The organism is Pokkaliibacter plantistimulans (genome assembly GCF_003194385.1).
Lineage (GTDB): Bacteria > Pseudomonadota > Gammaproteobacteria > Pseudomonadales > Balneatricaceae > Pokkaliibacter > Pokkaliibacter plantistimulans.
Map to the genome: position 1 here is coordinate 1 of NZ_LAPT01000062.1, position 90,293 is coordinate 90,293.

75 protein-coding genes, 3 tRNA genes and 1 CRISPR repeat array are annotated in these 90,293 nt (G+C 54.1%); of the genes, 33 read left to right on the forward strand and 45 right to left on the reverse strand.

The window, feature by feature from the left end:
• Positions 1 to 303: 303 nt before the first annotated feature.
• From WH50_RS13085 to WH50_RS13100, 4 genes are read left to right on the forward strand one after another with little or no spacing between them, the layout of a single operon-like run.
• Positions 304 to 2,238, forward strand: a complete 1,935-nt coding sequence (locus tag WH50_RS13085) for an extracellular solute-binding protein (RefSeq protein ID WP_207780299.1) — start codon at positions 304 to 306, stop codon at positions 2,236 to 2,238.
• Positions 2,238 to 3,317, forward strand: a complete 1,080-nt coding sequence (locus tag WH50_RS13090; protein ID WP_104153831.1) for a microcin C ABC transporter permease YejB — start codon at positions 2,238 to 2,240, stop codon at positions 3,315 to 3,317. Before WH50_RS13085 ends, WH50_RS13090 begins: the two co-directional genes overlap by 1 nt.
• Positions 3,318 to 3,325: 8 nt before the next feature.
• Complete coding sequence (locus WH50_RS13095; RefSeq protein ID WP_110187776.1) at positions 3,326 to 4,465, forward strand: ABC transporter permease; 1,140 nt, start codon at positions 3,326 to 3,328, stop codon at positions 4,463 to 4,465.
• On the forward strand, positions 4,465 to 6,054 hold the full coding sequence (locus WH50_RS13100; RefSeq protein ID WP_110187715.1) for an ABC transporter ATP-binding protein: 1,590 nt from the start codon (positions 4,465 to 4,467) through the stop codon (positions 6,052 to 6,054). Before WH50_RS13095 ends, WH50_RS13100 begins: the two co-directional genes overlap by 1 nt.
• A gap of 54 nt (positions 6,055 to 6,108) precedes the next feature.
• On the opposite strand, the gene WH50_RS13105 is transcribed toward WH50_RS13100, so the two are convergent.
• Both WH50_RS13105 and WH50_RS13110 read right to left on the reverse strand, forming a co-directional pair.
• Entirely contained in the window at positions 6,109 to 6,588 is a 480-nt protein-coding gene (locus WH50_RS13105) for a WbuC family cupin fold metalloprotein (protein WP_110187716.1), read from the reverse strand.
• Complete coding sequence (locus WH50_RS13110) at positions 6,581 to 7,216, reverse strand: histidine phosphatase family protein (protein ID WP_110187717.1); 636 nt, start codon at positions 7,214 to 7,216, stop codon at positions 6,581 to 6,583. The genes WH50_RS13105 and WH50_RS13110 overlap by 8 nt, the downstream gene beginning before the upstream one ends.
• A gap of 192 nt (positions 7,217 to 7,408) precedes the next feature.
• On the opposite strand from WH50_RS13110, the gene WH50_RS13115 reads away from it, so the two are divergent.
• A complete protein-coding gene (locus WH50_RS13115; protein WP_110187718.1) occupies positions 7,409 to 10,201 on the forward strand; it encodes a DUF2339 domain-containing protein in 2,793 nt (930 codons plus the stop codon).
• A CRISPR array of direct repeats spans positions 10,202 to 14,328; the repeat unit is 29 nt; unit sequence CGGTTTAGCCCCGCGGGCGCGGGGAACGC.
• 95 nt (positions 14,329 to 14,423) lie between these two features.
• Here WH50_RS13115 and cas2e read toward each other — a convergent pair.
• The 9 genes from cas2e to WH50_RS13160 all read right to left on the reverse strand — a co-directional run bounded on the left by cas2e (position 14,424) and on the right by WH50_RS13160 (position 24,701).
• Positions 14,424 to 14,717: a type I-E CRISPR-associated endoribonuclease Cas2e gene (gene cas2e / locus WH50_RS13120; RefSeq protein WP_104156204.1), complete on the reverse strand. Its 294-nt coding sequence runs from the start codon at positions 14,715 to 14,717 to the stop codon at positions 14,424 to 14,426.
• A complete protein-coding gene (gene cas1e, locus WH50_RS13125) occupies positions 14,714 to 15,634 on the reverse strand; it encodes a type I-E CRISPR-associated endonuclease Cas1e (RefSeq protein ID WP_110187719.1) in 921 nt (306 codons plus the stop codon). The genes cas2e and cas1e overlap by 4 nt, the downstream gene beginning before the upstream one ends.
• A 16-nt stretch (positions 15,635 to 15,650) precedes the next feature.
• Positions 15,651 to 16,562: a type I-E CRISPR-associated protein Cas6/Cse3/CasE gene (gene cas6e, locus WH50_RS13130; protein WP_165838416.1), complete on the reverse strand. Its 912-nt coding sequence runs from the start codon at positions 16,560 to 16,562 to the stop codon at positions 15,651 to 15,653.
• A 1-nt stretch (position 16,563) separates the two neighbouring features.
• A complete protein-coding gene (cas5e, locus tag WH50_RS13135; protein ID WP_110187721.1) occupies positions 16,564 to 17,361 on the reverse strand; it encodes a type I-E CRISPR-associated protein Cas5/CasD in 798 nt (265 codons plus the stop codon).
• Between the two features lie 12 nt (positions 17,362 to 17,373).
• Positions 17,374 to 18,453: a type I-E CRISPR-associated protein Cas7/Cse4/CasC gene (gene cas7e, locus WH50_RS13140; protein WP_110187722.1), complete on the reverse strand. Its 1,080-nt coding sequence runs from the start codon at positions 18,451 to 18,453 to the stop codon at positions 17,374 to 17,376.
• Positions 18,454 to 18,470: 17 nt separating this feature from the next.
• Positions 18,471 to 19,037, reverse strand: coding sequence for a type I-E CRISPR-associated protein Cse2/CasB (casB, locus tag WH50_RS13145; RefSeq protein WP_110187723.1), 567 nt, complete (start codon positions 19,035 to 19,037; stop codon positions 18,471 to 18,473).
• Positions 19,030 to 20,625, reverse strand: coding sequence for a type I-E CRISPR-associated protein Cse1/CasA (gene casA / locus WH50_RS13150; RefSeq protein WP_110187724.1), 1,596 nt, complete (start codon positions 20,623 to 20,625; stop codon positions 19,030 to 19,032). Before casA ends, casB begins: the two co-directional genes overlap by 8 nt.
• Entirely contained in the window at positions 20,622 to 23,333 is a 2,712-nt protein-coding gene (gene cas3 / locus WH50_RS13155; RefSeq protein ID WP_110187725.1) for a CRISPR-associated helicase Cas3', read from the reverse strand. Before cas3 ends, casA begins: the two co-directional genes overlap by 4 nt.
• A 558-nt stretch (positions 23,334 to 23,891) precedes the next feature.
• Positions 23,892 to 24,701, reverse strand: coding sequence for a helix-turn-helix transcriptional regulator (locus WH50_RS13160; RefSeq protein WP_110187726.1), 810 nt, complete (start codon positions 24,699 to 24,701; stop codon positions 23,892 to 23,894).
• A 327-nt stretch (positions 24,702 to 25,028) separates the two neighbouring features.
• On the opposite strand from WH50_RS13160, the gene WH50_RS13165 reads away from it, so the two are divergent.
• Together WH50_RS13165 and udk are read left to right on the forward strand one after the other, a co-directional pair.
• Entirely contained in the window at positions 25,029 to 25,820 is a 792-nt protein-coding gene (locus WH50_RS13165) for an enoyl-ACP reductase FabI (RefSeq protein WP_104153853.1), read from the forward strand.
• 188 nt (positions 25,821 to 26,008) lie between these two features.
• The gene (gene udk, locus WH50_RS13170; RefSeq protein WP_104153854.1) at positions 26,009 to 26,629 is read left to right on the forward strand and encodes a uridine kinase; all 621 of its coding nucleotides are present in this window, start codon (positions 26,009 to 26,011) and stop codon (positions 26,627 to 26,629) included.
• Between the two features lie 90 nt (positions 26,630 to 26,719).
• On the opposite strand, the gene WH50_RS13175 is transcribed toward udk, so the two are convergent.
• The 3 genes from WH50_RS13175 to WH50_RS13185 form a co-directional block, all read right to left on the reverse strand.
• Positions 26,720 to 27,409 (reverse strand): gamma-glutamylcyclotransferase, encoded by a 690-nt coding sequence (locus tag WH50_RS13175; RefSeq protein ID WP_110187727.1) that lies wholly within the window; start codon positions 27,407 to 27,409, stop codon positions 26,720 to 26,722.
• A gap of 247 nt (positions 27,410 to 27,656) precedes the next feature.
• Complete coding sequence (gene rimO, locus WH50_RS13180; RefSeq protein ID WP_110187728.1) at positions 27,657 to 28,979, reverse strand: 30S ribosomal protein S12 methylthiotransferase RimO; 1,323 nt, start codon at positions 28,977 to 28,979, stop codon at positions 27,657 to 27,659.
• Between the two features lie 164 nt (positions 28,980 to 29,143).
• Complete coding sequence (locus WH50_RS13185; protein ID WP_110187777.1) at positions 29,144 to 30,604, reverse strand: TrkH family potassium uptake protein; 1,461 nt, start codon at positions 30,602 to 30,604, stop codon at positions 29,144 to 29,146.
• A gap of 326 nt (positions 30,605 to 30,930) precedes the next feature.
• On the opposite strand from WH50_RS13185, the gene metF reads away from it, so the two are divergent.
• Positions 30,931 to 31,776, forward strand: coding sequence for a methylenetetrahydrofolate reductase [NAD(P)H] (metF, locus tag WH50_RS13190; RefSeq protein ID WP_110187729.1), 846 nt, complete (start codon positions 30,931 to 30,933; stop codon positions 31,774 to 31,776).
• 20 nt (positions 31,777 to 31,796) lie between these two features.
• Here metF and WH50_RS13195 read toward each other — a convergent pair whose 3' ends face one another.
• The gene (locus WH50_RS13195) at positions 31,797 to 33,434 is read right to left on the reverse strand and encodes a sigma 54-interacting transcriptional regulator (protein ID WP_110187730.1); all 1,638 of its coding nucleotides are present in this window, start codon (positions 33,432 to 33,434) and stop codon (positions 31,797 to 31,799) included.
• A 259-nt stretch (positions 33,435 to 33,693) separates the two neighbouring features.
• Here WH50_RS13195 and megL point away from each other — a divergent pair, with 259 nt between their 5' ends.
• Both megL and WH50_RS13205 read left to right on the forward strand, forming a co-directional pair.
• Positions 33,694 to 34,899, forward strand: coding sequence for a methionine gamma-lyase (megL, locus tag WH50_RS13200; protein ID WP_110187731.1), 1,206 nt, complete (start codon positions 33,694 to 33,696; stop codon positions 34,897 to 34,899).
• 96 nt (positions 34,900 to 34,995) lie between these two features.
• A complete protein-coding gene (locus tag WH50_RS13205) occupies positions 34,996 to 35,751 on the forward strand; it encodes a TerC family protein (protein ID WP_110187732.1) in 756 nt (251 codons plus the stop codon).
• Positions 35,752 to 35,823: 72 nt separating this feature from the next.
• Here WH50_RS13205 and WH50_RS13210 read toward each other — a convergent pair whose 3' ends face one another.
• On the reverse strand, positions 35,824 to 36,384 hold the full coding sequence (locus WH50_RS13210) for a hypothetical protein (protein ID WP_110187733.1): 561 nt from the start codon (positions 36,382 to 36,384) through the stop codon (positions 35,824 to 35,826).
• 399 nt (positions 36,385 to 36,783) lie between these two features.
• On the opposite strand from WH50_RS13210, the gene WH50_RS13215 reads away from it, so the two are divergent.
• Entirely contained in the window at positions 36,784 to 37,059 is a 276-nt protein-coding gene (locus tag WH50_RS13215; RefSeq protein ID WP_110187734.1) for a DUF4031 domain-containing protein, read from the forward strand.
• Positions 37,060 to 37,237: 178 nt separating this feature from the next.
• Positions 37,238 to 37,378 (forward strand): hypothetical protein, encoded by a 141-nt coding sequence (locus tag WH50_RS26340; RefSeq protein ID WP_165838417.1) that lies wholly within the window; start codon positions 37,238 to 37,240, stop codon positions 37,376 to 37,378.
• A gap of 318 nt (positions 37,379 to 37,696) precedes the next feature.
• On the opposite strand, the gene WH50_RS13225 is transcribed toward WH50_RS26340, so the two are convergent.
• The 6 genes from WH50_RS13225 to WH50_RS13250 all read right to left on the reverse strand — a co-directional run bounded on the left by WH50_RS13225 (position 37,697) and on the right by WH50_RS13250 (position 40,988).
• Positions 37,697 to 37,783, reverse strand: a tRNA-Leu gene (locus WH50_RS13225).
• Between the two features lie 61 nt (positions 37,784 to 37,844).
• A tRNA-Cys gene (locus WH50_RS13230) sits at positions 37,845 to 37,918 on the reverse strand.
• Positions 37,919 to 37,974: 56 nt separating this feature from the next.
• Positions 37,975 to 38,050 (reverse strand) — tRNA-Gly (locus WH50_RS13235).
• A gap of 151 nt (positions 38,051 to 38,201) precedes the next feature.
• Entirely contained in the window at positions 38,202 to 38,756 is a 555-nt protein-coding gene (gene pgsA, locus WH50_RS13240; RefSeq protein WP_110187736.1) for a CDP-diacylglycerol--glycerol-3-phosphate 3-phosphatidyltransferase, read from the reverse strand.
• Positions 38,746 to 40,611 carry an excinuclease ABC subunit UvrC gene (uvrC, locus tag WH50_RS13245; protein WP_110187737.1) on the reverse strand — a complete coding sequence of 622 codons (1,866 nt, stop codon included), beginning with the start codon at positions 40,609 to 40,611 and terminating at the stop codon, positions 38,746 to 38,748. The genes pgsA and uvrC overlap by 11 nt, the downstream gene beginning before the upstream one ends.
• 116 nt (positions 40,612 to 40,727) lie before the next feature.
• Positions 40,728 to 40,988, reverse strand: a complete 261-nt coding sequence (locus tag WH50_RS13250; RefSeq protein ID WP_133251321.1) for an excinuclease ABC subunit C — start codon at positions 40,986 to 40,988, stop codon at positions 40,728 to 40,730.
• Between the two features lie 177 nt (positions 40,989 to 41,165).
• Between WH50_RS13250 and WH50_RS13255 the strand changes: the two genes are divergently transcribed.
• Both WH50_RS13255 and WH50_RS13260 read left to right on the forward strand, forming a co-directional pair.
• Complete coding sequence (locus WH50_RS13255) at positions 41,166 to 41,969, forward strand: response regulator (protein WP_110187739.1); 804 nt, start codon at positions 41,166 to 41,168, stop codon at positions 41,967 to 41,969.
• The gene (locus WH50_RS13260; protein WP_110187740.1) at positions 41,959 to 42,858 is read left to right on the forward strand and encodes a DUF1853 family protein; all 900 of its coding nucleotides are present in this window, start codon (positions 41,959 to 41,961) and stop codon (positions 42,856 to 42,858) included. Before WH50_RS13255 ends, WH50_RS13260 begins: the two co-directional genes overlap by 11 nt.
• Here WH50_RS13260 and WH50_RS13265 read toward each other — a convergent pair whose 3' ends face one another.
• On the reverse strand, positions 42,859 to 43,734 hold the full coding sequence (locus WH50_RS13265) for an NAD(P)-dependent oxidoreductase (RefSeq protein WP_110187741.1): 876 nt from the start codon (positions 43,732 to 43,734) through the stop codon (positions 42,859 to 42,861).
• Between the two features lie 173 nt (positions 43,735 to 43,907).
• Between WH50_RS13265 and WH50_RS13270 the strand changes: the two genes are divergently transcribed.
• The gene (locus WH50_RS13270; RefSeq protein WP_165838418.1) at positions 43,908 to 44,429 is read left to right on the forward strand and encodes a TlpA family protein disulfide reductase; all 522 of its coding nucleotides are present in this window, start codon (positions 43,908 to 43,910) and stop codon (positions 44,427 to 44,429) included.
• A gap of 108 nt (positions 44,430 to 44,537) precedes the next feature.
• Here the strand turns inward: WH50_RS13270 and mtnN are convergent, their stop codons facing one another.
• A complete protein-coding gene (gene mtnN, locus WH50_RS13275) occupies positions 44,538 to 45,290 on the reverse strand; it encodes a 5'-methylthioadenosine/S-adenosylhomocysteine nucleosidase (RefSeq protein ID WP_110187743.1) in 753 nt (250 codons plus the stop codon).
• Between the two features lie 133 nt (positions 45,291 to 45,423).
• Here mtnN and luxS point away from each other — a divergent pair, with 133 nt between their 5' ends.
• Positions 45,424 to 45,936 (forward strand): S-ribosylhomocysteine lyase, encoded by a 513-nt coding sequence (luxS, locus tag WH50_RS13280; RefSeq protein ID WP_110187744.1) that lies wholly within the window; start codon positions 45,424 to 45,426, stop codon positions 45,934 to 45,936.
• Positions 45,937 to 46,161: 225 nt separating this feature from the next.
• On the opposite strand, the gene hspQ is transcribed toward luxS, so the two are convergent.
• Both hspQ and WH50_RS13290 read right to left on the reverse strand, forming a co-directional pair.
• Positions 46,162 to 46,500: a heat shock protein HspQ gene (gene hspQ / locus WH50_RS13285; protein WP_110187745.1), complete on the reverse strand. Its 339-nt coding sequence runs from the start codon at positions 46,498 to 46,500 to the stop codon at positions 46,162 to 46,164.
• 214 nt (positions 46,501 to 46,714) lie between these two features.
• The gene (locus WH50_RS13290; protein WP_110187746.1) at positions 46,715 to 47,461 is read right to left on the reverse strand and encodes a pseudouridine synthase; all 747 of its coding nucleotides are present in this window, start codon (positions 47,459 to 47,461) and stop codon (positions 46,715 to 46,717) included.
• 188 nt (positions 47,462 to 47,649) lie between these two features.
• On the opposite strand from WH50_RS13290, the gene WH50_RS13295 reads away from it, so the two are divergent.
• The 6 genes from WH50_RS13295 (at position 47,650) to WH50_RS13320 (ending at position 51,448) form a co-directional block, all read left to right on the forward strand.
• Positions 47,650 to 48,312 (forward strand): Bax inhibitor-1/YccA family protein, encoded by a 663-nt coding sequence (locus WH50_RS13295; protein WP_110187747.1) that lies wholly within the window; start codon positions 47,650 to 47,652, stop codon positions 48,310 to 48,312.
• 2 nt (positions 48,313 to 48,314) lie between these two features.
• Positions 48,315 to 48,710 carry a sulfurtransferase complex subunit TusD gene (gene tusD, locus WH50_RS13300; RefSeq protein ID WP_110187748.1) on the forward strand — a complete coding sequence of 132 codons (396 nt, stop codon included), beginning with the start codon at positions 48,315 to 48,317 and terminating at the stop codon, positions 48,708 to 48,710.
• Positions 48,711 to 48,748: 38 nt separating this feature from the next.
• Complete coding sequence (gene tusC / locus WH50_RS13305; RefSeq protein WP_165838419.1) at positions 48,749 to 49,102, forward strand: sulfurtransferase complex subunit TusC; 354 nt, start codon at positions 48,749 to 48,751, stop codon at positions 49,100 to 49,102.
• 196 nt (positions 49,103 to 49,298) lie between these two features.
• Entirely contained in the window at positions 49,299 to 49,577 is a 279-nt protein-coding gene (tusB, locus tag WH50_RS13310) for a sulfurtransferase complex subunit TusB (protein ID WP_110187750.1), read from the forward strand.
• Positions 49,578 to 49,593: 16 nt separating this feature from the next.
• Complete coding sequence (locus WH50_RS13315) at positions 49,594 to 49,908, forward strand: TusE/DsrC/DsvC family sulfur relay protein (protein WP_110187751.1); 315 nt, start codon at positions 49,594 to 49,596, stop codon at positions 49,906 to 49,908.
• A 259-nt stretch (positions 49,909 to 50,167) separates the two neighbouring features.
• Positions 50,168 to 51,448, forward strand: a complete 1,281-nt coding sequence (locus WH50_RS13320; RefSeq protein WP_110187752.1) for an MFS transporter — start codon at positions 50,168 to 50,170, stop codon at positions 51,446 to 51,448.
• Between the two features lie 51 nt (positions 51,449 to 51,499).
• On the opposite strand, the gene aceK is transcribed toward WH50_RS13320, so the two are convergent.
• Complete coding sequence (aceK, locus tag WH50_RS13325; protein WP_110187753.1) at positions 51,500 to 53,260, reverse strand: bifunctional isocitrate dehydrogenase kinase/phosphatase; 1,761 nt, start codon at positions 53,258 to 53,260, stop codon at positions 51,500 to 51,502.
• Positions 53,261 to 53,464: 204 nt separating this feature from the next.
• Here aceK and WH50_RS13330 point away from each other — a divergent pair, with 204 nt between their 5' ends.
• Positions 53,465 to 53,944, forward strand: coding sequence for a Dps family protein (locus tag WH50_RS13330; RefSeq protein ID WP_279305935.1), 480 nt, complete (start codon positions 53,465 to 53,467; stop codon positions 53,942 to 53,944).
• Positions 53,945 to 54,048: 104 nt separating this feature from the next.
• Here the strand turns inward: WH50_RS13330 and WH50_RS13335 are convergent, their stop codons facing one another.
• On the reverse strand, positions 54,049 to 55,356 hold the full coding sequence (locus WH50_RS13335) for a M18 family aminopeptidase (RefSeq protein ID WP_110187754.1): 1,308 nt from the start codon (positions 55,354 to 55,356) through the stop codon (positions 54,049 to 54,051).
• Positions 55,357 to 55,523: 167 nt separating this feature from the next.
• On the opposite strand from WH50_RS13335, the gene WH50_RS13340 reads away from it, so the two are divergent.
• Both WH50_RS13340 and dusA read left to right on the forward strand, forming a co-directional pair.
• On the forward strand, positions 55,524 to 57,614 hold the full coding sequence (locus WH50_RS13340; protein WP_207780300.1) for a carboxy terminal-processing peptidase: 2,091 nt from the start codon (positions 55,524 to 55,526) through the stop codon (positions 57,612 to 57,614).
• A 127-nt stretch (positions 57,615 to 57,741) separates the two neighbouring features.
• Complete coding sequence (gene dusA / locus WH50_RS13345; protein WP_110187756.1) at positions 57,742 to 58,743, forward strand: tRNA dihydrouridine(20/20a) synthase DusA; 1,002 nt, start codon at positions 57,742 to 57,744, stop codon at positions 58,741 to 58,743.
• A gap of 33 nt (positions 58,744 to 58,776) precedes the next feature.
• Here dusA and WH50_RS13350 read toward each other — a convergent pair whose 3' ends face one another.
• The 4 genes from WH50_RS13350 to WH50_RS13365 all read right to left on the reverse strand — a co-directional run bounded on the left by WH50_RS13350 (position 58,777) and on the right by WH50_RS13365 (position 62,330).
• A complete protein-coding gene (locus WH50_RS13350) occupies positions 58,777 to 59,265 on the reverse strand; it encodes an STAS domain-containing protein (RefSeq protein ID WP_110187757.1) in 489 nt (162 codons plus the stop codon).
• Between the two features lie 2 nt (positions 59,266 to 59,267).
• Positions 59,268 to 60,446 (reverse strand): SpoIIE family protein phosphatase, encoded by a 1,179-nt coding sequence (locus WH50_RS13355; RefSeq protein WP_110187758.1) that lies wholly within the window; start codon positions 60,444 to 60,446, stop codon positions 59,268 to 59,270.
• A gap of 30 nt (positions 60,447 to 60,476) precedes the next feature.
• Positions 60,477 to 61,214, reverse strand: coding sequence for an MlaA family lipoprotein (locus WH50_RS13360; RefSeq protein ID WP_243410104.1), 738 nt, complete (start codon positions 61,212 to 61,214; stop codon positions 60,477 to 60,479).
• 102 nt (positions 61,215 to 61,316) lie between these two features.
• Positions 61,317 to 62,330: a porin gene (locus WH50_RS13365; protein WP_110187759.1), complete on the reverse strand. Its 1,014-nt coding sequence runs from the start codon at positions 62,328 to 62,330 to the stop codon at positions 61,317 to 61,319.
• A gap of 1,066 nt (positions 62,331 to 63,396) precedes the next feature.
• On the opposite strand from WH50_RS13365, the gene WH50_RS13375 reads away from it, so the two are divergent.
• Positions 63,397 to 63,858, forward strand: coding sequence for a universal stress protein (locus WH50_RS13375; RefSeq protein ID WP_104153889.1), 462 nt, complete (start codon positions 63,397 to 63,399; stop codon positions 63,856 to 63,858).
• 48 nt (positions 63,859 to 63,906) lie between these two features.
• Here WH50_RS13375 and WH50_RS13380 read toward each other — a convergent pair whose 3' ends face one another.
• The gene (locus WH50_RS13380) at positions 63,907 to 65,829 is read right to left on the reverse strand and encodes an ATP-binding cassette domain-containing protein (RefSeq protein WP_110187761.1); all 1,923 of its coding nucleotides are present in this window, start codon (positions 65,827 to 65,829) and stop codon (positions 63,907 to 63,909) included.
• A gap of 255 nt (positions 65,830 to 66,084) precedes the next feature.
• Here WH50_RS13380 and WH50_RS13385 point away from each other — a divergent pair, with 255 nt between their 5' ends.
• The gene (locus WH50_RS13385; protein ID WP_165838420.1) at positions 66,085 to 68,067 is read left to right on the forward strand and encodes a transglycosylase SLT domain-containing protein; all 1,983 of its coding nucleotides are present in this window, start codon (positions 66,085 to 66,087) and stop codon (positions 68,065 to 68,067) included.
• 84 nt (positions 68,068 to 68,151) lie between these two features.
• Here WH50_RS13385 and WH50_RS13390 read toward each other — a convergent pair whose 3' ends face one another.
• Complete coding sequence (locus WH50_RS13390; RefSeq protein WP_104153892.1) at positions 68,152 to 69,090, reverse strand: chemotaxis protein CheV; 939 nt, start codon at positions 69,088 to 69,090, stop codon at positions 68,152 to 68,154.
• 180 nt (positions 69,091 to 69,270) lie between these two features.
• Here WH50_RS13390 and WH50_RS13395 point away from each other — a divergent pair, with 180 nt between their 5' ends.
• Complete coding sequence (locus tag WH50_RS13395; RefSeq protein ID WP_110187763.1) at positions 69,271 to 70,080, forward strand: TatD family hydrolase; 810 nt, start codon at positions 69,271 to 69,273, stop codon at positions 70,078 to 70,080.
• Here the strand turns inward: WH50_RS13395 and WH50_RS13400 are convergent.
• Positions 70,064 to 70,348 (reverse strand): glutaredoxin family protein, encoded by a 285-nt coding sequence (locus WH50_RS13400; protein ID WP_110187764.1) that lies wholly within the window; start codon positions 70,346 to 70,348, stop codon positions 70,064 to 70,066. The two genes, WH50_RS13395 and WH50_RS13400, sit on opposite strands and share 17 nt — an antisense overlap.
• A 69-nt stretch (positions 70,349 to 70,417) precedes the next feature.
• The gene (locus WH50_RS13405; protein ID WP_104153895.1) at positions 70,418 to 71,515 is read right to left on the reverse strand and encodes a polyamine ABC transporter substrate-binding protein; all 1,098 of its coding nucleotides are present in this window, start codon (positions 71,513 to 71,515) and stop codon (positions 70,418 to 70,420) included.
• A 291-nt stretch (positions 71,516 to 71,806) separates the two neighbouring features.
• On the opposite strand from WH50_RS13405, the gene WH50_RS13410 reads away from it, so the two are divergent.
• Positions 71,807 to 73,555, forward strand: coding sequence for a PHA/PHB synthase family protein (locus tag WH50_RS13410; RefSeq protein ID WP_110187765.1), 1,749 nt, complete (start codon positions 71,807 to 71,809; stop codon positions 73,553 to 73,555).
• A 155-nt stretch (positions 73,556 to 73,710) separates the two neighbouring features.
• Here WH50_RS13410 and WH50_RS13415 read toward each other — a convergent pair whose 3' ends face one another.
• From WH50_RS13415 to nagZ, 3 genes are all read right to left on the reverse strand, one after another.
• Positions 73,711 to 74,547: a D-hexose-6-phosphate mutarotase gene (locus WH50_RS13415; protein WP_165838421.1), complete on the reverse strand. Its 837-nt coding sequence runs from the start codon at positions 74,545 to 74,547 to the stop codon at positions 73,711 to 73,713.
• 92 nt (positions 74,548 to 74,639) lie between these two features.
• Positions 74,640 to 76,283 (reverse strand): glucose-6-phosphate isomerase, encoded by a 1,644-nt coding sequence (gene pgi / locus WH50_RS13420; protein WP_104153898.1) that lies wholly within the window; start codon positions 76,281 to 76,283, stop codon positions 74,640 to 74,642.
• Between the two features lie 306 nt (positions 76,284 to 76,589).
• Positions 76,590 to 77,618: a beta-N-acetylhexosaminidase gene (nagZ, locus tag WH50_RS13425; RefSeq protein ID WP_110187767.1), complete on the reverse strand. Its 1,029-nt coding sequence runs from the start codon at positions 77,616 to 77,618 to the stop codon at positions 76,590 to 76,592.
• A 156-nt stretch (positions 77,619 to 77,774) separates the two neighbouring features.
• On the opposite strand from nagZ, the gene WH50_RS13430 reads away from it, so the two are divergent.
• Complete coding sequence (locus WH50_RS13430; protein ID WP_110187768.1) at positions 77,775 to 78,566, forward strand: endo alpha-1,4 polygalactosaminidase; 792 nt, start codon at positions 77,775 to 77,777, stop codon at positions 78,564 to 78,566.
• A 108-nt stretch (positions 78,567 to 78,674) separates the two neighbouring features.
• On the opposite strand, the gene glk is transcribed toward WH50_RS13430, so the two are convergent.
• Positions 78,675 to 79,634, reverse strand: a complete 960-nt coding sequence (glk, locus tag WH50_RS13435) for a glucokinase (protein ID WP_207780301.1) — start codon at positions 79,632 to 79,634, stop codon at positions 78,675 to 78,677.
• A complete protein-coding gene (gene edd, locus WH50_RS13440; protein WP_110187769.1) occupies positions 79,627 to 81,456 on the reverse strand; it encodes a phosphogluconate dehydratase in 1,830 nt (609 codons plus the stop codon). The genes glk and edd overlap by 8 nt, the downstream gene beginning before the upstream one ends.
• Positions 81,457 to 81,611: 155 nt before the next feature.
• On the opposite strand from edd, the gene gap reads away from it, so the two are divergent.
• Complete coding sequence (gene gap / locus WH50_RS13445) at positions 81,612 to 82,625, forward strand: type I glyceraldehyde-3-phosphate dehydrogenase (RefSeq protein WP_110187770.1); 1,014 nt, start codon at positions 81,612 to 81,614, stop codon at positions 82,623 to 82,625.
• A gap of 27 nt (positions 82,626 to 82,652) precedes the next feature.
• Positions 82,653 to 84,101 (forward strand): pyruvate kinase, encoded by a 1,449-nt coding sequence (gene pyk / locus WH50_RS13450; protein WP_104153903.1) that lies wholly within the window; start codon positions 82,653 to 82,655, stop codon positions 84,099 to 84,101.
• A gap of 92 nt (positions 84,102 to 84,193) precedes the next feature.
• On the opposite strand, the gene WH50_RS13455 is transcribed toward pyk, so the two are convergent.
• On the reverse strand, positions 84,194 to 84,961 hold the full coding sequence (locus WH50_RS13455) for a heparin lyase I family protein (protein ID WP_110187771.1): 768 nt from the start codon (positions 84,959 to 84,961) through the stop codon (positions 84,194 to 84,196).
• Between the two features lie 16 nt (positions 84,962 to 84,977).
• On the reverse strand, positions 84,978 to 86,696 hold the full coding sequence (locus WH50_RS13460; protein WP_110187772.1) for a potassium/proton antiporter: 1,719 nt from the start codon (positions 86,694 to 86,696) through the stop codon (positions 84,978 to 84,980).
• Positions 86,697 to 86,996: 300 nt separating this feature from the next.
• Between WH50_RS13460 and WH50_RS13465 the strand changes: the two genes are divergently transcribed.
• Positions 86,997 to 87,503, forward strand: coding sequence for a GNAT family N-acetyltransferase (locus WH50_RS13465; RefSeq protein WP_110187773.1), 507 nt, complete (start codon positions 86,997 to 86,999; stop codon positions 87,501 to 87,503).
• 264 nt (positions 87,504 to 87,767) lie between these two features.
• Here WH50_RS13465 and WH50_RS13470 read toward each other — a convergent pair whose 3' ends face one another.
• Positions 87,768 to 88,997 (reverse strand): Card1-like endonuclease domain-containing protein, encoded by a 1,230-nt coding sequence (locus WH50_RS13470; RefSeq protein WP_110187774.1) that lies wholly within the window; start codon positions 88,995 to 88,997, stop codon positions 87,768 to 87,770.
• Positions 88,922 to 89,908, reverse strand: coding sequence for a CRISPR system precrRNA processing endoribonuclease RAMP protein Cas6 (gene cas6, locus WH50_RS13475; RefSeq protein ID WP_110187775.1), 987 nt, complete (start codon positions 89,906 to 89,908; stop codon positions 88,922 to 88,924). The genes WH50_RS13470 and cas6 overlap by 76 nt, the downstream gene beginning before the upstream one ends.
• Positions 89,909 to 90,293 lie beyond the last annotated feature (385 nt).

Below are 90,293 nucleotides of genomic sequence, written 5' to 3' on the forward strand. Positions count from 1 at the left end.
TGAGCCTGTTTTTGACGCGGTGTTCGGCAACGCAGATAGATTTTCAACGACCTGTTAACACGAAGGCAAACAGGGGTCTGCTTCCTCTGTTTGCCTTCGTGATTCCTGCACACGACGCCCCGTCCTCGCCGGGTGAAACCTGCCTCTGCCTTTAGCGCCTGACTGGCATTTCGACTACCCTCAACTTCAAGGTAGCCAGGCAACACACTGCAACGCTCAGAGTGCTTCTATCCATGACGGGGTCTGGTTGGCCGAAATAAAACCCGGTAAGGTTGATGCCGAACTTTAGCGACAGGATGTTCCATGCTCCGGCTTTCAGGTCTTGATCAGGCACCTTCCCGGCCTAACCGCATTCCTTCTCGTCGAACAGCCTTTGTTCGCAGCCTTACCTCGTTCTGCATGATATTGCTGTCCTGCCTCCAGCTGGCACAGGCTGCGGATGACACTGCTGCAGCCAGCGCGGCGACCGTTGCGCAACCGCAGGCAACAGCACAGCATGCCTGGGCCATGTACGGAGCCCCTAAGTATCCGGCCGACTTCCGTCACTTTGCTTACGCCAACCCTGATGCACCCAAGGGCGGCACACTGAGGCGCTCCGCCATGGGCACCTTTGACAGCCTCAACTCCTTTATTTCCAAAGGCACACCAGCGGCAGCCTCCACGCTGCTCTACGACACCCTGATGGTGCACTCACAGGATGAAACCTCCAGCATCTATGGCCTGATCGCCCAGACCATTACCGTGCCTCCTGAGCGCACCTGGGTAGAGTTCGGCATCAACCCCAAGGCCCGCTTTCAGGACGGCCAGCCGATCACCGCGGCTGACGTCAAATTCTCCTTTGAAACCCTGATCAACAAAGGCAGCCCGCTCTACGCGGTGTATTATCACGACGTCACCGCTGTGGACATCAAAGACCCGCTGACCATCCGCTTCACCTTCAGGGATGGCAACAATCGCGAGCTGCCGCTGATTCTCGGCCAGCTGCCGATCTTTCCCGCCCATTACTGGCAGGACAAGGATTTCGCCGCTGCCAACCTCACCGTTCCGGTCGGCTCCGGTGCCTACACCGTGGAGAAGATCATTCCCGGCCGCACCATCGTCTATAAACGCCTGGACAACTACTGGGCCAAAGACTTACCGAGCCGCAAAGGCATCGATAACTTCGACCACCTGAGCTACGACTACTACCGCGATGGTGACGTCGCCCTGGAAGCTTTCAAGGCTGGAGAGTTCGATCTGAGGCAGGAAAACTCCGCCTCGCGCTGGGTGACACGCTACGATATTCCCGCCGTACATGACGGGCAGATTCTCAAATTATCGATCCCTGATCACAACCCCTCCGGCATGCAGGGCTACATCTACAACACCCGCCGCGAGCTGTTCCAGAATATCAAGGTGCGTGAGGCGCTGGCCTATGCCTATGACTTTGAGTGGGCCAACAAGAACCTGTCTTACGGTGGTCTGACCCGTACGCGCAGCTATTTCATGAACTCGGAAATGGAATCCACCGGCACGCCCAGTGCCGATGAACTGAGCCTGCTGGAGCCGCTGAAAGATGAGATTCCGGCGCGGGTGTTCAGCGAGCAGTACAATCCCCCGCAAACCGACGGCAGTGGCAATATTCGCCCACAGTTGCGACAGGCCTTACGCATTCTGCGTGAAGGTGGCTGGGAGATTCACGGCAATCGCCTGCTCAGCGACAAAACCGGCGAGCAGATGCGCTTTGAATTACTGATCTACTCCGACCCCGGCATGGAGCGCACGGTATTGCCTTATATCCGCAATCTGCGCCGCCTCGGCATTGATGTGGAAATACGCCGGGTCGACGTTACCCAGTTCATCAATCGTCTGCGTAGCTTCGACTTCGATATGACCGTGGCCGTGATCCCCATGTCCAACTCCCCCGGCAACGAACTGCGTGACTACTTCAACTCTGCCAATGCCAATGTGCCTGACAGCTCCAACCTGGCGGGCATCAGCAACCCGGCAGTGGATACGCTGGTAGAGAAGATCATCAACGCCCCGAGCAAAGAGATGTTTGTGGCCGCCTGTCAGGCGCTGGATCGGGTACTGCTGTGGAACTTCTATCTGGTGCCGCAGTTCACTATCCCCGACACCCATATTGCCGTGTGGGACAAGTTCGGCCGCCCCAGTACCTTGCCGTTGTACAGCCCCGGAATCGATACCTGGTGGGCCAAATCAGCTGAACATGCCGCCTCTAGCCAAGGAAATCCGTAATGGCCGCCTATATTGCCCGCCGCCTGCTGCTGATCATCCCTACCCTGTTTGGCATCCTGCTGCTGAACTTCATCATTATTCAGTCCGCCCCCGGCGGCCCGGTTGAACGGGCCATCGCTAACCTGCAGGGGCTGAACGTCAGTGCGACGGCACGTATCAGCGGTGAAGGCGGCTCCACCATGAGCAGCCAGCATCACGACTCGCGGGCAGCACGTGGCCTTGATCCGGAGCTGGTGAAGCGCATAGAAGCGCAGTACGGGTTCGACAAACCGCCAGCGGAACGCTTCTGGCTGATGGTCAAGAACTACCTGAGCTTCAACTTCGGCACCAGTTTCTATTCCGATAAGACCGTGCTGGAGCTGATCAAGGAGAAACTGCCGGTCTCCATCACCATCGGCCTGTGGACGACCCTGATCACCTATCTGGTATCCGTGCCACTGGGCATCCGCAAGGCCGTGCATCATGGCAGCCGCTTCGATGTCTGGACCAGTACCGCCATTACCGTCGGCTATGCCATTCCCAACTTCCTGTTTGCCATTCTGCTGATCGTCGTCTTCGCCGGAGGCACCTACTTCAGCTGGTTCCCGCTGCGAGGGCTGACCTCCGCCAACTTCGATCAGCTGAGCTGGGGGGGAAAAGTCATCGACTATCTCTGGCATATCACGCTGCCGGTGCTGGCCTCGGTGATTTCCAGCTTTGCCACCATGACCATGCTGACCAAGAACAGCTTTCTCGATGAAATTCACAAGCAGTATGTGATGACGGCCCGGGCCAAAGGGCTGGGTGAAAAGCGCATTCTCTACGGACACGTGTTCCGCAACGCCATGCTGCTGATCATCGCCAGCCTGCCCGCATCGCTGATCGGCATCTTCTTCACCGGCTCCATGCTGGTGGAAGTGATTTTCTCCCTCGATGGCCTCGGCCTGCTGGGCTTTGAATCGGTGATGAACCGCGACTATCCGGTGGTGTTCGGCACCCTGTTCATCTTTACCCTGATTGGCCTGCTGCTGAAACTGATCAGCGACATTACCTATGTTCTGGTTGATCCCCGCATTGATTTCGAGAGCCGCGAACAATGAGTACCGACATGCCGACTTCTGCAGCCGCCGGCACCGCCTCCGTCACTGCCGGCAATCCACCCAAGCGACGTCGCTTGAGCCCCATCAACCAGCGTCGTCTGGCGATTTTCAAAAACCACCGTCGTGGCTACTGGTCATTCTGGCTGATGCTGGTCCTGTTTGTGCTCAGCCTGGGGGCCGAGCTGATCGCCAATGAGCGCCCGCTACTGGTGCGCTATAACGATCAGTGGTACTTCCCGCAGCTGCATGACTACTCCGAACTGACCTTTGGCGGCGAGTTCGATATGTATGCCGACTATAAGGACCCCTTTGTCGCCAGGCAGATCAATGAACATGGCTGGATGCTGTGGCCGCCCATCCGCTTCAGCTACGACACCATCAATTTTGACCTGCCGACCCCCGCCCCGTCTGCGCCCACCACCACCAACCTGCTGGGTACCGATGATCAGGGCCGTGATGTGCTGGCAAGGGTCATCTACGGCTTCCGTGTATCCATGCTGTTTGCCCTGACACTGACAATTGCATCTTCCGTCATCGGCATTGTGGCGGGTGCGGTGCAGGGCTACTACGGCGGCAAGGTGGACCTGTTCTTTCAGCGCTTTATCGAGATCTGGTCGGGCCTGCCGGTGCTGTTCCTGCTGATTATTCTCAGCAATATCGTGCAGCCCAACTTCTGGTGGCTGCTGGGCATCATGCTGCTGTTCAGCTGGATGAGTCTGGTGGATGTGGTCAGGGCCGAATTCCTGCGCAGCCGTAATCTGGAATATGTTCGCGCCGCCCGCACGCTGGGCATGGGCAATGGTCGCATCATGTTCAAGCACATCCTGCCCAATGCCATGGTCGCGACCCTGACCTTTATGCCCTTTATATTCAATGGCTCGCTGGTGACGCTGACCTCCCTCGACTTTCTCGGTTTCGGTCTGCCGCTGGGCTCCCCTTCACTGGGCGAGCTGCTGGAACAGGGCAAGAACAATCTGCAGGCGCCCTGGCTGGGTATCTCCGCCTTCGTCGTGCTGTCGGCCATGCTGACCATGCTGATTTTCATCGGTGAGGCCGTGCGCGATGCCTTTGACCCGCGCAGTACCTTCGTTCCCGCTGCCAGCCAACCTGCAGCAACACCCCAGACCAGCAACGGAGAGCAGCACTGATGAGCACCACTACTTCTCCATTGCTGCAGGTAGACAACCTGTGGGTTAGCTTCAATGGCCATCCGGTGGTCAAGGGCGTCAGCTTCTGCGTGCAGAAAGGCCAGACTCTGGCACTGGTCGGCGAGTCAGGCTCGGGTAAGTCGGTGACTGCGCAGTCGATCCTGCGCCTGCTGCCCTACCCCAGCGCCAGCCATCCTCAGGGCCGTATCCTGTTTGATGGGCAGTCACTGCTGGAACTGGGCCAACAGGGGATCCGGCAGATCCGCGGCAACCGCATTGCCATGATTTTTCAGGAGCCGATGACCTCGCTCAACCCGCTGCATACCATCGAAAAGCAGATCACCGAGATTCTCGAACTGCATGTGGGTCTGCGCGGTGCGGCAGCCCGCAAGCGCACACTGGAGTTACTGGAGTGGGTCAAACTGCCTGACCCGCCCAGCCAGCTGCAGCGCTACCCCCATGAACTGTCCGGCGGTCAGCGCCAGCGGGTGATGATCGCCATGGCACTGGCCAACGAGCCTGAGTTGCTGATTGCCGACGAGCCGACGACCGCGCTGGACGTCACCATCCAGAAGCAGATTCTCGACCTGCTGAAAGAACTGCAGCAACGTCTGGGCATGGCGATACTGCTGATCACCCACGACCTCAATATCGTTCGCCACTACGCCGATGAAGTCTGCGTGCTGTATCACGGTGAGCAGCAGGAGTACCGCCCCACGGCCGAGCTGTTTGCCGCTCCGCAGGCAAGCTACACCCGTACCCTGCTGGCGGCAGAGCCATCGGGCACACCGGCGCCGCTGGCAGCTGACGCCGCCGAGCGGCTGCAAGGTCATGACCTGAAGATCTGGTTCCCCATCAAGCGGGGGTTCTTCAGGAAAGTCAGCAGCCATGTGAAAGCCGTAGATGGCGTCAACTTATCACTGCGTGCGGGAGAAACCCTGGGTGTGGTGGGCGAGTCGGGCTCAGGTAAGACCACACTGGGACTGGCACTGGTCAAACTGCTGGGGTATCAGGGCGAGCTGAGTTTTGATGGTCAGTCCCTGCAGGGGATGAATCAGAAAGCCTTCAAACCTCTGCGGCGACGTATCCAGATGGTGTTTCAGGATCCCTATGGCAGCCTCAGCCCCCGTATGACCATCGGTGAAATTATCGCCGAAGGTTTACAGGTGCATGCCATGGGCTCCGACACTGAACAGGAGCAGGCGGTGATCACTGCCCTGCAGGAAGTCGGTCTCGACCCGGCCAGCCGCCATCGCTACCCCCATGAGTTCTCCGGCGGGCAGCGCCAGCGGATCAGCATCGCTCGTGCGCTGGTACTGAAACCCGAGGTCATCATTCTTGATGAACCGACCTCAGCGCTGGATCGCACGGTGCAGTCACAGATCATCGACCTGCTACGTAACCTGCAGCAGAAGTACGGCCTGAGTTATGTCTTTATCAGTCATGATCTCAGTGTCGTGCGGGCGCTCAGCCACCGGCTGCTGGTAATGTATCAGGGCAAGGTGGTGGAAGCCGGAGAGGCTGCCGATGTATTTGACCGCCCCCAGCATCAGTACACCCGCACCCTGATGCAGGCCGCACTGGGCTAACGCGCCCCCGCAAGTCCCTCTTCTCTTATGGAAGAGGGACTTATGCTGAGCATGTCAGGCTGAAGGGGATACCCGCTGCATCTGCTGCAGAAAAGCTGCCACCCCCGCATCACCTTCTGCCGGTGCCCAGGGAGCAAAGTCGGTTTTGACCTCAGGCCGGTAGGGGCCGGGTTTGATTTCCATGACCACGGCAGGCCCATCCAGCGGGTACAGGCTGTGCCAGGTGTGAGCATCAAACTCCAGCGCACAGAGCGCGCCTCCCGTCTCCAGCCGATGCCGGCTCAGCTCGCGGCCATCCTCGCTGAACGTCACCACCATCATCCTGCCCTGCAGCATCAGCAACAGCTCACGCTTGTCTTCCTGCCGGTGACAATGAGGGCGCACATAGGTGCCGGGCTGCAAGGCGATACACACCCGCTGCACCGGCTCATCGTGACTGGCATGCAGCAGTAGGTGACTGCGTAGCCGTGGTGAGGCGGCGGCCTGCGCCAGCAAGGCATCAAACAACGACTGGTCGAGCAATATATCAGCCATGGTGAAAGCCCTCTACAACGGTAGCCTGAGCCTGCGGCGCCAGCAGCCAGCGTGCCTCTGCGGTCTGCAGATGTGGCTGATGCCGGTGCAGGGCGGTGCTGACTCCGGCCGCCCAGGTACAGCTGATCTGCAGGGTGTCGCCATGAGCTACCAGCAACAGGGTCTGCTGCTGGTAGCGCTGCTCCAGCTCAGCAATCAGCCCCAGCACCCGCCGTGCCACTGCCGTGGTGCTTTCTACTCCCCACTGCTGATGATCTGCATTTTGTTCATCCTGCCGCCACACGTCGGCATAGTGCTGATCTCCCAGCCCTTCCAGCTCGCCGAAGCTGCGCTCACGCAGGGTAGCGGACAGCTCCAGAGGGGCGGAGAAAAACGCCGCAGCCGCTTCGGCCGTCTGTTTTGCCCGCAGAAAGTCAGAGCTGAAAATACGATCCGGCTTCGGCAGTGACCAGCCCTCAAGCGTCGCGGCCACCTGCCCACGCCCACGGCCGGTCAGACCATAGCGGCTGCAGCCGATCTCAGGCGTACTGACAATGATGCCCTGCCCGTTCGCTTCGCTATGCCCATGACGCATAACCAGATACCGATTGGACCACGACTGCCCTGTCTTGCTGTCACCCTTACCCATTTACTTCACCTGACACTGTGTTACCTGATACCGCTCACCTGGTACTGCTCACCTGTTGAGCCATGACCATCGACGCATTCTGTTGATATTGCTGACCAGAACTTTACCCCTCCCGGCCAACTCCCCATTCGCTGAATCACTGGCTGCAGAGTAAACTCCTTACCTTACCTATTTACTCCACAGGAGCAACGAATGGAGTCGTTAATGATGCTGCTTGGCCTTGGCCTGCTGCTGGCTCTGGGGTTCAGCCTGATTGGCGTGCCCCTGCTGATGCGCAAGGTCAACCGTTTGGAGCAGCAGCTATGGGACGTGCAGCACCAGCTAGCACAGCGCAGCCAGAACCAGCCGCAACCCACCTCCTCCGCTACCACTGCCGCAGCTGCAGCGTCCGTATCGACAGCTGAACAGCCAGCCTCTGCCGCCAGCACCGTCAGTCCGACAAGCGATTCCATCCGTCCGCCGCAATCGCCGGCCAAGGAATCCACGGCTCAAGCAGATACGCACAACACCACCGCGCAGCCGTCCCCCTGGGGGCGACAAGCACCGGCTGAGACTCAGCGCGCAGCCAGCACAGAATCACTGCAGCCGCTCACGGCTCAGGCTCCGTCAAGCCTGTTCGACAAACTGCTGGCACTGGGCAAGGGTCACTTTACTCAGGACAACTGGCCCGTCCTTACCGGCATCATTGTGCTGTTCTTCGGCGTCAGCTACCTGATCAAGTATGCAGCTGACAACAACCTGCTGCCCATCGAACTACGCCTGCTGGGTGTGATGCTGCTGGGTGCAGTACTGATCGGCGTGGGCTGGCGCATGCGCCATCGCGACAGCCACTACAGTACCCTGCTGCAGGGCGGGGGTTTTGGCCTACTGTTTATTACCCTGTTTGCCACCTACCGCTTCTACGGCCTGCTCCCGGCCAGTGTGACCTTCGCTGCGATGTTAGGCGTTGTGCTGTTTGCCAGTTTTCTGGCGGTCCGTCAGAACAGCCTGATCCTCGCAGTACTGGGCTCGCTCGGCGGCTATCTGGCCCCCCTGCTGGCCTCCAGTGACAGCGGTAACCATATCGGTCTGTTCAGCTACTACGAAGTGCTGAACCTCGGCCTGCTGGCGATGGCCTGGTTCAGGGCCTGGCGTCTGCTCAATCTGATTGGTTTTGTCTTCTGCTTCACGCTGCTGGGGATGTGGATGGCCCACGGGTACAGCCCGGCCGACCAGCTGTCCACCGGCGTATTTGTCGCCCTGTACTTCCTCCACTATGCCGTCCTCAGCCTGCTTTATGGCCTGCGACGGGCACCGCGCTTCCGTGATTATCTGGATGCCACACTGCTGTTCGGCACGCCGACGGTCTGCGCCGGGCTGAATTATCTGCTGCTGAACGATCTCGACTACGGTTTGCCACTGGCCACGCTGGCCATGGCTAGCGTCTACGCACTGATGGCCTGCTGGCTGCACGCGCGTCAGCAGTTGCCCCTGCTGCAGGATACCTATGCCGCGCTGACGCTGATGCTGGCGACCCTGGCCATCGCCTATGCCGCCAGCGACTTCTGGACCGGAGCTATCTATGCACTGGAAGGCGCTGGCTGTGTGTGGATCAGCCATCGTACCCAGCGTCCGTTACTGGGCTACTGGGGCATTCTGGTGCAACTGATCAGCGGCTATTACTTTGCCGACGCCAGCCTGTATCAGTCACCGACTTCCCTGCTTGATCCGACCCTGCTTGGCGATGTGCTGCTGGTCGCCGCTGCACTGCTCAGCATGGGCTGGTTGCCGCATCAGACGCAGGCCATGAGTACGCTGGGCAAACGCCTGCTGCAACTGCCGGCCATTGACTCCATCTCGCAACTGCTGCGTTACGCGCTGGCCGTCTGGAGCCTGGGCTGGTGGCTGCATTTTGGTTGTGAGGCAGTGCCGCTGATCTTCAACCATGGCACAGAGGGCAGCCCTTATGACTACCGCTGGCAACCGGGTTGGATGGCATTCTGGACCTTGTCACTGCTGATCACCAGCGTCCTGCACAGCCTCACCCGCTGGTCGCTGTTGACTGCGGCACCGGCCATCTGGCTGGGGTTGGGCAGCGCCACTCTGGTATGCCAGATGGCCGAATATCAGCATCTGGGCTTCGCTGCCGGACAAGGCTGGAGCTGGCTGTGGCTTGGCGCGTTTTATTTGGCCCTGTGGTGGCATGACCAGCCCCTGTTCGCCGATCAGCCACCGCGTGGAGCAGACGCACTGCACGCCTGGCTGGGGCTGCTGTGGACAGCGGCCGTCAGTCAGGAAATCTACTGGCAGGCCAGCCATCGTCTGGGCAGTGCAGACTGGGGTCTGTGTCTCGCACTACTGCCGTGGATGATCGCACTGCTGAAAATGACCTACTACCACGGCTGGCCCTTCGCTCGCCATCAGCGTGGATACGGCTGGCTGCTACAGGCATCGGCACTGGTACTGGTTGCAGGCTCACTACTGACGCTGATTCTGCCCGGTGATCTGCCTCCCTGGCCGTCCATCCCGCTGCTGAACCCTCTTGATCTGCTGTTGATGGCGGCCGCCGCTGTGCTCTGTCTGGCCCGCAGCCAGCTGCAACTGGAACGCCTCAGTGTCGGCGGCTGGTTGGTGGTCGGTCTGATCGGGCTGGCGCAGTTGTCAGCCATCGGTCTGCGTACACTGCACCACTGGCTGGATGTGCCGTACACCCTGTGGGGGCTGTTTGCCAGCTCCGCCGCGCAGGCCTGGCTGTCGATACTCTGGTGCTTCTGTGGTCTGGCGCTGGCCATCGTCGGCAATCGCAAGCTGGCCTCACGCCCGGTATGGTATGCCGGTGCTGGTCTGCTGCTGGTAGTGCTGGCCAAGCTCTATCTTGTTGACCTGCATGGTACAGGCACACTGGCGCGGGTGGTGTCCTTTATCGGCGTCGGTCTGCTGCTGGTCGTAGTGGGTTACTGGTTTCCAGTGCCGAAACAGACCATGGAAAACGACGAAGGACAATAGCCAGTAAGCCCCGCGGGCGCGGGGAACGCGTAAGGGCAAGTTAACTTTTGCTTAATAAATGGCAGTAAGCCCCGCGGGCGCGGGGAACGCACGTTATTACAGGGTCAGTAACCGTGGTTGAGCGGTTTAGCCCCGCGGGCGCGGGGAACGCACGTTATTACAGGGTCAGTAACCGTGGTTGAGCGGTTTAGCCCCGCGGGCGCGGGGAACGCAAGTTCGAACTCACGTTCACACATAGAACCTCCGGTTTAGCCCCGCGGGCGCGGGGAACGCGGGTTATTCTCACGGCTTTGCTCTGACCAATCCGGTTTAGCCCCGCGGGCGCGGGGAACGCAATACCGACATTACCGGGCGCCCACGTGAGCCCGGTTTAGCCCCGCGGGCGCGGGGAACGCTTCAACTCCAAGTAGGTTAGTAGGCGTTGCGGCGGTTTAGCCCCGCGGGCGCGGGGAACGCCCACACAGGGAGATAATGAAATCCTGCAGTGACGGTTTAGCCCCGCGGGCGCGGGGAACGCTACTGAATCGTAATCGTCAGCCTCGATAATGGCGGTTTAGCCCCGCGGGCGCGGGGAACGCCTCGATCCAAACCGGCACATCACAGAGAGTGCCGGTTTAGCCCCGCGGGCGCGGGGAACGCTCGATGCCGATCTGGCGCAAGCGAGCACGATGCGGTTTAGCCCCGCGGGCGCGGGGAACGCTCGATGCCGATCTGGCGCAAGCGAGCACGATGCGGTTTAGCCCCGCGGGCGCGGGGAACGCTCTTGCTACTCTCCGTTATCGTCATTCAATTCCGGTTTAGCCCCGCGGGCGCGGGGAACGCTGTCTCTGCTGGTTTTCTGGTTTTGCCACAGCCGGTTTAGCCCCGCGGGCGCGGGGAACGCAAATTGGGCCTTGCGACTGCCCGTTCAGATGACGGTTTAGCCCCGCGGGCGCGGGGAACGCTATTACGCAGGCGCTGGCCTGTGCCAAGTGGACAAGGGCACGGTTTAGCCCCGCGGGCGCGGGGAACGCTGGGGAGTGCCGCGCGGAAAATGCGCTCGATTCGGTTTAGCCCCGCGGGCGCGGGGAACGCCGCTGCTATCTGGATGCAGAACGCGAACGAACCGGTTTAGCCCCGCGGGCGCGGGGAACGCACCGTCTTTGTAGTATATGCCAATCCATCTATCGGTTTAGCCCCGCGGGCGCGGGGAACGCACCGCATCAGCCACGTCATCATAGAACTCAGCCGGTTTAGCCCCGCGGGCGCGGGGAACGCACCGCATCAGCCACGTCATCATAGAACTCAGCCGGTTTAGCCCCGCGGGCGCGGGGAACGCATGGTTCACCCGTGAATAGAACGAATCGACTACGGTTTAGCCCCGCGGGCGCGGGGAACGCCTGGGTGTTATTCAGCGGGCGACCAAGGCGACCGGTTTAGCCCCGCGGGCGCGGGGAACGCGCAACATATCAACCTGTGACTGGCTAACCTCTCGGTTTAGCCCCGCGGGCGCGGGGAACGCGCAGCAACACCCACATCAGCGCGTTAGCGTTGCGGTTTAGCCCCGCGGGCGCGGGGAACGCATCTGTGACCGCTGGCGTCGGCCAAGGTTTTTCGGTTTAGCCCCGCGGGCGCGGGGAACGCCCCAACAATCTAACATGGAAGCATGGCGCTAGCGGTTTAGCCCCGCGGGCGCGGGGAACGCGCGCGCCAATATTTTTGTTTCTGAGCGGTCAGCGGTTTAGCCCCGCGGGCGCGGGGAACGCTCTGATGATACTTGCGAGTTGTGTTCAGTGTACGGTTTAGCCCCGCGGGCGCGGGGAACGCTGTCGGATGGTGGTCATCATTGGATTCATGGTCGGTTTAGCCCCGCGGGCGCGGGGAACGCGATTGTCCAGCCGCCATCCTCATCTGCGCGCTCGGTTTAGCCCCGCGGGCGCGGGGAACGCGGGCTGCGAAATTTAGGAGAGTTGTGAGGTGGCGGTTTAGCCCCGCGGGCGCGGGGAACGCTATACCATTTGCGCCACTCATCCGATGGCGCTACGGTTTAGCCCCGCGGGCGCGGGGAACGCATGCCCTGATCCTGCAACCAATCGGCCACGACCGGTTTAGCCCCGCGGGCGCGGGGAACGCCCGAACTCATCACAGATCTGGATGACTCTCTGCGGTTTAGCCCCGCGGGCGCGGGGAACGCCCCTGTTATCCGCGTCATTTGCTGCCCAGCGGCGGTTTAGCCCCGCGGGCGCGGGGAACGCGCCAGTAGGGTGTATTTTTTTGTCCAGACTGACGGTTTAGCCCCGCGGGCGCGGGGAACGCTCCTCAAGTGCCTTATCTATGTTCTGGCGTGCCGGTTTAGCCCCGCGGGCGCGGGGAACGCTCGATTTCCAGCGATGAAACAGCCATTCCTGACGGTTTAGCCCCGCGGGCGCGGGGAACGCGGCATTTGGTGACATATTTGCCTCAGCTGATACGGTTTAGCCCCGCGGGCGCGGGGAACGCACAACCACCACATTGCAAGAGGTCCGTGAGGACGGTTTAGCCCCGCGGGCGCGGGGAACGCTCGATTTCCAGCGATGAAACAGCCATTCCTGACGGTTTAGCCCCGCGGGCGCGGGGAACGCGAGCCGCATTTGCTTCAGCTTGTGCTCCAGCACGGTTTAGCCCCGCGGGCGCGGGGAACGCCTCCGGGCAATGCTGATAACGGCTACTCAGACCGGTTTAGCCCCGCGGGCGCGGGGAACGCAGAAAGAGGCCAGCAATATCATGGGCCGACGCCGGTTTAGCCCCGCGGGCGCGGGGAACGCTTGCGCAATTGCAGCAGCTGACGAGTGCAGTCCGGTTTAGCCCCGCGGGCGCGGGGAACGCCGACATAGCGCTTGATGCTGATGGCCATCAGTCGGTTTAGCCCCGCGGGCGCGGGGAACGCTGGATTTTGGCACTGCGGTTCATGCAGCAATTCGGTTTAGCCCCGCGGGCGCGGGGAACGCTTACAGCTTTGCATTTGAGCGCCTATCGCGAGGCGGTTTAGCCCCGCGGGCGCGGGGAACGCTGCGGCACCTGAGTAATCAATGCCCCATGATGCGGTTTAGCCCCGCGGGCGCGGGGAACGCGCACCAGTTAGCTGGTCTGCAAGACGTTTGGCCGGTTTAGCCCCGCGGGCGCGGGGAACGCTGAGCAGAGCGGTTCAGAACACCATCACCGCCCGGTTTAGCCCCGCGGGCGCGGGGAACGCCGGTATCAACCAGTGTAGGCGTTGAGATATTCCGGTTTAGCCCCGCGGGCGCGGGGAACGCCCGGTGATCAGTTTCATTTTCCGCCTCCAAAACGGTTTAGCCCCGCGGGCGCGGGGAACGCTAATGGCTGGGCGAATGGATATGGCTCAGGTGCGGTTTAGCCCCGCGGGCGCGGGGAACGCTCGATACTGCGTTTTGTGGTTTTGTGGACCAGCGGTTTAGCCCCGCGGGCGCGGGGAACGCGTCTTCACAGCATACCTGGTAAACCTGCAGTACGGTTTAGCCCCGCGGGCGCGGGGAACGCATCAGGCCCGATGGCAGCTATCAGGAAATTTACGGTTTAGCCCCGCGGGCGCGGGGAACGCACAATTGAAAGTGAGCTGGATTCTGAAGCCGCTGGTTTAGCCCCGCGGGCGCGGGGAACGCTCATTGACGCCTACCATTTTTGGTCGGACCCGCGGTTTAGCCCCGCGGGCGCGGGGAACGCCCACATCCAGATAATCCGCCAAACTGTTAACGCGGTTTAGCCCCGCGGGCGCGGGGAACGCGTGAAAATGAAAGGTAGCCAATGCCTTATTGGGCGGTTTAGCCCCGCGGGCGCGGGGAACGCCTGGGCACGAGCACCCCGAAACAATGGATTACCGGTTTAGCCCCGCGGGCGCGGGGAACGCACAGACGAAGTGCACAGATTGAAGGCGCCAGGCGGTTTAGCCCCGCGGGCGCGGGGAACGCTGGTGTAGGCTGAGAAGTTCTAAAAAGTACCTCGGTTTAGCCCCGCGGGCGCGGGGAACGCGCGCCATTGCCAAGATGTTCGGAGGCAAAGCGCGGTTTAGCCCCGCGGGCGCGGGGAACGCGGTCTTGGCGGGGACGAGTCGCCCGGATCGTGAGGTTTAGCCCCGCGGGCGCGGGGAACGCACTTGATGGATACTATTGTTTTTAAAGGTCTTTTTCACCCTCTAAATTTCCACCAACTATTCGATCATTTTTCCGTCTTGTTAAAGAGCGCTAACCTATTGATTTTCAACAGGTAGAAAAGACACCAGCCGCAACCCATCCCAGTCCACCGGCATACGCCGGTTACTGCCATAGGTTTGAAAGTCAAACCCTGACTCCGTGTTGGTGGCCCAGGCCATCACCACATTGCCCTGCTCGGCCAGTGCGTTGATCTGTTCCCAGATCATCTCTCTGATACGCCGTGAGGTATCGCCGATATAGACCCCTGCCCTGACTTCCAGCAGCCAGACAGCAAGGCGTCCGCGTAACCGTGGCGGTACATTTTCAGTAACAACCACCAGCATGCTCATCGATGGCTCCGGTGCCCGGCATCGCCGGACGGCGCAGGTTCGGGAATGGCAGGGGGTTGGGCATCCGCAGGCGCGGCAGGCGGTGCAATTTCTCCGGCGGCGAGTACGTCTTCAATCAGCGGGATCAGTTTGCCCAGCACCTGTGAGGAGCGAAATATATCGCGACAGGCCAGCCGTACTTCCTGATCCGGTTTGCCAGGGCGTTTGGCCGCAATCTCGAACGCTTTGGGCACCACGGTATCGAATTTGATGATGTCGGCGATGTCGTAGACGAAAGACAGGGGTTTGCCACTGTGCACAAAACCGATGGCGGGGGCATAACCGGCGGCCAGCACGGCGGCTTCGGTAATGCCGTACAGGCAGGAAGTGGCCGCACTGATGCACTGGTTGACGATGTCACCCCGTGCCCAGTCGTTGGGGTCGTAATTGCGCCCCTTCCACTCCACGCCAAAGCGCTGGGCCAGCAGTTTGTAGGTTTCCCGCACTCGGGCACCTTCAATACCGCGTAGCTGTTCCACTGAACGACGGCTGGGTACCGGTTCACCAAAGCGCAGCTCAAACATTTTGCGCACTACCTTAAGCCGCAGCTCTTCATCCAGCGCCAGTTTGGCCTGATAGAGCAGGCGGTCAGAACGCGCGCCACCGGGCTGGCCCGCAGCGTACAGCCTGACGCCCGCTTCCCCCACCCATACCAGCAAGGTCCCCACGGTGGCAGCCAGTTTGATCGCCGCATGGGAAACACGGGTGCCCGGCTCCAGCATGATGCAGGCCACTGATCCGACCGGGATATGAGTCCGTACTCCGGTGGCATCGATGAGCACAAAGGCACCGTCGATCACGTCGATCTGGCCGTATTGCAGAAACACCAGAGACACCCGGTCTTTCAGCGGGATGGGGTTGAGCGGGACAAAGGCCATCGTGCCCTCCAGTTATTCAGTAAGGCACCGGCCTGACCAGCATCAGCCCGCAGCCAAAGCCTTTCGCTGCCCCCACTCCCTGCTTTAACAGGACGGTAAAGCGCTGCGGGTCCGTCACTATCAGCTCGCCACTCATGTCCACTGACAGGAAGCGTGCCTTGCGGCCACTGCTGTCAATACGGCCTGCTGCGGGGTCTTTTTCCGGTAGCGGATGAGCGTGGTATGCCTGCCACTCAAAAGCGGCTACGGTGCGGGCCTCATCGGTAATGTCGTCTTCAATCACGCGCTCGGCCAGGGTGAAGATACCTTGTCTTGAAGGGTTCTCCGTCAACCAGTGCATCAGGCGTTGTGCCACACGTTCCTGCATGGCCAGATCGAGCAAGGTGCGCAGTTCATGGCGCCGCCCGGTCTCAGCAAAGTAGCGGGTCTGGCTGAGGTAGCTGCACAGCCAGTCGTGCAGTGCAGCTGGCTGAGGCAGCTTGAGCAGGCGTTTGCGCATCTCCTCTTTCCCCCCTTGCGTCGCCTGCCCGTGCAACTCACAGAGGTGGCGGAAAAACCGCAGCTGTTCGTCCATCACCAGATCATGGCGCTGCCTGTCGCGGGTCACCACGGGATTGGCGCGCAGGCGGAAGGACAGATGCTGGCCTGCACTAAACTCTGGCTGGAAGGGTTTGCTCTGCACATCAAACAGGGGTGAATCCAGCCTGGGCGGTTGAGGCGAGAGCAGATAGTAAAGTGGCTCGCCCTTGATGCCGGGCTGCGCGATTTGCTCCTTGGCGATCTCTTCGCGATAGAGAAAATCGCGCTGTTGCTGATCAAACAAATCCCACAACAAGCGGTGTACACCGTAGGTACGATCCAGCAATACGCGGCTCAGTTGCGTGTGCTTGCTGATGTCTGGCTTGAGCATAACGCGTGACAGATACATGTTAGTGGCCCTCCGTGAGGTACAGGCGCAGCACTTTGCGCGGCGCAAACTGCCAGCGCTGCCGTGATAGCAACTGGTCATGCTGGGTGAACGTCATCAGGGCACTGGCGTCGATTGCCTGCTCGCCGCGGAAGTCATCCAGCTCGCCTTCCCAGTTGTATTCCACAGTACTCTCAGCGGCCAGCTGCGGTGTGTCGTCAGCCGCCTGCAGTGGCTGTTGTTCGTCCCGCTCAAACTGCAGTGGTTTGGGCTGATACTGCGCAAATGCCCCATAGAAGCCATCTGCCTGCAGCAGCTGCGGTTGCAGCGGGGCTGCCAGCGGGCAGGACTTGCGCCCAAGATAGAGGCTGAATCGGGGCTGCTGCAGTGCTTCTGCGATGTCTGCCAGCGTGAAAGGGACGCCGTCACGCTCACCGTGCTGACTCACCCGCAGTGCCACCCATGCCAGGGCATCGGTGCGGTATTCACGGCTGGACAGCACCGTCCCCAACCGCTCACGACCAGCCACCAGCTCGTCGCGCCGGGTGCGATAACGAAATTTACCCACGGAGTCAGGCGCTTGCACTGTGTGGTAGTCACGCAGTAGCTGGCCTTTGCTGCGCACCGCTGTCGCCAGTGCATAGCGCTGATTCAGTGCCAGATGGGTCGCTTCTTCTTCCCGCCTGATGCCGAGGGCGGCGGCCACCAGCCCCAGCACGGCGGCTTTAGTCGGCCCGCTGTGGCTGTGGCGTGACTCGCCGACAGCAATATCGCCCCAACTGGCCATGGGCCCGTAGAGGCGAAAAACCAGATAGTCCATACCGACCTCCCGTCAGTGGCTGGCATCCGCGACAAAAGCCAGCAGCTCAGCGAATGACGACTTTTCATCGCCGACCACTAACTCATAGCGATGCTCAGCACACTGACCGTAGGCCTGATCAAACCCCTGATACTGGCGACGAATAGCGGCGACTGCCTGTGTCAGGTAGTCCGCATCTACCTTGCCCCAGACTTCAATCGGTTTGAGATAAGCAACGGAGAGGGAGCGCGGCTGCTGGTTGCCCACTTCGGCCAGAACGTAGCTGGCATAGCCTTGATGAGCAAAGCTGTTTTGTTTGCCCGACGGCGGCACTTTGACGGCCGCTTCAATCAGTGCAGCGATGGCGGTGTCGGCCAGTGCGGCGTCCCCGGCCAGGTTGTCGATCAGCTGTTCGCGGTTGATGCACAGGTAGGAATAGAACAGGCCAGCGGCAAAACCGGTTTCGCCGATATGAGAGGAACCGGCATCTTCGCGCCCGTCGTTAAGATCATCCACCGCGGTGAAGTAATCGTCCTCAATCACGACCGGGTGAACCGACAATGCGTGAGCCACCTGACAGGCTGCCTCTACATTGAACGCGGGCTTGGAGGCCAGCATACGACCAAACAGCGCAATATCCACTGCGGCATTGGTTTCTCGCAGCAGGTTCAGCTCGCCCTCTTCCGGCGCGCGCTTCTGCTCGATCAGGGTCTGCACCAGCTGGTCAATCAGTGCCTGCTCCTGAGGGCTGACATGCACCAGTTGTTCAATTTCCAGCTCATTCAGCGGCTCTTTCTTGTCAGCCTTTTTGTTCTTGCCGAACACCCCTGCAATCGATTTAGCCCACTCCAGCGCGTCCTTCTCTTTGATACCGCCTGCCAGCAGCTGGTTGTAGGCTTCCGTACCCAGCATTTTGGTGCGCACTCCCAGATGCCCGGCCAGCGCATGCTGAAACAGTTCAGAAGTACGCCAGTGGCGCTTCAGGCTCTGGGAAGACACCCGCAGGCGATCCACACCGCCCATTTTCGCCGTCTTGGGGCGGCCCTGATCATCGCGGTTCAGGTTGGCAGGTGGGTAAGATGTCAGCAGGTGAATCTGGATAAAACGGTTCATGGCATTACTCCTTTGCTTCAGGCGGCAGTGTCGGTGGTGGTTTTACTTTTGCGTGGCAGGTAATAATCCTGCGCCCATTTCACACTCAGGCGTTTGATGGGGTTACGGTCAGGGCCATGCAGGTATTCGTCGTACCAGTGCAGGATGCCCTCCGTCAGCGAGAAAATATTGACGTGCTTGTCCAGCAGGCGAATGGCACGCAGCAGGCGACGGAAGAATTCTTCCGGGGTGCGGCTTTTAATCAGCTGCCTGAAGCGCAATTCGCTCATGACCGGGCGGTCATGGTCACCACTGCCTAGCTGCGCCGCGAAAGGGATGCCACTGCTGTGCTGACTGACCTGGGCTAACGCCGTCGCGACCATCGCGCTGGCATAGAGATGACCGGGCTGTGCCCAGCGCTCCGGCATCACACTGAGAAACTGAAAAAAACTGTCTGTCAGCAGGGCATCGTCAGGCCGGTCTACCCGGCGCAAACGAGCTCGTACGCCGCGATGATCATCCAGTGATTGCCACCATGCGATGAGGCGCGCAGGCTCAGCACCGTGCAGGTCGTAATAGGGTTCTTTGGGTGACAGCTCAGCCATGGGCTACCTCCTGAGTGTGCGGGTTGTCAGATTTCAGGGCTTTGACCGATTTGAGGGAATGGAACTTGCCGAGCAGAGCGGATCGGGCTGTGATAACCCGTCGCAAGTCCAGGTCTTCGACTCGGGTGTGCAACGCATACTGATCAAACAACTGCTCCAGCGTCCGGTGCAGGGTTTTCCACCATGCCGTTGCCACCTCCGCGGGCATGCGCTCCTGCGACTGCACGGCGGTGACCAGCTGCTGCAAGAGCTGATAGAAATGGCTTTCGGTGGTTTGCCAGAATTCAGTATCGATAAAACTGTTATCGCCGCTGGCGTTTTCCGGGCTGCGATACCATGCCTCTTTGATAAATTTACGCAGCAACGGTGCCGCCTCTTTGGCTGGCATCAGCAAGGCTTCTACCCAGCGCTGCAGCATAGTGATCTGCGCCGTGGGCAACACAAACACCGGCAGGGTATGGTCGTACCAGCAACGGGCTTTCATGTTGTCCATGTCGTAACCGAAGCACCACAGCTGCAACTGCACCCCGCTGGCCAGATACATTTCCTTGTCCTGAACCAGTGACTGCACCACGCTGGCCGCTGTGTCACCGTTGTCTTTGTCTTCAATGGCCAGCCCCAGCCAGTGCCGGTAGCTGAGCCCGCCTTTTTGCCCTTTGAGTGACAGCGGTGGCGCTTCATTCTTCTTGTCAAAGCGATAAGGGGTCAGCGGGTGCCGCCAGGGGCCTTCATAGTTGGTGCCGTAATTGCGGGTGAGATAGTGGCTGAACAGCGTGTCACTGTGATCGCCACACAAATCACAGTCGCCCTCTGTCACAGCAGGCTGCAAACGAATGCGACGCGGCATACCCCAGTACATCTGCAACGGATGGACATCACCGGGCAGCGTATTTTGCCCGCCCTTGTCCGACAGCCGGGTGTTACCCAGCCAGGGGAATATGGCCGCCGTCATGGCCTCGTGACTATGCAAATCATGGCGCTGCTCCAGCACATTGAGCCATAGCCTATGCCAGAGGGTGCTGTGAGCCGGGTCAACAGGCTGGAGCAAGGTGGTCAGGGGGCCACCGCCACGCAGCCCGACACGGTGACCGACGCCACCGGAAGGGGCATTGGTTTGCAGGGTGAAAAGCGCCTGTGCCGCGCAGGCCGGGCAAATGGCTGTGACCCGACCGCCTTTGATAAAAAAGTCGAGGTTATCCTTCAGGGTTTTGCCACCGGGCGCTTCGACCAACAAACCAGCGATGTCTTTCTGCTCCCCCTCCTCCAGCGTTAAATCCTGTAAAAAGGCCGGTTTACCCACCTCGCTGCTCAGCTCAAAAGCCGTAGCCAACGCACTGAACTGCTGTGCCAGCACGTGCGCATCAGGCGGAGTCTGATACCACTCGGCCCACACCTCACTGTCCTCAGGCGCACAACGGGATTGCAGCAGGCCGATCAAAAACTGGTACAACCCGCCCTGAAAATCCGCCCGCGGGGCCGCCAGCTCCACCACGGGGTTAGCGGTTTCCGCGATTTGCCAGGGGGCAATACGACAATAACTGCCATCCTGACGGAGGGCGGGTATCCACGGGTCATGGATCAGGTTCATCGCGTTTCTCCTTTGTTAGCTGTCCAACCACACCCGGCGTCGTACCAGGTGGCCAACTCCCCGACCAAAGGCATCAGCCGATACCACTTGAGTACAGGGTGTGCGTCACGCAGTTGTTCCATCTGTGTTTTGAGGTCTGCTGGGATGGCCTTCTCGGCCTCCTGCCAGAGGGTGTCGCGCATCTGCAACGCGCTGAGCTCCCAGCCATGAGCGAGCTGACCGGCGTAGGGATGCCAGAGGCCCGCCTCATCCTGTATGACCAGCACCACCGAACAGGTTTTGTCGCTAAGACGGGTAGGAATATTGACCTCCTCATCCCAGCCATCGCTGCTTTTGCGGCTATAGCCCTGCTCCAGCCTGAGCTGGTTGAAGACTCCCATACTGGCCTGACTGCGGCGCTTGCCTTCAGCCTCACTGGAGGCGTGCTCGACGGCATCAGGGGTCTCGATGGCCGCGTGCGGGGAGTACACGGATTCGATCAGACGGCGGGCGTCATCCGGCATGCGATAACAGCCCTGTTCAAACAGCACCCTGGCCGAGCGCCACAGCTGCCCCAGATCCTGATAGACCGCCAGCGAGCCTGACTGCTGTTGCAGCCAGCGCTCATCCGCCTGCGGGTCAGGTGATGGCGCCAGCACATAGAACACCGCCGGGCCACGCTGATCAGCGGAAGGGGTGTGCAGGCGATTGCCATGTCGGTCCCGCACATGGCGGTGCAGCCGCCCGGCCCGTTGCAGCAGCAGGTCAATGGGGGCGAGGTCAGAGATCAGTACATCGAAGTCGAGATCCAGTGACTGCTCCACCACCTGAGTACTGACCAACACACGCCCCGCACGCTGCTGCTCAGTACTGCGGTTGCCAAACCATTCCAGTACCGCATTTTCTATGCGCTGCCGGTCAATCATGGCGAAGCGGCTATGGAACAGGTGTACACGGTCAGCACTACCGGCCTGTTGCTGCACTAACAGTTGCAGTTGCTGGTAACTCTGCCGTGCGTTATCGACGGTATTACGTATCCAGCAGACGCATTTTCCCTGCCGCACACTGTCCAGAATCAAGGCATGCACTGCCGCTTCGTCATCAAGACGCTGTACCTGTACTACGCGCTGCACTTCCTTGCGGGTTGCCAGTGGTACTTCCTGTTCACCTTGCCCGGCAGGAAAGTGCGTAGCCAGCGGATAAGCCACTTCACTCAGGGCGGGCACAGGTAAGGCACAGCCCCTGGCATAACTGGCTACCAGTTTGTTTTTCATCTGCTGCGGCAAGGTGGCAGACAGCAAAATGGCACTTCCCCCCTGACGGGCATGCGCCTCCAGCAGGCAGGCGAGCAGGGTTTGCATATAGGCATCGTAGGCATGCACCTCATCCACCAGCAGCACCTTCCGCCCCAAGCCCAGTAAGCGCAGCGATTGATGACGGGCAGGCAGAACCGCCAGCAGCGCCTGATCAATAGTGCCGACGCCAATATCTGCCAGCAGTGCCTTCTTGCGGCTGTCGGCCAGCCAGCTATTGCAGTAGGCCGAGGCGCTTTGCTCATCCTGCAGATAGCTGATGTCTTTGGGCTGAGCGCCGACGGACTGCATAAAGTCTTCCGACAGATGACGCGCCCCGTGGGCCAGCACCAGCGAGGGCTGCTGCTCTGCGCGGTAAAGGCGCTGATAGCATTGGGACATGCGGTGATACATGGCATTGGCGGTGGCCATGGTGGGTAAGCCCACATAGAGCCCGTCCGCCAGCCCGGCACTGATCAGCCGGTGTACCAGCACCATGGCGGCTTCGGTTTTCCCCGCCCCTGTCACATCTTCCAGAATAAATAGCTGCGGCTCAGGGGGGATGGCTACCTGAATAGCATGGTGCTGCAATGGCGTGGGGCTTTGGATAAAGGGAAATAACTGCTCAATGCCAACAAAAGGTTCTGCCCGTGCGGGTGTGATGCCCGCCTGACGAACGGCGTTATAAGCGGCAGGTAAAGCACACTTATCCCAGTAGTGCTGCAGTGACAGGGGCGTTTTGCAATAGGGGAAGAAGGTTTGGTTGGAACCCTGCCAGTCTGCCAGTACCGCCATCCCGGCCAGCTGCCAGGAGCAGGCTTTGAGCTTTTTGCCGAGGCGTTTATCCAGTAACAGCGCGGCATCTTCCGGCAGCAACCAGCGTTGCCACATTTGCCGGACGAAGCTACGCACCGCGTCGGTATCATCGGGGTGAAAATAGCTGGGGAGACTGATCGACTGAATGACAGGAGGCTGACCGTGATGGCCGGTGACAATCTCAAACCAGCTATCCAGCTGGTTGCTGGTGCGCACCTGCTCAACAGGTACAGCAAGCAGCTCGGCCAGCAGTTCCTGAATTCCCTTGTCTCTGCTTCGCCACAGCTGATAGCCCAGTGAATCGTGGCGCACGGTGGTGTATGCGTAATTAGCGGGGGCGTTGGCCAGGGTTTGCAGAATATCGGGCCGCAGCCCCTGAAAGGCTCGGGCAAACTTGCCCAGATCGTGCAGGCAGAGGAAGAAGACAAACAGGCGGCGCAGTTGCTCAGCGGAAATGCCCAGCTCTGCGGCCAAACGCTGCCCCCAGGGGTATTCATCCGACAGCAGCACCCAGCCACAGGCGGCCACATCCAAACAATGATAGGGCAGCAAGTGGTATGGCTCTCCCCCCTGCTCATCCGACTGATGAGCTTTGCCCCAGTAGTTAAAGATTGCAGCCATGCGCCCCCCCTTTCAGCTAACACCCTTCCGAAAGCCGACAACTGAAGTACAGGATTACCGTGATCACAATCAGCAACAGGATCACCTTTGTAAACCACCCCGAACCATCCAGCACCAAAACCAACTCTTTCAAAGACTTCAACATGACAGCCTCCCACCACTCTCAGGTAGCCGCCATCCTAAGACTCATGTCACAGAGGAGTCAAAATTCTTTTTTAGGCTCATTTACATCTATGAACCTTAACTTTTTCAAAAAATAGCATTCTAGAAAATTTTTGACGCCTCACCACTTCGCAACTAACCTAGCCCCGTTCTGCAACTAAATGCAGATCAACCAGTTCATAGGTGCAACTGCGCCTATATGCTCATCTGTTCCCCGCCTCTGCGGGGCTGAACCAAGAAGTACTGCCACTGCAAACTGCCCCGCGTATGCGGGGCGAATCGCTGTACTTTTTGCGTTGCCACTCTATTCACACACACACCGACCTACGCGCCAAGCTGGCAATTAATACAGGTCAATTAAGTTGACGTACCTTGCCTGTTCGATGAACAAACCGCTCAGTACAGCCACTGCTCGATGTCGCGTTTATTGACAAGCACCAGTTGCTGGGCCTCAGGTAAGGCATCGAGAAACTTGATGTTGACCCCCATCTGTTTGATCAGATAGTTAGCCAGCGCAGCACGCTCGCGAATGATCAGCCTGCCGTCTGTCATTCCGTATTCCTGCTCCAACGCCTGTTGCCGCTCTGCGGCCAGCCGGTTGTCAGGCGCAAAGACCAGCTCTACCCAGGTGTGCCAGGCGTGATCCTCTTGTGGTGAAGGAATATCGCGCGTTTCGTCCACACTGGCCGAGCGGGTACGGGCAAGCACAAAGTCCCGGTACTCCTGCCGTGCAAGGCACCATGCCCGGACATGCCAGCGCCCTGCCGCCAGCACCAGAGAATGGGGCGCGATAATGCGCTCCTCGGTGGTATTGGTGACTGAGGCATAGTTGATATCCACCGCATAACCAAAGGTCAGCGCATGAATGATGGGTCTGAGGATGTGCGGCAGAATTTGCCGTTGCGGTGAGCTAAGACGGGCGACCTGCAGGTGATGACGCGGTATGCCCTGCAGCCATTGCAGGTACTCATCCGCCTCGCCGCTGATAAATCGGGAAGCAAAGCAGGCGGAAGGGAGATAGGCTTTCAGGGTGTAGGAATAATCCAGATTGTCAGGCATTTGCTCCCGGTAGCTGCCCAGTACTTTACTGGCCTGCTGGCGAGACAAATGAAACTCACGCTCCAGATAACTGACATTAACCCGCCCTTCCCAGTACGCCAGCAACTCTATCAGCCAGTAACGCTGATCGTGTTCATTCTTGGCCATTCACTCTCCTGCATGATGTGATGTGCATACCCACCACTTGAGCACACACCGGACATATAAGCAGGAAACTCTAGTGCCACTTATGCATTTACTCCATGCTGAATATCAGTCATTGAGCGGTTACCGAGGCCCCTTCCTACAACCTTAGTCTCATGCCACGGTCGCCAATATCGGCAACTTCCGTTATACTTCGCCAATTCTGCCCGCGCCATGCGGGCCTTGGCGGCTGTGGGTAGAGCGGTAGCAGACATCAGCATTCTCTGTGGTTCAGGAGAGATACCGACGTCAAACCCGGCCTTTTACGTGCTTCGTGACTAAGGTAGCAACATGGGTTTTCTGCAAGGTAAACGCTTCCTGATCGTTGGTGTCGCCAGCAAGATGTCAATCGCCTATGGCATTGCTGAAGCCATGCACCAGCAAGGTGCAGAACTGGCTTTCACCTATCAGAACGACAAGCTTAAAGAGCGGGTGATTGGCTTTGCCGAACAGTGGGGATCGAATCTGGTGTTCCCGCTGGATGTCGCCAGTGATGAGCAGATCGCCGAAGCTTTTACCCTGCTGCGTCAGCACTGGGATTATCTTGATGGCGTTGTCCACGCCGTGGCGTTCGCCCCCGGTGAAGCACTGGATGGCGACTTTACCGATGCCACCAGCCGCGATGCCTTCCGCATCGCTCACGATGTCAGCTCCTACAGTTTCACCGCCCTGGCACGGGAAGCCCGCCCACTGCTGCAAGGCCGTAATGGTGCCCTGCTGACACTGAGTTATCTGGGCGCGGTTCGCACCATGCCCAACTACAATGTCATGGGTCTGGCCAAGGCCAGCCTCGAAGCCAATGTGCGCTATCTGGCGACCAGCCTTGGCCCTGAAGGCATCCGCGTCAACGGTATCTCTGCAGGCCCGATCCGCACACTGGCCGCCTCCGGTATCAAGAGCTTCCGCAAGATGCTTGATTACAACGAGAAGCGCACTCCTCTGCGTCGTAACGTGACCACTTCCGAAGTGGGTAACGTGGCCGCCTTCCTCTGTTCCGATCTTGCCTCCGGCATCACCGGTGAAATCACCTATGTGGATGCAGGCTTCAATATCACCGCCATGGGCGCGATTGATCAGGAATAGCACAAACGATAACCCGCGGCGGCAGCCGACACCCCCTTCAGTTGGTTGCCGCCCACCTTTTTGTTCAGACTGATGCATGCTGCCCTTGTGCAGCCAGTCGCGGAAGCGACAGCGTCAGTTCCGGTGTGTGGCAGATCGGCATTTCCGGTCTACCCTGTATTTATCCTCCTTCATTCAGCTGCTTCACTATGCCTACTAGCAACACGGTCATTATTGGAATTGCGGGCGCCTCGGGATCAGGCAAGAGTTCTTTTTCAGATGCACTGCTGCATGAGTTCGGCTCGGCACAGATCACCATTCTTCGTGAAGACAGTTACTACAAAGACCAGACCCATCTGGCCATGGAGGAGCGGGTCAAGACCAACTACGACCACCCTGATGCCTTCGATCACGATTTGCTGCTAACCCAACTGCAGCAGGCGCTGCAGGGCGAGCCGGTGAACGTGCCGGTCTACGACTACAAGCTGCATACCCGCGCCGCCGAAGTGCAGCCGCTGCCCGCCTGCAAGATCATCATCCTTGAAGGTATCCTGATCTTCACCGACGCCCGCCTGCGTAACCTGATGCACACTCGTATCTATATGGATACCCCGCTGGACGTCTGCCTGCTGCGCCGCCTGCAACGGGATGTGAATGAGCGTGGACGAACGCTGGACTCCGTGCTGGAGCAGTATCAGGCCACCGTACGGCCGATGTTCATGAAGTACATCAACCCCTCAAAGGAACATGCCCATCTCATCGTTCCGGGGGGGGCGCGCAATCGGGTAGCGATTGATCTGGTAAGAGCACGTTTGCGGGAAATGCTGTAACAGCGCATCCCATCTACACCGCATCAAGCCTGCTCAGACAGCAAAAAACCAAAGGGGGCCATGCCCCCTTTGGTTTTTCCACAAACGCTATTACTGCCCCTGCTGACAACGGCGCACCTGACAAGCCAGCTGCTCCAGCTCTCCGTCATCGATACCGCTTTGCCGAAGCCCCTCGCAGGTATGGAACAGATAGTCTGCGGCTGAGCCCAGCGCCCCCGCAGCCAGCGACAGCCGACGCACGATCTCGCTCTCACACAGATCACCGGCATATTGCTGACCTGTATGGTCAATGGTGAACGCCAGTGCGTAGCCAAACTGGTTACCCGCCACATCAGTAACAGGCAACCAGCGGGGAATATAGGCCCCCGATACCATCTCCCGCCGCCAGAGCATGCGCAGCTCCGACTCGGCCAGTTGCAGCTCCAGTCGATAGGCCACACCGGTACAGCTGCCACCATGGTCCAGTGCCAGCACCAGCCCGGGCTGAGACGGTGAACCACGCCCTGCCGTTACGGACAGGCAAAAGGACCGATGCCAGTCATGAAGGGTACCCACGCGTTTTTCAGCATGGTGGATAGTCGGATTCCAGATCAGTGAACCGTAGGCAAAGAGCCACACATCACCTGCAGGCCTGCTTGCCAGCGTGGCCTGTAACGACACTTCACGTTCCTGCTCGGTGAGGATGCGGTGCCCCGGCGAGTCACGCGCAACCATGGCTTCGACACCGCCGCTTTCCATCAGCAGCCGGTCAAGTACATGGGGGTGACTGGGATTCGTCATAACGTACACTGCCTCACTCTGCCCCTTCGGGGTTCAGCCGTGGATCATTTTTTAACCAAACAGATAAGTAGAACCATGGTAAACCATCTGTCTGGGATGACCAGCGCAGTAATGATGCCTAAAACGACAAAGTCTATTGCTTTAAATACAAAAAAGGGCGAACCCATGGTCGCCCTTTTTCACTATGACTCGCGAAGGTGTTCAGCCCGTGCTCACGATGCCGTGTAGCCGGAACGTGACGACGTTCTTAACGCAAGGAGCCCCACAGATCGTGCTCATCGGCATCTTCGACCACCGCCTTAACGAACTGGCCGGGCTGCAGATGTGTGGCGCCATCAAGGAAGATCTGACCGTCGATGTCAGGAGCATCAGCCTTGGTACGACCCACAGCGCCTTCTTCCACGACTTCATCAATCAATACATCCACTTCACGGCCGATTTTTGCGGCCAGCTTGCGGGTGCTGATTTCAGCCTGCTTTTCCATAAAGCGTGCCAGACGTTCCTGTTGCACTTCTTCAGGAATCAGCGGTGCGATGTCATTGGCCACCGCCCCTTCTACGGGTGAGTAGGCAAAGGCGCCAACGCGGTCCAGCTGTGCTTCGTCAAGGAAGTCGAGCAGCTCCTGAAACTCAGCTTCGGTCTCACCGGGGAAGCCAACGATAAAGGTGCTGCGCAGGGTGATATCCGGGCAGATACTGCGCCAGGCCTGGATACGCTCCAGCGTCTTCTCAGCCGCTGCCGGGCGTTTCATCGCCTTCAGTACACGCGGGCTGGCATGCTGGAAGGGAATATCCAGGTAAGGCAGGATCTTGCCTTCTGCCATCAGCGGGATGACGGAATCCACGGAGGGATAGGGATAGACATAGTGCAGGCGTACCCATACGCCCATGCTGCCCAGCGCTTCGCAGAGCTCAGTCATGCGGGTCTTGACCGGACGGCCCTGCCAGAAACCGGTGCGGTACTTCAGATCAACACCGTAGGCGGATGTGTCCTGAGACACCACCAGCAGCTCCTTGACGCCCGCCTTGACCAGACGCTCCGCTTCATCCAGCACATCACCCACCGGACGGCTAACCAGATCACCGCGCAGTGATGGAATGATGCAGAAAGTGCAGCGATGGTTGCAGCCTTCGGAAATCTTCAGATAGGAATAATGACGTGGTGTCAGTTTGATGCCCTGTGGTGGCACCAGATCGATAAAGGGGTTGTGATCCTGTTTGGGGGGCAGGTATTCATGCACGGCGTTGACCACCTGCTCATACTGCTGCGGACCGCTCACGCTCAGTACAGACGGATGTACTTTGCGGATATCTTCTTCCTTGCCACCCATGCAACCGGTGACGATGACCTTGCCATTCTCTTTGATGGCCTCGCCGATGGCATCAAGGGACTCAGCCTTGGCGGCATCGATAAAGCCACAGGTGTTGACTACCACCAGGTCGGCGTCCTGATACGTCGGCACAACTTCGTAGCCTTCGGTTCTCAGCTGGGTCAGGATCCGCTCAGAATCGACGAGGGCCTTGGGACAGCCGAGACTAATGAATCCGACCTTAGGATTTGTAGCACTCATGTTGTATGGAAGCTCTTCTATCACGGTTTTTGAGAGGCGCGCATTCTACCTGATTTTTTGCAGACGAGGTACTGAATGGCAGCGTCATTTTGTACAAAAAATAGACGAATTTTACCACCTTGCTGAAGATAGTCCGTCTCTTCAAACACCCCTTTCTACCCTCGTCAGTAACGCCAGAATGTGCGGGAGAAAACGACGATCAGCGGGAATATCTCCAGCCTGCCAAAGAGCATGGCGGCGCACATCAGCCACTTGCTCACGTCATTGAGGCCACCAAAACCGGCTGCGGTGGCACCGTAACCAATCCCCATATTATTGATGCAGGCCGCCACCGTGCCAAAGGCAGTCATCACATCATTGCCAGCCACCACCAGTGCCCAGGTAAACAGGCAGGTGAAAAAGATATAGAGGAAAAACAGCCCCAAGACCGACTTGATCACCCGCTCGGAGATGGCTCGCCCGCCGACCTTGGCAACATAGACGGCACCGGGATGGATAAGCTGGCGGATTTCATGACTGCTTTGCCTGCGCAGAATCAGAAAACGCAGCGCCTTGATGCCACCACAGGTCGACCCCACACAGCCACCAAAAAAGCTGGCGCCAAACAGCAGGAGCACCGTGTCCTGTGACCAGTCGGGAAAACCGGCACTGCCGAGCCCGTTGTCAGTCATCACCGAAACAGCCTGAAAGAAACCATGTACCAGTGCCTCGCGCCCGTTGAACAGGCCGGAGTGGTAGAGCGAAAAGCAGGTGTAACCCACTACTAAGGTGACGATCAGGGCAAAAAAACGGAACTCTGCATCACGCAGGACAGGCAGCAGGCTGCGCCGCCGTAGTACCACAAAATAAAGTGCGAAGTTGACCGCAGCGAGAATGGAAAATACCCCGGCCACACTCTCAATGGCATCACTGTGGTAATAGCCCAGACTGTCGCCATGGGTCGAGAAGCCTCCCAGTGAAACCGTCGACAGGCTATGACAGAGCGCATCAAACCAGTCCATGCCTGCCAGCCGGAAAGCCAGGGTTCCGGCCAGAGCCAGCCCGGAGTAGATCATCCACAGATGTTTGGCGGTGTCGGCCAGTCGCGGAGTCAGGCGTTCCTCCTTCAATGGGCCCGGCAGTTCGCCCTGATACAACTTGGCCCCACCAATCCCCAGCATAGGCAGAATGGCAATGGCCAGCACGATAATGCCAAGCCCGCCGAGAAAGTTGAGCTGCGCGCGGTAATACAAAATGGATTTGGGCTGATCATCGATGTTGTCGAGGATGGATGCACCCGTCGTGGTGATCCCGGAAATCCCTTCAAACAAGGCATCGGTCACGGAGAGCTGCAGGCGCTGATCAAACCAGAACGGCAAGGCGCTGACACTGGAAAACACACACCAGAACAACACCACGACCAGAAAGCCATCACGGGTCTTCAGATCACCGCGATAGCGCGACGTCAGCCCCCACAGCAACAGGCCACAACTAAAGGCGCCAGCAAAGGTCTTGAGGAACGCATACAGATCACTCTCACCGTACAGCAGCCCCATCAGGGCAGGTACCAGCATCGACAGGCTGTAAATAATGATGAGAAATCCGCAAAGGTGAAGAACGGTGTAAAAACGAGCGCGTCGCAGCATAGGTCTCAGGCAGGCATGGAAATATTCACTACAGGCAGCCCCCACAGCCGGAAAGGCTCGACAGGTCTGCCAGAACTCCTGCTCACAGTAGGGCTCCACGGCAACCCTGTCGCGTAAAATTAGCGTAAAAAATGCCAGATCATTCAGTCTGTTCAGAGGCAACTTTAATCCCCTTCATAGAACTCCTGAGAATAATGAAATTTACTGACCTGATATCTTTGTTCTAAGATGCCCTACCCAATAAAGGGAACGCTGGAGTACTCTACCCGGCAGACCTGAAGAATATCCCCAAACCTGTGCCGATTTATTTTGGGAGCCCGTCAACCATGAGTAAGCCAAATTTCAGTCTGGAAGTATTTCCTCCCAAAACTGCTGCAACAACCCTTTCGCTGTGGAAAGCCAGCCAGGAGTTGGCTCCCTTCAAACCTGAATTTATCTCCGTGACCTGTGGCGCGGGTGGCAACGCCCCTGGCGACACCACCAAAGAGGTGGCACTGGTGATGGCGCAACAGGCGCATTGCCCGGTCGCTGCGCACATGACCTGCGTCAGCGGTAGCCGTGAGGAGCTGCTGCAACTGGCCAGGGACTACTGGCAGAGCAATATCCGTCACATTGTTGCCCTGCGTGGTGACATGCCCGGTCAGGAGCGTTACACCCCGCGTGCTGACGGTTTTGCCTATGCCGATGAGCTGGTAGCCGCGCTGAAGGAAGTAGCCGATTTCGACATTTCGGTGGCTGGCTATCCTGAAGGCCACCCTGACTCCAGCTCGATGGACAAGGAACTGGAGTATCTGAAGAAGAAGGCCGATGCCGGTGCCAACCGCATCATCACCCAGTTCTTCTTCGACCCTGAAGTTTTCCTGCGTTATCGCGACCGGGTGGCTGCTGCCGGTATCAAGGCCGAAGTTGTGCCAGGCCTGCTGCCCGTTCTGAACTTCAAGAAAATGACCGCCTTCGCTGCACGCTGCCAGACTTCAGTCCCGGAGTTTCTGCACAAGATGTTTGAAGGCGTGGAAGCTGAAGACATCGATCATCGTCTGCTGGCCATGAACATTCTCAGTCACCAGATCACTCGTCTGCACACGGAAGGCGTCAACTTCTTCCACCTCTACACCCTGAACGAGTCGATGCTGACTCGTCACGTCTGCCGCTGGATTCGCTCAGCGTTCTGACGGTCACCCAAGCTGAAGCGTCAACGAATATCGTAACGCTTCAGCTTGCGGGCAATCTTGGCATGGGAAGTCTGCAGCCGTTGCGCCAGACGCCGCGTTGAAGGGTACAAAGGCCACAGGTTGGCCAGTAGTCTGGCCTCATAGGCTTCTAATGCCTGATCCAGCCCCTGTACATCCTCCAGTTCACGCTCCGCACCAGCCCCACCTTTACTCACAACGTCCGGCAGGGACGCCATAGCTGCATACACTTCAGAATCCGCAGGTGGCTCATCGCCATGTGTCAGGCGACGCCCTTCCAGGCCACCCATGGCCAGTTGGGCAATATCTATTTCCACCTGACTGGCAGGCTGATCCTGTTGCTCCAGCAACGCCGCCGAGCGAAATATCACGTTCTGCAGCTGACGAATGTTACCGGGCCAGGGCGCTTCACACAGTTGTCGCAGTGCCTCACGGCTCAGCGTTGGCTTGCTACAGTTCAGCTGCTCAGCGGCGCGACGCAGAAAGTAGTCAGCCAGCAGAGGAATGTCCTCCCGCCGTTGTCGCAAGGGGGGCAAATGTAAATTGAGCACATTGAGGCGATAGAACAGATCAGCACGAAACTCGCCCGAATCAGCCATAGCCTCAAGATCACGATGGGTAGCGCAGAGAATGCGCACATCCACCTTGAGTTCGCTGGTTCCACCGATGCGACGAAAGCGCAGATCCTGCAGAAAGCGCAATAACTTGGCCTGCAGATAGGGGGACATTTCCCCGATCTCATCAAGAAAAATCGTGCCCTTGTCGGCCAGCTCGAACAACCCCGGTTTCCCACCCCTCTGCGCTCCGGAAAAGGCCCCCGCCGCGTAGCCGAACAGTTCGCTTTCCAGCAGGTTTTCCGCCAGGGTTGCGCAGTTGATGGCAAGAAATGGCGCACTGGCGCGCGGACCGGCCTCATGCAGGGCGCGGGCAAGCAGCTCTTTTCCTGTGCCTGTCTCTCCCAGAATCATTACCGGCAAATCCAGTGCAGCAAACTTCAGCGTCTGCCGCTGCAACGCCAGCATGGCAGGCGAAATACCAATGATGGTATCGATGCCCTCACCGTGCGTCGCCTTCACCGATGACAGTTGCTGGCCAATACGTTGCGGGCTGCGCAGGACCATGACGGCGCCGTTCAGCTGTCCATGGCTGATCACTGGCTGGATATCCAGAAGATAAGTACCACCTTCAGGGAGCACTTCCACGGTTGCGCCGTCCTGCCGCAGCAGTGCCGCCAGGTCCAGACCCATACCGGCATTGCCAATGACCCGGCTGACGGGCATCTGCTCCAGTTGCTCTCTGGTGGCACCAAAGGCATCGGCCGCCGCTGCGTTCAGATGCAGAATGCCACCTTCACTATCCAGATCGATGATCGGATCAGGCAAGCGCGACAGCAGCATGTCCAGATGCTGACGGCGTCGTTCACTGGGCAGCAGATCGATCTGACGGACCGCCTGCACACCGGGCAGCGCCAGCATCTGCTGCTGTAGCTGGGACCATCGGTCCGGTTGCGCATCGCAGGAAACAAAGGCGTGACAGGGAATCACTTCCAGCGCCTGAATATTGCACTGGTTTTGCGCCAGCACCCTGAGAATTTCCAACGCCATACCCAGGCGATCTTCGGCTTGAATGTCGAGTTTCATTGTTGTTTTTAACTCTGGCCATTGAGACTGCTGATCAAGAGTGTCACAGATTCAATACACGTATCAAATCAGAGACATTCTTTTCGCCCATACTCCGCCAGATTCATCTGTTTCAGCGCCTTTACTGTCTCATTTTTAATACGACCTTACTTATCCTCACCTCATAAAATTTATAACTATTTGATTTTAAATAATTTTTAAAAAGAGGTACGGCCCTTGCTGAAAGCACTCTGGTTACAGCAAAAACAATAGGCACATCATGTCCAAACACCACAGCACCGCACACCTGCCCACCCTGCATCCAGAGACGCTGGCCATCCACGCTGGTCGCATCAATGACGAGCAGTTTGGCTCTCTTGCTACCCCCCTGTATCAAACCTCGACTTTTATCTTTGACTCCGCTGCTCAGGGTGCGGCGCGTTTTGCCGGGGAGGAGGATGGTTACATTTACAGTCGCCTTGGCAACCCCACTACGCGGCAGCTGGAACAACGTGTGGCAGCACTGGAAGGCACTGAAGACGCGGCAGCTACTGCGACAGGGATGGCTGCAGTGTCCGCCTGCCTGCTGGCCAATCTGTCTGCAGGAGATCACCTGATTGCTTCCGATGCGCTCTATGGCTGCAGCTTTGCCCTCATCAGCCATATGCTGACGCGCTTCGGCATTGAAGTCAGTTTCGTTGACATGACCAACCATCAGGCGATTGAGGGAGCACTACGCCGCAACACCAAAGCCATTTTTCTGGAAAGCCCCATCAACCCCAATCTGGTCGTGGTTGATCTGGCCTTTGTCGGCCACTTTGCCCGCAGCCACAATCTGCTGGCCATCTGCGACAACACGTTCCTCACCCCGCTGCTGCAGCAACCAGCACAATTTGGTTTTGATCTGATCGTGCACAGCGCTACCAAGTACCTCAACGGCCATGGCGATGTGGTCGCCGGTATTATCTGCGGCTCGGCAGAGATGATCCGGCACATCAAGCTGACAGCACTGAAGGACATCGGCGGCACCATGAGCCCGCACGATGCCTGGCTGATCACTCGAGGTCTGAAAACCCTGCCTGTGCGTATGGAACGACACTGCCAGAATGCCCAGCAGGTGGCAGAGTTTCTCGAACAGCAGCCTAAAGTGGAAAAAGTGCATTACCCCGGCTTAGCCAGTCATTCTGGCCATCGTTTTATCGGCACACAGATGCGCGCTGCAGGCGGCGTTATTGCTTTCGAACTGCGTGGCGGTTTGGCAGAGGGTGAACGCTTTATCAACCACACCCACCTGTTCCATATCGCAGTCAGCCTGGGTGATGCAGAGTCGCTGATTCAGCATCCCGCCAGCATGACGCACTCGCCCTACACCGCAGAGGAGCGTCATGCCGCCAGCATCAGCGATGGCCTGATTCGCATCTCGGTGGGGCTGGAACATGCCGATGATCTGATTGCAGACTTGCAACAGGCGTTAGATCAGCTGTAGCCCCCAGCAAGGCTGGCAGACAAGTAACGCAGTGAAGCTACCCGACGCCGGTCCACTCGGGTAGCATGGCGAGGTTTTCATTACAGAGCCTGCCCGATGTTTGAATGGATTGTGGAGCCCCAGGCCTGGGTCTCACTGTTTACCCTTGTCGCCCTGGAAATTGTTCTGGGTATCGACAACATAATTTTCCTCTCCATTCTGGTCGGTCGCTTGCCTCCTGAGCAGCGCCAGCAAGGTCGCATCATTGGGCTGGGCCTGGCGATGCTGACCCGTATTGCGCTGCTGCTATCTCTCAGCTGGGTAATGAGCCTGACCACTCCGTTGTTCAGCGTTCTCGCACAAGAAATCTCGGGGCGAGACATTATCCTGATCCTCGGCGGCTTGTTCCTGATCTGGAAAAGCACACACGAGATTCACAACTCGCTGAATGAAGCTGACGACAGTGACTCGCCCTCCAGAACCCAGGCAGGCTTTCTGCTGGTGGTCATTCAAATCGCCATTATTGATATCGTTTTTTCATTGGACTCAGTGATTACGGCCGTGGGTCTGGCGGATCATGTGCCGGTCATGGTGATTGCCATTATGATTGCAGTCGTGGTGATGATGCTGGCATCCAAGGCGATTGGCGATTTCGTCGATGCCAACCCGACTATCAAGATGCTGGCTCTCAGTTTTCTGATTCTGGTGGGGATGGCGTTATTCGGCGAAGGCTTGGATATGCACATTCCCAAGGGCTATATCTATTTCGCCATGGCGTTCAGTGTGCTGGTGGAGCTGCTGAACATTCGCCTGCGCAAGGGTTCAGAGAAAGCGGTGAAGCTGAGCAAGAGTTCCCCTGACGAAATCCTCTGAGTCAGTGACGTATACGAAGGAGGTACAATGGGACCCTCCTTCCCACTCTCGCGCCATCTGTGGTTGGTGACGTCATAACCCACCGGCCAGGACAATACCGGTCACCAGTAAGGCAAAAGCCGACAATCCCCAGGCTGACCAGCACACAAAACGGGTCCATTGTGACCTGGCCTTTGACGCAGCATAGTCAGCCGTAGCATCCCAGTACACCAACAGATCGACCTCGTCTTCAGCCGATATCATGACAGCTTCTGCCTGTTCTGCTCGTGGCTGATCGGCATTGTTGAACGCCTGTCGATGAAATGCGGCAGCAGATCTTGCCTGCTGAGCTATCGCAGGCTGCTGCAGTTGCTCAGCTAATGCAGCAAGCTTGTCATTCGCCTGAATAAGGAAGTGATGCAGCAAGGTGGCATAGGTTAAATCAGAGTGGTAGTGACCTTGCTTGAAGAAGTCACTGGCAGCGTTATCCGCAATAATCTGGGCGGTCTGCAGCGCCTCCTGCACGTTGCCAGCCCGTGTGAGTGCCAGCGGATATTCAAATAACACCGCAGGGCTGTAGTTGGTGCTGGACAGCTTAATAAGCTCAAACGCTCGGGCAGCGCTCTCAATCGCCTTGCTGAAGTTGCCAGCCATTTTCAACTCTGCTGCACAGATACGATGTACGGCAATCTCACGATCTATGGCACTTCGTCCACTCAGAGGTGTAGCCAGAGCGTATTTTCTGGATCTGCTTGATGTCATTTCGGCAAGGCACACTGCGACCTCCACACACTCCACTCATGCATACCAATATCGAACTGGAACGACACTCCTGGCACATCAGGGAAGAACGCTTCCCTATCCAGAGACAACAGCGCCAAAGAGTATAGTCACCGTTTCACAATCCACCCAGCCAGTCGCCATAGTTCTTTTGCAGTATTGTTAAGGTTGTCAAAAATATTTATGACAGCAGAACCGACGCGGTAAGTTGCAGCTTCGTACAGGCAACCTTATAGAAGTGCATCCCCACGACCCGAGTAAGGGCTGGTAGTCATGAGTGTTTATGTAGACAGTGCCAATATTCCCTTTCGCAATACGCTGATGTGCCATATGGTCGCTGACTCTGAAGAGGAGCTGCATGCCATGGCCACGTCATTGGGAGTGGAGCGACGCTGGCACCAGAAGCCAGGGACTCACCACAGCCACTACGATATTCCCATCGCAAAGAAGGCAGTGGCATTACGTTTGGGAGCCATCGAAGTCAGCCGCCGGCAGCTGGCTATTTTCTTGCGCCAGCGCCGCAAGGCACTCCCGCTGGACGCTACCTAGAGAGGGGAAAGGCTGGTTCGCGGCAACCTGTCGTCACTCCATATCAAACTGAGCACACCTCATGCGACCTATGTCGCAATTGCATACAATCTACAAATTCGACTACTCTGCTCCTGACCCAGCTGTTCGGGCACATTTCGCTCCGGCCTGCCCGGATGCCATTATCGAAGGAGTTGCCATGCGTATAGGAAATACACTGCCGGCTTTTACGGCAGAAGAGGCACAGCATGAACAGGCGATTGCCAATAAATTATTGTTTTTGCTTGTTTTGGTCACGGTCTGTGTAGGTAGTCTCCTGGCCATAGCCGTCAGTGTGTAAGCAGAGACCAACAAAAAACCCTCCTTGTGAGGGTTTTATCGTTTAAGGCAGCAACATAAATAAGAGAATCAAGCCCCGAGTGACAATAAACAGAAGCTAACTCACCCTTCGCAATTGCAAAGAAAAATGGTGGAAAGGTTTTAACTCAGATTTGGGAATTGCGGAAAAAATCAGAGGGGGAAAAAAGAAAGCCTACCAAGGTAGGCAAACAAATACTGAGGGAACTGGTTCACTCTCGCGCCGATCAAAAACCAATAAAAACAATAACTTATCGGCATCAAAACGAGAGATATAGAAGAGCGTATCGATGATGAGATATGGTGCCTGGAACCGGAATCGAACCGGTACGACCTAAAGGTCGAGAGATTTTAAGTCTCTTGTGTCTACCTATTTCACCATCCAGGCAAGGATGCTTGCATATCATACGCAATGTTATGCGCTACAAGCTTTACCATCGATGAAGAAGTGGAGGCTGGAGTCGGAATCGAACCGGCGTTCACGGAGTTGCAGTCCGCTGCATGACCACTCTGCCATCCAGCCCCGGATAGCATGACCAATTTCTTGGCCTATTCCTGAAGATCAACTTCGTTAGAAGTTGGAGCGGGAAACGAGACTCGAACTCGCGACCCCGACCTTGGCAAGGTCGTGCTCTACCAACTGAGCTATTCCCGCATGAAGCAGTTTGTTGCGCTTCGGGGGCGTATTATAGAGATCTGCCCTTCGCTGTCAACACTCATTTCTCAGAAAATTTTCTTGTGTGATAACAACTTACCGAAGCCAGACCCAAGCCTGTGCGATCAGCATCACACAGGGAGCACTCGTTTTAAGCCTTACCCATCAGCATTGGCCAGGCAGCCTTCACATAGATCAGCATCGACCACAGGGTAAGCAGTGTTGCTATATATAACCCGGCAATACCTACCCAGCTTTCCCACGACCCTGGCAAAAATGCCAGCAGCACAATGAGCGCCCCCATTTGTGCCGTCGTCTTGATCTTCCCAATAAAAGACACCGCCACACTGGCACGTTTGCCCAACTCCGCCATCCATTCTCGCAAGGCCGAGATAAGAATTTCCCGGCCGATAATGACGCAGGCAGGAAGCGTCACCCAGGGGGTGGCGTAGGACTCCACCAGCATTACCAGAATGACGGCGACCATCAGCTTGTCCGCTACAGGGTCAAGGAAGGCGCCAAAGGGGGTTGCCTGATTCCACTTACGGGCAAGGTAGCCATCAAACCAGTCAGTGGCCCCAGCCAGCATGAAGATCAAGGCGCTGACCCACGGAGCCCAGCTGAATGGCAAATAGAACACGACAACAATCACCGGGATCAGAACAACCCGAAATGCCGTCAGTAAATTGGGCAGATTAAGAATCATGCTGCGTTTCAACCCCTCCCGGGTGCAGGTGATCGTAGATATCCTGGGCCAGCTGCTGACTGATCCCATCCACTTTGCATAGTTCTGCAATACTGGCGTGACGCACCCCTTGGATGCCGCCAAAATGTCGGTATAGCGCTTGCCGCCGCTTTGGCCCCACCCCGGCAATATCTTCCAGCGTGGACACGCGTCTGGCCTTATCGCGTCGAGCACGATGCCCAGTGATGGCAAAACGGTGAGCTTCGTCGCGAATCTGCTGGATCAGGTGCAACGCCGGTGATGCGCGATCCAGTACCAGCGGCGCATTCTCCCCCTCCAGCCACAAGGTTTCCAGCCCCGGTTTACGAGTTGGCCCCTTGGCTACCCCCAGCAGTTGCATGGATTCAATGCCCAGCTCAGCCAGCACCTCACGTGCCTGGGTCATTTGTCCTTTGCCACCATCGACCAGCAACACATCCGGCAATCGCTCACCTTCCTTCGTTAGGCGCCCATAGCGACGACTCAGTGCCTGGTGCATGGCTGCATAGTCATCACCGGCCTCGACACCTTCAATGTTGAAACGTCGATAGGCACTTTTAGCTGCCCCCTGGGGATTAAACACCACGCAGGATGCGACCGTTGCTTCGCCAAAACTGTGGCTGATATCAAAACACTCCACCCGCTGTGGCAACTCATCCAGCCCCATGGCCTCCTGCAACGCGACAAAGCGCTGCAGCATATTGTCTTTGCCAGCCAGATAAGCGGCGAGGTTCTCCTGCGCATTGGTCAGTGCCAGCTTCAACCATTGCGTTTTGTCACCACGCTGCGGGCAACTCAGAGAAATACGCCGCCCCACTTGCTCCTGCAATGCATCAGCAATGACATCAGCGTCTTCAGGCAAATGGCTGAGCAGCACTTCACGAGGGTATTCCCGGCCCGAGGTACTGAGATAGAACTGCGGCAGGAAAGCAGACAGCAACTCCGGCTCACTGGCCTCTACGCTCAACTGCGGGTAGTAGGTACGCGAGCCCAGTATGCGCCCCTGCCTGACGTAAAGCACATGTACACAGCCACCGCCCGGGCGCACATCGGCCGCAAACACATCGGCATCACCGGTCTGGCCATCAACGTATTGCTGTTCCTGCACTTTCTGCAGGCTGATGATCTGATCGCGATAGCTGGCAGCCTGCTCGAAAGCCAATGACGCCGAGGCCTTTTCCATATCCTGCTGCAGCTCTTCCATCAAAGTGCGGTTGCGCCCTTCAAGGAACATGACGGCATGCTGCAGATCACGGCCGTAGTCTTCAGTACTGATGTATTCCACACAGGGCGCAGTACAGCGTTTGATCTGATACTGCAGACAAGGACGTGAGCGGTTGTTGAACACCGAATCTTCACAGGTACGCAGCCTGAACACCTTCTGCATCAACTGCAGGCTGTCGCGTACGGCACTGCTGCTGGGAAAGGGGCCGAAATAGCGCCCTTTCCGCCGCTGCGGTCCGCGGTGAAAGCGAATAGCCGGATAATCTTCCACCGTCGACAGGTAGATATACGGATAGGACTTATCATCACGCAGCAGGATGTTGTACTGCGGTCGATACTTCTTGATGAGATTCTGTTCGAGTAACAGCGCTTCCGTTTCACTGTTGGTTACGGTGAACTGCACACGGGCAATACGCTTGACCAGCGATTGTGTCTTCGGCGACAGGCCAGTGTTACGAAAATAGCTGCTGACCCTGGACTTCAGATCTGCCGCCTTGCCCACGTAGAGGATCTGATCAGCCTGATCGAGCATCTGATAGACGCCGGGCTTGCGGGGCATATTGGCCAGCAGTGACGTTACATCCAGGCGCTGTGGTGCCTGATCCAGTGACATGGGTTCAGTCACGTTGTCGGGGAGGTCAGATGGGAGTGAATGATTTACCGTCATACTTCTTTACATCCAGCCACGGCCCTGAGCGTACGCACCGCAGCAGTGTGAGCATTGAGTCATCAGGTACCGCCGACTAACGAGGCCGGACTATAGCTTCGTTTGCGCTGCATAAATTCTTCCGCTGCTTCGGCAAATAACGAAGAGAGGGTGGCACGTGACCAGTCAGAGATCCCCGCCCCCTCGGACAACGAGACTTCGAGGTACACGCTGATCTCTGCGTAGTAAAACAGCAGGCTTTCATAACTGCGGGCGCGCTTTAGATTCTGCAAGGAGATACTGGCGCCATTCACAAGGATCTGATTGATATCTGTTTCTGACATGCCACTGGCCAAATGGGACACGCTGTGTCTAAGATGAATGCACGAAGACTTTAACAGATTTCCTCTCACTTCACTCGTGCAACGCTTTGTGCCTGTATCAGTGCAGACCAGGGTTAAAGTTGTAAAGGGCTACGGAACGCCGTCACAAAGAAGTAACAAGGCTACTGGATTCCGTTTATGGTTCATGAACTCGATTTTTCTCAGCTGGCAATACTGCTGATTGAGCCCTCCGCCTTGCAACGCAAGCTTATCTGCGACGCCCTGCACAAGGCAGGATGCAATGATATTGAGTCGGTAGCGGACCTCCCCGAAGCGCTGCAGCACATTGAACGCTATCCTCCTGATCTGGTGATTAGCGCACTCTATCTACCTTCAGGCACAGGCACAGAGCTGATTACCAAGATCAAGATGCTACCTGGCACAGATGATGTGGCATTCATGCTGATATCCAGCGAGCAGAAAGTCGAGCATCTTGATCCCATTCGGCAGGCAGGTGCCATTGCCATCCTGCCCAAGCCATTCACCATCGATGCGTTACGCAAAGCGCTTCAGGCCACCCTCGACTTCTTCAGCGCAGATGAATTGCTATTTAGCCATTACGATGTGGCAGAGCTGCACGTTATGGTGGTAGATGACAGCACGCTGTCGCGCAATCATATCGCTCGCCTGCTGCACAATATGGGGATCAAGCACGTCCACGAAGCGGGTAACGGGGCAGAGGCCCTGGCACTACTGAGCGAAGTGCCTGCCGACATGGTCGTGACAGATTACAACATGCCTGAAATGGATGGTGCCGAGCTGATCAGCGGTATGCGTGAAGATCCGCAACTGAGCCACATTCCGGTATTGATGGTTACGTCTGAACAGAGCCAGTCGCGCCTGAGCGCCATTCGTCAGGCAGGCGTGGACGCCATCTGTGACAAACCCTTTGACGTCAATGAGATGCGTCGTCTACTGCACTTAATGCTGGATGATGACTGAACAGCCTCCCTCCCTGACCGATACTCACCATCCAACCATGCCGGGCAGAATGGCAGACCTGAAGTGGCTGCTGGACTGCCCGTCGCTGATGACAAGCCCCCACTGCTCAACCCTCTCTGAATGGCTCCCTGCCTACACACCGCCCTCACTACCGGCGTCACTCGCTCCGGCCAGACTCGGGCTCTACGCAGAGCAGCTTTTACATCATTATCTCGCCCACCATCCGGATATTGAGCGTTTGCTCCACCCCCTGACGCTGAGGTATGAACGACGTACGCTGGGTGAGCTGGATTTTGTACTGCTTCGCAGGGATGGTTTGTGCCTTCACATTGAGTTGGCGGTGAAATGGTACCTGTACGTGCCCGAGCGGCAACAACAGGGTTTGGATGCCTATGTAGGCCCCGCTCAGCACGATACCTTACAACGTAAGTGGCGCCATCTTTTAGGGAAACAGCTTCCTGTCGCACACAGTCCTTTGGCTACCACACTGCTGAAAGAACGGGGCTTCCCCCCCATCAACCGCTCCATTGCCATTGTACCTGGCCTGTTGTTTTATCCATCGGATGAAAATCACTCGCCCCGGAACATCGATGATGAGATCAATCAACACCATCGTCGGGGCTGGTGGGTGGCAGAGAATGATCTGGATACGCTAGCAAGCCAACAACAGCGATATCAGGTGTTAAGCCATGCAATGTGGATGGCGGGAGCGTCTCCCGGCGCAGAGGTACTGCTTGATATAGAGCAGCTGCAGAAGCGATGTGCCGATTTATCGCGACCAGTCCAGATCGTTTGCTTCAGCCAGGTAGAACAAGGCTGGCAGGAGCAAAGCCGAGGTTTTATTGTGCCTCGGCTCTGGCGACAACGAGCCTGTGCACAGGCACTCTGATCAACGCTGTTTGAACGCATCCAGCCGTTTGATCAGGCTGGATGTATCCCAGCGCCCACCACCCAGGCTCTGTACTTCCGCATAGAACTGATCCACCAACGCGGTCAGCGGCAGATGAGCCCCCTGTTTGCGCGCCTCATTGAGTGCAATGGAAAGATCCTTGCGCATCCAGTCAACAGCAAAGCCATAATCGAATTTATCTTCCAGCATGGTCTTGGAGCGATTTTCCATCTGCCACGACTGAGCCGCACCCTTGCTGATGACCTCAACCACAGCCTCAGCATCCAGACCTACCGTCTTGGCAAAATGCAAACCTTCCGATAGTCCCTGAACAATACCGGCGATGCAGATCTGGTTGACCATTTTGGCTAGCTGTCCGGCACCGACCGCTCCTATCAGGCGGGCCTGGCGGGCAAAACAGCGAATCACAGGTTCTGCCCTGTCAAATACCTCCTGATCACCACCCACCATCACCGTCAGTACACCATTCTCTGCCCCTGCCTGACCACCAGATACAGGAGCATCGAGAAAATGACTGCCTTGTTGCTGAGCTGCCTGATACAACTCACGAGCAACCTCAGCCGAGGCGGTTGTGTGATCAACCAGAATGGCACCTGCCTTTAAACCTTTAAGTGCCCCCTGCTCGCCCAGAATGACTTCACGCAGGTCGTTATCATTGCCCACACAACAGAACACTATCTCTGCGCCTTCAGCGGCAGCAGCGGGGGTTATGCCCAGCGTACCACCATAGGTTTCCACCCATGCCTCGGCCTTGCTTTGCGTTCTGTTGTAAACCGCAACCTGGTGACCAGCCTTCTGCAAATGCCCAGCCATGGGATAACCCATTACACCCAGCCCGATAAAAGCGACGTTCATCGTTATGCTTACTCCCTAGGATTAATTACAGATGGGGAAGAGTTCAGCCAACCTGCCCGCACTCAACCGAGCAGATGAAGATACAGCCTACAATTTGAATGAGGACTTATGTATCACATATCCTATTGCCCACTTCAAATTTACTTCTGCCCCACGTTAGAGGTCTTAGCTTGATGTCCTGGCCAGTTCGTATCGCCCTGAGCATGTTCATGACTCTGCTCTCCTTGCAACCCGTCTCTGCTCTGGCAGCGGACCTGAACGACATTACCGCCTCCGCGGTAGTCACTGAACAGGGTGAGCAGCCAGACTGGACATCACTTCAGGGCAAATGGCTGCTGATAAACTTCTGGGCCACGTGGTGCCCACCCTGTGTGCAGGAATTGCCGGCGTTAGATCATCTCTATACCGCTCTGCATAAAGATATCCCGTTCGCCGTCGTTGCCATTAATCTTGGCGACCAACCTGAACAACTATCGGCATTCTGGCAAAAGATGGCCTGGCATCCCGATATGCCAGTTATGAGTGATCCGGATAACAGCCTGTTATCCGCCCTCAGCCTGGGTGGCCTACCCAGCAGCTGGCTAGTAAATCCGCAGGGTCAGGTAGTGGAAAACATCACGGGCATCCGCCCCTGGGATGCGCCAGAGACCGTCAACAAGATCAAGGGACTGGTAGAGGGGACAGCGACACCCTGAAGGATACAGGGCGTCAAAACTCAGCCAGCTAGAATACTGGAGGCGAGCTGTACTGAAGCCCCTCACAGCACTTCCTGCTGAGGCGGCACAGTTAAGGACAATGCTCTTTTAGCTGTTGTCAGCCGACAACGAAGCCAACAGCGCAGTGACCATCTGTGCAGAATGCCCGGCCGCTTTGGGCAGATACTGTTCAAAGCTGATATTGGACTCCTTGCCTGCAATATCCGACAGAGAGCGGATGATCAGGAAAGGGGTACTAAACTGATGGCATACCTGAGCAATAGCAGCGGCTTCCATCTCCACCGCCTTCATGTGCGGAAAGGTTGCCCGGGTTCTAGCCACGCGCTCTGGATCATTCATAAAACTATCACCAGTCGCAATTTCACCTTCGACGATTTGCTGCTCAGCAGCGTTCACACTGGCGATTGCCGTTTTGGCCAGTGTCACCAGCTTGTCATCTGGCATGAACTGAGCAGGTAAACCTGGCACCTGACCGGGCGCGTAACCGAAAATGGTGACGTCCACATCATGGTGATAGACCGCCGATGAGACAACCACATCACCCACATTCAGACTGCTGTCAAAGCCCCCGGCAGAACCGGTATTGATGACATAATCAGGGCGATGACGCTCCAGTACCAGCGTGGTTGACATGGCAGCGTTAACTTTGCCAATCCCAGACTTGAGCAGCACCACGTCCACGCCATTCAATACTCCTGTGGAGAACTCATAACCGGCATAGGTCTGGGTATCGCGCTGCTCGAGCAGACTACGTAGCAGCTCCACCTCCTCCTCCATCGCCCCGATCACTGCGACCTTCGGGCGCGTCTGGCTCTTGATTCCGCTCAACTCGGCAGTCATATCACTATCCTGAAAGAATGATGTTGGAGAAAACCCGCATCTTAGCAAATGGTGCCGACCAGCCCAATGCATCATGCAAGGCTGCTGGTATATACTGCGCCGATCAACTTTACTAAGCCTGGATGGATTGCATATGCCTCTTTTAGACAGCTTCCGCGTCGACCACACCCGCATGAACGCGCCCGCGGTACGCGTAGCTAAGTCGATGAAGACCCCCAAGGGTGACAACATCACGGTTTTCGATCTGCGTTTCTGCCTGCCCAACAAAGAAATCCTGTCGGAAAAAGGCATCCATACGCTGGAGCATTTGTTTGCCGGCTTTATGCGTGATCACCTGAATGGTGAGCATGTTGAAATTATCGACATTTCCCCAATGGGCTGCAGAACAGGTTTCTATATGAGCCTGATCGGCACGCCCAGTGAGCAGCAGGTAGCAGATGCCTGGAAAGCGGCCATGGAAGACGTCACTCAGGTTAAAACCATGCAGGATATTCCTGAGCTGAACGAATACCAGTGCGGCACCTATGAAATGCACTCGCTGACCGAAGCTCAGGAAATCGCTCGTAACGTGGTCGAGCGTGGCATTCTGGTCAACAGCAACGACGAGCTCTATCTGAGCGAAGATTTCTTGAAACTGCACAGCTGAGACATACCGCCCTGGCTGGCAATCATGTCGTAGCACTGTAAATACAAAAGCCCGGACAACCGGGCTTTTGTGCATTTTAACCTGTCAGAGCCTGGGTCCGGAGCATTACCAACCCTACTTACAGGTCTTAATTCAACATGATCAACACAGATGATTTATCGCTTGTATGCCTCGCACAGATATCCAAGCCCAACACGCTGTTTGATCAACTCCTCCACAAAGTAGTCAGTGCACAGAGAACCTGGGTACGTAATGTCCTTGCTCAACACTCTGGAAGTACTGTGGAATTTCCTCATGATCAACATCAAGGAAGTCATCGTAGTCCCTGAGATTGACCTCCGATATATACAAGTGGTCCTGAGTATCGCCGGATAGAATCACATAGAAAGGCTGATCAGCTTCCAAAGGAGGTTTGCCCTCATTACTCAAATTGGCATTGACCTCATTCAGCACGGCCTGATCCAGTGCATAGGCATAATCAACATCCACGATAACGCCTCGGTAGCCGAGGTATCTGTGCTGTACAATCTGCCCTATCGCGTATTTCGCCTGACGGTATTGCATAACATTTCCTCCGCTGGAGGTCTGTTGCAACAACCTTCCTGTAGGGAACCCCTAGAGGAAATGCAGAATTACAGACCTTGATGATTTTCTTCTATCTCGCACTCACTCCTACTAACACGTCTACTCACTCATCTCTCAACGAATAAAAGCGGATAACCGTCTGGTTACCTTACCGGTAGCATCGCAGCAAAGTCACCTGCAACCGCACCGATAGTTAATTAATCGGCATTAACGCAGGAAAATTCCAGCCTAATTTTGAAAAAAGCGTCATTGCGTCTTCATCTGGCAGCGTTGTTAGACTCAAAGGCACACCCGTTAACGGGTGTGACAAACGCATGCCGATGGCAAATAACGCCAGCCTGTGCCAGTTGAAATGATCTCTGAACAGCCTGTTGTGACGCCCCTCACCATGAGTCGTATCGCCAACAATGGGGTGAAATATGTGCTTCATGTGGCGGCGCAACTGGTGTTGTCGGCCAGTATGAGGCTGCAGATGCACAAGGCTGTAACGCGCTTCGGGGTAACGGCCAACAGGAATAGACAATGTCACCTGAGCTAGTGGCGAATAACTGGTTTTGGCTTCTTGCGGCTCCTTATTTTTGCTGGTTCGGGGGTCGTCATAGTCGTCATCCTCCACCGTCAGTGGATAATCAATATAGCCAGCTTCTCCAACATGTCCCCGTGTCACAGCCAGATAATGCTTGCTGACCTCCCCTACGGTGAATTGCTCAGTAAGCAGACGTGCTACCTCAGAATTGAATGCCAACACCATAACGCCAGCCGTTGGCCGATCCAGCCGATGCACCGGAAACACATGCTGACACAATTGGTTACGCACTGTTTGCAGCACAAACTCTGTCTCGCCCGGTGAACGAAAAGATCGATGCACCAGCATGTCAGCTGGCTTATAGACAGCAACCATGGCCTCATCGCGATAAAGAATGGGTAGCTGAGTAGCCATGAAATCCCCCTGAGAATGGCAGGCGGCGGATGGTGAGGGCTTTGAAATTCCCTGTCAACGCCTCAATCTACTTGCATCAACTACGGCGCACAGTTAAAAACTAGCTGCCATAACTCCGTTTTACCCTAGTGCGCGGTTGGCTTCGCCAATTCGTCGCCACACAGATTCGAGCGATCCAAGGAGAGTCTATGCCTATTAGATCCGTTCCCCACTCGCAAGTGTTGTCAACGCAGGTTGCCAACAAGGCGATTCGTAATACCTACACCTTGCTGTCAATGACACTGGTGTTCAGTGCTGTTTGCGCAGCGGTTTCCACTTCAATGCAGGTCGGTCTGCACCCCTTACTTAATCTGGTCATCATGATTGGCTTGTTGTTCGCCATTCAGTGGCAGCGTAACTCCGTCATCGCATTGCCACTGACGTTTGCCTTCACTGGCTTTGCGGGCTTCACGCTTGGCCCAATTCTCAACATGTACCTGGCGATGGCTAATGGCGGTGAAGTCATAATGACCGCACTGGGTCTGACTGGAATCATCTTTGCTGGCCTGTCTGCCTATGCACTTACCACTCGCAAGGACTTCAGCTTTATGCGCGGATTCCTGCTGGTGGGTATCCTGGCCGTCGTTGGCGCCAGCATTGCAAATATTTTCCTGCATATGCCTGGCTTGCAGTTGGCAATTGCGGCAGCGGCGGTCATCGTGTTCTCCGGATTCATTCTGTATGACACCAGCAACATGATTCACAGCGGTGAAACTAACTATGTGCTGATGACTGTCAGCCAGTTTCTGAACATCCTCAACCTGTTTACAGCACTGCTGCAGCTGGTTGGTGCGTTCAGCAGCGACGACTGATAATGAAGTATGCTCTACTGGTAAATGGCGCGCCCCTGGACTCCCAGGCGGCGCGCTCTGCCCTGTATTTCAGCCAGGCCCTGCTTGCGCGGGAGCATCAACTGCTCCGCGTATTTTTTTATGGTGCCGGAGTGCAGTTAGGCAACGGACTGCAAATCAGCGCCCAGGACGAAAATAGCCTCCTTGGCGAGTGGCAGGCACTGGCGCTAGCAGGCAATACAGAACTGGTGCTCTGCATTGCCGCAGCACAACGAAGAGGGATCTTGTCAGCAACAGAAGCCCAGCGACATGGCAAACCGCCTGTAGAAATGCTGGCAACGGGCTTTACGTTAGCGGGATTGGGCACGTTGGTAGATGCTGCACTGGATGTGGACCGCCTGATTACTTTCCAGGGCTGATGTCAGCCCCTCAACAGCATTCGCAACGAGTCGCCCCTATGCACTTTGCCTTCCTATTGCGTCATCCACCCTATTCGAAGCAGCATGCACGTGAAGGCCTTGAGGCCGCACTGGCTGCAGCGGCCTTTGGACAGGAGGTAAGCCTGTATTTTATGGGTGATGGAGTACTTCAGTTGCTTCCGGATCAGAAGGCAACTCAGTTGGCCGCTAAAGATACCTCAAGGATGCTGCAAGCACTGGATATGTACGACATAGAAAACGTCTATGTTGACCGAACCAGCCTCCAGGCCAGAGGTATCGCTGAAGATGCACTTGCCATCAAGTGTACTGCTGTCGACAGCAGGCAAATACGTCAACAACTGGCAACAGCACAGCAGGTGTTTTGCTTCTAGGACGACCCTCTTCAAGTGTGACACTCCTCCTAGGCCGTCACCTCTGCTGTAGAAAACTTAAGACTAGAAACGCACTATCAGCTAGTGAAACAATGCGGCTAAATAAGGGATGCACGCATACAGATACTGCTGGTTCGATGGGGCTGACCTATAATGCCCCCAGCATCAACGCCAAAACGATCTTGAGTAGACAGGTATGCTACATATCATCAATAAAGCGACGCCTGATGCCAGTCTTGAGCAATGTCTCGCCCTGATAGATCCGCAGCAGGACGCTGTATTGCTTGTGGCCGATGGTGTCCTCTCGGCACTGGCCAGCTATGCGTACTGGCCAAGGGGTCTTGCTGTATTTGTACTCTCTCGCGATATTGAAGCACGTGCCATTAACGCCTATCTGGCACCACACATTCAGATTATTGACGATGCTGGCTTTGTCGCCTTAACCGAACAGCATACACAATCGATTAGCTGGTAACCCCATCAACCTCACTATGACAATGCTTGCTACTGACCCTGAAGGCTATTTAATCAATCTCGACGACTGGTCCACTGAGGCCGCCAATACGTTGGCGCAATCCGCAGGTATTGAGTTGACCGAAGCACACTGGGAAGTTCTCTTTTTATTAAGAGAGTTCTACACAGAATATGGCATCTCCCCTGCCACTCGTCCTTTCGTGAAAGCTGTCGCACTAAAACTCGGCAAAGAGAAAGGCAACAGTGTGTATCTGATGACGCTGTTCCCTGAGAGCCCTGCCAAGTTAGCAGCAAAGCTCGCGGGCCTACCCAAACCGACGAATTGCATGTAACAACTCAATTCCCTTCCGAAGCTCACTTTTCAGCCTATGCGATGCTCAGCATGCATAGGCTTATGACGTCGCCGCACAAGCATCAGTCGTGCTCAAAACACCCAGTAGAAAGTCTAATATTGGCCATCATTATTTATCTGCCAGGTTGCCCTGTTGAACGCTTGAAATGCTCAAAATTTACTCTATAGTGCCGCCTTGCAATGTACTATCACGCTACGAAGCGTGACCCTTTCCCTCTTCTATTCACAAGAAGCATGTCATGGCACTCGCGTCGTTGACGGGCGTAATCCCGCCGCTTTTCAGCCTAGTCATATTTACTCTCGGTCATGGTCTCCTGACGACACTATTGACCCTTCGTCTGTCTGCAGAGCATGTAGATCCCCAAGCAATCGGCATGGTCTCTGCGGCGTACTTTGCCGGGCTATTTACCGGCTCGTTCTTTAACGCTCGCATTATTGTCCGCGTAGGTCATATTCGCGCCTATGCCGCCTATGCTTCGATCCTGGCAACGCTAGCCATTCTTCACGGGTTACTCATTGACCCTGCCATCTGGACCGGCTTGCGCTTTATCGGTGGCATTGCGACCAGCGGTCTGTTTGTCGTAATTGAGTCCTGGATGCTGGTATCAAGTAGCCCCCAGACTCGCGGTCAAATTCTGGCGTTCTATATGATCCTGCTTTATGGAGCCCTGGCCGTCGCCCAACTGTTATTGAAATACATTGACCCGATGATTCTGGTCCCGTTTGCCATGACGGCCATGGCGGCTTCCTTGTCGGTGGTGCCACTGTCTCTGACCCGGGTTGCCTCACCGACACTGGAAATAACTCAGGGCATCAGCTTCTTCAAACTGGTCAAACTGACACCTTCAGGCGCTTTTGGCAGTTTTACGTCCGGCATGGTACTGGGCAGCATCTACGGTCTTATGCCCCTGTTTTTTACTGATACCGGCCACTCACTGAATCAGGTTGCTAACTTGATGGCTGTTCTTATTCTTGGTGGGATGACATTGCAGTACCCCGTCGGACGACTCTCGGACAAGATGGACCGGCGAGTGGTCCTGACAATTCTGTGCTGCTGCCTGACGATTGCCAGCCTGACCCTGGTGTTTGGTACAGAAAAAGGCAGCTATTACATTCAAGCAGGTCTGATCTTCCTGTTTGGCGGTCTGGCGTTTTCACTCTATCCGATGAGCTTGAGTCACGCCTGTGATGAGCTGGCCCCTGATCAGGTCATCAGTGCCAATCAGGGCTTGTTACTGTCCTATAGTATCGGTGCGGTGATTGGGCCATTACTTGCACCTGTCGCCATGAGCGTGTACGGACCAAAAGGCTTGTTCATCTACTTTTGTATCGTCAGTGGCGTGCTGGCAGGCTTCCTGCTCTGGCGCAAGAAAGTGCGTGCGCCGGTCCCTCTCGCAGAGCATCAGAATTTCATTACCGTACCGCCGAACTCACCCGTCACTGCTGAGCTTGATCCTCGTGCCGACGTCAATCAGACTGACATCGAGGCAGGCGAAGAGCACTGGCCGACCGGGCATTGACGAGTCACCGCAGGTCAGCTCATGCTGCTGACCTGCTTACAACAACTGTTCTTACTCCAACTGCTCTGATGCAGCCAGCTCGTGGCGTGGAAAACGCTTCTTGCGACGATAAGGATAGACACTCATTACCCTTCCCTCCCGAATAGCGGCTTGCAGCCCCTGCCAATATTCCGGGGTAAACAGATTGCCGTGCATCTCGTTAAATAACTTTCTGATACGCACATCCGCGAACAGGAAGCGGGGGAACTCTTCTGGAAAGACGTCATTTGGCCCAACCGAGTACCAGGGTTCTCCCGACATTTCCTGTTCTGGATAAGTCGCTTCGGGAATAGCCCGGAAATTGACTTCGGTGAGATAGCTGATTTCATCGTAGTCATAGAACACGACGCGCCCATGCCGCGTTACGCCAAAATTCTTGAGCAACATATCACCAGCGAAAATGTTTGCAGCTGCGAGCTGCTTGAGCGCATTACCATACTCATCCAACACATCCAGACACTGTTTCTCAGTGCAGCTTTGCAAATAGAGATTCAGAGGCGTCATTCGTCGTTCAGTATATAAATGGCGAATAGTTACCGTATGTTCATCGATAATGAGATTTGATGCTGCGACCTCCAGTAACTCCTGCAGCAAACTATCCGAAAAACGATGACGTGGAAAAACGAAATTAGAAAACTCTTGTGTATCTGCCATTCGCCCAACACGATCATGGCGTTTAACCAGCTCGTACTTTTCCATCACGGTGACTCTGCTAACCTCTTTAGGCGGCGCAAAGTAGTCCTTGATAATCTTGAAGACCACGGGATACGAAGGTAGCGTAAATACTGCCATTACCATCCCCTTGATACCGGGAGCACTGACAAACTCATCAGCAGAGTTATCAAGGTGGCGCAAGAATTCGCGGTAAAACTCGGTTTTCCCATGTTTGAAAAAACCAATGGAGGAGTACAGCTCCGCTTCGCTCTTGGACGGCATCAGCGCCTGCAGAAAGCGGACGTATTCTGCTGGCACCGGAACATCAACCAGAAAATATGATCGCGTAAAACTGAACAGAATACTGACATCATCACGATCCATAAGCAGCGTATCAATGTATACCCTTCCTTTTTCGTTATTCATGATGGGTAAGACAAAGGGAATGATCATTCCTTCGGACTCTATTCGGCCGACCAGATATGATGCCTTATTGCGATAAAAGACCGAATTTAATACCTCAACCTTGACTTGATTGCTACGCCACACTGCACGAGGTAACGTGAGTTCAAGGTGTTTAATTATGTTGCGAATATCTCTGCGTTTATTCTCCCAAGGCAGGGTGAAGATATGATCATCCAATATCTCATCTAATAACCCTACCAGCCCTTCACTTCCTAAAGCATAAATATTGGTAATGGGAATACCGGTCTTAGATTTCGCGCCAGATAAGGAAGTATGGATAAACATCCCCTCCTGCTCCATGACCAGATGCTTAAATAGTCGACAGTAGATTGAATTAAAAAAGGTCTCTGCCAACTCGTAATCTGTACGTCCCATTATTTGCTGAATGTAACACTGTTTTACCATAGGCCAGTTATCAGGCTTGAGTATTGATGAACTGACACTACATTGAATGAGATCAACAACATCACTGACAGCTAGATCATAAAGATTGATTCGGTCTGCAGCAGCTTTCTGAGCTGCATACCAATCCGCGTTCTCAAATCGAGCACGGGCACCGGAGGTGATTTTGCGGAACTTTGAACGATACCGGTCAAACCCCTGCAGAACGATATGGGCTATGCGGTCATGTGTTTCTAGTGATGTTGGGATCATGGCGTCACACCCTGGCAAGCTACTCGCAGCTAAAATATCCGAGACGTTTGTAGAAACTAGGCCATATGTTGCGCAGCAGCAATGCGCCCAAAGCATATAGGGCTATTATTTTTTGCTATTAGAACCTTAGTAACAGCCAACTTCCGTTTTTCGTCGCAGCACGTGAGACTAAAGGCAAGCAACCATCACTCATTGGAGGAAAACATGGACAAGATGGAAAAAATTAACATTGGAATCAGTGATAACGACCGTGAAGCCATTGCTGGTGGACTGGCTAGCCTGCTGGCCGATACCTACACCCTGTATCTGCAGACACACAACTTTCACTGGAACGTGACCGGACCTCAATTCCGCACCCTGCACCTGATGTTTGAAGAACAATACACAGAAATGGCGACCGCAGTAGATGAAATTGCTGAGCGAATCAGAGCGCTGGGTATGCGCGCACCAGGCACATACAAAGAGTTCAGCAAGCTCACTAAACTCGAAGAACGTGACAATGTCACTGACGCCAAAGAAATGACCAAACTGCTGGTCTTAGGACACGAAACCGTAGTTCGTACTTGCCGCCAAATTCTGCCTGTCGCTCAGGAAGCAGCCGATGAAGCCAGTGCAGACTTACTTGTAGGCCGTATGGCATTGCATGAAAAAACAGCCTGGATGCTACGCGCCTTGCTTGAGTAAGCTCTGCGAGCTATACGAATAGCTCACGATAAAACTGAAGGCCGGAGAAGATCCGGCCTTTATTATTTGTAGATTAGCTATTCCACTGCATGCTTGATAATGGATTAGACTACGTAGGGACGCTGTACATAAAAGCGGCTCAGAATTTTATACAAATACCAGGCATCTTTTGCACCAGCCAACTCGCGAATAGAGTGCATGGCAAACGTAGGCACCCCTACATCTACGGTCGGAATGCCAGTGCGCGTGGCTGTGATAGGCCCTATAGTTGAACCACAGGCCATGTCACTACGCACAACGAATGCCTGTACTGGTACCTCTGCATGAATAGCTAACTGACGGAGTACAGCACTACTGTCACTGGTTGTCGCATAACGCTGATTGTTATTAATCTTGATAACAGGCCCTTTATTAAGAATAGGCCCGTGATTGGCATCATGCTTGTCCGGATAGTTAGGATGAATACCATGAGCATTGTCTGCGGAGATCAACAAGGATTGGCTGATAACACGAGTTCGCGTTTCAGTTCCTGGAAACATCCTTGCCAGAACATCATTAAGAAAGGGCCCTTCGGCTCCACACGTGGACGCGCTACCGACCTCTTCATGGTCTGTACAGATCATCATACTGCCGGGTAATGGAGCCTCTATCAAAGACTGCATGGCAACATAGCAACTCAACAGGTTATCCAGTCTTGCGCTTGCAATGAAATCCTCGTTCATGCCAATCAGAGCAGCTTTCTGGGTATCGTAGAAACACAGATCAAAGTCGAGCACCTGATCAATACTGGTAACACCCTCATCCTGCTCCAGATAATCTTTAAGCCAGTTTCGTACATCGAACTTCTCTGGATCATCATTAAACTGCCAGAGAATCGGTGGCAAATCCCGTTGTGCGTTAACTGACTTGCTCTGATTTACTTCACGATCAAGGTGGATAGCCAAGCTGGGAATGACCGCAACGGCACGTTGCATATCGATCAGATGTGACGTCAAGCGCCCGTCCACGGTGCGATACGTTACCTTACCCGCAAGAGAAAGATCACGATCAAACCATGGATTGAGTAACACGCCGCCGTACACCTCCACACCCAGTTGTATATAGCCGTAGCGACTAAGCTCAGGTTGAGGTTTAACCTTCAGGCACGGACTGTCAGTATGCGCTCCAACCAAACGTATACCGTCTTCCAGAGCCTGATCTTGCTCAGGCATAGTCCAAGCGATAATGGAAGAACCATTCCTTGTAACCATATAAGAACTGCCAGGATGCAAATCCCAGGCTTCGCCTTCGTTCAATAGAGAAAAACCCTTCTCCTTCAACTGCTGCTGCATATTTTTCACAGCATGATAGGGGGTCGGAGATGCCTGCAGAAAAGCCAACAACCCCTCATTAAATACAGTTACTGATTGCATACATTACCTTGAATAAGTTGTAACAAGGACACCCGGCTCCAGACGTCCAGCTTCATAATTCTATGTTACTATCACCGCTGGTTCGCAATACCAATATCTTACGCTGTGGAACCATCCATTATTCTGGTAGTCTCACCTCATACATTATTAGGCAAAGGAAACGCTTCATGCTTCGCCTGTCTGCATTATTAGTCGGCTTTGCCATTGCCCTCTCCAGCGCAGGCGTCAATGCCAGCATATCTCATCCAGAACTCAACTATGACCCAGCCAAGGATGCATTACATCCTGACCCCCAGCACGCCAGCCTGACCAAAACCATCGTTAATACTCTTACCAACAATCATTATCAGATGTTGCCGGTGGACGATAAATTGTCTGAGGCGCTGCTGGCCAGATATCAGAATGCCCTCGATCCAAGCCACTCTCTATTCCTGCAAACTGACATTGATATGATGGCCTCTTTCAAGGATGACCTTGATAATCAGCTGCTCGATGGCAAGTTGGAGGACGCTTTCAACGTCTTCAACCTTTCGCAAGAGCGAAGAATTGATCGTCTCAATTATCAGTTGGATCTTCTTGCCAAAGGACCTGACGTCTACGAACTGTCCAAACAGGAATACATGGAGACTGATCGAAAGAATGCTCCATGGCCGAAAGATCAGAATGAGCTGAACGATCTGTGGCGCAAGCAGCTTAAGAGCAGCGTGCTAAGCTTACTTCTGGCAGACAAAAATACTGATGAAGCTGCTAAAACTCTGGAGCGCCGCTTTACCAATCAGATTACCCGTCTTCGACAGACAAAAAATGAAGACGCTTTCCAAATCTTCATGAATGCTTTCGCTGAACTGCATGATCCTCATACCCAATACTTCTCTCCTCAGACATCGGAAAACTTCAATATCAACATGAGTCTGTCCCTTGAAGGGATAGGTGCAGTACTTCAGTCAGAGGATGAGCAGACCAAGATCGTTCGGTTAGTACCAGGTGGCCCTGCGGAAAAGTCTGGCCAGCTGAAACCGTCAGATTTGGTAGTGGGTGTTGCTCAAGGTGATGATGGTGAAATGACTGATGTTGTAGGCTGGCGTCTTGATGAAGTGGTCGACTTGATTCGCGGCGCTAAAGACACCGTTGTTCGACTGCAGATTATACCGGCTGGAAGCACTGACAAAAAAACCAAAGAAATCCGGCTCGTTCGCAGCAAAGTCAAACTAGAAGATCAGGCAGCTCAGAAGAAAGTTCTGGAGATTCCCCAAGAAGGGAAGAAGCAACCACTGAAAGTTGGCGTAATTACATTGCCAGCCTTCTATCTTGACTTCCAGGCTGCACAAGCAGGTGACCCAAACTACAAAAGCACCAGTCGCGATGTAGAAAGGCTGCTGAACGAACTCAAGCAGGAAAGCATCGATGGACTTGTTCTGGATCTGCGAAACAATGGCGGAGGATCTCTTAGAGAAGCCAACGAGCTTATCGGTTTATTCATTCGCCAAGGTCCTACCGTCCAGATCCGGGATGCTCAGGGCCGAGTCAATATTCTTGGCGACTCAGATCCGAAGGTAGTCTACGATGGCCCGATGATTGTACTGGTCAATCGCTTGAGTGCATCTGCGTCCGAAATATTTGCAGGTGCCATGCAGGACTATGGCCGAGCATTAATCGTTGGAAGCCAGACATTTGGTAAAGGGACGGTGCAAACTCTTCTCCCTCTACCCTCTGGCCAACTGAAACTGACACAAGCAAAGTTCTACAGAATCTCCGGCGAAAGCACACAGCACAAAGGTGTAGTACCCGATATCAGTTTCCCGACCATTATCGACAACGAAGAAATTGGCGAAAGCGCTCTTGATCATGCTCTCCCCTGGGACAAAGTGCGTCCACTACGCTATCCCAGTTATGGGGACTATGGTTTTATCGTTGACGAACTCAGACAACGCCACTTGGCCAGAACAGCCAACGATCCAGATTTTGACTATATGGTCAACTTAATGAAAAAGCAGAAGGAAGCCAAAAAGCAGCCGACCGTCCCGTTGTTTGAAAGTGCTTTACGTGAGGAAAGAGCAAAAACAGAAGCCTGGGAACTGGATCAGGAAAACATCAGACGTCAGCGTAAAGGGGAACCTATTCTTCCGAATTACGAAGCATTAGAAAAGCTTAATGAGACGACAGAAAAAGATGACCCCATACTCACCGAGTCAGGGCGCATAATGGGAGATCTGATCCACCTGTCCAAAGACTACTTGGTATCTAAAACAGCTAACTAGCCCTCTATATAGCTGCGTCACCTATCAGGTGACGCAGCCCTGCCGCTACTTGATACCATCCACTGCAGTTTCAGGTAAACTACAGTGCAGACACACTCCTCACTTCGAATATCGCACCACAGAACTGATGACTGAACAAACTTTTCAAGATACCTCCCTCCCCACGCTGGATCGTCGCTTTAGTGTAGCTCCAATGATGGACCTCACAGATAGCCACTATCGCAATTTCGCGCGCCATCTGACAAAACACACTCTGCTGTACACTGAGATGATCACTACTGGTGCCATACTGCATGGTGACAAGCATCGATTTCTGTCATTTGCCAATGAGGAACACCCCATTGCAGTACAACTCGGCGGCAGCAACCCCAAAGCCTTACGCGAATGTGCGATTATCTGTGAAGACTATGGCTACGATGAAATAAATCTAAACGTGGGCTGTCCTAGCGACCGAGTGCAAAACAACATGATCGGTGCATGTTTGATGGACCATCCTGAATTGGTGGCAGAATGTCTGGCAGAAATGCAATCCACAGTATCTGTCCCTGTGACAGTAAAGCACAGAATAGGCATTGATGACCGAGACAGCTATGAGTTATTACATCACTTTGTGGAGCATGTTGCCAAAAGTGGATGTAGTACATTTATAGTTCATGCACGAAAAGCGATCCTGAAAGGCCTCAGCCCCAAAGAGAATCGAGAAATCCCCCCTCTTGATTACGCAACCGTTTACCAACTTAAAAAAGATTTTCCTCAGCTAGAAATAATCATAAATGGCGGGATAAAAACAATACAGGAAAGCAAAAATCATCTAAATCATGTTGATGGCGTAATGATTGGCAGAGAGGCCTATTACAATCCATCAATGCTTCTCAATATAGATGAAGAGATATTTCTTGAAGCACCTGCGAGCCAAACAGCAACTCAGGCATTGGCAGCCTTTTTCCCGTACATATCCTCACAGTTAGATAAGGGAACAAAGCTGGGGCATATTTCAAGGCACATCCTCGGACTGTTTCATGGCAAACCAGGAGGACGAAAGTTTAGACAGTATCTAAGTGAGAATGCACATTTGCCAACTGCCAGCATTAAAACTTTAGAGTTGGCGATAGAACACCTGAATATCTAGAGTATTCGCCATAAGCAGGGACGCTATGCTGCACTACTGACAGTTTTCTAAGGAACTTACCAGCTCGCTAAATGTTGCCCTATTCTGTTCATTTAAGTCCATCAGTGTCTTGTGAGCATTTAAAACCGTATTTTTAACATCTTCTTCAGAGCCAAGTATCTCAGGTACCTCTTTTAGCAAAGGTGCGCTATTTAAACCGTATTCTCGAATTAGAATAAAGACCTTATCAAACCCCATGCTTAAAAGGATTCGCGTAATATCTTCATTTATGGAGATGATAGTTGGTAACAAATGAAACTGCTGCTGCATCTTTACGGAAACTTTTGCCAACAGACCAAGCGACGTACTATCAATTCCTTCTGTTTCCGTTAGATCAATCAGCACTGTTTTAAAGTCTGGATCACTAAACATCGACTCAAGGAAATGATCCAGCGACGCACACAATGTCAAACGCACATCCCCCTGAAATTTAAGGATGTATGCGCCGTTCTGCTTCGCAACTAGTATTTTTCCAGAATGCATATCTAGATCTTTCTAACACTCAGTAATGCGATATCATCAGGCAATTCCAACGCCGTCAGATCCAATTCATTAACAATTCGCTCTGGTACATGATCACAAGACTGCACTAACTCAAGCAAACGCTGCTCTTTATCTTGTAGACGACCATCCATCACTTCAAGAATACCATCGCTAAAAACTGTTAAAGACCACTTCCCTATATCTCGTAAAGGTAATACATGCTCTTCAAAATGAGGCTCTGGAAAAAGACCAACCGGCATCCCCCCGCCAGATAAAAAACGCGAACCGCTCTCATCAGTAAAGATAGGCAACGGATAATGACCACCGACAGAGTAACAAAGTGTGTTCTGCCTCTGATCTATAACGCCTAAAACTATGGTGAGGTGCTTACCTAGGGGCGTCTCCAGAAGCTCTTGATTGATGCGTTGCAACATAACAACTGGCGAGAGAATATCAGAGTCAGCTTTGCGACGGTAGCTTTTCACAAACCTTCCGGACAAATTCTTAAGCAACACAGTCACAAAGGCCGAGGATGCTCCGTGCCCTGAAATGTCGGCCAGATAAAAGAATGTGACTTCAGGAGTGAGCGCTATGTAATCAATAAAGTCGCCACTCAGATACAAGGAAGGGATTAACTGGTGGGAAAAGTGGCAACCGTTAAGCTCCTGACCAGACACTGGAAACAGACGCTGCTGGACGTGACGACCTGCCTTCTGGTCGTTCTCCAATTCTTTCAGACTCAACTGAAGCTGGAGATTATTCTCCTCCAGAGCTTTTCTGTACGCATCATTATCCAGCAGTGCACGATATTTCCTTATATTCTTTTGTATGGATCTGAATAATGAGGGCAAATCATACTGAGGCTGAATGAAGAAATCGCATGCCCCCGAACGCAAAGCATTCAAGACATCCTGCAGAATGGCAGACTGTGCCATCATAACGACGGGGAGACTTGGATAAAACTCAATAAGATATCTGAGCACATCTAAGCCGTAACCCTGCCTAAGATTCAAGCTACAGAGCACAACCTTAAATGAGCTCTTCTCACACGCCGCTTGCACCTCTGATGCCGTTTCAACCCAAGCAACTGTGTAGCCTTGTTTTGTCAGGAACGTATCAATCTGTTCTGTAGCCTGGTAGTGCCCAGCAATCAGCAAAACATCGGTGTCTATTTTGGCCATTGGTCCAGCTACCAGATAATGGAGCCGCTGTTAAAAATCAACATCAAACTGATCAGTCACATTACCATCATGAATCAGGTAATCACGGCGCTGCAGATAGGCATTACGAATAAATAAGTATTTATCACCCTCAATCAGTCGCTCAGAATCAAGCAAGCTTGCTCGTTTGTTAACAACCTTCAATACACCAAGACCAATTCTTGTCTTGTCATCATCGATTTGATTTACAGGATTGAGATTGTAATCAAAAGCAAGGCCTGCCGTATCACGCAGGGTGCTCGGTCCTAATACTGGCAACATCAAATAGGGGCCAGAGCCTAATCCCCAGTACCCCAGAGTTTGCCCGAAGTCTTCTTCATGTTCTGGTATTCCCATAGGAGTTGCCACATCAATCAACCCTGCCAGCCCGAAGGTGCTATTAAAGACCAAACGTGAAAAGCTCTGCAGAGCGGCATCAATTTTGAATTGCAATAAGTTATTCGCAATATTGCTGATTTCACCGAGGTTACTAAAAAAGTTACTTACTCCAGATTCAACGATATCAGGAGTGACTGCATGATAACCCTTTGCAACAGGCTTTAAGATATAGGTGTCAAGACCATCATTGAATTTGAAGATAGCTCGGTTAAGCCCTTCCAATGGATCTTTATTTGAAAGCGACTGCGCATGAGCATTTACAGGCTCAGCACTAGATGCCCCCTCTGCCCAAACAGACACAGAACTAACAGTCAATGCTGTAGCAAACGCCAACTTAGACAAGTAATTCACAGAGGCTAGTCCTTTAAAACAAACATAAATACAGTGACACTATTAGATCAGATAACAAAAAGCCCCGCAATAAGCGGGGCTTTTGATTAGCCAATAAGGCTATTAGAACTTAACGCGGTAGCCAACGACTACGTTGTCGCCGTCACCAGCTTTTTCGTTGTATGCGCCGTATTCAGCATACACATCTGCGCCACCACCCAGGTTCTGGTAAACACCAACCATGGTGCGCTTGGCAGCATCTTCGCTCTCAGTTTTAGACTGACCATAGGCCAGACCAAAAGTGGTCTTATCCATGGTGTAGCTAGCAGCCAGATCCCAGTTTTTCACAGAATCATTAGCGTTATCGGTTTTGGTTTTTTCCCAATAGGCAGCTGCCAGGAAATTATTTACAGTGTAAGACAGACCTAAACCGTAGCTGTCCATACTATCAGAATAGGACAGGCTATCAGAATGCTGTTTCTCATACTTTGCAGTTTTGTATGCTGCAGCAGCGTAAAAACCGTTCGCTTCATAATGAGCGCCCAGGATATAAGCATCAACATCTTTGTTGTAGTTGTCAGTGCTATCAGTAGTGGTAATAGCATTGCCATCAGCATCAACAGCACCAGTGTCTACAGTAGCTTTGTGAGTACCATCTGCAACAAAGCTCAAAGAAGCACCAAAGCCACTCAGATCAGGGGTAGCATAGCTAACTGCGTTACCCATACGGAAGCTTTCGTTCTCAAATACACCAGAGTTGTATTCGAAAATGTCAGATACATAGATGTCTGAGTAAGGGTTGGACTGACGACCTACAGTCACCTTACCGAAGTCGCCTTTAACACCAGCATTTGCCAGACGAACCTTCAGGTTTGCGTCTACAGTACCAGAGGAAGAGGTGCCTGAACGATCATTTTGATATTCAGTTTCGATCTGATAGAAAGCAGTCAGACCGCTATCCATTTCAGATTCGCCTTTAACGCCAAGACGATGCCCAGCGTTGGCAATGTTCATATCCTGGTCTTTAACAAACTGCATCTGGAAGTGCAGACGACCGTACAGAGTGGCATCAGCCATAGAGACCGCAGGTGCAGCCAGAGCGCCAGCTACAGCCAGAGCGATAATTGACTTCTTCATTCAATTTCCCCTTCAGTATTAACGTGCTTTGTTAATTTAGTAGTCGCGTTACACACGCCCTCGCACAAGATAGTGGATAACGCCTTCCAAATCAAACCGTTTACAACAAAATACATCATTCTGAGGCAGCATTTGGTAAAAAATTTACTTACCAAACACACATCAACCCCAAAACAGACTCGCTGTCGAAACGACACACACAACATCGAGTTTGGACTTATTTCCTAACCAAACACGACAATTGAGCTTTCATATCTACTGCCTTCTCCTTTTGCACTGCAAAAGGTATCAGAATTGTGCAAAAGGATAATATGTCCAGCATCCTTAAGCAAGTGTTTCGATATACAACATTTTACACTCGTCAACAGCGTTTATTTTTATCCTGCTCAATACAGGCAACAGCATAACAAACCGGCGAAAAGAGCTATGAAGTAAGCCTTTTCAAGGAGTCCAGTGACTGAGCGATAGCGTCGAGCTCTTGTTCATTTTTTTCATTCCAGCACAACACACACTCCAAGGGCGTACTAATCACTGCGTCCACGCTTTTTGGCAGCACGTTCACTATGTTCGCTATCGAATGCAAATCCAATACTGCGTCCTGAGAGGGTGGCTTTTTCCATACCCATCCGGGCGCGAGGTCAAATGGATCAAGACCCGCAGCACGATGTAGCTGCCACTCGGGCTGAGCCGACTTCTGCTCTCGAGCAACGCTGTACATCAGGATCAAACGCTTTGGCTGAGGTAACTCACCAGGCGCACGAGGCAGCTCAAGTGGATACATTTTGGCTCTCACGCCCGCAGCAAGCGCTCGTTCACGTATCCGCATCTGCTGCCGTTGCCGCCCAGAGGGCATAATCCAAAAAACGGAGCCAACCAAAAGCATAACGACCACAAAAATTACTATTGTCGCCATCTGATCATTCTCGCCTTATATATTAAGTAATGAGACATGCTTGCCGGACATCGCTTTGAGCCTGACCTGAGACAAGGTATAAGAGGGGAAGCTGTATTATGTTTGGCCAAAGAACAGAACTTCCCACGATATTACTACTAGGAGCCTACTATCATGAGCGACTACATTCGCAGCTATGAGCACATTCTACTGGCAGTGGATCTGACCGAAGAAGCCAATCTCGTTGCAGCCAAGGCGGCTACCATCGCCAGCAATAGCGGAGCCAAACTTTCGATAATTCATGTTATTGAACCTCTCAGTTTTGCTTATGGCGGAGACGTTCCCATGGATCTGAGCAACATCCAAACTCAACTAGAAGAGCACGCACATAAACGACTGGAGAGTTTTGCCGCCAACATGAGCGTGGCACCTAGCAATCTGGTTGTAGCAACAGGCCACACCGAGTCCGAGATTCATCGTCAGGCCGAAACTCTGGGATGCGACCTTATTGTGGTAGGTAGCCACGGTCGCCATGGGTTGGCTTTGTTACTCGGCTCCACTGCCAACAGTGTGCTACATGGAGCCAAGTGCGACGTACTAGCCGTTCGCGTTGGTGATGAAAAAACCAAGTCCTGATCAATCTAAGCAGCCAGTTTATCAAGGCTAAGCGCATCACTGATACGCTTAGCCTTCTCCGGCCTGCATAGCTTCCAGCTCTACCCAGCGCACCATGATTGATTCAAGCTCTTCCTCTTTCGCAGTCAGAGAAGCAAGCGTGCCCGCTACCCGCTCCTGCGGACCTTGATAGAATTCTGGCTGTGCAATGATTTCCTGCAACTTTTCGAGTTCAGCTTCCAGTTGCTCAATTTTCTCTGGAAGAGCATCCAGCTCTCGTTGCAATTTATAACTCAGTTTTTGTTGAACCGGTTTAGCCTGCTTGGCAACAACATTCAAGCTCTCGCCAGCGATCTTTTTAGGATTTCCCGTCTCAGATTTCACCTGATCACGTCCCTTCAGCTGCGACAGACTCCCACCCTGACGCAACCAGTCAGCAAAACCACCGACATATTCCTTAACTTCACCAGACCCATCCAATACCAACGTACTGGTAACGACCTGATCCAAGAAATCACGATCATGGCTAACAATCAGCAAGGTTCCCTCGTACTCAGTCAGTATCTCTTCGAGCAACTCCAATGTTTCAATATCCAGGTCATTGGTAGGCTCGTCCATTACCAGCAAGTTGGCAGGCTTGCTGAAGAGCTTGGCAAGCAACAGGCGATTACGCTCCCCCCCTGACAGAGCTCGCATCGGCGTTCGCGCGCGCTCAGGGCTGAACAGAAAATCACTCAAATATCCCATGACATGCTTGTTACGTCCTTGAACCTGAATAAACTCTCGCCCTTCACTCAAGTTATCGACTGGACTGAGATCAAGGTCGAGTGCATCGCGCAGCTGATCAAAATAGGCGACCTCCAGCTTGGTACCCTGCTGGAGATTTCCAGAGGTGACACTTAGCTGTCCGAGCAACAACTTAAGCAGCGTACTCTTTCCCGCACCGTTAGCACCAATAATGCCCAACCGATCGCCGCGCATAACTCTCAGGTTGAGATTCTGAATGATGGACTTACCATCCACGCAGTATCCAAGAGACTCAGCTTCGAACACCAGTTTGCCCGAACCACCCGCCTCTTCCAAAGCCATGCGGGCTGAACCTACACGCTCCCTGCGCTCAGCACGCTCACGACGAAGTGCTTGCAATGCACGCACACGACCTTCATTACGCGTACGCCGGGCTTTAATACCTTGCCTTATCCATACCTCTTCCTGAGCCAGCTTCTTGTCAAAAAGGGCATTGTGACGCGCCTCTTCCTCCAGACGTTGCTCCCGATATTCAAGGAACCCACGGTAGGTGCCGCTCCAGTCGTAGATATGACCTCGATCCAGCTCCCAGATGCGATTAGCCAGCTTTTGCAAAAAAGCACGATCGTGAGTAATGAATACCAATGCGCCTTTGTAGTCACCCAATAATGACTCCAGCCAATCAATAGCCAGTAGGTCCAAATGGTTCGTTGGCTCATCTAGAAGCAATATCTCTGGCTCAGCAACCAAGGCACGGGCGAGCATCACCCTGCGTCGCCACCCACCAGACAGCTCTGACAGGGTTTTGTCTGCAGGTAACTCCAGCTTTTCCAGCATGGTTTTTACTCGCTGCTCCAGCCCCCAGGCACCAACAGCTTCCAACTCATGCTGCAAGATCTCCAACCGCTTAAGATCAATATCTTCCGAAACCGACAAGGTCAGATATTCCTGCAACAACTGATGCGCCTGCCCTGCTCCACGCATCACGATCTCAGCGACTGTCTCTTCCTCTCCTTCAGGCAGCTCTTGCTCCAGAACACCGACTCTGCCCCCTGGGCGCAACCAGATATCACCGCTATCCTGGCGCTGCTTCCCTTGAATCAATCGCAACAAGGTAGACTTACCAGCACCATTACGCCCAACAATACAGACACGCTCTCCCTCACCTACGTGCAACGTCACGTTGTCCAGAAGCGTCTCGGTTCCGAACGATAGATTGACGGCGTCGAGCCTGAGCAGAGTCATAGGGAGATGTCCTTTGCGATGAGAATTGCGGACAGGTATTCTAAAGCACTCAACGCGCCGGTCCCAGCTCATCTCACTGCTGAAAGTAAACAAACGAGAAGAACTGTTTAATAAAGCATGCGCAGAGACCAGCAGGACATACGTAGTCGACGCGAAAAAGCCTTGAAACTGCGAAAGCACCAGAGATCAGGGTCATATTAGGAATGCTGCATGCCAATGCTGGCAATCACGACATGGCCTAAAGGATGCCAGATTATGTTTATGCCAACCCGCAAGCACTTTCACGCGAGCATCTTCACCACTTTGCTAACCTGTATGGGCGTAAGTAATGCTCTCGCCACCTCTCAAAATGCTGATCTAAATACACTCAGACAAAAATACCAGGCGGCACAATCGCTGTTCGACCAGGGCAAAGTGGAACAGGCGCGCTCACTGACTCATCAGCTGGAAGCCTATCCTCTGTATCCGTATCTCGCCTATCGCGAGTTGATGTACACCCTACCCGGCTTGAATCAACAAGGGATTGCCAACTTCCAGAAACGCTATCCGGACTTTCCTCTTCAAGGAAACCTCTATTCCAGCTGGATGAGCTATCTTGCTGGTAAAGGACTATGGAAAAACTATTTGGCGGCTTATGACAAGGAGCGGGCTGACGACAACTTAAAGTGTTTTCGTGCGGCAGCCCTATATTCAGTTGGTGACACCAAACAGGCAGATGAATATACCCAGCAGCTCTGGCTTACAGGCACCAGCCAACCTGATAGCTGTGATAAAGCATTTTCTGCCTGGAAAGGCAGAGGAAAGCAAACAACTGCGATGATCCAACTTCGCTTCGCCCACGCACTGGAGAAAGACAATGATGGTTTGGCTGCCTATCTAAACAAGCTTCTCCCAGCAGGAGAACAACCCAGAGCTAAACAGCTGCTTGGTTACTATCAAAAACCTGAAACTGTTCTCCCGGTCATCAGATCACTACAAAAGCGCCCCAGTGCTGATCTGGCAATTATTTATACCCATGCATTAAAGCGTTACGGTCGTTCACAACCAGAAGTAGCCATCAGCCTGGCAGGCGAGAAAGCAACGTTCCTCTATATAGATGAAGCAAACAAGAACGACGCTTTCGACTATTATCTCGGCCGCATTGCCAGTCAAACCCCTGAGCGATACGAGCTATTCAGACAGCGTTACCAGCGGCCTTACGATGGCGATGATGCAGAGAAAGTACTGCGTTATTGGCTAGCCCAACCTAACTGGCAGGAAGTACTGAAGTTAGTCAACGCACTACCTGCCGAAATCCAAAAAGATGAGGTCTGGCGTTACTGGCGTGCTCGTGCTGATCTGCAAACTGGCCAAAATGCCACCATTGCCAATCAGGCACTAGCTGCGCTAGCCAAAGAAAGGAGTTTCTACGGCTATCTCGCAGCCCAGACGCTCAAACAACCCTATCAGCTAAATCATCAGCCTCTACCCGTCAGCAGCCAACGCCAGCGTGATGTCATGTCAATGCCAGCCGTGATGCGCGCAATTGAGCTGAACATTTTAGGGCAGGACTGGCAATCCAGACGAGAGTGGTTCAATGCTCTTGATCACATGACACAGGATGAAAAGGTAGCGGCTGCACGTCTGGCCGCTCAATGGCAATGGCACTTTGTTTCCATCTTCACGATGGCAAAAGCCAAATACTGGGATGATACCCAGATTCGCTTCCCCATGGCTTACAGCAATGTCTTCGTCCCCTCAGCCAAGGCACTCAACCTGGATCCTGACTGGGTGATGGCGATCTCCCGCCAGGAGAGTGCATTTCGCAATGATGCTCGCTCACCTGTAGGAGCGCGAGGACTGATGCAACTGATGCCAGCGACGGCACAACACACCGCCAAGAACTTCAACCTTGGCGCCTTCGCCGCTGATGACCTCTACAAGCCCGAGGTTAATATTCAGCTTGGCACCCACTACCTGCTGGAAGTTAAGAACACATTCTCTGGCAATCGCATACTAGCTACTGCTGCCTATAACGCAGGTCCGTCGCGCGTTAGACGCTGGCTAAATGAGCGTGGGCACCTACCCGCAGATGTATGGGTAGAAACCATACCCTTCAATGAAACTCGCAAGTACGTACAAAACGTACTTACTTATGCCGTTATCTATCAGAAAAAACTGGGCATCCCTGAAGAGTTGATCAAACCGCAAGAGCGCCATTTAGGGCCTGACACCACTGTCGCCAAGACCCCACTCTGAAGTAAATGCTACTGCAAAAACGCAAAAGGGAGCCAAGGCTCCCTTTTGTATTCTCAGACTCATTTCGCCGCGAAGCTGAAACTATCAGCTGTTGTTCATCAGAGTCCTGATGCGCTCTTGCACAATGCTAGCCATCAAGTCTGGCTGGAACTTAGAGATGAACTCATCACATCCCACTTTCTGAACCATACTCTTATTAAAACTACCGCTCAGTGAAGTATTGAGAACAATATACAAGTCTCGCAAGCGAGGATCTTCCCTAATCTCCCGAGTCAAGCGATAGCCGTCCATCTCGGGCATTTCTGCATCGGTGATAATCATCAACAGCTCATCAGGCACATGATGCCCATCATCTGCCCACTTTTTGAGCATCTGTATGGCACGTGCACCGTCCGTTGCTTCAATCACCTCAATTCCCAGGCTGGTGAGTATCCCTTCAGTCTGTGCTCGGGCCGTGGAGGAGTCATCCACTACCAGGACTTTCATCCCTCTGGCCATCTTGACCACTTCTACATCCAGCACTTCCGCTGAAATTTCCGATGAGTAGCTGACAATCTCGGCCAGCACTTTCTCAACATCAATAATCTCAACCAGCTGGTTATCTTCAAGCCGGGTGACGGCTGTCAGATAATGTCCTCGCCCTGCTGTGGCTGGCGGAGGCATGATCAGATTCCAACTGAGGTTGATGATTCGATCTACACTACCGACCAGGAACCCCTGCACCGTCCGATTGTATTCGGTGACGATCAGGTTGCATGGTTTAGTCGTATCAATAGGCCGCAAGCCAATAGCAGCACTCAGATCAATAACAGTGACAGCCTGACCACGCAAACTGGCAACCCCGCACACAACAGGGTGACTTTGCGGCATTTTTGTTAAACGCGGCAGCTGCATGACTTCCTGCACCTTGAATACGTTCAACGCAAAAAGCTGCCTTGTCTGCATTTTAAACATAAGCAGCTCGAGTCGGTTCTCACCCACCAGCTGCGTTCGCTGATCAACAGTATCCAGAATACCGGCCATGCCTACTTGTCCTCTGCAAAGCCTGCTATCATCCCAGCCCTTTCTCTACGCCTGGATTCGCTCGATATGCGGCGTCAGGCACTTTGTGGTCTGTACATCTAAAGCACCCCAGCCCAGCTAAAGTGCTGGTCAGAGTATAGCCCAGTTGATCGTCAAGATTCACTTAATTGCGGAGTCGCCATGAAACTGATTGATATTGGCGTAAACCTCACCAACGCTGCCTTTGATAGAGATCAAGCCGACGTTCTTGCACGCGCCGCTCAAGCGGGGGTCGACACCCTGATCATAACTGGCACATCTCTGGCATCCAGCCAGCAGGCACTGGAGTTATGTACAGGGCATGATAATACTTCTCTACTGTACTGCACTGCGGGTATTCATCCGCACGATGCAAAGGATGCCTCAGCAAGCGCCATTGCAGAGCTGAGCTCTTTGGCCAAATCTGACCGAGTGGTCGCCGTCGGAGAAACAGGGCTGGACTTCAATCGTGACTTTTCGCCTCGCCCACTGCAGGAAAGCGCCTTTCATGCCCAGCTGGAAATTGCAGCTCGCGTCCAAAAGCCCGTATTCCTGCATGAGCGCGATGCATTTGAGCGCCAGCTAGCTATTCTCAAAGAACATCGAGATGACATTCCCGGCGGTGTACAGCACTGCTTTACTGGCACCAGACAAGCCTTGTATGCCTACCTGGATCTTGGTCTGGCTATTGGCATTACTGGCTGGGTGTGTGACGAACGCCGCGGTCAGGAATTGCAGCAGCTCATCAAGGATATCCCTTTGGATCAGCTCCTGCTGGAAACGGATGCACCGTATCTGGTACCCCGGACGCTGCGCCCGAAGCCCAAAAGTGGACGTAATGAACCGGCATTTTTGCCAGAGGTATTACAGCAAGTAGCTCGGTTGCGGTCAGAGCCAATAGAGGAAATTGCCATCCGCACCACTGCCAACGCCCAACGACTGTTCCGGCTATCTGTTATGCAAAAGGATTAAACGCCTCTTGCGGATCATGTGGAACGATGACTTCACCAGACAGGTATCGTTGCAATACAGCAGTATCGAAGGGCCAGCCCAGATCATCTATGCGTTCATCCACTCGTACCACAGGAATGCGAATACCATAACGCCCCATCAAGTCGTCGGTCGCAGAAACATCCACCTGCTGAACCTGCAGATCAAACTCCTCTTGCAACGCTGCCACAGTCTGCTCTGCCAGATGGCAAAGATGACATCCCTCAGTACCATACAGATAAAGCTTCATACACCCACCTCCAAAACAACTACACCCCGTTACCGGGGTGTAGTTTAACGTGCCAGATGTTCGCTAACCTTACTGGTTGGTCTGAACAGTCGTCCAGGCACGAGTGATAACACGCTCCAGCTTGGCTGAGGCAGGTGTGACCATGAACAGCTTGGCTTTCACATCATCAGATGGGTAAATGCCTGGGTTGCTCTTGACCGCATCATCAACCAGCTCAGTAGCCTTGGCGTTGGGGTTGGCATACATCACATAGTTGGAGATACCAGCCACTACGTCAGGCTGCAGAATGAAGTTGATAAATTTGTGGGCATTTTCCGGGTGCTTGGCATCAGCAGGAATGGCCATGGAGTCAACCCACATCTGTGCGCCTTCTTTTGGAATGCGATACTCCACTTTGACACCATTGGCGGCTTCTGTAGCACGATCAGCAGCTTGCAGAATGTCGCCTGAATAACCGACAGCTACGCAGATGTCACCGTTTGCAAGATCATTGATGTATTGAGACGAGTGGAAGTAGCGAATATAGGGGCGTACTTTCAGCAGCATTTCCTTGGCCGCTTCATAGTCTTTGGGGTCTTCGGAGTTAGGATTTTTACCCATGTAATTCAGGGCAGTCGCCATCACTTCCTTGGGAGAGTCCAGGAAGGCCACACCACAACCTGCCAATTTCTCCATGTTTTCCGGCTTGAAAACCAGATCCCAGGAATCCACCGGAGCGTTCTCACCCAAAGCAGCCTTCACTTTCTCGGCGTTGTAACCAATACCATTGGTTCCCCACATGTAGGGCACGGCATGAGCATTGTCTTTATCCACTGACTGCATGATCTTCATCAGCTGAGGATCCAGATTGCCATAGTTACTCAGCGCGTCTTTTTTCAGAGGCTGGTAAATGCCTGCCGCTATCTGACGCCCAAGATAGAAATCAGAAGGCACAACCAGGTCAAAACCACTGTTACCAGACAATAGCTTGGCATCCAGCACTTCGTTACTGTCATAAAGGTCATACACGACTTTGATGCCGGTGGCCTTTTCAAAGTTAGCGATAGTGTCTTCAGCAATGTAGTCAGACCAGTTATAGATGTGCAGCACCGGCTCTTCTGCTGCCACTGCCGCAGCACTGGTAGCCAATACCGCACTGGCGATGATTGTTTTTACCCACTTGGACATATGCTAACTCCCTTGTTTAGAGATGAAATTTTGGCGTTTATAACAGGATTCCCACCTCAGCCAAAAACATTTTTTATACTCGATATGACAAATAAATTTTCTTGTAAGCCACTTTATTAGCTTTCGTCTCGTGCAGGCCCTGTCATTGTCCTATTGGTGAACAAAGGGCGACCCTATGGCAATACCCATTCAGGTATAGGCCAGGATTCATGCAACCCAACCTTCTCAAATCTGGCCAATTTATAATCGGAATGCTTATATAGATGCAGCATTCATAACAGAGGACTGTTTATGCCGGCTTCCACTCCCAAAACTCCCTGGTCAGACACGCTGAATGAGGCGTGGTTACAAAACTTCAGCGAGCAAAGTCGTAAGCAGATCCAGCAGCTCCTCGGCGCGGGTCAGGACGAAATCCTCAAACAGTATTACGAGTCATGGCAGCACTTTCTGCAAAGCTCCATGGACGATCCGGGCAGATGGTGGAAGACGCTGGTCGAGTATCAACAAAAACAGCTCAACCTCTGGCATCAGGCCATGACCGGCAAGAAAGATGCGACCACTTCCGGCAGCGCCAGCGACAAACGCTTTCAGGATAAACAATGGAATGAACATCCCGTATTTGATTCCATCAAACAGTCTTACTTACTGATGACCAGCCTGTTCGAGGAAATGACCGACAAGGCGGAGATGGACAGCAAGCAGAAGCAGACGCTCAAGTTCTACACCCGGCAATTTCTTGATGCCATCTCCCCCAGCAACTTCTTTATGACCAACCCGGAAATCATGCAACTGGCTGTGGAAACCAAGGGGCAGAGCCTGATTGATGGTCTGGAAAACTTACTTAGCGACCTTGAAAAAGGCCGCATCAGCATGACCGACGAACAAGCGTTCACTCTGGGAGAAAACATTGCTGTCACTCCCGGCAAGGTAGTATTCCAGAATGAGCTGATGCAACTGATTGAGTATGCCCCCTCTACCGAAAAGGTATACGAGCGCCCCACACTGATCATTCCGCCCTGCATCAACAAGTACTACATTCTGGACCTTCAGCCAGACAATTCCTTCGTCAAATTCTGTGTCGATAGCGGCCAGCACACCTTCCTGATCTCCTGGTGTAACCCCTCAGCAGCACAAAGCCATCTGAATTGGGATGACTACCTGCAAGAGGGTGTATTCAAGGCACTTGAAGTCGTTCAGAACATCCATGGCACTCCAGCGAAAGTGAATGCAGTTGCCTGGTGCATTGGCGGCACACTGCTGGCCTCTGCGCTGGCTGTCATGGAGAAAAAGAAGGATCGGCGTGTGGGGTCAGCTACCTTTCTCACAACCCTGACTGAATTTAGCGAACCCGGGGAGCTGGGCGTCTTTATCAGCCCGGAACAGGTAGAGGCGCTCATTGAAAAAGTTAACGGCGCAGGGTATCTGTCAGGTAAAGACCTTTCCACCACCTTCAACATGCTGCGAGCCAATGACCTGATCTGGTCTTACGTAGTGAACAACTACCTGAAAGGCAAGCAGCCGCCGCCTTTTGATATTTTGTACTGGAATAGCGACCCGACTAACCTTCCAGCCAGCATGTACAGCTTCTATCTGCGCAAGCTCTATCTGGAAAACTGCCTCATACAACCGGATGCACTAACGCTATGCGGCGAGCCTGTGGATCTGAGCAAGATATCCATCCCCTGCTACTTCCTCTCTACAGCGGAAGACCATATTGCCCCCTGGAAATCGACCTACAAAGGTGCCCGTCACTTTGGTGGCCAGCCTGAGTTTGTACTGGGTGCGAGTGGCCATGTGGCAGGCGTCATTAACCCCATCAGCAAAAACCGCCGCCATTACTGGACCAACAGCAATCTGCCAGACACTGCCGATGAATGGCTGGCAAACGCCACACAGGAGCCGGGTAGCTGGTGGGGGCACTGGCAGCAATGGCTGAAGCGTCGGGCAGGCAAGCAGATCGAAGCACCAGACAGCCCAGGGAATAGCAGTTACCCGCCTCTGGAATCTGCACCAGGTAGCTTCGTCACCACACGACTGTAACCGTTCACCTAAAGCACCTAAAGCACCTAAAGCACCTAAAGCACCTAAAGCACCTAAAGCACCTAACGCACCTAACGCACCTAAAGATACGGCCTCAGTTGAGGCCGTATCTTTAATAAACCTAAATGGAAGACGCAGTCCGCTTCACCCCGGTTTCAGGCATGTAGCGGCTCAGCACTCAGCACGGTCTCCAGACTCCAGCTGTCGCCCGGCAGCAAGCTCACCTTGTCTTTATGCGTATTAGCCGCTTCAACGCAGATAAAGTGCTCAGCTTCTGCTGAATCCATATCTGCAATGGTGGCTGCCTTTTCTGCGGGATGCCAAACCACGGTCGAGCCACTGGCCGCCTTTCGTACCCAAATGACACGATTTAACCCCGGATCAAGAACTTTCACCGCGCCGGAGTGCACATAGATACGATCTATTCCCTCCTGAGGATGAAGCACCCCAGCCTGCACGCCTTCACTACCGGCATTCAATTTATCGACGAACAAACAGCCGTCCAACCCCGTCAGGGCAATGTCATTCCACGCCGATACCTGCAGATACGTATGCAGTGCCTGGGTTAACTCCATCACTTCGGAACCAAGGTTCTGAGAGTGCAGACGCAGTACAAGCCGATCACGGACCAGCACCTCAAGACTAACCTGTAACACTTCATGTTTGAGAGTAGGTTCCAGTAATAGCCGGGCATAGTCCTCTGTCATTTCTGCCTCAACCAGAATCCAGTCCTGTAAACGCGCGGTACCGTGAAATGGCTCAGTATTTTCAGCAAAACCAGGCCAGCATAAAGGCACACCACCTCGAATAGGCTTACCTTTCTGCGCGAAAGCCCTGGTTGACCACCACAACAGATCTTTCTGGCCACATGGCACATAGCTCAACGCATGGGCACCATACAGGCTGATGCAGAACGTGCTCCACGTCGTGTTGACGCGGAGCAGGGTATGTTCCCCCCAGCGCTCACTTGTAATCCATTCGGGTAACTGCATGGCATGTATCTCAGTTGGAAAGATCATTATTTTGGTATTGCTCACAACTGCGTACTTGCAGGCCGAGGAATAACCTCGGCCTGTTTATGCTATCAGCGGCTGTGAGTACGGAAGATATTCATCAAGCCCTTGGTCGAACCATCATAGTGAGTGGATGTATCACCACTCTGCAGCTCATCGTACATACGTTTGGACAACTGCTTGCCCAGCTCCACGCCCCACTGGTCGAAGGGATTGATATTCCAGATCATGCTCTGGGTAAAGACTTTGTGCTCATACAACGCCAGCAGCATACCCAGATTTTTCGGGCTCAACTCATCCAGTACGATAGTTGAACTGGGACGATTGCCGGGATACATGCGGTGCGGTAACAGACGCTCGATATGCTCTTCATCCAAACCTTCACGTTGTAACTGCGCACGGACGTCCTCCTCAGATTTACCCGTCATCAGGGCCTGTGACTGAGCCACACAGTTGGCAACCGACAACAGATGCTGATCGTAGTTGTCTGCACGGGGAGGTTTGCACACCATGATGAAGTCTGCCGGCACCATCTGGTTACCCTGATGCAACGACTGATAGAAAGCATGCTGACCATTCGGGCCAAACTCGCCCCAGATAACCGCAGAGGTTTCTACATCCAGCCATTCACCATCGTTGCTCACGCTCTTACCGCAAGACTCCATTTCCAGCTGCTGCAGATAATCTGGCAAATACTTCAGGCAACTGGTGTAAGGCAACACTACGCGAGAGCCACACTTACAGAAGTTCAAATACCATACATGCAGCAATGCCATGATGACCGGTATGTTCTGCTCCAGCGGAGCAGTACGGAAATGCTGGTCGGCAATGAAGGCACCATGCAGTAATCCCTCAAAGGTGTGCATACCCAGATACAGTGCGACTGACAAACCCACGGACGACCACAGGGAGTAACGTCCTCCCACCCAATGCCAGAACTCAAACTGCTGGCTGCTGGCAACGCCATAAGCCGACATCGCCTGCTTGTTGACCGAAATACCGATCAGCTGGCGGCATGCCTTCTCAGCATCAGGGCAGGCAGCCAGCAGCCATGCCTTGGCACGATCAGCATTAGCCATGGTATCGATGGTGGTGAAAGTCTTGGATGTAATGATGAATGCAGTCGTCGCAGGATCGAGATGTTTGAGACTATCAACAATCTGCACCCCATCCATCGCCGAAACAAAATGCATGTTGATAGGGCCTGGCTCACCGCTTTCCAGTGCCAGACAGGCCAGATTAGGACCCAGATCTGAACCACCCACGCCAATATGGACGAAATCGCGAATGGCTTCGCCCGTAAAGCCTTTGAACTGACCGGAGCGAACCTTGTCAACGAAAGGACGCATCTGATCCAGTACACGCTGTACCTGATGGCTGACCGTTTCGCCTTCTTCATTGACGGAATAGATGGAGCGGTCACGCAGTAAGGTATGCAGAGCCGGGCGATCTTCAGTGATGTTCAGCTTTTTACCACCGAACAGATCCTCAATACGCCCCTGAAGATTTTGCTGTCTTGCCAGAGCCACCAGGCGCCGAAGGGTTTCCTCGGTCACTAGCTGTTTGGAGAAGTCGAACATCAACCCATTCAGCCCCAGCGAAAAGCGCTCGAAACGATCCGGATTCTGAGCAAACAGCGTATTCAGGTTCAGATCTCTGGTCGCATCGCGATGGGCTTGCAACGCCTGCCAGGCTGGGGTCATGTTCAACTTCATTTAGAGTTTCCTCTTGCGCACTTCCAAAATGGGGTGAAGTGACAGCTCGACTCACCGAAGAAGGTTTGCCAGTTGTCATTTGTAGTTTTATTAACAACAAAACAACGAAGAGTGCACACTATAAAGCCAAAACAAGCCTATATAAACACTAGAGACAGGCAAAAAATTTACTAAAATTACCAACAAAATCTTGCCTACACACATTGTGAGGAGTAAAGTCTGCCCTGTGAGTAGGTTACCGGACTGAGGGCTTTCGGGTGCTCTTAAACTTATCGGCAGGCCGGTAACCTCGCTCACGATCCCAGATTACTTTCCCGCTTTTAGCAATTCCTCTCGCTCCTCCATCAACATCTGCACATCAAGTTCATCACCCTTCTGTATCATCTGCAAAGATCGCTCAACGCGCTGCTTCGCTACACCGTCAAGCACTGGTAACACCCTGGCCACTTCATACATATCGCTCACAGGGCCATGGGAATTCAGCACCAGATCGACACCAGCAGCTACTGACCTGGCCGCCCGCTCAGCATGCGTCCCTTCCAGGGCATTCATATGAATGCAGTCCGTAATAATCACACCGCCAAAGCCGATCCGCTCACGCAACCAATGACCAATCAGGACAGGTGACTGAGTACAAGGCCGCTCAGCATCCAGCTGCGGATAGACAATATGTGCAGTCATCGCCCAGGGCATATCGTTCAGCCGACGAAACGGCACCATATCGGTCGCCAGCAAGGTATCTCCATCCACATCAATAGTCGGCAGCGCAATGTGACTGTCCGCATTGGCACGGCCATGCCCGGGCATGTGTTTGATAATCGGCAGAACCCCTGCACTCAGAAAGCCTTCGCATGCGGCACGCCCCATCGCAGCCACCAGCTCCGGATCCTTTGAAAAAGCGCGCGAGCCAATCACCTCATTCGCACCATCAACCAGCAAATCCAGCACCGGCGCTGCATCAACATTAATCCCTAACTGCACCAGCTCATGCGCTATTAGCTGGGCATTGATATAGGCCGCTCGCACACCGTGCTCAAGATTTTTCTCCGCTACCACCCCAAGCTCACGCGCCGCAGGATGTGCCACCCACTCTGGTGGCTGCAGTCGCTGTACACGACCTCCTTCCTCATCAATCAGAATAGGCGCATCTGCCCTACCTACCGCTTCACGGAAGGAATCTGTCAGCCGTTTCAACTGATCACGACTTTCACAGTTGCGCCTGAACAGAATCAGCCCCAGCGGGTTAATATCCCGAAAGAAAGCCATTTCATCGGCACTCAGCGTTACGCCATCACAACCGAATATGCCCGCCAGTGGCGCTGCGTTTGTCATCATCGATTACCTTGCCAGCCAGAAAGTGTTCGTTATCAACGGTAAAGCCGTCAGCATCTTACCCAGTCACGCCAATTGCCGCATCCTGATCGCCTTTTTTGATTAGGCGGTTTATCCTTGCACCACCTTTCGGCCTCCTACTGTGGGCATTGAACTGCTATGAGTTACCTGAGGCATACCGTACTGCCTGCCATACTGCTTGCATTAACCTTTAATGCCTCCGCAGCCTCCTTTCCCAACCCCATATTGCACTGGCAATTACAAAGCTCAGGGGACTATGCCAGCAGCCCCGAAGCAGATGTCTATGATCTGGATTTTCAGAACCTTGCTGCCAGCGATCTGAACCTGCTAAAGCAACGCAATGCCATGCTGGTGTGCACTATCAGTGCTGGCACATGGCAAGAGTGGCGACCAGATGCCGACCAATTCCCCGATGACATTCTTGGCAACGATGCAGCGGGTTGGGAAGGTGAGAAGTGGCTTGATATTCGCGCCACAGACAGTTTGACTCCCATCCTCGACGCTCGCATGCAGCAATGTGCTGACCAGGGCTATCAGGGTGTTGAACTTACCAACCTCGACGTATATCAGCAGGACTCCGGCTTCCCTGTGACCCAAACCGACCAGATCAGCTTCAATCTGCATCTGGCCAGACTGGCACATCAGCACCATTTACTGGTCGGCATGCGCGATTCACCTCAATTGGTGGGCATCCTAGTCGATGACTTTGACTTTGCTGTCGCCCAGGGTTGCTACAGCGGGAACGGTTGCGATGCTTACACGCAGTTTGCCTCACAAAACAAACCTGTTGTGCTTGTCGAGTTCGCAGATAGCGAAGTAAACCCGGAAGAGCTCTGCCAGTACGCCCAGAGCAACAAGTTTTCAGCCGTTATCAAACATCGAAACTTTGACCAGTTCAGTCAGTTTTGCCCTACCCCCAGTGCAAACTGACTCACAAACAGCAGACAAAAAAAAGCCGAGAGCTTCACTCTCGGCACAAGGCACACGGGGATCCCTCCCCACCAGTCAACACACGTTAAAAATTGAACAGAGACTCAACTAATGCACTGCCGCGTTAGCCAACCCGGCAGCTGCACCCAATAACCCTGGATATTCAGCATTCACCAGCCACACCGGAATTGCCTTCATGTAATCCTTGAACCGGCCCTTCTCTTCAAACTGCTGACGGAACGGACTTACCAGAAACAATTCTGGAAAACGCGGCACTATGCCGCCACAGATGTACACGCCACCGAGAGCACCAATAGTCAGCGCTGCGTCACCTGCCACCTCGCCGAGGATGCCACAGAAGTGATTCAACACCTCCAGACACAGCTCATCACCGTCTTGCAAAGCGCCGTTAGTGACGTCAGCCGGCGTGGCACAGCGTTCTTCCAGCCCTCTCAGCGCACAATAACCCTGATACAGCAGCAGCAGACCCGCACCACTCAGTAGTCGCTCAGCAGAGATACGGCTGAAATGTTTCTTGAAGTGCAGCCACAACTGAATTTCCCACTCTGACGTCGGCGCCCAGTTCACGTGCCCACCTTCAGCAGCCAGAGGAATCCAGTCATTACCATTGGATACCAGCGCCGACACCCCAAGACCCGTTCCCGGCCCGATCACCAGACGAGGGCGACCATGCAGACTTTCACCAGAACCGACAGCGATTACATCACTGTCTGGCACTTGCGGCATACCCAACGCCATCGCCGTGAAGTCGTTAATGCACTTCAGTGTCTGCAATCCAAGCGATACCTGCATGGACGACTTACTGAAACGCCAGTGATTGTTGGTCATCTTTACTTCATCGCCATGCACTGGGCAGGCAAAAGCAATACAGGCTTCCTGAACAGTGACGCCTACTTGCTGCAGATAGGCCCGAACCGCGCCATCCAGATTGTCAAACTCAGCACAAGGCAGCACCTTGATGTGATGCAGCTCAACGCTACCGGGGTGCACCAGCGCGAATCGCGCATTGGTCCCACCAACATCACCCACCAGAGCCCAATCACTCATGGCGATATGCCTCCAGCTGGCCGAAAACGGTGGCACCCTGCTCTGCGCCGTTCACCACCTGACGCATCATGGCAAACAGCTCACGCCCCATACCCTGATGAGATACTTCACCGACTTTCACCAGTTCACGACCGGCCCACTCAGCGTCACCGACCAGCACTTGCAACTCACCGGTCTTGGCGTTCAGGCGCACCATATCGCCATCACGCACTTTGGCCAGCGGACCACCATGCACCGCTTCAGGGCATACATGTATCGCCGCAGGTACCTTCCCAGATGCTCCCGACATACGACCATCGGTTACCAGAGCCACTTTGAACCCTTTGTCCTGAAGCACACCAAGGTAAGGTGTCATCTTGTGGAGTTCAGGCATGCCACAGGCAGCTGGCCCCTGAAAACGCACGACTGCGATAAAGTCGCACTCCAGCTCACCGTTTTTAAAGGCAGCTGCCAGTTCAAGCTGATCATGAAACACCCTGGCAGGCGCTTCGACGATCTGGTGCTCATCCGCAACAGCAGAGACTTTGATGACGCCACGCCCCAGATTTCCCTGCAACAGCTTCAGACCGCCCTCATCATTAAAAGGACGACTAGCCGGACGCAATACCGTTTCATCAAGGCTATTCACAGGCGCTGCACGCCAGCAAACCTGACTACCATCAAGGAACGGCTCGTTCGCATAGTCACGCAAACTATCACCCACCACGGTTTTAACGTCTTCATGCAACAGACCGGCATCCAGCAACTCACGCACCAGGAAGCCAACACCACCTGCAGCATGGAAGTGATTCACATCAGCCTGACCATTGGGATAGATACGACACAGCAGAGGTGTCACGGCAGAAAGATCAGAGAAATCCTGCCAGTCAATACGAATACCGGCAGCCGCAGCCATAGCGACCAGGTGCAGCGTATGGTTGGTTGAACCGCCAGTAGCCATCAGCGCAACCATAGCGTTGACAATGGCTTTCTCATCGACGATGTCATAAAGAGGACGGAACTTGCCACCCACATGACTATTGCGCACAGCCTGACGTGCCGCTTCCGCTGTCAGCGCATCACGCATCGGCGTCCCCGGATTAACGAAGGCAGCACCTGGCAAGTGAAGCCCCATGATCTCCATCAGCATCTGATTGGAGTTAGCAGTGCCATAAAAAGTACAGGTACCCGGGCTGTGATAAGACTGAGACTCAGCCTCAAGCAACTCATCTCTGCCTACTTTCCCTTCGGCAAATAACTGACGAATACGGGCCTTTTCCTTGTTTGGCATCCCCGACACCATCGGACCTGCCGGTACAAACAGACCTGGCAGATGGCCAAACCGAAGCGCACCGATCACCAACCCAGGAATAATCTTGTCACACACACCCAGATACAGAGCGCTATCAAACATGTTGTGAGAGAGCGCAATGGCGGTAGACATGGCAATGACATCGCGTGAAAACAGCGACAATTCCATGCCCGGCTCACCCTGAGTCACGCCGTCACACATGGCAGGCACACCGCCGGCAAACTGTGCAACGGAGCCCATTTCATGAGCCGCCTGCTTAATGATCTCGGGAAATGATTGCAAAGGCTGATGCGCAGACAACATGTCGTTATATGACGAAACAATGGCTACGTTAGCCTGATTCATCAATTTCAGCGTCTGCTTATCAGTTTGAGCGCAGGCAGCAAAACCATGCGCCAGATTGCCGCAACCGAGGGTGCCACGATATGGCCCCTTCTGCTCAGCCTGTTTCATAGCCTTTATATAAGCGGAGCGGCTGGCCTCACTACGTTGACGAATACGTTCGGTCACTTCCGCCAGAATTGGATGCATACATGCTCCTGTTTTGTTCTTGCCCAGAGCGTTTTTGGTAATATTACTAAAAAAATTGACTTGAGTCTGCCTCGATTGTAGAAAATTTACCCCCATTGATGTAATGTTCTTACAAATAATTAAAGCATTAAGTTCTACCTTGCGAGGAATAAGTTGTGACTATTCGAGTAGCTATCAACGGTTATGGTCGTATTGGTCGTAATGTGCTGCGCGCACTGTACGAGAACGGCTATCGTGATCGCATTCAGGTTGTGGCCATCAATGACCTGGGCGACGCCAAGATCAATGCCCATCTAACCCAGTTTGACTCTGTTCATGGCCGCTTTGCGGGTGAAGTCAAGGCTGAAGGCAGCACGCTGTACGTTAATGGCGATGCGATCACTATCTCTTCAGAACGTGACCCCGCCAAACTGAAATGGGACGAACTGAACATCGATGTAGTCTATGAATGCACCGGCCTGTTCACTTCTCGCGAAAAAGCCGCACTGCACCTGCAGGCAGGCGCGAAGAAAGTGATCATTTCCGCCCCCGGTACAGATGTCGATGCGACCGTAGTGTACGGCGTTAACCATGACATTCTGACCGCTGAACACACCATCATCTCCAACGCCTCCTGCACCACCAACTGTCTGGCTCCTGTTGCCAAAGCGCTGAATGATACCATCGGCATCGAGAACGGCCTGATGACGACCATCCACGCCTACACTAACGACCAGAATCTGAGTGATGTTTATCACTCTGACATCTATCGCGCCCGTTCAGCCACTCAGTCCATGATCCCCACCAAAACAGGGGCTGCCGCTGCAGTAGGTCTGGTACTGCCCGAGCTGAAAGGTCGTCTTGATGGCTTCGCCGTACGTGTTCCCACCATCAACGTCTCTGTTGTTGACCTGACGTTTGTAGCCAAGCGTGAAACGTCCAAGGATGAGATCAACAGCATCATCCGTGAAGCCGCCGCTGGCGAAATGGGTAAACTTGGCGTACTGGGGTACAATGAGCTGCCTCTGGTATCCATCGACTTCAATCACTGCCCCCGCTCTTCTTCCTTCGACGCCACCCAGACCCGCGTCAACGGCAATCTGGTGAAGGTGTTGGCCTGGTATGACAATGAGTGGGGCTTCTCCAACCGGATGCTGGACAACACTCTGGCTCTGATGTCAGCCAAGTAAGCCTATTAGCTAATAGAGAGTGGACTTATGCGCCGTACCAAAATAGTTGCCACCTTAGGCCCAGCCAGTGAAAGCCCCGACGTCCTGCGTCAGCTGATCAGCGCTGGCGTCAATGTTGTCCGCTTGAACTTCTCTCATGGCAGCCCTGACGAACACCGCCAACGTGCGGAGCTGGTTCGCAAGACCGCTGCAGAGCTTGATTGCCATGTTGCCATTCTGGGCGACTTGCAGGGCCCGAAAATTCGAGTAGCCCGCTTCAAGGATGGCCCTGTCACCCTGAAGGTGAATCAGGACTTCATCCTTGATACCAGCCTCGACCGTGACGCTGGCGACGCAACCCGCGTAGGCGTTGACTACAAGGAACTGGCTGAAGACTGCCGCAAGGGCGACCGCCTGCTGCTGGATGATGGCCGCGTCGTACTGCGGGTAGAACATATTGAAGGTACGGCCATGCACTGCAAGGTCGAGGTAGGCGGCAAGCTCTCCAACAACAAGGGCATCAACCGTGAAGGTGGCGGCCTGTCTGCTCCCGCTCTGACCGACAAGGATCGTCGCGATATCGTTCTGGCCGCCGAGCTGGATCTGGATTACGTCGCCGTCTCCTTCCCGCGCTGCGCAGGTGATATAGAAGAAGCACGTCGTTTGCTGCAGTCTGCAGGTAGTGAAGCAGGCATTGTTGCCAAGATCGAGCGCGCCGATGCCGTCAATGACTACAACGTGCTGGATCAGATCATCATTGCTTCCGATGCAGTCATGGTGGCTCGTGGTGACCTCGGCGTTGAAATTGGCGACGCTCGTCTGGTCGGCGTGCAGAAGCACCTTATCTCTCGTGCTCGCACACTGGACCGTATGGTGATCACTGCCACCCAGATGATGGAGTCGATGATCCAGAGCCCAATGCCTACCCGGGCAGAGGTTATGGACGTCGCCAACGCCGTTCTGGACGGCACCGACGCGGTGATGCTGTCTGCTGAAACAGCAGCAGGCGCCTACCCTGTGGAAACCGTACAAGCCATGGCGCGTGCGTGCCTGGGTGCTGAACAACACCCGAGCGCCTACAAGTCCAAGCATCGTATGGATGGCACCTTCAAACGTAAGGATGAAGCAATCGCCATGTCAGCCATGTACATGGCTAACCATCTGCAGGGCGTGAAAGCCATCGTCAGCCTGACAGAATCAGGCTCCACTCCACACTGGATGTCGCGCATCAGCTCAGGTCTGCCCATTTATGCCCTGTCGCATAATCTGCGTCCTCTGCAGAAAATGGCGCTGTACCGTGGCGTCAAACCACTGTTCTACGATGCCAAAGACCTGTCAGAAGAACAGATTCTACGTGAAGTCTGTGAAATGCTGGTCCGTAAAGGGCTGATTGCCATGGATGACGTCATCATCCTCACCAAAGGCAATATCATGTGGCAACAGGGTGGCACCAATACCCTGAAAGTACTGTGCCCACGAGAAGTACTGTCACAGTAACAGCACTTCAGGTACCTGTTCAGAAAACAAAAAGCGGCTTTCGAGCCGCTTTTTCATGGGTTTTCTGAGCGATATGCCTGTTACAGCGAATACTAATTCCAGCGGGAACGTTGATAGTCGCTATGACAGATATCAACCTGCCGCGCCAACACGTGCGTGGTGTATACACCAAACTTGAAGTAGGGCCCGAAGCTGTCATCGCCATAACCAATGGCACCCCGATAATCGGCTACACGATGCCCATTCCACCACACCTCTACTCGCCCATTGCCATTCGCACTCCAGCGTACCTTGTAGACCTGCTCCAGCCACATGGGCTTGCTGCCGACCGGCTGACTATAGATAACCAGACCATCACCGTTTGGCCCCTGCTGCTTCCAGACCTCATCATTCCATACCATCAGCTTTAACTGGCCATCGATAACACGCAGCGATAACGGAGGACGCTGGGCGCGCTCGCCATCCTCTTTACGATCGTGCCACTGCGCCAGCACCAGACGCGGCAAGCCATCAACCACAGGTGCAGCCGGAACATAGGTATTAAAACGATATTGAATAGCCTCATCAGGCGACGCGACGTAGAGGTCACGAAGTTCCGCCCTAAGGCCGTCTGAAATTTTCGGGTCAGATGGAGAGATGGAGAAGCAACCTGCCCACGGCTCTCCATGTACATTACGTTTGATAACAAAAGCCTCGCCATCCACCAGACGCTTTTGATTCCAGTGACCGACAGACCCCTTGTCAAAGGTACCGGGCTGCGCCAGATCCGCATTGCGCTTGTGCAGAATCTCACCATCGGCCTGAGCCAGGGTTGCAAAACCAAGACATCCAAGCCATAACCAGCGCCATCTGAACAACATCTGCTCTTCCTTTTCCCTAAAATGCGTTTAGCTTCAAACCTACCGATGTCACCTGATCCCCACTCACCCCTTTAACAATAAGGGTGATGGGCCCCAGCTCCAACTTGTCACCCACTACGGGGTGCCCATGGAAACGACTGATGATGCATTCAGACAGTGTCATGGCAGGATCAGCATCTGGCACAGTCACACCATAGGCCTGCTGAACATCCGACAGGCGCGCATCACCGTTGAGCAGAAACTCTCCGAAGAAATCCAGCTCCTGCAAATACTGCGATTTCTGTTCAGCCGTAAGACGTTCACTCAGCCTGGGCAGATCACTTTCCTGTGCGACCAGTGCCAGCAAGTCTTCCTCCTTCACCGCCAGATCGGGCACTACCGGAAGGTATCGTCCATCACGAAATACGGCCGCTACGCCTGTGGCCTTGGGCAGTGCCAGATCACGCAGAAACCGGGGCGTCTGCCAGCGCTTGCCACGCAACCTGAACACATAGAGCTCAAAATCACCTGCTTCCTTCAGATCCAGAGGATAAACCCGCTCGGCCTGATAAGCAGCAGGCACCTCAAGCTTCAACCAGCGTGCAACGGTAGACAGGGAGGAACCCTGAATGATCAGGGAAAACAACACCACGACAAAAGCCACGTTGAACATCAGGTAGGCTTCTTGCACCCCTGCCATAAAAGGAAAGAGTGCCAGCACGATAGGCACCGCGCCACGCAAGCCCACCCAGGAGATGAATACAACTTCCCGCCAGCGAAAGTGGAATGGCAGCAAGCCAAGCCACACCGACAACGGTCGCGCAAAAAATGTCAGCACCAGGGCAATCAGCAGTGCTCCCGGCGCCACAACCAGCAGATTGGATGGCGTCACCAGCAGACCGAGTATCAGGAAAAGCACCAGCTGAGCCAGCCACGCCAGCCCATCATGTACATGCAGAATGTCTTGCAGCACTTTCAGCTTACGATTACCTACCACTACCCCGCACAAATAGATCGCGAGGAAACCACTCCCCCCCAGTTCATTGGTCGCAGAAAACACCACCAGACCGAACGCCGTGACCAGTAGCGGGTACAACGCCAGAGTCAGCGTGACATTCATGATCAGCCAGGCAAGCACATACCCGGCAGCGGCACCGGCAACCACCCCGATGCCAAACTGCTTGATCAGCAACATGGCGGAATCAAACCATCCCACATGCCCCGCTTCACCAATCAGGCTGATCAGCAGCATGGTGAGAAAGATCGCCATAGGGTCGTTACTGCCCGACTCAATTTCCAGCGTAGCGCCAACCCGCTCGTTCAAATTCAGCCCCTTGCCCTGCAACAGGGCAAACACCACTGCAGCATCGGTGGATGACACCATAGTGCCGATCAAAAGCCCTGACAGTAGCGAGAGATGAAACACCCACATCGCCACCAACCCCGTGATGACAGCCGTAATCACCACCCCAAAGGTGGCTAGCATCAGTGCAGGCTTGAGTCCAACCCGGAATGTCGCGACCCGGGTGCGCATCCCGCCATCCAGCAAGATAATGGCCAGGGCGAGGTTGCCCACCAGAAAAGAGGTGTTGACGTCGTTAAACTGAATTCCGCCCGGCCCTTCCTCTCCCGACAGCATACCGACGACGAGAAACAGCAATAGCACCGGCACACCGAGGCGATTTGATAACGGACTCAGCAAGATACTGAGGGTAATCATCATCGCGCCAATCAATAGCAAGGTTGAAGCAGTCATTCCCTGCGGACACTCCCATAACAACAGAACATAAAATTGGTCTTACCATAAAAACGGGTAATACATCACTACAAAGCAGGCAGTCGCATGTCGCTCCCGGTTGCCAGCAGTCAGCTCAAGGACCACCAAGCGCTGCTGATATCATCAAATATCTGGCAGCTCAGGAGAACTACTCATGAGTCAGTTCATTACTTTGAGTTAGGCTGTTACACACTTTACTGTTTTTAACTGCTGATCACCTTTTCAAACTATTGCACCCGCAGTTGTTCCACAGTGATCGAAGAACCTTCAGGACACTCCATGACTGACACCAGTACTTCCGTGGTAACCACCTATTATCTGGAAATGCGTGAGCCACCTCAGTTACGCAGCAAGATCAACCCGGCTCAGGATTTCCGTATAGAGAAGGTTGGCATTCAGCAGCCTGCATTTAACAGCTTCCTGTACGCTCTGGTGGGCAAGCCATGGCAATGGACCGACAAGCTGGTCTGGAGCGAAAGGCAGTGGCAACAGTACCTGGAGGAATGCAACGTACACACCTGGGTCGCCTACAAGAACGGCGCCATTGCCGGTTACTACGAGCTACATGTTCAGGCTGAAGGTGATGTGGAGATTGGCTATTTTGGCTTGGTCGACACCTTCACAGGCGCAGGGCTGGGTGGTTACTTCCTCAGCCATGCGATTGAGTCCGCCTGGTCACTGGGCGCCCATCGGGTATGGGTGCACACCTGCACGCTGGACCACCCGGGAGCCCTCGCCAACTACAAGGCGCGAGGCATGAAGGTATATAAAGAAGAAACAGAATAAGCGGTCAGAACCCTGAATCATTTCACATAACACAAGCACCGATGACGGTGCTCGTGTCATGAACCACCCAGGAGATCGAATTCACAATCTTCAATTTCGGTATGCGGCCAGGCCCTCTCGGGGGCTATATATGAACTGCCTTGAGTAAACCTGCATTTTTTGCACAAAAAGCTCCAGTCAGAATGCGCTGATGCAGACTCAATGATCGCCCTTACAAGAGAGTGAGCGTTGATTCTGCCCTGACCATTAGCTTGATTTCATCAATCAGCGCGATGGCCAGATCCAGGATTTCAGCTTTTCATCCAGACGCATCATGTCATCCCCCTGACACAGTTCAATATCCAGAACGCGAGCCCGTTCTTTCTGGAACTCCTCCACAGGGCCATAGCTCACAAGCATGGCTTTACAGCGAAGGCCACCCAGCTCCTTGCGTAAGGTAGCTAACTTGTAGAGAGCACTACTCAGGTCACTGTCAGGGTCTTGCGCGTTCCCACCGAACCTTTTGGTTTTGCACTCGATAAGATGCAGAGTGTTATTGGCCAGCACCGCGACATCAATCTCATTTTTTACCGTCTTCCTAACCTTTGGGCGAACATAACTGACTTCCATCGACATGGCCATGTCCTGAACGGCACCTGAAGAGCGCACCGTTTGCATCAGGTGATGCTCAAGCCAGCCACCATTGCAGAAGAAACGTGCATCTTCATCAGGAAAAGTCACACTTTCACGAGTCCAGCTGAGCAGCCCTGCCTGTTCAAACACCTTCAGCAACTGCTCGTGATCAACGGTTAATACAGCGTCAATTCTGGCTGTAAGGCCAGGTTTTGCCATCGCTGCAAGTCGGTTCAGAAAAGGTATGACCTTGTGATAGGTGCTATGCAGCCTGCACAGCTCTCTGATGAGCTCTCGCCAGGGCACAGGGCTGTCGATACTTTGAGTGCCTTCAACCTTGATTCCGTGAGCCGTCAGAAAGGTCACAAAACTCAGCTTTGAAGCAAGCTCAGCAGGCAACATATCGTCTGACACAGGTTTGGCATTCATCCACAGCAACCGGTTATCGGAAATGTAAAACGCCGGAATGTCGGCATTAAAGGCCACTAAATGCGCCGCAATTGACATGGGTTTGGTGCCACCAGTGAGGTTAAACCAGACGGACTTTCCCGCCTTTTTTTGAACCGCCAACCAGCCATCCAACAAGGCTGTCATCGCATCATGGTCATAGGCACTATCAAGCTCCAGCATCTCGACCTTGATATTGCGCGGCCTCAACACCTCCTGAAAGTAGTCCAGCCGGTGCTTTTGCTGAGGAGTTACAACGAACGTGACTGCGACAGGGGCAATGCCCTTCTCCAGCAACGGCGTCAGGTTCGGCGTCGCCTGATCTGACATCAGGCACAAATGAATATCAGGTGCATAACTCACGCGTCTTCTCCTTGTGCCAGCAGCCTGTAACCACCCAGGCCAAAGGTGCAGTTTTTTCCGATATGTAACCATTGCCCGAGCACTAACCAGGGAATGAAGGGGGCAAGCTCCCCTGACAGCGTCACACTGCCAAGCATGCCCCCCAGCACCATCCCTTTTTGTTGACGGGTGGAATAGCGTTTCCAGTCAAACCACTGCAATTGCTGGGACAGGGTCAGCTCGTCCGCCTCTGCGAGTAAGCCGGTGACATCCAGTGAGAGTGGATGATTTGTATGTAAATCCGCCAGCAAGCGAATACGCTTGAGCAATGCCGTCAATAACAGCCGCGGCGTCAGGGTCTCAGGAGTCACCAGATTGCCACGCTGCATAAGCCGCAACGGGCTGAAAAATTCGAGCGTAACGGATTGGGATCTCGTTGATTCACCAGCACACTGCAATACGGTTGGGTGAGGCGCGATGCCCGACATCCCCGGCTGGTAAATAAGCTTATCCTCCGCCAGCGCCAGCACCCGGGTTAAACGTGCACGGACATGGGACTTGCCAAACCCCGCCTCACCGGCCTTGCGCCACGCGAGAATCATCGCGCCGATAAAAGGCAGCGCCTCACCGATCAGCACCATTTCCAGACGCAGCATCTCACCAGCCTGAAACGTTTGCCGGCCAGCAGGGGGAATCAGCACAAAGGGGTTGGGTGCCTGGCTGAACTGCTGAATGCTGTGATCAGCACGGCCTGCGGAAAAAATCATGGAATAGGCACAGCGTGCAAGCCCATCACAATGGCACTGCCCCTCACGCCATGTGGGGCAACTATGACGTAACGCCTGCCCGAAGCTCCCCCTGAACAGGGAGCCTGCGTAATCAGGAAGAGTCAATGCCGACTCCAGCTCGAACTCAATACCATAGCGGCACAAAGGAAACGACACCGGCGCCGGAGTGGCGGGCGATGCCATAAAAAACGGTTCTGACCGAGTCATACTACTCATTTACCCTTCCCTGACTGGATGACCTACATCTGGATCACGTTTCAATTCAAACCGTTAAGATCGGTTTCACCTTACACGAGGGCAAAGCCCTCTCACAACACGTTAACAGGCTGTTGAAAAACGTCATCGAGGCCGCCGAGACAAGGAAGAAACAGGCGAAAAAGCGGAGTTTAGTGAACTAAATGAGCATTTGACTCGCTCCGCTCGCCCCTTCGGGGCCGTGCTAAAGCACGTTCAGCCTTTGGCTGTGAGCCTGTTTTTGACGCGGTATTCGGCAACGCAGATAGATTTTCAACGACCTGTTAAAACGGCACGCAGGCGCTACACACTTACCTCTCTCCCGGCTAGAGGGCAGCCACACGCTGCACATCTGTATCACGTAAAA

Coding starts and splice junctions, on each gene's coding strand:
- WH50_RS13085 (WP_207780299.1), top strand. CDS start 304: ATGCTCCGGCTTTCAGGTCTTGATCAGGCACCTTCCCGGCCTAACCGC.
- WH50_RS13090 (WP_104153831.1), top strand. CDS start 2,238: ATGGCCGCCTATATTGCCCGCCGCCTGCTGCTGATCATCCCTACCCTG.
- WH50_RS13095 (WP_110187776.1), top strand. CDS start 3,326: ATGCCGACTTCTGCAGCCGCCGGCACCGCCTCCGTCACTGCCGGCAAT.
- WH50_RS13100 (WP_110187715.1), top strand. CDS start 4,465: ATGAGCACCACTACTTCTCCATTGCTGCAGGTAGACAACCTGTGGGTT.
- WH50_RS13105 (WP_110187716.1), bottom strand. CDS start 6,588: ATGGCTGATATATTGCTCGACCAGTCGTTGTTTGATGCCTTGCTGGCG.
- WH50_RS13110 (WP_110187717.1), bottom strand. CDS start 7,216: ATGGGTAAGGGTGACAGCAAGACAGGGCAGTCGTGGTCCAATCGGTAT.
- WH50_RS13115 (WP_110187718.1), top strand. CDS start 7,409: ATGGAGTCGTTAATGATGCTGCTTGGCCTTGGCCTGCTGCTGGCTCTG.
- cas2e (WP_104156204.1), bottom strand. CDS start 14,717: ATGAGCATGCTGGTGGTTGTTACTGAAAATGTACCGCCACGGTTACGC.
- cas1e (WP_110187719.1), bottom strand. CDS start 15,634: ATGGCCTTTGTCCCGCTCAACCCCATCCCGCTGAAAGACCGGGTGTCT.
- cas6e (WP_165838416.1), bottom strand. CDS start 16,562: ATGTATCTGTCACGCGTTATGCTCAAGCCAGACATCAGCAAGCACACG.
- cas5e (WP_110187721.1), bottom strand. CDS start 17,361: ATGGACTATCTGGTTTTTCGCCTCTACGGGCCCATGGCCAGTTGGGGC.
- cas7e (WP_110187722.1), bottom strand. CDS start 18,453: ATGAACCGTTTTATCCAGATTCACCTGCTGACATCTTACCCACCTGCC.
- casB (WP_110187723.1), bottom strand. CDS start 19,037: ATGGCTGAGCTGTCACCCAAAGAACCCTATTACGACCTGCACGGTGCT.
- casA (WP_110187724.1), bottom strand. CDS start 20,625: ATGAACCTGATCCATGACCCGTGGATACCCGCCCTCCGTCAGGATGGC.
- cas3 (WP_110187725.1), bottom strand. CDS start 23,333: ATGGCTGCAATCTTTAACTACTGGGGCAAAGCTCATCAGTCGGATGAG.
- WH50_RS13160 (WP_110187726.1), bottom strand. CDS start 24,701: ATGGCCAAGAATGAACACGATCAGCGTTACTGGCTGATAGAGTTGCTG.
- WH50_RS13165 (WP_104153853.1), top strand. CDS start 25,029: ATGGGTTTTCTGCAAGGTAAACGCTTCCTGATCGTTGGTGTCGCCAGC.
- udk (WP_104153854.1), top strand. CDS start 26,009: ATGCCTACTAGCAACACGGTCATTATTGGAATTGCGGGCGCCTCGGGA.
- WH50_RS13175 (WP_110187727.1), bottom strand. CDS start 27,409: ATGACGAATCCCAGTCACCCCCATGTACTTGACCGGCTGCTGATGGAA.
- rimO (WP_110187728.1), bottom strand. CDS start 28,979: ATGAGTGCTACAAATCCTAAGGTCGGATTCATTAGTCTCGGCTGTCCC.
- WH50_RS13185 (WP_110187777.1), bottom strand. CDS start 30,604: ATGCTGCGACGCGCTCGTTTTTACACCGTTCTTCACCTTTGCGGATTT.
- metF (WP_110187729.1), top strand. CDS start 30,931: ATGAGTAAGCCAAATTTCAGTCTGGAAGTATTTCCTCCCAAAACTGCT.
- WH50_RS13195 (WP_110187730.1), bottom strand. CDS start 33,434: ATGAAACTCGACATTCAAGCCGAAGATCGCCTGGGTATGGCGTTGGAA.
- megL (WP_110187731.1), top strand. CDS start 33,694: ATGTCCAAACACCACAGCACCGCACACCTGCCCACCCTGCATCCAGAG.
- WH50_RS13205 (WP_110187732.1), top strand. CDS start 34,996: ATGTTTGAATGGATTGTGGAGCCCCAGGCCTGGGTCTCACTGTTTACC.
- WH50_RS13210 (WP_110187733.1), bottom strand. CDS start 36,384: ATGGCTGGCAACTTCAGCAAGGCGATTGAGAGCGCTGCCCGAGCGTTT.
- WH50_RS13215 (WP_110187734.1), top strand. CDS start 36,784: ATGAGTGTTTATGTAGACAGTGCCAATATTCCCTTTCGCAATACGCTG.
- WH50_RS26340 (WP_165838417.1), top strand. CDS start 37,238: ATGCGTATAGGAAATACACTGCCGGCTTTTACGGCAGAAGAGGCACAG.
- pgsA (WP_110187736.1), bottom strand. CDS start 38,756: ATGATTCTTAATCTGCCCAATTTACTGACGGCATTTCGGGTTGTTCTG.
- uvrC (WP_110187737.1), bottom strand. CDS start 40,611: ATGTCACTGGATCAGGCACCACAGCGCCTGGATGTAACGTCACTGCTG.
- WH50_RS13250 (WP_133251321.1), bottom strand. CDS start 40,988: ATGTCAGAAACAGATATCAATCAGATCCTTGTGAATGGCGCCAGTATC.
- WH50_RS13255 (WP_110187739.1), top strand. CDS start 41,166: ATGGTTCATGAACTCGATTTTTCTCAGCTGGCAATACTGCTGATTGAG.
- WH50_RS13260 (WP_110187740.1), top strand. CDS start 41,959: ATGATGACTGAACAGCCTCCCTCCCTGACCGATACTCACCATCCAACC.
- WH50_RS13265 (WP_110187741.1), bottom strand. CDS start 43,734: ATGAACGTCGCTTTTATCGGGCTGGGTGTAATGGGTTATCCCATGGCT.
- WH50_RS13270 (WP_165838418.1), top strand. CDS start 43,908: ATGTCCTGGCCAGTTCGTATCGCCCTGAGCATGTTCATGACTCTGCTC.
- mtnN (WP_110187743.1), bottom strand. CDS start 45,290: ATGACTGCCGAGTTGAGCGGAATCAAGAGCCAGACGCGCCCGAAGGTC.
- luxS (WP_110187744.1), top strand. CDS start 45,424: ATGCCTCTTTTAGACAGCTTCCGCGTCGACCACACCCGCATGAACGCG.
- hspQ (WP_110187745.1), bottom strand. CDS start 46,500: ATGCAATACCGTCAGGCGAAATACGCGATAGGGCAGATTGTACAGCAC.
- WH50_RS13290 (WP_110187746.1), bottom strand. CDS start 47,461: ATGGCTACTCAGCTACCCATTCTTTATCGCGATGAGGCCATGGTTGCT.
- WH50_RS13295 (WP_110187747.1), top strand. CDS start 47,650: ATGCCTATTAGATCCGTTCCCCACTCGCAAGTGTTGTCAACGCAGGTT.
- tusD (WP_110187748.1), top strand. CDS start 48,315: ATGAAGTATGCTCTACTGGTAAATGGCGCGCCCCTGGACTCCCAGGCG.
- tusC (WP_165838419.1), top strand. CDS start 48,749: ATGCACTTTGCCTTCCTATTGCGTCATCCACCCTATTCGAAGCAGCAT.
- tusB (WP_110187750.1), top strand. CDS start 49,299: ATGCTACATATCATCAATAAAGCGACGCCTGATGCCAGTCTTGAGCAA.
- WH50_RS13315 (WP_110187751.1), top strand. CDS start 49,594: ATGACAATGCTTGCTACTGACCCTGAAGGCTATTTAATCAATCTCGAC.
- WH50_RS13320 (WP_110187752.1), top strand. CDS start 50,168: ATGGCACTCGCGTCGTTGACGGGCGTAATCCCGCCGCTTTTCAGCCTA.
- aceK (WP_110187753.1), bottom strand. CDS start 53,260: ATGATCCCAACATCACTAGAAACACATGACCGCATAGCCCATATCGTT.
- WH50_RS13330 (WP_279305935.1), top strand. CDS start 53,465: ATGGACAAGATGGAAAAAATTAACATTGGAATCAGTGATAACGACCGT.
- WH50_RS13335 (WP_110187754.1), bottom strand. CDS start 55,356: ATGCAATCAGTAACTGTATTTAATGAGGGGTTGTTGGCTTTTCTGCAG.
- WH50_RS13340 (WP_207780300.1), top strand. CDS start 55,524: ATGCTTCGCCTGTCTGCATTATTAGTCGGCTTTGCCATTGCCCTCTCC.
- dusA (WP_110187756.1), top strand. CDS start 57,742: ATGACTGAACAAACTTTTCAAGATACCTCCCTCCCCACGCTGGATCGT.
- WH50_RS13350 (WP_110187757.1), bottom strand. CDS start 59,265: ATGCATTCTGGAAAAATACTAGTTGCGAAGCAGAACGGCGCATACATC.
- WH50_RS13355 (WP_110187758.1), bottom strand. CDS start 60,446: ATGGCCAAAATAGACACCGATGTTTTGCTGATTGCTGGGCACTACCAG.
- WH50_RS13365 (WP_110187759.1), bottom strand. CDS start 62,330: ATGAAGAAGTCAATTATCGCTCTGGCTGTAGCTGGCGCTCTGGCTGCA.
- WH50_RS13375 (WP_104153889.1), top strand. CDS start 63,397: ATGAGCGACTACATTCGCAGCTATGAGCACATTCTACTGGCAGTGGAT.
- WH50_RS13380 (WP_110187761.1), bottom strand. CDS start 65,829: ATGACTCTGCTCAGGCTCGACGCCGTCAATCTATCGTTCGGAACCGAG.
- WH50_RS13385 (WP_165838420.1), top strand. CDS start 66,085: ATGTTTATGCCAACCCGCAAGCACTTTCACGCGAGCATCTTCACCACT.
- WH50_RS13390 (WP_104153892.1), bottom strand. CDS start 69,090: ATGGCCGGTATTCTGGATACTGTTGATCAGCGAACGCAGCTGGTGGGT.
- WH50_RS13395 (WP_110187763.1), top strand. CDS start 69,271: ATGAAACTGATTGATATTGGCGTAAACCTCACCAACGCTGCCTTTGAT.
- WH50_RS13400 (WP_110187764.1), bottom strand. CDS start 70,348: ATGAAGCTTTATCTGTATGGTACTGAGGGATGTCATCTTTGCCATCTG.
- WH50_RS13405 (WP_104153895.1), bottom strand. CDS start 71,515: ATGTCCAAGTGGGTAAAAACAATCATCGCCAGTGCGGTATTGGCTACC.
- WH50_RS13410 (WP_110187765.1), top strand. CDS start 71,807: ATGCCGGCTTCCACTCCCAAAACTCCCTGGTCAGACACGCTGAATGAG.
- WH50_RS13415 (WP_165838421.1), bottom strand. CDS start 74,547: ATGCAGTTACCCGAATGGATTACAAGTGAGCGCTGGGGGGAACATACC.
- pgi (WP_104153898.1), bottom strand. CDS start 76,283: ATGAAGTTGAACATGACCCCAGCCTGGCAGGCGTTGCAAGCCCATCGC.
- nagZ (WP_110187767.1), bottom strand. CDS start 77,618: ATGATGACAAACGCAGCGCCACTGGCGGGCATATTCGGTTGTGATGGC.
- WH50_RS13430 (WP_110187768.1), top strand. CDS start 77,775: ATGAGTTACCTGAGGCATACCGTACTGCCTGCCATACTGCTTGCATTA.
- glk (WP_207780301.1), bottom strand. CDS start 79,634: ATGAGTGATTGGGCTCTGGTGGGTGATGTTGGTGGGACCAATGCGCGA.
- edd (WP_110187769.1), bottom strand. CDS start 81,456: ATGCATCCAATTCTGGCGGAAGTGACCGAACGTATTCGTCAACGTAGT.
- pyk (WP_104153903.1), top strand. CDS start 82,653: ATGCGCCGTACCAAAATAGTTGCCACCTTAGGCCCAGCCAGTGAAAGC.
- WH50_RS13455 (WP_110187771.1), bottom strand. CDS start 84,961: ATGTTGTTCAGATGGCGCTGGTTATGGCTTGGATGTCTTGGTTTTGCA.
- WH50_RS13460 (WP_110187772.1), bottom strand. CDS start 86,696: ATGACTGCTTCAACCTTGCTATTGATTGGCGCGATGATGATTACCCTC.
- WH50_RS13465 (WP_110187773.1), top strand. CDS start 86,997: ATGACTGACACCAGTACTTCCGTGGTAACCACCTATTATCTGGAAATG.
- WH50_RS13470 (WP_110187774.1), bottom strand. CDS start 88,997: ATGGTTACATATCGGAAAAAACTGCACCTTTGGCCTGGGTGGTTACAG.
- cas6 (WP_110187775.1), bottom strand. CDS start 89,908: ATGAGTAGTATGACTCGGTCAGAACCGTTTTTTATGGCATCGCCCGCC.